We start from the raw sequence: 102282 nt of genomic DNA, 5'->3' as shown, positions 1-102282 counted from the left end.
CAGCTATATCAAGGGTTTGTTTGGAGATTTAGGCTGCGAAAGTTGAGTTAATAATTTTTTTGATATTTCCAACCTATTTTTAATGAATGTAAGCCATGTACTATGATTAAATTTATCATTGTACCCAAAGCTGTCATTTCCTGTATTGTATGGGACATCAATATAAATACACTTAACGCATCCCTCATATCTTTTCAAGAGAGATGAAAGAACAAGAAGATTGTTACCTTTAATAATTAAATTATCTTTATCATTAAATTCTGTAACTTCTTCTATACCCTCCTTAGTAATTCTTATTGCATTGGTGAAAACTTTTGGATACAAAAGCCTGTCGACCTCGTCAGGTGCAAGTGTTTCATTATAAAAAATCTCCTCCCTCTGTTGTTCTTCCTTTGTCTGGCCACCCTCTAAAATACAATCCTTATACGGAAAAGCAAGTACAATATCATTGATTGTACTAATATAATCTCCTCTATCATTTACCAAGCCTATTTTATTTTTGAAACGAGTATAGCTGTTCGGCAAGAACTGTCGATTATTAATTACCCAGCCGAAACCAATTTTATCGAATACTGCAATCCCCTCTACCTCTTTAAAAAATCGTTCTTTTGTTATAGGATTATTTATTAGCAGTCTAATAAGTGTACCATCAAATTGCATGGCAGCTTCATAGATAGCGTTTCGTAGTATATCGCCGTCCTCTGTAAAAAAACGATTATCCTGCTTCAATACACTTATAATAGTGTTATAGAATTCACTCATTATTGATCCCCCTAATATATTGGTATACCGCACGTAAAAAAGGTATTATTATCATATAATCTAAATCTCCAAATCATATCATCCACACTGTATTGCTCAACGAGCCTCAGGCCGGTCTGGAGGTCAGGATATCCCCGTTATAGATGTCCAAATGTAACTCCTTCGCCATTCTCACGCATTTCAAAGTGCCGAGATTCCTTGGCTTGTTTGCCTATAAATACTTCTCATACGTTGATTCAAGGCGCTTCAATCGTTTCAAGTTAACTAGCTTCGTTCTATCCCGAACTGAAAATGCGAGTATACGTAAATGCATTATTCTTATCGTTCCTAGTGAAACGTTGTTCATTCTATTATAAGGTAATTTGGTAGTAACGGCATCTGTTTAGTCGTTCTTTACTTATCTAATTTCATACACTCACATAATTCGCGCTCAAAATCATTAACAGATTGATAACGTTTAGCTCGCGTATTCATTGCCTTCATAACTATATCCTGGCAAACAACTTTAGAATAGAATCTTTTTTTTGGTAATTTATTGCTCAACAAATAGTAGAGTATTGCACCTAATGAGTAGATGTCCGATAAATGAGTGGAGTCAGCTAAATTATCTCGCTGCTGGGGATCAGTAAAATCTATTTGACCGTAACCTCTTTTGGATAACCCCGTCAAAAATGACTCTGACTTAATGTCTTTAGCGAGTCCAAAATCAGATATTTTCACTTCTAGTCCTCGATCCGTTTCATATAATAAAATGTTATTTGGGGCTAGATCGCGATGGTATTTCTCTCTTTCATGTAAGTATTTAACACCAGAAATAATCTGTTTAAAGATCTCCATACGCTTTTCCACAGAAGCATCTCGGTTGTCTTTCAACCATTTTTCCAAGGTGAAGCTTGCTAACGGCATTGTAAACCAAAAGAGTGAACCTTCAACATGAATTTTACTAACTTCTACGATGTTTTTATGTTTCAATTCCTCAGTAAGCAATCTGACCTCACGTTTAAAACGAAGTATGTATTCATCCGCCTCAATTCCATATCTCTGTTTAAAGTGACTTCTAGGGAAAAGAACTTTGCATGCCAAAATTTTGTTTAACTCAGGGTCAAACACTTTATACACTCTGGCGAAATAACCGCTTCCTATCTCTTCTAATGCAATCATTTCATATCGATGCCTTACACTTTCTATCTTAAGCATTTCCGTTTTGAAAATAGAAATAGATTTTTTAAATTCTATCAAAACCGATAATTTCTTTTCTTGTGAATCATCCTCAAAGAACTTTGACTCGAACATGAAATAGTCTGACAAAAAAACATCTAAAACCTTATTTTCGGAATCCTTTAATAATTCTTTAACCTTTTGTATATGATAACTTATATCTAGTATTAAGGAATCATGGGAAATTCCCTGTTCTAAAAGTTTATTTATGACTTTTTGTAATTCTTCAATTGGTGAAATTAAAACCAAAGGTGCATGCAACTCTCTATTAATATCAGAAAGTAGTACGGAATCAAACTCATTCGTTGTTATATTTGCTGCTAGAATAATTTCTTTTTTATAAGTACTTAGTAATCGTGGTTGACCCCAAAGTTGATTTGATAAGTGGCGTAAAGGTATTAATTCACCATATTCTTTAAGATAGATGTAATGTGAAACCGTAAGAACTATTGCTCTGAATTTTTTAAACGAGTTGGTATCAACAATTAAAACATCCGACTCATCTTTTATTGCTCCTTCTGCAATCCATTTATAGACTTTTTCCCTAAGCGGATTCTTGACACTTGTAATTAACTCTGTTGCTAATTTATTTACTTCCGCAAGTTCAAGATCAATGTCTATCTTTTCTGGGGTAATTAACTCCAAAGCTTTGGGATCAAGCTTTATTATTTTCGGAACCCAATCTACTGCTTTACGAGGTTTTAAATTTTTGAAAACAATCTGTACTACACCATCTAACAAGAGTATCTCCAAAGAATCATTTAAATCAAGCCAACTAAATTTTTGAAGCACTTTATCAACAAGTGGTTCATACTGCTTTGGACCTTTCAAAAGTAATTTTAGAATATACTCCATAATTGCCTTTTTACCGTGCTGTTTATTAAGAGTAATATCTACACCACTAAACTTCCGCCCACTTACGGACATTTCAATAGGAAAACGGTATTCTTCTTTAAAAGTTTTATTTACGTCCAGGCCAGTATGACGATCATCAATCATAAAAACATGATCTACAGCCATTGCTTCATTCCCCCATTTAGTATTCCTTGCTACCGTTACCATGTTAGTCATTCCGCATTTTTTGAACTATTAAAGGCTTAGCAAAATCCGAGTTTGGGGGACATTGGCTACAAAGAAAGGAATGGTTAATCCATTGTATTGATTTAAGAGATTCACCAATTTGATGAGTAATAAAGTATTGAATTTCGGTCACTTGAAATACTTGACCAATGTCATTCCCACTATAATCATCAACCTCTGCATTGGGCTCATCTAGGAACATAATAGAAAGCTTTTCTCCTCTCCTTTTACTGCTTACAGCAGCCAATAACACTAAAAGGCTGGTTCGAGCCCTTTGTCCAGAAGATAGATTGGGACTATTAATAAGGACAGGTTTCTTCCCATCGAAACCAATTGATAAGTACAATTCCCATAATTCAGGATCTTCTCCCCGCGGTTCCAATCTACCAGCAGCACTAGCTCCAATCAGATCAGCCATCATATGAAATTCTTCTATAAAGTCTTTCATGGTTTCTTTAATATGAATTTGAAGTGCTGCGAGGCTATTATTACATTCTTGCTCCCAACTATCTCTTTCTTCTTTGATTAAATTAAACCTGCTTTGTAACTGGTTAACTAAAGCCTCTTGTGTTCTTATAAGTTCTACAATTGTCTCATCAATATCCGGATTTTCTCGTATAAAATCATTAATTTTTTCTGAAATGCGTTCACTTTCTTTTTTTAGCTCTCTTGAAGAAAAAACTTCTCCTTGTTCATTTTTAAAACCTGAAGAATTTATATCTTCAAATAAAAAGGCTAACTCTTCCTCTGTAATCCCAATTACAATAAGCTTTTGCTTTGATTCTTCAAGGTCTTGCATTTTTAATCTCAGTTCTATTGATACAACTTTTATTTCTTGACTTAATCTTTCAATCTCCTGTTTACAATGATCTTCCTGTTGCTCACATAATGCTGTAGTAATTTTTTTATTAGTAAGAAGCCCTGTAATTCCCTCCTCTTTATCTTTTAATTCATTACAAAACTTTTCTTTCTTTTCTATTTCATTGAAAATATACTTATAGTGATTGTTTAATTCATTTAATTGCTTCTCTTTAATTGGTAATTTCTCCAGCTCGTTCTGTTCATTAATGCTATCGTGAAGTCTTTTAACTTCCTCTTCATAATTAGTTACAAGTTTCTCTTTTTCTTGACAAATATTCATCTGACTGTTTATTTCAATATTAATTAATGTTTTTTCTTTCTCTATTGCCATTTTGCCACAACATAATCTATGATGCTTTTTAAAAATAGAACCGTCATAGTCCTGCAGCAAACCCTTTAGGGTAATACTTGTTAATCCTTGCTTTTGAAGTTTATGTCCCTCATCGACGTTATCAACTAAATAAATTTCATTCAACCGAGTTAAGTAACCACCGACTTTGTCTGGAAACATTACATTAATTACTGAACTTATTGACGGGAAAGATATTTTTTTTTTATTAATTACTTCTATTTTAGGTTTCGAAACACTTATTCTTGAAGTATACTTGTATTTTTCCTGAAGTTTTTTCGTTGCAACTTCCTGGTTTTTATTAACAATTATTCTGAATCGTTCATTCCCTAGAAATGCCTCCACAGCTACCTGCCACTTTTCATATTCTGGCTTAAGAGATATGGCATCGGCGAGAAGAATATAATCAATCTTATTTTCGTTAAGTTCTGAAGTGAAATCATACACATAATCTGGATAGGGTTTATCCTGATCTAAATCTTTTTTTCTAGCCTCAAGTTTATTAAGCTTTTCTCTTTCCCTCCGCCATGTTGATTTGACTTCTTCCATACTTTGTTGAGCAACTTCATAATCTCGAACAATATCCTCTTTATTTAATGGCTTAATTCCTTTTAGTTTTGACACATCTTGATTTATAGTTTTCTTATCCGATGATATTTCACCTGCGCATTCTCTCATATCTCCAATTTCTTTTTGTAATTCAGATAAAATAGTCTTATACTGTTCCTGTTCTTTTTCCATATTTAAAACTTCTATTTGAATAGCTTCTCTCTGAACTTCTAAACTAAGTTTTTTTTCGCGATTTGTCCCAACTTCATTTTTGAGAATTGTTTCCTTCTCCTCATACCCCTTAATTGCCATACTATTTTCCCAATATTCTACCTTTAAAAGTTTCTGTTTAACAGATTGTAAGATTAATCTATTTGATTGATATTGCTTAAACTTTTCAGACTTCAATTGGAGTTTACCAAAATTATCCAACCCCTCATTAAGTAGAGTTTGTGCATGATGTAAATTGACTTCTTGCCTACCTAATTCATCTTTGGCCGCTCTAAAATTGTCATGAATCTTTTTTACACCCTTTAACTCAAAGACCTTTAAAAAAAGATCATTTGAATCCAAATGCACAAGATTTTTAACAGTTGTCGGATTCATAGACATAAGATTTCTAAAAGCTGGTGTTACTCCCAAACAATCCTCCAATATCTGTTTATATTGTTTTTGTGTTTTTAGACTTTGACTATAAGCTTTGGGGTTTGTTCCAAGATCTATTATCTCAGTGAATAAACCATCAAACACATAGTATTCTTTTTCCGAACGGCCATTCGAATTAATGGTAATTAAACAGCAACAAGTAACTTCATCATCCTGACAACCTGCATTATCAAATGGTCGCACTCCATTCACTGACTCATTGTAAAATGAAGCTCTAACAACAGCCCACTTACTTAACTCATGCATGTAGTGAAGAGCATCTCGATTATTTTCGAATTTAGCATCCCCTAGAAGCAAGCGTAGTCCATCCATTATGGTGGTCTTACCATGGCCTGATGCCCCAACAAAGGCATTAACTTTGGGGTGCGCTGGATATGGCTTGGATGTAGTAGGCAACATGCCCCAATAAGCAGTTGAAAAATCTTTAATCATTATTCCTGCCCCTCCCTGTCCAAACTTCTATCCAACTCTACTTTCCTTTGATCGTCTGATATATCTTTAGCAACTTGCTGGGTAAGCTCCATCATCTCGTGAAGCATATCCTGCGTTATATTCTGAAGATAATCGTTATAGTGAAGCATAAACATTGCTGGTCCCGCATAATAACGCTTTCCTTTTTCAATAACATACCAATGTTTCTTCAACATTTTGATCAGTGATTCGATTGAATTGCGAGAACTTCTTCTTCTAAACTGAAATTTCTCTCCATAATTTAATGTCAACTCATCCAAAGTAGTATAGGCTTCTTGGTCCCCGTGGCTCCCCGTCAGTCGGGGTAATATAAGCTTTATAAAAAGTATGGTTATTAATGCCATGTGCCTCTTGTTGAAACCAATATTTTTTCGATGAAACTTATCAAAAGCATCATCATCAAATTCCTTTTTTAATCGTATTACATACCACTCACAATTAGGAAAATTAATAAGTTCATAACCCATCGTAGCTAACGTTGCTTGCACTTCTCTGTATAAAGTCAAGTTTTTCTCTAATACTCCTATTGTCTCTTTGGGAACCCATCCATAGTGAAAAAGCGAACATATTCGTTGCACCTCGGGATTAATTATTCCCCCCATGATTTTCTCTCCTTATATAAACTTCTGTCATTTCTTTTATAGAACCCTTTTTTAACAATTTCATACTATCTTTTATATCGAGACCCAAATTGTCTTCTTTGATTGTTTCAGATTCTTGAAGATTAGAAACAAGCTTTATAGTTTGTCCAGTTCGATACATAGCTAATCCAAAGCTATCACTTTCATCAAATAGAACTTCCTCTAAAGGAGCATATTGTTTACCTTGGAGCTTATATATTAATTCGTGATATAACAAATCGAGGGGGTTTTCTCTTGTTTCAAAAATAATCTCTTCTTCTTCAAAATCAATGACAGGAGGAGGCGGGACTACTATTAATTCATTATACTCTTGTAAAAAAAATGATTTGGTTTTATATACGATTGTCTCTTCTCTCAGCTGCGGGTTTTGCTTTGGAGCAGAAAAATATCTAATAGCTACATTTGCTAGATACTCACCTGAGGCCCCTTTAATAAACTCCTCTATTCTCTCGGAATCAACATATTTTCCCAAGGAACCAACGTCTTGCAATAAATTTTCTCTAGCAATGTTTATCGTTTGGGCAACTAACGCTGTAATTTGCCCACAGACTTCGTAAAATCCGTTTCTTTTCTGGAAACTATTTGAAAGATCACTTCTTCTTATCTTCTTTCTCAACTCTTCAATTGCATTAAGTATTGTAGGACTTGTTTGTATAATTTCTCGTATCTCTTTTTTGGAACGCCTTTGGATCATTCTCTCAATTTTATCTCGAATATCCTTCAACTGACTCATATGAATAATGAAATTTTTTTCTAATATTTCTTGATCTAAATTATATAAGCCTGATATTTCAGCTTCGTTTCCCACAAGCATAATTTCTTCAGCAAAGTTCATTTCTCCACGAATTACAGATCCAAATAATCCATGAGTAAGCAATGAAACAATACGGCCAGGCATTTGATAGTCTATACCATTAAATTGGATCCACTCATATTTAATTAAACAATCAATAACTTTTTTGCGTATACTTTTCTGTATGTAATCAAGTATATCGTCAAGCTCCGAGCGAGATAAGTTCCCACCATGTCGAGAGATTGTTCTAGCAGAAGCTAATACTAAAGTTGTCATTTTGGAATCCTTAAGATTGAACACCCCAAACATTTTATAGAACGGTTCGATTTTTTTTGCATCCATAAGATCATCTTTACTTAAATTATAGGTAATCTCAATTAATGATCTTCCTGCATCTGAAGTCATAGCCTCCACTCCATTTTCTCTTAAATTTGGAGACAAAAATAAATAATAGGATAACAGAATTCGACTCAATGTTATCTTTTTCCTGCTTTTATTCAAAACACCAAGTTCCACATAAATTTCATGACAAAAGATGCCCTTGGAACTAATTAAAGTTCCTGTCTTTAAACCATTATAATTCAATGATTAATGTGGATCTAACTCACTCTTCCCAATGACACACAACTCTTCAAATGTGGACAACCAAAATCAAATAGAGTCTTTGCTTTAAAAGTTACAAGCTACTCATGTGTGAATTCTCAACTTTCACACGATCCTTTTCGCCGTTGCCTCTTGCCCTTCTATAATCCTTCGCGAGTAAAAATCATTCACCTTACAACGCCCCCCGCCGTGGCTCATAAAAATCCTCTCTAACGTAGGACTGAGAAAACCCTCCAGTTGTTGCTTCAATTTGCTCCAGGACATGCAACCCCTCCTTCCATGACAAAATAGAGGAAAGGCTTGGTGGCTCCGGGTTTGCCCCTTCCCATTCACCCGCTCCTCTACCCCCACACTCTCTCCCTCAATCCTTATACGGATCGAACTCATCCGCCCCAGCCATACATACACCAACCGGCTTCAGCACATGCATGACCTCAATTGTCTCGGCATGCGCATCCAGTACTTCTTGAAGCTTCCGGTACACAAAAGGACTCTCATCCGTGCCTGCACCGCGCAGCTCAACACCGAAATCCCGAACTGCCTCCATCATTTGCGTTGTGGTAATTTGACCGCCGCTGCGGATGCGGGTTTTCCAGTTCATTTTGCCTGCCGCCTGGGTCCGGCTCATGATTCGTCCCGCTCCATGAACGGTGCTGTAGTAAGAATCTTTGCTCTCTATACTATCCTTTCCTTTTACGATTACGGATATATCTCCCATACTGCCGCCGATAAAACCAACCTGGCCTGGTGCGGACGGGGTCGCCCCTTTGCGGACAACGACGACTTCTTTACCGTTATGTGTTTCTTTCCAGGCATAGTTATGATGGTTATGAACTTCGAGGTCCGCTTCCGTTCCCAGGATGGCTAATACTTGCCGGATCACATAATCTCTGCCGGCATAGGCGTAGCGTCCGGCCAGCTTCATGGCTCTGTAATACATATCGCCAAGCTCACTGCTCGTATCAAGCAGTACGGGCGGTTGGTCCATCTTTTCACCGGGGGCGCTGGCGAGAAAGTCTCTGCCCGCTGCCAGATTAATGAATCCGCTCGCCGTCTTATGCCCGAACCCTCTGCTCCCGAAATGATTGGCGATCCATACCCGCTCTGTTCCGGCTTCTTCAAACAAATCTACGAAGTGGTTGCCGCTGCCGACCGTCCCTAACTGACTCTGTGCCAAAGCTTTCAGTTTGTCGTGCTTCTGTCTGCCTAACGCCATGAAAACAGCCCAATCCGGGTCGTCAAAAAGTTCATGATCGACCCTTTCATTATTAACACGGCCTATTCCGAAGGAGATTCTCCGGGCGATCTCGTCCATAATATTCGCCAATCGGGGCCTGATATCTTCAACAGACATGCTGGTTCGCACCGCTTTATTCCCGCACGCAATATCATAACCAACGCCGGACGGGGAGATTTGCCCATCGTACACAACCACCCCGCCGATCGGCTGACTGTAGCCTTTATGATGATCTGCCATGAGCAGGGTCTGAACGACATTTCCTGTTTCCGCACACGTCTTTGCTTGAGCCAGCGCTCCGCTGTCAGGATCCCCCCAGACCCGCACGCCGTCTATATTTTGATAAGCCATACAAGCATTCAACTCCTACATAATGAGTGTTCTTCCCATACTTATAATCCCTTTGCCACACACAGCTTGTGCAGCCGTTCTTTTGTCGGGTCTTCAGGCTCGATTACTAACAAATGAGCGACCGCATGAGCAAGCTGCTCCCCCCAGGATGAAATGTCCCAGCCCTCCAATGCCTTGATCGCCATGTTCCGGTTGGAGGTCACTGGACTGTTCAGGCCAGTGAGGATCAACTCTGCCCCTATCCCCTCGAACCGGTCCAAGCTCTGCAGGATAGCGCCAAGCTTCCTGTGCGCTGCATATTCTTCGCCGAACCCCATTTCATTTCTGGGGCCAGTAGCGATCTGCTGCAAGGGAAGGTGGCCTATGGCGAATTGAACAAACTTGCGAATTCGGTCCCGGTCATCCGATTTCATGAGCTGATAGTAATAGAAATCCTCTAGCGGGTTAGCTGCAAGCTGATTGTATAGAATGTCCCAAATATCCATGCCAAGCTTCCCGGCACAAGCTGCGCCGTAATAAGCATCCGTCAAATCGCCGCTGCTGACAGCTTCCATGACGATGCTGATCCACTTAGTGTTAGCTACAATCGACCCGCAAGCCTCACGGATATCGCTTCTTAACTGCACACTCCAGCCTGCTGACATCCGAACGGTCCACTTCTCCTCATCCTCAGCCAGGAAGTCATGAATACTAAATATAGCTGATAGATGCTGTGCAGTTGCCCCTATCTCCCGGGTGAGCCTCACGTAATCAAATAACACTTGTGGAGCATGCTCATAATCATCTATGTTCTCAGCGGGCCCGCCATTCAATAACGCTTCAATGATATCGGTTGCCCCATTAAGTAATGCGCCATCTACCCGATCAGCCGAAAGTGCCTCCAGCAAACCACCATTTCTTGCACAAATACAGGCTAAATATTCGTTCATGACGTTGTTGTGGCACCCTTCCCGCAGCAGCCAATCTTTGATCTCCTGACTGGCAGGCTCAAGTCTCTCGACGATATGTATTTTCCCCCAGCCATGAACCTGCCCAGCGAGTTCAAATAGAACTTGATTGCTATCCTCCATTCCATTATGAATCGCAACTACGGCATATAGCGTAAATTCCTCGTGTCTCCCCAACGTTAGAAGCAGTTCCTTTACTTGCCCGTTCTGAAAAAGGCCCAGCATTGCAATGCCGAATTTGACGACATTCCGGTGCGCGGCATGTTCCGCGAGCCATTTCGCCTCAAGGAATACGGTATCCGGCTGTATTCCGGGGTGCTTGCGAACCTCATCTATAACTTCATCAATCATACCGCCTATATCTGTCTTCACAAGTTTGGCATATAGGGCCTTTCTTGTTGAATTCTTAGGCTTTCTGGATTGCTTCGCCAGCAGGCGAACCAGCTCTCTTGCCTCATCCGTCATCTTAGCAGGTCCGCCATGATGTCCGAATGCTCCATCCAAACCGCCCGCTACCCATCTGATTTTATCACCGGACCAGAATTCTTCGTCATCCGGCAGCGATCCGTCCACGGATTCTCCTTGTCCCTGAATATGGGAGTAAATGGAGGGCCTGCCCTCCCAAAGCAGCCGTTTAGCTCTATCGAAAAAAATGACCATCGTTCACAACACCTCTTCCTATACTTCCTTCAATACCAATTGAACAACTCAATGATTTTAAGCAGCTGCGTTAGCGTATCCGCTTCTATATCTATATTGGCTTATTTTGGGAGACACGAACATGGCAAAAGTATTACAACTGGGCATATAATTTTTATAACAAAACAGAGGACAGGCTTGTTGGCTTCGGGCTCTCCCCTTCCCCACTCATCCGATCCTCACTCTTTTAGCGTCAATTCTATTTACTACACGGATTTCTACAATCCTGGCAGTTTAATCGCCCAACCCTCCACCCCTGTATACTCATCCATAACCTTTTGCATTTGTACAATGTGGCGTTTAGCATGTTGACACAAAAAATAGATATATTGATAAACATCAATCTTGCCTAAGTTGTTTACGGTCATTGTAGTTTTATAAAGTATTCCCTCTCCGTTGTTCATCTCTTTCAAAAGCTCTTTACATTCGTTAATTTGATCTTCCAGTAATGCTCTTATTTGTCCTAATTCTTGTTCACCCTTAGGCTCCATATGTTCTGGTCTGATCCAATCAAAAGACTTATGTATAGCTATCGCATCAAGTTCTTGTAAATTAATTTGGCTTGATTCTATTAATGTATTCAAGTCTTTCTTTGTCGATAGTTCAATTGCTTTCCGAGTCCCTTTTCTTATTAGGATCAATAAAAAGTGATTGGTTAGTGTTACATGCTCTAATATTTGTTCAATACTCCATCCTACCTGAGGTTTAAAGGATAATACTTCGGAGTTCAATTTGAACCAGTGTTGGTAGTCACTTAATGTTTGAGATAATTCCATATCTATAACGTTAATCGCTTGATTTACATTCATGTTTTTCACCAGTTTTCGATTTATTTATGAATTGCCGTTCCTTCTTCAGACAACCTATTAGCAAATGTAATTAACTTTTTCATAAAATCCTCATGTATTCCTCCTGAAATTTTATACTACATAAACCCATCCTCAGGCTCCCCCACCTCAAACCCCAATACCTTTGTCGCTTCATATTTAAACCTTGCTATCCAAGAATCCCAATCGCTCTGATTCATCTGAGCATAAAATGATAATCCGCTTGGCTCAACCGATGCCTGAATAAAAACATCATCATCTTCCTGCCCAAACCAGTGTGGAATCCCATCTATGTACCCTCTCCAACCAGGCATACGCTCATAAATATTAGCAACTGTATTCCATACTTCATCAGGCAGATGAGCCCATATATTCAGATTACAATGATGAGAGGTTATTTCATTCATTTGCCTTCCCCCTTAGCCTTACAACATATACATAATAAACCTTATGCACTTCCATTACATCGTATCATATGTAGGAATTCACCTCCTATCATTCGAGGCTCAAACGAGTTAATTATCCACTTGCAAAAAGGATTATTTTTCTATATTTTTAAATATAAAGTAACCATTATAATAATATAAAAAAGGATACTCACTAATGAAAAACAAATTGTTATTACTTCTTTCATTATTATCAGTGTTGTTTGTAAGCTGTGACATCAAAATTGTAAATGAGCCTCAGTCGGAGGAGCTTTATAACCCCCCTTCAATAAAGTTAGAAATTGCAGTTGTTGGTGATGTTCCTTTTGATACAATTAGGAATCTGAGCTACATACCCAAAAGCCTCAAAGATATTATTGAAGACACTAATAAAAATTATGATGGCTTAATCATTGCAAAGGATTATCTGGCTGAAGCAGCCAAGCAAGAATATAAAGATTTTTTCAGTAACATAACATATCCAGTATTTTTCATGGGGACTGAGAATCTACTGACGAATGTATTTCATGACGAGAGATTAACTCTTGAATCCGCAAGAATAAATGGTTTTGGAGCTCATGTATCCGGATTTGTTCTATTAGAGGGCAAGTTTCAGCAGTGGGGCTTATACTTACCAAATAACCCTACAGAACAAGATATGAATAGAGATATGATTTTAAGAATCTCCAATATATTAGAAGATTTCAAAATTCTACGCAGTAACATGAAAACTGCAACTTAAATTCACCCTATAGTGGAACACGACAAATCCCCCAACAACTACTTATAGATGCCCAGAAGATGTCCTGCCATTCCTGGCCAGACAAACAGAAATACCCTCTTCGTAAAGAGAGGGTACCCTTATTAACTACTCTTATCCCATCAGCTCATAGAAATACTTCGCTTCCTGAGTCTTGTAGAGACTATACCAGGCTTTCAATTTTTCTGGAGCCATGACATCCAGGGCTTTCAAGACATGCACAGTGAATTCTAGCGGCGCTATTCCAGAGGCAGTGATCAGCTTGCCATCCGTTACAGCAGACTGCATTTGGTAGAACTCTTCGCCGGTGTAGGCTTGACAGATCATTTTGAGGTACTCCAGATCATTACTTGTATGCGGGCGTGAATTCAGTAATCCTGCCTGGGCAAGCGCCATTGTAGCCCCACAAATCGCTGCCACTAATATATCTTCCTGTATGCATCTCTCAGCGAGTTGGAGAATGGGCTTGTGAATGGCTTCGGTCCATGTCTCTCCACCGGGTAGAATCAAGGCATCTGTGCTTGTAATGCTGCACTCACCCACCGTGATGTCAGGAATTATTCTCAGTCCGCCCATTGTAGTGATAAGCGTCTTCTCATTGGCTACGGTTACTATTTCAGTGGGGGCTTGCCCCTTCTTGTAATACCTTCCCGAGTTCAGTTCGGCAGTTAAGTACCCTATCTCCCAGTCTGCCATGGTGTCGAACACATATAGATATACCTTATTATTCATTTGTACGTCCTCCTTCAAGTGCTTTCCTGTATTATAAAATAGCTTCACTGACAGCTGCTGTCAGTGAAGCTATTTTAGCTGAACATATAACAAAGACGCTCCGAGACTCCTCTCGAGCGTCTTTTTGTCTTCTTTTATGAAGATAACCCTATTAATTCTTCCCCCCATACCCCTTATATGTAGCGTATACGGCATTTGCATATTGATCTGCCAGGATAGGACGGCCATAGGAGTCGGTAGCGCCCGGATACCAGTTGTCGCCTCCGTTATAGTGCAGCAATCCGTTATAGATATCTCCGAATCTGACAATCTTCTCATTCAGGATCAATGCGCCCAGGTATACCTGATCCTGTTCGCTGCTGTGATTATACGCGCGGCCGAATTTGGCGCTGAATTGTGAGGCATAGGCATTGCGGGTGTTAGGTTCGACCTGCATTAATCCGTCGCCGGCGGATGGGCTGCCGGGCAGGCCTGCTCCGAAGCTGCTCTCCTTCTTAATCACCGCACTCAGCAGCAGTGCGAAATCTCCACCCTTGCCATAGGCATTGTCTGCATTCACGACATAGGTCCAGATTTGGCTTGGAACCTCAGAAGGTTTGGTTACAGAAGGAGGCTGTGATCCGGTATAGATCTTAACAGAGGTCATCTTGTCATTGACACTGTCGCCAACCCAGGAGGAATCTGCCGTATAGGTCCATTTGGCTCCGCCAAAGCTATCATTCTCATAGACTTCAACCGTCCAGCCGCCGGGAACCTTGAGCGAGGACATCCAGTCATTCGGAATTCCGGCAGCATTCAGCTGGGACAGTACATAATTGCCTACTCCCAGGGTTACTGCCTTCCCGCCATAGTTGATATCTGCATAGAATGTGACCCCGTTTGTTGATGGGGGTGTGGTTGGTGTAGGTGTAGGGGTCGGTGTTGTTGTTGTTCCGCTCTTCCATAGTGCAGGAACATTAGGCGGCTCCCAGCCTGTGAGGGAAGTATGTGCCTGAAGACAGGTATACGTACTTCCGCTATAGGTTACTGTATCATTTACTGCATAAGCCGTATTAGGAGCCCATGCTCCTCTGGCGGCCGCGTTTGCCTGCGGTAAGGCTGTGAAGAACAGGGATAGGAATATGGCTGCAACTACCAAAAGGGATAAGGCTCTGGCTGGAACTTTTTTAATCAATCTCTTAAACCTCCTTTATTTAATTTACCGGTTTCGCCCATTAGGCGAACCACAGGTATATTGTATTGTCGTTTGTGAAAATAATTCCATAATCCATAAACTTTAGCCGGTTGCCTGCATAAAGAAATAGCTCCACTGACATCGCTGTCAGTGGAGCTATCCTAGAGCTTGTAGCTATTCATCAGAATGGCCAGCCCGGGAAACCGCCGCCCCCGTCGTCAGCGTAATCACCTAGAATAATTTCATAGGTTACGTTCTGTGCAGGCATTGGGTATGAGACATAGTAAGGCGGGAGCTCTGGACCTCCATCTACGGCTCTCCAACCAAGAACCTTGCGATAGGCATAGGTGGTTCTGGATGGAATGCTGAATTCAGCACCATACCGGTAGGTCTCTTCTGATAATACTTCCTGTACTCCGGTATCCGGATCAGTCCCAATGAACTTCGCTGTATATACATTTCTGTCATAATACATTTTGAGTACAAGGCTGCCGTCATCCTTCACTGTTCCGGTCTGTACATTTAGACTGGACCCGGACTCAAATGTAAAGCCCTCAATGTCGTATACAGCTCCAGTTACAGTCTCATTCTCAAGGCCTAAATGTTCCGTTGTTGTATACAGCGTATAGTCATCATCAATGCCAACGCCTTTAATATAATGCTCCACTGTATACTTGGCCTTCCAGATCGCTTTATAAGTTACATCATGTGCGGGCATTTCCCTTTTGATCTGAGAATCATCAGCAGCCCAGCCTTCCCACCCCATAAATTCAAAGCCTTCACGAGTCGGAGGATTCGGTCTTCCGTAAAGGTATCCTTGAGCTGTATAGATTACGTATTTTCCATCTACCATACTACCGCCACCACCACTAATATCCTGTTCCGTCAAGCTGCCGCCGTTCAGATCAAACGTCGCATCGTACAGCTTATGGTAATAGAGGTTCAAGGTTAAATTATCATCATTCACATAAATAGTAGACGGTGATTTGTTTGGAATTACATCTACATCTGTTTGCAGCATATACTCCGTTTTGTCTAGTAAGTCTTCCTTAGAAGCGTCAAACGTACTCCAGGCAGGAACCGATACAATTTCGCTGCCAAGCTTAGTGAATTCTGAATCCCAATCCTCTCTTGCATAATAATTTACTTTCAGATCAAAATTCCCAACTTCGAATATAGCTTGATACGTTTTGGCTTCTAAAGGAACGGTCGCATCTATATTCTCCCACTCTACGAATTTCAACCCAGGAAGAACCGGATACGGTGGATCCAGCATAGCTCCTGGTCTATACTCTCTGACCTCTGGACTAACCCCAAAAGGCAGCCCCAGTTGAGATAGGTAATCGTACGAGAAGGTTAACGCAGTATTCCCGCGTTCATAATAATACCTCAGCAACGTTGTTCCATCCGCATTAATCTTGACCTCTTGCTTCTTAGGTGTAAGATGTCCCCAAATATCGATGGGTTCATATTCAGCTACACTGTCTGTTGTACCTCTGTACCTCTCTGCCGAATGAAGCGTGTATTGCCCGGTATAAATATTCTGAGTGTAGCTCTCAACCAGGTACGGGGTATCCGTTTTGGGTGACCACTTGGCATAGAGCAATATCGTGTTTGCAGGCATTTTTGCGGGAATGGCTACCGGCGCCACGGAATTAACATCATCATACCAGCCTGTGAAATTGTATCCGACTCTGACAGGATCAGGCTGTTTGGGGATGTCGGAATTGTATTCCCCCCAGATTCTAGTAATAATTTTGGATAGCGAAGGTGGCGTAATCACTTGATCATAGGATAACAAGTTAACACTGTAGCTTGATCTAAGATCATCATAATGCAGATTAATCTTACGGCTAATCGGTTCAGAGTTAAAGCTTGCGAACGGAGATCTCCAGGCAATGGTCATCACCGTATCCACACCCGTAGGTTCAAAATTACCAACAAGGACTCTACGCTTCAACGGATCATAGTAGAAGTTAGAATTAGAGAACGTAATATCAAAATATTGACTGACATCATGATAAACCTGATTCTCTACCTCACCTTCGTGAAGATCCATATAGCTCATCTCAAGTAAGTAATCATCCAGGGGGAATATATAGTCATTTCCCTTCAGCCTAACATCCTGTACGTCATCTTGATCATAAGCAAAGTCAATCACAACATAACGTGAACCAATGGTTAGTAACGGGAATTCATAGGATGTTGAGAATGGCACGACCGAGAAGGTCCCCTTAAATGCCTGGGCGATAACCTTAATATCCAGATACAGCCCTATCTCTACATTTAGGGCTCCGGCAGCATTAGAGGAGGAGGCTTTACCTTGTGTCTGGCTATATTGATAGTAGAAGAATCCCCATAGCTTAATGTAGCCGCCCATCTCTACCTGAACACCGATACTATTGAGGGAGGTCGATAACGCACCAACGGCAACCTCTAATCGTACCCCCGCACGGAGTCCCAGCTCGCCCATTGCATAGAAAGTAAAATCATACTTTTCAGGCACTAAGGTTGCTTTTGAATTCCCTACACTTCCTGCCAATAATCGGATGTAATAACTATACCGCTGACCATTTTCATAGGTGTAAATGATACCCAGCGAGACATTTACTTTGGCACTCACCACAAAGTCTGCCCTGAAGGTTACTTCAACCAGCCCGGCTGCAACGCGGAAGCTTACTTTTAGCAAATTTTGCTCTACAATATCTACCCAGTCATTGTCATTCTCCAGCATGGCTTGGTACAGGTCAGGCAGGGAGTTTGAGATTTCATTAATCTCACCATCATCCAGCTCTTCAGCTTCCTCCATAATCTTTTTAAGCTGCTTGGCAATATTCTCTACACTGTCGCTATTCCAATCCGGCTCTTCCTCTTGTTCAAACAATCCAATATTCGCATCAAACTGAACAGCCGTGTACGTGAATACATCAATGTTGGCGTTGATCGTGAAATCACTGGGATATGGGATAAACCAAATCTTTTTCCAGAAAATCTCACCACTCGCTGAAATATCGACGGATAATTCCTGCTCGAATACACCCTTCAGCTTAATCTTGATTTCATTATCATCATCAATTTCGATCGAGACTTCAGCCCCAATTTCTATAGATGCGCGAACACCACTCTTGCCTTTGAAGTGCTTGAGGCTAGTGCCTATGTTTACCTTAATATCCTCAAGCTCCACCTCTACCTTCGAGCCGGCTACTTTCATCTGCATGGTGCCTGTATCATCAAGTGAGGACAGGTACTGGATATCACCTTCTTCAACCAGCAAATCCCCGCTAAGATCCTTGAAGCTATCTGTTTCCAAAGCCATAGACGCCAGATATCCGGCAGCCTGCTGAGCAAAGCCGCTATCGATAGCCTGTTGCCGCATCTGTTCTTCGAGCTTAGGGATTTCACTCTCTGGAATCAGGTCTTCACTATCAATATCCTGCTTCTTGTAATAATCCAGTGATCTTCGTAAGCTATCCTCGGTTACAATCGTAACGTTATCGTATACATATCGTTCGTCAGATCAACACCCGTAATTAATGCAAAGTCCGTAAGCTTACCAGCATCACTATTAAATTCGCCCTGATAGAAGGAAATATAGTCCCCGGCTTCAATCACAAGACTCTCATCATAATTAAATTCAGCATACTTGCTGTCTGTGTAATCCATTTCGGCTGCAGGAACTGTGATGGAATAATTGTCCGCATCACCATCCGTATCAGACAGAACACTTACAGGCAGCACATCCGGGATAAATAGAATATCTTCGATCTTTGGAGCTCCATAATGATATTCATTTCCTGTAATCGCACGAATCTTGACGTAAGAAAGATCATTATTATCGTCCGATGTACTATTACGCTGATCCGGGTGTATACCCTGATAGATAATAACGGTATCACCGACTTCAATATCTTTACCTTCATATATAAAATAGCCATTGTCATAATTAACAGGAGAACTGCTGTTTCCGTCCGCGCTTGCTTCCAGCTGGTACAAGGAGTTGGCAATAAAATCTGCGCTTTGACCATCTTGACTCATCATGGAGATATCAGACGCAGCTATATATACAACGTCAGACTTATACTTGAGGTTATTCACCTCAGCTTTGGCTGTTGTGAATACTAGCTCTCTAGTAGACGAGTCCTGTACTGTTGTACCGTCTTTGAAAAGAAGTGCTTCGTTCGACAGGTTCAACTGGAAGGTACCGCCCTCGGGATAAGCTCCCTTATCGTTATTGGCGCTTATCGTGAATTCACCGCTTCCTCCAGTAACAGCAATCCCTGTTTCTTCAGCGAAGGGTTGATGAGAATTAGAGGTCAAGGCTACAGCAGCCTTGACCTCCCCGGCTGTTAATGTACCGGATGGATCCACTACCTTAATTGTGAATGTGCTTGGCTGTTCAAGCTTCGTAATGGTAGGAACACTTTGCGTCAGCAGATCAAGCTCCGGCAATGGTTCATATTTGGCGTACAGCGTCATGTTTCGGGTGACAACTGTATCTGTGTTAACTGCATCTGTAAGCTCACTACCCGTATACCATCCAAGGAAATGGTGATCAAATTTATAGGCAATTGGAAGCGCGCCTAACTTTTCGCCTTTATTAACAGTCTTGCTGCTTATCTCCTTACCGCCATTAGTATTGAAGGTAATCGTATATGTATCCGGCGAAGCCGTTGGCGGGGATGTAGGATTAGTTGTTGGTGTTGATGTTGGTGCTGGCGTCGACTCTGGCGTTGGTGCCGGCCCCGACCCTGATACTGGTGCTGCCGTTGACCCTGGTGCCCGTGTTGAACCTGTTATTGGTGCCGGTGTTGACTCCGGCGCTGGTGTTGCTTGTGCTGCTCTTGCCTTCTTCACAACTTCATGGCCGCGCATTAAGAAGGAAGCTGCCTCTGCACGGGTTGCATTCGAAGCAGGATTAAAGTTACCTTTCGCATCTCCTTTAAGGAGGCCTGCCTGCCATAGCTTTGTAATCGCATCAGCAGCCCAAGAAGAACCCTTAGCTAAGTCGTTAGGCTGAGAGCTGATCGTAGAATCGGGAGGATAAGGAATCGTAAGTTTATCGAGAAACCGGACGGTAAATGTAGCCATCTGCTCTCTGGTTAACGTGGCCTCAGGTGAGAAGCTGTTTGTGCCTGTACCACTTGTAATTCCGCTTTCCACTGCCCACCCTACATAGGGTGCATACCACGAGCCTGCCTGAACATCCGCAAATGCCGCTTCTGTATACTTGGTTACGTCCACTTCTGCGATACGTCCAAGTACCGTTACGAACATCGCACGGGTCATCGTGCCTTGAGGAGAGAAGTTATCCTGTCCAGTCCCATTAAACAATCCGTTCAGCTGTACATAGTTGGCCGCAGCATAGAACCAGTCTGATGATTTAACATCATTAAAGTTAATAGATTTATTAGTTTCATTAGTGCTACTCAAGTCCGGTATTGCAGCAACATCTTGAACGAGTTGATCCAGACCTGTTACCAGTTCACTTGATGATGGCAGAGGAACTGTACCGGAACTGGAACTACCTGCATTCGCTAAGCTGATTCCTGGTGGTATGATCGATACAAACAAAAACACGGCCAGCATTAAACTAATTATACGTTTGTACAAGTTACTCCCCCTCTTTGGGTACTTTACTCTCCGCAAAAGAAGCCTGGAAATATGACAAATTTCGCGTTTTTACTCCTTGCCTTGGATTCTATCATAGTAATTTAGCCTATTAATGAAAGTTAAAGAAAACTTTAACTTCGGCTAACATAGCTTACTTCAATGATGCTATCATTAAGATAATTAACTTATGTATAGCGAATCTTGTAGATTGGGGTCGGCTTCATGATGAGGGGTATTCTAAGGTTCGTTTCCCGTAATATCTTGTTTCATATAGCAGCTGCCATTGTAATTGGTTTGGCCGTAAGCTATGCCATTGTGCCTGTTTCGCCAGGCGCCCCCAAGATTCAAAGCGAAGAAGGCTTTCTGGATTTAACGCAGCATCCCATCAGTAAGAATCCGCTAAAGTTACAGGGAGAATGGGAGTTCTACTGGCAAGAGCTGCTGTCGCCAGAGGATATACGGAGCCGGATGGCAAGCGGGGAAATGGCTGACCGGTATATCAGCATCCCCAGCTCCTGGCTAGGCTACAAGCTTGATGGTCAAGAGCTGGAAGGGCAAGGCTTTGCAACCTTTCGGCTGGTCACCCGGCTTAGTGAGCAGGACAGGAATGAGCGGCTTGCTCTGCGGCTGCCTACCATTTTTCATGCGTATAAATTATGGGTGAATGGAGAGCTGCTGGCAGAAGCCGGTGTGGTTGGTCAGGACAAGCGTGCCATGACACCGCAGCTGGCAACGAAGCTGGTGTTCTTCCAGCCCGGGAGCGATACAGTAGAGCTGGTTATGCAAGTTGCAAACTTCCATCATAAGCGGGGCGGCATTACCAAGTCTATAGAGCTGGGTGGCAGTAACGTATTAGCGTCCAAGACCAGTCTGAAGGTTGCCGCAGAGATGTTCATAACCGCAAGCCTGCTGGTCATTGGCGTGTATCATCTGCTGCTCTACACTCTGCGACGCAAAGACAGGGCCCCGCTCTATTTCGGACTGTTCACTGTGTTGTTCGGTATCCGGTCCCTGCTGGTCGGCGAGCTTATGTTTACACAATGGTTTCCCCGTTTTCCGTGGGAATTGCAGTTCAAGCTCGAGTATCTGATCCTTTGTGTCAGTGGTTATATCATCACAATGTATTTTGAATGCATCTTCCCGAATTATGTGTCGCGGTGGTTTCGTCTTGGCAGCCGTATCGTAACGAGCGCACTCTGTCTGATGGTTGTGGTGACCCCTGCACTCATATATTCAAGAATGTTACTGCTGATCGGTGTGATCGTTGTTCTGCATATGGTGTATTTGATGGTTGGTCTGGCCCAGGCGGCTGTGCGGCGTATGGAGGGGGCACTGATCTTCCTGCTCGTGTCGATGGTTGCTCTGGTTACGGTGATCAACGATTTCCTGTATTTCAACGAATGGTCACTCATCGGGAATACCTCTCCGTTTGGGCTGCTCATATTTACGATCGCACAGATGATTCTGCTGTCTTCCAGATATACGCGGGCGGCAGCGAACGAAGAGAGAATTGCCCGTGAGCTGTACGAAGCTAATAACAAGCTGACTGAAATGAATTCCAATCTGGAGCAGCTCGTAATGGAGCGTACACACGCCCTATCCGCAGCCCACGAAGATCTCCGCATGTCGTATGAGCGGTTACTTCAATCAGAGCACGGCAGGAAGAAGCTGCTTGCCTACATTACGCATGATCTGCGTATGCCGCTGTCCAGCATGCTTGGTTATGTCGAGGCTGTGATAGACATGGTTAAGCCGGAACGCAATGAACAGTACCTGGAGTATATCCGGGATAACACGGTAAGGATTAACCGCATGATCGGGGAGTTGTCCTTCTTGTCGCATCTGGAGACGGGGCAGGTAGAATATCGTATGGAGCCGGTTCATGTGATTCACTTCTTGCGTGGTTTCTATGAACAATATGAGCTGGTAGTGCGTGACGCGGGGCTTGATTTCATACTGGATACCGGAAATACGGAGGATCTGGGAGCCTTCTTGCCTGTTGCCGAGATAGATGCGCAAAGATTAACGCAGGCGCTATTTAATCTGGTGTCGAATGCGATGAAGTTCACCTCTAGTGGCGGGATGGTGCGTCTTGCTCTAACCTTGGATGAGGTGAAGGATACCCGCTCTGCAATCATTAGCGTACAAGACTCTGGTACAGGCATTCCCCCAGAGCAGCTCGAGCAAATCTTCGACCGCAATTACAGGGTTGACCGGCCGGGCATGGACAAGGCAGTAGAAGGCAGCGGGCTTGGGCTGGCGATTTGCAGGGAAATCGTACAAGCGCATGGCGGAACGGTCCGGGCGGAGAGCGACGGCAAGACGGGGTCGGTATTCTATGTATCGCTGCCTTTGTATCCGGGAAGCAGGAAGGTGACAACATGATGGACACGTACAAAATTATGATCGTCGATGATGATCCCCATATCTGTGAGATTGTCCAGGCGTATTGTGAACGGGAAGGCTTCGTATCCTCGTATAGCCATAGCGGGACAGAAGCCATGCTGCTGCTTGCGTCGTTCAATCCGGATCTGATTGTACTGGATGTACTGCTGGCTAATGAGAACGGCATTGACTGGTGCAGGAATGCACGCAGCTATACGAATGCGCCGATTGTGTTTCTGAGCAGTCAGGAGGAAGACGAGGTGAAGATCAGCGCATTATCTTATGGCGGCGATGATTATGTGACCAAGCCGTTCAGTCCGGGAGTCCTCATGGCCAAGATTAAGGCTCACCTTCGCAGAGTGTCGACGGGCAGAAGGGAACAACTGCTGGAGTTACCGGGTTTGACACTGGATTTCTACGCACAGTCTGTCAATATAGGCAGTAAAGCCATCTTTTTATCGAAGAAAGAATTCAGTCTACTCTCCTATATGGCACAAAACGTTAATCAAGTCGTCACTGTCGATACGTTGTTTCATCTCATCTGGGGAATGAAGAGTCTGGAGGATACGAGAACGGTCGCTGTACACATCAGTAATTTACGCAAAAAAATCGAGGAGGATCCTGTCAATCCGGAGAGAATCATTACGATTCGGGGGGCCGGATACATGCTGGCTGCCAGCAAGCGTTGAACATAGCAATGTTCACATAATAAAGGTTCAAGCATGAACTCTTGCTTGAACCTTTAGCATACCAGTTACATCGCCCCCCGCCGCAGCTCATAGAAATACTGGACCAGCGGATGCTTCAATTCCACCTTCTCCGCCATACCCAAAATCCGCTTTTTCCCGACTCTTCGATCCACCAAAGCCAGAATATTGAGTACCATATCACTGTTCTCCAGGCTCTCCTCTATAGGAGTAGTCAGGAACTTATTCGCAACCACGATGAAATTCGATTTAACGAGTGCAGCCTGTGCGGACATTAGCTCTTTGGCATGCTCTGTACTTAATCTGCTTCTGGCCATTACGATTAGGCGATCCTCCGGCACAGGTCCTTTGGCAGCTTGTCTGACCGCTTCAATGTCGTCCTTGCTGACAGGAATCCGGATATCCGGATCATTCTTAATCTCCAGTTCTGTCTGATACCATCGGATCGTGTTCGTTTTATCGCCCATATTGAGCACATTCTTTCTGTCCACTGAGATGTAACAGATTCCCGATTTATCAGGAAAATAACGGTAACCTGGTGCCCGGTATTCTACCCTGCCCTCTAACGCAGGACTGAGAAAGCCCTCCAGCTGCTGCTTCAATTTACTCCAGGACATGTCATCCCACCTTCCATATACAAAAATGAGGAACGGCCTGCTGGCTCCGGGCTTGTCCCTTCCCCATCATCCGATCCTCACTCTCAAGTCTATTCTATTTCCTACTAGCATCAGCGAATCAGTATGTCGAGTTTAGCAATGACATCTGAAAGAATGCTCTGTGGTACTTTACAGATGAACGCTGCCTGCCTGGATTGCCAATCGAGACTCTTTACTTGATCCGCAAGGATAACCCCTTCAATGGGCAGATCCTGCGGTATGACTACTTCAAACGGGTAGCCCTTTGGTTTAGAAGTTACCGGACAGAGCAAGGAAAGTCCGACTTTACCATTATAAGAAGCAGGAGACACGACCAAGGCCGGGCGTTTGCCTGCCTGTTCATGTCCCCCTTGCGGGTTGAACTGCAGCCATATCAAGTCACCCCGATCCGGTACATACCCGCCCGTTACCATACTTCCCGTCCTTGCTGCTCGCCTGTAGTGACCTCATTATGGAGATTTTCCGGTGTGACCCGGGACAGGATTTCGTCCAGTGTGGCCGACTTCGGCTTGATGATAAGATGTCCATCTTCCACATCAAGATCAACTTCAGAGCCTTCCTCAATACCGACCTTTAGAGCAAGGGATTTCGGAATGCGAATGCCCAAGCTGTTGCCCCATTTCTGAACCTGAAACATAGAACCGCCTCCTAGAATGTATAAACAAAGTATAAACAAAGTGATTGAAGAAGTCAAATCATGTCGAGGATATACAAAACAGAGGAACGGCTTGCTGGCTCCGGGCTTGTCCCTTCCCCCTCATCCGATCCTCACACTTTTCACGTCTTCTATTTTCCACACCGATTTCTAGAATACTGGCTGCCTAATTCCCAAGCTCGTCCGCCCCGTCCTGCTCCCTGCTCCCAAACTCATCCAGCAGCGCCCGTACCTCACTCGTGGACTTGGTGTTCATTAAGTTATTTCTAAGCTCACTGGCTCCGCGGAAGCCGCGGACATAGATTTTGAAGAACCGCTGGAGCGGACTGAATGAACGTGGCTTCTGGCCCGAATACTCATCATAGAGATCCAGATGCAGCCGCAGCAGATCAAGCAGTTCCGCGCTGCTGTGTTCCTTCGGCTCCTGTTCGAACGCAAACGGATTCTGAAAAATCCCGCGCCCGATCATAATCCCATCCACACCATACTCTTCAGCAAGCTTAAGACCCGTCTGACGGTCAGGGATATCCCCGTTAATGGTCAGCAGTGTATGCGGTGCGATCTCATCACGAAGCTTCTTAATCTCCGGAATCAGCTCCCAGTGGGCATCCACCTTGCTCATTTCCTCTCTGGTGCGCAGATGAATCGACAGATTCACAATGTCCTGCTGCAGAATATGGGTTAACCAGCCTCGCCATTCGCCCAGGTCAGTGAACCCGAGTCTTGTCTTCACACTGACGGGCAGTCCTCCGGCTTTGGCCGCCTGGATGATCTCCGCTGCGAGCTCGGGACGGCAGATCAGGCCGCTTCCCTTCCCGTTCTCGGCTACATTCGCTACAGGACAACCCATGTTAATATCGATGCCCTTGAAGCCTTCCTCGGCCATGCCGATGCTCATCTGACGGAAGTATTCCGGCTTATCGCCCCATATATGAGCTACAATCGGCTGTTCATCCTCTGTATAAGTCAGACGCCCGCGCACCGCATGATGCCCCTCCGGGTGACAATAGCTCTCTGAATTCGCAAACTCCGTGAAGAAGACGTCCGGTCTGCCCGCTCTGCTTACGACATGGCGAAACACAACATCCGTCACATCCTCCATGGGCGCCAGTATGAAGAAAGGGCGTGGTAATTCACGCCAGAAATTATTAGTCATATTAAATACCTCTCTATGCCTATCAGGACAAATTCCTGAGCCGGCGCTATTTCGGCTTTTATTATAACACATATCACATTTGAACTTGTACCTGACGATAAGGATAAAATTACCATAATTGTTGCCATATCTCCATATTCTCCGACTGGTTCAATGAATACGTTAACATTCGGATCGTATGCTATAAAGTCTGACCTCACTGAAATCACTAAGAGGAGGAAAATGGATGTCGTTCGGGTTCCGGAAATTGGGTGTATGGTTTGCAGCTTTGGTATTGCTGGCAGGTGCTTATGCATATCCGGGTTATGAAGTGAAGGCTGAAGGTGCAGCAGGCTATTACCACACCTCAGGCAACAAAATCGTGGATTCCGCCGGGAATCCGGCCGTATTCAACGGACTGAACTGGTTTGGCTTCGAAACTGCGAACTACTCTCCGCATGGGCTGTGGTCCCGTTCCATGGATGATGTGCTCGACCAGATCAAGACGGAAGGCTATAACCTGATCCGGCTCCCCTATTGCAACCAGATGTTCGATTCAGGCTCTGCAGCCAATAGTATCGATTATGCCAAAAATCCTGATCTGGCCGGTCTTACGCCGCTGCAGATTATGGATAAACTGATTGAGAAAGCCGGGAATCGCGGCATCCGGATTTTCCTTGACCGGCACCGGCCGGATTCCGGCGGACAATCAGCGCTGTGGTATACTGCGGCCTATCCCGAAACCCGCTGGATCAGTGACTGGGTGATGCTGGCCCAGCGCTATGCAGATAATCCTACCGTCATTGGAGCCGACCTGCATAACGAACCGCATGGTACGGCAAGCTGGGGAACAGGTAATCTTGCCACAGACTGGCGGCTGGCCAGTCAACGGGCAGGCAATGCGATTCTCGCCGCGAATCCGAACTGGCTCATTATTGTCGAAGGCATTGAGACCAACGTTCAGGGCAACTCCAGCAGCTATTGGTGGGGCGGTAATCTGACCGGTGTGCGTAATTACCCGGTTACACTTACTGTGCCGGACCGGGTGGTCTATTCCCCGCATGATTATGGTCCCGGCGTTGCCTCACAGACCTGGTTCAGTGCTGCCGACTTCCCCAATAATCTGCCGAAGCTGTGGGATGATACCTGGGGATACATCAGCAAGGAACAAATTGCCCCGGTTCTTGCCGGAGAATTCGGCGGGCGCAGCGTGGATACCTTATCGGCGGAAGGGAAATGGCAGCATGCGCTCGTAAGCTACATCGGCCAGAACAATCTCTACTGGACGTACTGGAGTCTGAATCCGAATAGCGGAGATACCGGCGGGCTGCTGCTGGATGACTGGACCTCCTGGAATGCGCCGAAGCAGGCTATGCTGGACCTTATTATGAAGCCGGTCACCTTCACCCCTATCGGTGATCCTGGCGGACCCGGTGAAGGCCCGGGATCTGGCGATCCTCATGCCACACTGCTCTACCGTGCCGGTGAGACGGGGACGGCCGTGGGCTCAATCCGGGCGAGTCTACAGCTGAAGAACGAGTCCGGTAGCTCCATTCCGCTGAATGAGCTTACGATACGTTATTGGTACAACAGAGATGGAAACGCTGCACAGACCCTGGAATTTGATTACGCGGTCATCGGCAAAGAAAAACTGCTGACGCAAATCGTCCCCTTGGCTACACCGCGGGCAGGTGTCGATACCTATGCGGAGATCGGATTTACGGCAGGTGCAGGCTCACTCGCAGCTTCCGGCACAACCGGAGATATTCAGTTCCGCATTCACAACACTAATTGGGCGAATCTCAACCAGACTAATGACTACTCATTCCAGCCCGCCATCATCAGCTACGCCGCGAATGACCACATCACCATTTATCATCAAGGCAACCTGATTTACGGAATTGAACCCTAAATGTCTGAATTGACCATAGCTGGTGAGCTGTCTAATGGTTACGCTTAATGTGCAGGAGCACGTTAAGGGAGGATGAAAGAGATGTATGCGCACCATAGACAGACGCTGGAGAAGCTGGTGGAGAAGCAGGCGAAGGACCCTTCCTGCCTGGCGGTAATCACCAGCGGTTCGGTAGCCCAGGGAACCGCCAAGGAGACCTCGGATGTGGATGTTCATCTGGTATTCACCGATGAGGCCTATGAAGAATATGACCGGAAGAATAGGCTGTCCTACGTGGACCGGGAAGTCAGTACCTATGAAGGCGGTTACGCCGATATCAAAGTGATCAACCTCCGGTTCCTGGAGCTTGCCGCGGGGCGGGGCAACGAGCCGACGAGGTATGCTTTTACCGGATCAGATGTACTATTCTCCAGAATCCCGGAGCTGGGTGAACTGGTCGCCCGAATCCCTGTCTATCCTGAAGAAAACCGGGAACGTAATCTGCGGGACTTTTGCGCCCAGATCTTCCTGTATGCTTTTTATTTCGCCAAAGAAGCCGCCCGGAAGAACGACGCCTACCTGCTCGCCCATACCGCTACCAACCTGGTCTTCTTCAGCGGGAGAATGATCCTGGCTTATAACCGCATGCTCTTTCCAAGCCACAAAGGGCTGCTGGATGCTGTTGAGGCTGCAGAAGCTAAGCCGAAGGACTTCCGTAAGCTCGCTGCAGAGCTGCTGCAATCGCCCGGCGCAGATAAGAGTATGCGCTTCGCTGCGAAGATGCTGGCTTTCTATAATCACGGCCTTACCTTCGAGCAGGCGCTGGGCATTTATGTAATCAACAACGAGCGCTCCTGGATAGAGCAGCCTCCTTCCTTGCAGGACCGTTAACAACAAACAGCGACTCTCCGATGATGGAGAGGACTCTCCGATGATGGAGAGTCGCTGTTTTGACGTTTGGGCCAAGGGCGGATTGCTTCATAGATAGACCCGGCGCTGCTGCGCCTCGGCCAGGATTATGGATTGCAGGTGTATCCGTTCCCATGTAGCTTCCAGCTGCTCTGCCCTTTGCCCGCTCATTATTTCCGCGAAGGCATTCAACTGGCTGACATAGTAATTCATCGGCTCGAATTCACACAGGGTGCTGCGGTTGTCCGGCAGATCATGCCGTATCTTGATTTTGTAGAAGCCTTTGACCGGCCGGAAGAAGTCCGGGACTGTAAGCACCGTATGTTCGAAATACAGCGTATGCGAAGCCCGGAAAGGCAGCTCGAAGGAAGTGAGACACTCGGCTTCCAGACCGTTCTCATATTGCAGCGCCGCCTGAAAGGTCCAGTCACAGCCCTCCGGCCCGTCAAAAGCCGACTGCGCCCTGATCTCACTTGGCGGAAGACCAACAAGGGTCTGCAGGAACTGCAGCCAATAGCAGCCCAGATCGGCAAAAGCGCCTCCGCCCTTCGCCTTAACACTGCGGTAATTCCCGGCATATCTGTCCCTGGCAGGTACGGATATTCTGGTACTGATCTTGTGGAGCGGGCCGAATTGCCCGGAGCCGACAATCGATTTGAGCGCCTGCTGCCAGGGGTGGAAGGCAACCATCATACCTTCGGCGAGCTTCGGAGCGGCGGAGCTTTCTTTTAGCAGCCGTAACCGTTCAGCTTCTTCGGGATGTAAGCAGATCGGCTTCTCTACCAATACATGCTTCCCCGCCTCCAATGCCCGGACTGCCCATTCTGCATGAAGCTCATTGCTGAGTGCAATATATACCCCATCCAGATCGCAAAGCTCCAGCAGCTCCTCCAGACTGCCCGCCACATAAGGAATCTGGTAAGCTTCCGCCAGTGTCGCTGCCTTTTCCAATGTCCGGTTGGCAATTGCGGTTATCCGCACCTTCTCCACAACCCGAGCTGGCTCCAGCATGGCAGGTACAGCAATATTCGAGGCACCCAGGATACCGAGCCTATAGGCAGGCTGATCACACCCGTTCTTCATACATGCGTCAGGGCAGCATAGGTATTCAGGTACAGCACATTGCATTTGGAGCAGGCCGGCGACAAGCCTTCATCCAGAATCCGCCGCAGTCTGTCGTAGCGGGCTGAATTCCATATTTCCGTCAGCGCTTGCTCTTTCACATTGCCAATGGCCAGCTCGCCAAAAAATTTGCAGGCACTCACCATCCCGTTCGGAGCAATATCCACCCGGGTACTGAGCGCCAGACATTTCGATGTACTGCGGGAGAGCATCGGCTTGCCGGCCACAAAATCCTCGATTTCATCAAAGTCGAGCCCCGGCTGGTAACGGATTCGGGTATTATGCCAGGTGTTGCTGTTGATCCGTTTCAGGTCTTCGGTCAGCCTTGTGACATTCTCAGGCTTGATATGGTATTTGAAGGCATGCCAGCTGCTCCGGTGATCCGGCGGAAGCTCCGCCAGCCACTGGAAGTGTTCATCGTAGAAGCGGTCCATTTCCAGGCTCGTGTCCGCAGAGATATACCACGGGAAGCAGAGCAGTACCAGATCGACGCCCTTTTGCTCAAAAAACTCCACCAGCTCATACAATCTGCCGATCATATTGTCATTAATCACATTGTGCACAGAGATCCGGCCGCGGAAGCGGCCTTGCCTGCGCAGCTCGAGCAGCCGTTCGACGCTGTCGATCACCTTCTGAAAGGAGCCTTTGCCGCGCAGCAAATCATGCTCCTCCTCGAACCCCTCGATCGGAATCAGCAGCTCCAGATTGTCAGAGATTGCACACAGCTCTTCTTCATACTTAGGAATCAGGTAGGCGTTGGTACAGATCGTTGTATCCCGGGGATGCTCTTGCAGGAGCTCCAGGATCTGCTTGGTATCCCGGTGAAACAGCGGCTCGCCTCCCCATAAATACAGGCGGGACTGCGCTTCATCCGTCTCCTCCAGCAGCCTCCGGATCATCTCCACATCCATATCCAGATTCTGCTCAGCGGTGTCCATATCATGATGATAGCCGGATTCATTCCACTGGTAGCAATGCTTGCAGCGGAGATTACAGCGGTTGGTCAGCTTCAGGGACATAATCTCCGGCATAACGGTTCTGAACCCTGGATCATGCTTGCGTTCCCTGTGCGGGACCACCACATTCTTAATCGTACGTTTCAGGGCCTCAAAGGACTTGGCGTCCAGGCTCACTCTACTGGTAGGCTGCATTAGCTTCTCCCTTCTGCTGCGGATAGCTGCTCCGCATAGCTTGCCACATAATCCGGGTACCGGCCCTTGGCTGACTGGAGGTTGTCCGCCAGCTTCCGCAGCGCCTCACGGTCAAAGCCCATCTCGGCCCACTCCCCGTAACGGATGCCGTAACCCAGCTCCACCCACAGATCACTGTTAACCTTCTCATGCGGGCCGAAGGGGTCCAGCAGCACCAGCGGTGTGCCCGAGGCCAGTGAATCAATCAGGGCGCCTCCACCCGGCTTGCTGATAACTGCGGATGCCTGCCGGATGACGCCATACATCCCGTCCTGGTAGTTACGGCAGGGCGGATAGCGGTCCGGCTGGCTGACGGCTACTTCTGCAAAAGGCGGGAAGGTATACTCCCCGCTACTGTCACGCTTCCAGGTCCGCCAATCCGGATCGTTCATATAATAACGTCTTCCATGGATGGCCTCTCCAATCTCCTGAGGACTGTACGCGGCAATATCCAGTTCATACCCTGCCGACTCCAGGCTATCAAACTTCTCACGGAAGGTGCCAATTCCCCAGCCGCCGCCATGAACAACCAATCTCCCGTTCCTGGCCGAGGCGGGCAGCGCTTCCGCCGGTCCGGCATCTATGCTGCACAGAATCTCCCTTGCCGCAGGGTCATACATACTTACTTCACGATAACCTTCCGCGTAACCGGGATTCAGCCTGCGGAGATTCTTCCATGACGGCGAGAGGTCGGCATCAATATAGAGCAGGTCGGCCTCCACCGGAAAGCCGGCCAGTTCACGGTACCTGTCCATGACATGCACCCAATGCCCGGATAATACAATGAAGTGCTGCCGTTCTTGCTGCTTCCATTGCTGTAATAAATGTTCCACGGCCGCAGCATCCAGGCTGCCCCGGATATCACCCGGTATTTTCTGCGAGGTCAAGGCTACGGCAAAGCTCTGCTGGTACGCTTTGCGGCTGTTGTCTGTCTGCTGTTTTTTGCTGTCGGACATGAGTGTTTCAAAAACCTCAATCTCCGCCTGGATGCCAAGTGCGGTAAGTCTCCGTTCCATCAGCAGGCCGGGGACATAGAAGCCCAGACCAAAACCAGAGCATAGAATCGTCACGGTGTTATTCATTGGAGGGTCCCTTTCTTTATCGCAGTATTGTGTAACCCGAGCGCAGAAGCGATTCGTCGAGCTTGGAGGTGAGTCTGTGCTTGCTGTCTTCATCCCGGTAAGCGAGTGCTGCATACAGCTTGCCCTTAGTGGAGCCGGCAGACCGGGACGGGTCAGGAGGCTGAAGTGTGCCCGAAGCCAAAGGAATCACGCCTTCCCCCGCTCCCAGCGAAAATAATATGCCTTCCCGCTCAAGCCGCCCCAGCAGCTCTGCATAATGAACCTCGCCCATGGTTGCCAGCGGCACCTGTAACAGGCAGGTATGCGTTCCCTCCTGCTTGAGCTGGCGGTCTACATTATGCTTGATCAGACTCATCGACTTCCGGGCATTGATCTCGACCAGAGGGGCGAGGCTTCCGTCACGCAGCAGCATCGAATCGACGCATACATCACCGAAATAACCGTCTGCATACAGCTCCCGCCCAATGCTGTGCATGATCTCCCAATAGTCTTCCCGGTCCAGCCTTTCGAGCAGAGCCGGCTCCGGGGAGTGGGACTCTCCGAAGGCAAACCCATGATTGACCAGCTGCTGAACAGACAATATCGAGATCCGGCCTTCCGGATCAATGTGAAATTGGCAGGAGAAGTCAGTCTCCCGGTCCAGCAGCGGCTCGAGCACAAACTTTATTCGTTTGTCCTGGTTCCGGCTGGATTCCAGGTACCCGGCAATCCGGCGCAATATCCGCTCAGAGTCCACGAGCTGATTGCCTTTGCCGGATACACCATACTCATCCTTGATCAGAAAAGCCCCCTTCTCCAGCAGCGCTTGTCCTGATTGCAGCAGCTCTTCCGCGCTATGGACAACAACAGCGATATTCGGCAGCAGCAGCCTGTCCCGCATAGCAGCAGAGTAGGTTTTGGTGTTCACTTTGCGCACAGTCTGTTCATCCGGGAGAGCGGGCTGAAGCTTATACCGCTTAACCGCCTCATGCGTTCCGGGAAGCACGGCAAAGGGCTCAAGCCATGATCCTTCCGGTATTAACCTGTCCGGCTCCTGCCCGGGGTTCAGCCTGCCCAGCAGCTCGAATACATTCATTGCATTCAGTGCGTTCTGTGCTGTGCCAGGTGCCTCCACGCCCAGGGTTAATGGATTCATATTGGTCTTGAATGAATAATTGAGAGATTGCAGATAGTCATATTGAGCCTTGTCCATCCCATGGCGGGTTAATAGAATATCTCCGCTCCCGCAGAAGACAAACAGCAGTTCATCCATGGCCTGCACGATAGCCAGAGCCTTCGCATCAGGAACGGATGGCAGAGCAGCCAGGTCTTCCTCCCGCCAGTACCGCTCCGACTCCAGGCTGCCGCAGTGTACAGCGTGCTTCATCGGACGGCAAGCTCGGTGACATACGCGGAGAAGCGGTCCACCGATTTCAAATGCTCAAGATCAAAGGTATCAAAGTCTACTTCGACATCGAATTCGTCTTCGATTCTCAGAATAAAGTTGATGATTTGCAGCGAATCCAGTGCGGCGTCCAGCGTCAGATCTGAAGCTCCGCTCAGCGTCTGAAGCAGGCCCGGCTCCTCCTTGATTTCCGCGATAATCTCAATGACCTTTTGCTGCATGTGTATACCCCTTTCAGTAGGCATAATAGGAATGAATAGGATGAATATACCAAAATTCAATATGTTAATATATGGTTGAATACGCCAAAATATTCAGATATACTAGGGTGGATTCCAGATGTCTATCCTAAGGAAGCAGGAAACGGAGGTTTGTGTTATGGAAGTTTTTCCGGTATTTACTGGGGAATATCTTTTTGACTCCTGTTCGCCGGTACAAATGCTCCTGACTCAGGAAACGGTCACTTCCGTACGTCATCAGCACGATTTTGTAGAGCTCGCCTATGTAGTTCAGGGGGAAGGCATCCATCTGGCAGGTGAGGATAAAATGCAGGTTATGCAAGGGGATTTGTTAGTTATACCGCCCGGGGTTTCCCATGTCTTCCAGCCGCAGGATCTGACCGGTACAGAGCCGCTACTCATCTACAATTGTATGCTCAGGCCTGAGCTTGGCAGGATGCTCAGGGGGCTGCCGGAACCCTTTTCTGAAGAAGAAATGTTCCCGCTCCTGGAGCTTCTGGAGGTGAAGCAATGGTTCGGGTATAGGGAGAGCAGCGTGGAGCTGGCCTTATTGCTCCGCCGTATGCATGAGATGCAGAGCTGCGGCTCACTTGGGGACCAACAGCAGCTATACCCGTTGCTGTTCGAACTGGCAGACCTCATAATGCCTGCAGCCGCCATTCCGTTCGCTCAGCAGCCCGAAATAGACTATGATCCGCTGCATGACGTCATCCTGTATATGATCAGTCATTTCAGAGAGAAAATCACACTGAAGGAGATGAGCCGCCAGATTGCGGTGAGCTCCCGCCAGTTTCAGAGATTATTCAAAATTAAGACCGGCAGGTCCTATATCCAGATGCTCCAGGAAATCCGCATGAAATATAGCTGCCTCCTGCTGATGTTCACAGAGCTTGGGATACAGTCCATTGCCCTGGAGGTCGGAATTTACGACATGAAATATTTCTACCGGCTATTTCGTGAATATAGCGGTATGACTCCTGCTTCTTATCGAAACCGGTTGCAGAGTCACTTTTTGTCGGCGAAGGAGATGATGAGCAGTGCTGAACATTGCTCCCATTAAGAGTACGCCCTATCCTACCCTGCGCAGCTGTATTGATGACTGTATCCAGTCTGTTGCCCAGTGGCAGGGCAAGGACAGCAAGTGTATGTACGGCAATGCCTGGCAGATGTCTTTTGAAGAACAGCAGTCCCCGGATCAGCCGTTGATTGAGCGGTTAACGCTGCCGCGGATCAGTACAGAATCCCTGTCTGCGTATCATGGCCTTCTATTCAATTATATCGAACGGAAGGGTCCGGCGATGGATAAGGACTTTATGCTTGACCTTCTGGAGAGCCGGCTGTCTTCGGGAATGCCGGTTCTGGTCGGCTTCGATTCCTATGACTGCCCCTGGTGTGTGGCCTTCCGCAGGCTGCATACCAGCCATGCCTGTCTCGCTGTTGGACTGGACCGGCCCGGCAACATCATCTATCTGACGGATGCCTACTATGGCAAAGAGCTTGAAGCAATAGATTTCGATATCCTTGAGCAGGCCTGCCATTTCTATGCCTTATTTGACCGTTGTGAGTCTACGCATTCATACACGGATTGGCAGACTACGCTTCAAGGAATGCTGACAGATCCAGCCAATCAGGTTCAGCCGGGCGAGGTTCCTGCTAACCTCAGATCCTATGCCGGGACCTATCTGCATACAGGGATTCCCGCCGATAATTCTGCCGAAGCCGGTTCCCGCTTCAAGCTGTATGCCAACGCCCTGCCCATCAGCCGGATCCGGTTCAGCCTGTTCCTGCAGCTGCTTAACCGCGAAGCCCATGTGCCCGCTCTCTCCCGGGCCGCCGAGGGCTACCGTCATGCAGGAGAGCAGTGGGATCTGATTAATCAATTCATGATCAAGGTGATGTGCTCCGGCAATAAGCCGGCCGGGCGGGAGAAGATTCACAGAAGAATGTGTGAAATCATCAGTCTGGAGGAGCAGCTTCTGGAGGAATTGGTGCAATTGACGATGCAGGCTGGACGGGCCCGGTAAGTTCGTTAACAAGCATTATTGATGGACCATGATTCAGCATAAGTACAAAAAAGAAGACGCCCAGGAGCTTGCAGTTTCCTGGGGTCTTCTTTTCATTTGGGGGGAAATAGATTGAAATTGGTGGATTTTCACATTAATATTATGTCAAATCTGTCTCCCGCCATCTGTATCACCTTTACCTGCCCTCACCAACCAAGCCACCTACAAATCACTTGCTTTTTGACAACAGCTGGCTCTATCCTCTCTGGAAAGTATAATAGAATAAAAGAAGTATAATGAACTCAGATGCCAGCTCAGTATGAGCTTATCATCACATCATGAAGGAGGAGGCATTCGTGGCATTTATTCCGTTAAACTGTCCCAATTGCAGCGGAAGAATTGAATACAAGGAAGGTACGACCCTCAAGTGTCCCTATTGCCATACAGAGCTTCTATTGAAGCAAAATCATGTCTACTATGTGGATCAGACCATTAACCATTATCACGGGACAGTTCCTGAGGCCACGCCGAAGCCGTCCGTCTCCGTCTCCGTCCCTCTAAGGCTGGTATTGATCCTGCTGCTCGTCATATCAGGCGCCATCGGTACTTATTTCTATTACGGCTTAGACTCCCCTCAGCACACAACAGAAGCCAATCTGTCTGTGCGGAAGATGCCCGAAAGCGAGGTCCTGCTCTCCTTTTTGCGGGAGATCTTGGATAAAGGCTCTGCGATGCCGACAGAGGAGGAATTGGCCTCTCTGCGCTATTTAACCGTGGATCGTTCGGAGAATGACCAGTGGCGTTTCACCTACAGCTTCTCCGATCCCTTCAGCAATGCGCAGGCCGAGAAGATCACTTATATTACCCAAGACAAGAAACTGAATGCCCAGCGGATCGATCAGCGGGATTTTGAGGCCTTTAGGGGGCTGACAGCACTGGACCTGACGAATACCTACGAGATCTCCCAGGCGGACACAACAACTCTGGCCCATATGCCCGGATTAAAAAGCTATGGTGGCGCCTTTAACGAATCCTTCAGCAAATTTTCCGGGTACTTCGGCGACAAGTCTAAAATCACGGAGCTGTCCACCCAGCTTCGCAGCAATCAGGAATTGGCCTTGCTGCTGGAATTCCCTAATTTAAGCTCTCTGGCCATTACCTATGTGGATGAGTCCGTAACAGATCTTCATTTGCTCCATAAGCTGCCGCTGAAGTCCCTCTCGCTTACCTTTGTCAATGAACTGGGGTGGTTGTCGTCCATGACCGGGCTGTCATCCCTGGCCATCCACTACAGTGATGCCACAGACCTGCAGCCGCTGTACGCCTTAACCCAGCTTCAGGAGCTTCACCTATCTTATTTAACCAATATAAAGTCCATCGACTTTGTGCAAAACATGCCTGCTCTGCAAACATTAGATGTAGAGAATCTGAATTTCACCAGCCTGGAGCGTCTGGCCGGGAAGACCTCTATTACTTCACTCCGCCTGGCTTCCTTAGGCCAGCTTAGCTCGGTAACGGCCGTGAACAGCCTGCCCTCTTTGCGGGAATTGACATTGTCCGGGTACTACCAGAAGGCAGAGGCGCTGGCATTGCCGGGCGTTAAGCGGGTGGAAATCCCCGGCGACTTTCTCCCCGGGCTGAAAGCGCCTGCCGTAACCGGCCTGACGATCCGGGGCGGAAGTTCAGAGCTCAATATGGAGGCTCTGGGGAAATTCCCGGAGCTTGCGCAGCTTTCCCTCTGGGACATCGACGAAATAGCCCAGCTTGACGCCCTGGACGACTTGGCCCGCCTGAAGACACTAAACATCTACGATTCGTCGCTGTATAAGGAGAGCGATGCCTTATTTCGTTTGAAGCAGGTGAACACTCTGGTGTGCTCAGAATGCCGTCTGGATTTCGGACAAAAGGCAGGCGCGGCGAACAGCGTGCTTGAGCATTTGACCTTAGACCGGCCATCTTTTAGCATGAACAATAACTCTGTCAGTGAAGTTGACCAGGCGATGCCTTATTTCGCCAACCTGTCCGCTCTGCGTTCCTTCACCCTGCAAGACAGCAATTTGGCTTCTCTGGAATTCATGAGCAACTGGCAGGCCATAGAAGAGCTTCATCTGGAGAACAATGCCATTTCCAATATAGAAACCTTGAGCGGGCTGCCTAATCTGCAAAAGGTATTTCTGGCCGGCAATTCCGTGTTGAACAAATCCGTGCTTGGTGCGGGCGTGCTCGTGTATTAATTTTCCTGTCTGACACAAGAAAATACCTGCTGAAATTGCTGTCTAATAAACGCAAATAGACCGCCCCCTCTCGCAAGGCATGCGCTCTATCTGTCGTGACCTGTTTGTTGCGGCCTACCGCCCTTAAAAGTAGCTATTGCAAAGAGAGTTGTGTTAGCGCACGGCTCTCTTTGCATTGTACGCTCGTTCTGCTTTTACTAACCTCAGAGGTTAACGAATGTTAACACCAGTGCAAAAATAAAGACGCTTCAGGAGTAATTCCCGAGCATCTTCTTGCTTTCTTTTATGTCGAATTATCACCAGTTACTGGCGATTATCTTTATTTTTCGCACCACATTTGCACCCATGTACAATTGGACACACCGTCCTACTAATTTCCACGCATCTGTATCAGCGAACGAACCCTTGATACATAAAGGATTCCCATCCTGTACTACTTCCGCTCCAACCATGCCACCGACTCCACATGCACCGTATGCGGGCAACCATCCCGTTATTGGGGCTTCTGTTATAGTGGTGGGAAAGCGCGTAGAATACGGGCTTTTAAGTATGACGTGCTCTGTGGTAGCAGCTTTTAGGGCGGTTTAACATCAAGTTTCACATCAGATTCACATCACTGATTTTCATTATTTTTAGAGCTGATAATAATCTTCAGATTTGTATCCATAATGTAATATTTCTCCAAATATACTTAGTGTAGAAGCTTTCCTTAATTAGTACCATGTGCTAAAATCACTCTGAAGGAAACAATCGGGTAGGAAAGGAGGAATTATTTTGGATAAGCTAAAGGACAGTGATATAAGGTTGTTATTAAAAAGAAAATTCACTTCCTTTGCTGAGTTCACCCTTGACTCCACGACTATTGTTGTTGATGAATTGGATGTTTGTTTTGGATCAGCAAGAGTTGATGTAGCAGTTATTAATGGGAGATTACACGGTTTTGAAATTAAGAGCGAAAGTGATAATCTTGACAGATTACCTTCTCAAATTGAATTTTATAGCAGAGTTTTTGATACAATGACATTGGTTGTTTCAAAAAACCATTTAGAAACAATCTTATATGCACTGTCCGGCTTTTCAGCATTGCTGTTCAGCGCCCTTATCATCGGCTGGGATTTGTACTTTTAGATTGCTCATGAAATGAGAACCTCGCAGAACGCAAAGAAGCCTTTAGGAAGGAAGTTAAACGCTTCATTGAACTCGCACTAGCGATGAGTAGGTAATAAAGCAATGCCTCCAAAGGCTTATCCAAGCAATCTAAGTATTTATGGATGGAAAGATTAAAATAAACTACAATCTTTCCATCCCCTCCCTCGAATGAAGTGCACTTTATTGAAATGTATCTTTTCTTTCAAGGCGGTTTCACATCAAGTTCTATATCAGATTCACATCAAGTTTTAAGCAGGAAATTCACACTATGTTAATTGCCTCTCTCCATCTGCCAAAATGTGCGTGCCTATTTGAATAGCCATGCGGACGGATCGCCGTTCCATCATGAGCGAACTTACCTATGGTTCAGGCAGTTCATTCAGAATAACAACCTACGCTATATCCGCTTCCACGATCTGCGCCATACCTCAATAAGGCAAAAGCGCAAAAATAAAGACGCTGCGGGGAGCAATTCCCGAGCGTCTTCTTGCTTTCTTTTATGTCGAATTATCACCAGTTACTGGCGATTATCTTTATTTTTCGCACCACATTTGCACCCATGTACAATTGGACACACCGTCCTACTAATTTCCACGCATCTGTATCAGCGAACGAACCCTTGATACATAAAGGATTCCCATCCTGTACTACTTCCGCTCCAACCATGCCACCGACTCCACATGTGTAGAGTAAGCAGAGTCAACACATTTAATAACAATTAACGGGGATGCCTAAACCCACGCGATGCTAATAAATACGGAGCTTTTCGAAAACCCGGCAAGGCCTATCCTATCAAAAAGTTTCTTCGTTATCACCTGGAGCGGTTCAACCTGATAAAGAAAAGAAGGAACATGATGTAATTTTGTGGAAATACTCAAGAGCGTTTCAAATCATTTGGATTATAAAAGGGAGTTTACCTATGAGAGAACAAAACAGAAGGAACAGAGTTAAGCAGTTCTCCGCCAGTATGCTTGTTGTCATTATGCTGATGCTGGCAGTTCCTGCATATGCAGCTGAGGAAGAGCAAGCTCTGCTTCCTTCCGGCTCACCCTTGTCTTCGCTTGAGGGATTAACCGATAATTATGAAACTGTCTATGAGCCGACGACTGCAGCCGTGTCTGTGGCGGTGGTTAACGATGGCGACACCCTCTTCGATAAAGCGTATGGATTTGCAGACATAGAGCGTCAGGTTCCTGCAGATACAGATACTGTGTTTGAGTGGGGCTCCTGCACGAAGCTGCTGGTATGGACCAGCGTGATGCAGCTGGTTGAGCAGGGGAAGCTTAATCTGGAGACAGATATCCGCGAATATCTTCCTGAAGGCTTTCTCAGCAAGCTAAAATATGAGGCGCCTGTTTCTCTGCTGAACCTGATGAATCACAACGCGGGCTGGCAGGAGCTGGGCACTGATTTGTGGTATTTTGCAGAGGAAGATGTCCCTGAACTTGGAGACGCACTTCAGCGCCTTGAACCCCGGCAGATCAACCCGCCAGGCAAGGTTGTAGCTTATTCCAATTTCGGAGTGGCGCTGGCTGGCTTTATTGTGGAACTGCAGAGCAGCATGCCCTTTTATACCTATGTGCAAAAGCATATCTTTGAAGTGCTTGGTATGGACCATACCTCCATTCACTGGGCGCAACAGGACAATCCGGCAGTTGCCGAAGGGAGAAGCAGAATTCAAGGATACACAACGAAGCTGAAGCTGATTAAGAAGAATAGAGCCTATCTCAGTATTTATCCGGCAGGAAGTACCATAGGAACCGCAAAGGACGCAGCGAAATTCGTGGCGGCTCTAATGCCTCCAGCGGGCCGTAACAGTCCGTTATTCCACGATAATGCCACGTTACAGGACATGCTGTCTCCCAGCCTGTACTATGAAGAGACTGATATTCCAAGAATTGCCCACGGGTTTTTTGCAGTGAATTATGCTGCTCCCGCGCTGGAACATGCCGGGAATACGCTCGGCTTCACAAGCAAGTTCGTACTGGACCCGCAATCCGGCTTCGGCATGGTAGTGATGACCAACCAGTATAATGAGTCGAACTATACCACCGGCCTTGTCGACAAGGTGTTTGGCGCCTACCTGCCCGCAGTCTACAGCGGCGGGCTTCCGGATAGTTCACAGGTGGCTGGTGAATATATAACTGCGCGAAGAGTGGACCACGGGTTCACCAAAATCCGGGACTTCTTTTATACTGAGAAGATTACCGCAAGTAACCCTTCCTATTTAGATCATAACGGCCAGCCCTTGAGCCAAATATCGCCTGATGCTTATGTTCCGGTCTATAGTTCTGGATTTATGTATTTTGTGCGGGATGCCGGGGGAGCAGTGATCAAATTCTCGAACCCGTATAACGACTTTTTTCCGCTCACAGGCCTGTCCGCACAACGTGTTCGAATAACCCTGGTTGCACTCAGTCTGGGTACAGCAATCATAATCTTTTCACTTCTTGGCGGCCTGATCAGATGGATCATTTACAGATTTAAAAAAACACCAAAACTGCCAGCACCGTTGAACAAATACCATCTTTGGATGAATGCTGCAGGACTTGCCTTTATAGCGAATACCGCAATCCTGGGCTATAGAACCTTGATCATCTCGACCTATTCAGCCCTTCGCATTCACCTAATATTTAACATCGTTTATGTTGTGCTGACAGCGGGTTATATCGTACTGCTTGGACTTAAACTCAGGAAGCAAAAGAACGGCAAACGAAGAACAATCTTATATGCACTGTCCGGCTTTTCAGCATTGCTGTTCAGCGCCCTTATCATCGGCTGGGATTTGTACTTTTAGATTGCTCATGAAATGAGAACCTCGCAGAACGCAAAGAAGCCTTTAGGAAGGAAGTTAAACGCTTCATTGAACTCGCACTAGCGATGAGTAGGTAATAAAGCAATGCCTCCAAAGGCTTATCCAAGCAATCTAAGTATTTATGGATGGAAAGATTAAAATAAACTACAATCTTTCCATCCCCTCCCTCGAATGAAGTGCACTTTATTGAAATGTATCTTTTCTTTCAAGGCGGTTTCACATCAAGTTCTATATCAGATTCACATCAAGTTTTAAGCAGGAAATTCACACTATGTTAATTGCCTCTCTCCATCTGCCAAAATGTGCGTGCCTATTTGAATAGCCATGCGGACGGATCGCCGTTCCATCATGAGCGAACTTACCTATGGTTCAGGCAGTTCATTCAGAATAACAACCTACGCTATATCCGCTTCCACGATCTGCGCCATACCTCAATAAGGCAAAAGCGCAAAAATAAAGACGCTGCGGGGAGCAATTCCCGAGCGTCTTCTTGCTTTCTTTTATGTCGAATTATCACCAGTTACTGGCGATTATCTTTATTTTTCGCACCACATTTGCACCCATGTACAATTGGACACACCGTCCTACTAATTTCCACGCATCTGTATCAGCGAACGAACCCTTGATACATAAAGGATTCCCATCCTGTACTACTTCCGCTCCAACCATGCCACCGACTCCACATGCACCGTATGCGGGCAACCATCCCGTTATTGGGGCTTCTGTTATAGTGGTGGGAAAGCGCGTAGAATACGGGCTTTTAAGTATGACGTGCTCTGTGGTAGCAGCTTTTAGGGCGGTTTAACATCAAGTTTCACATCAGATTCACATCACTGATTTTCATTATTTTTAGAGCTGATAATAATCTTCAGATTTGTATCCATAATGTAATATTTCTCCAAATATACTTAGTGTAGAAGCTTTCCTTAATTAGTACCATGTGCTAAAATCACTCTGAAGGAAACAATCGGGTAGGAAAGGAGGAATTATTTTGGATAAGCTAAAGGACAGTGATATAAGGTTGTTATTAAAAAGAAAATTCACTTCCTTTGCTGAGTTCACCGCTGTTCAGCGCCCTTATCATCGGCTGGGATTTGTACTTTTAGATTGCTCATGAAATGAGAACCTCGCAGAACGCAAAGAAGCCTTTAGGAAGGAAGTTAAACGCTTCATTGAACTCGCACTAGCGATGAGTAGGTAATAAAGCAATGCCTCCAAAGGCTTATCCAAGCAATCTAAGTATTTATGGATGGAAAGATTAAAATAAACTACAATCTTTCCATCCCCTCCCTCGAATGAAGTGCACTTTATTGAAATGTATCTTTTCTTTCAAGGCGGTTTCACATCAAGTTCTATATCAGATTCACATCAAGTTTTAAGCAGGAAATTCACACTATGTTAATTGCCTCTCTCCATCTGCCAAAATGTGCGTGCCTATTTGAATAGCCATGCGGACGGATCGCCGTTCCATCATGAGCGAACTTACCTATGGTTCAGGCAGTTCATTCAGAATAACAACCTACGCTATATCCGCTTCCACGATCTGCGCCATACCTCAATAAGGCAAAAGCGCAAAAATAAAGACGCTGCGGGGAGCAATTCCCGAGCGTCTTCTTGCTTTCTTTTATGTCGAATTATCACCAGTTACTGGCGATTATCTTTATTTTTCGCACCACATTTGCACCCATGTACAATTGGACACACCGTCCTACTAATTTCCACGCATCTGTATCAGCGAACGAACCCTTGATACATAAAGGATTCCCATCCTGTACTACTTCCGCTCCAACCATGCCACCGACTCCACATGCACCGTATGCGGGCAACCATCCCGTTATTGGGGCTTCTGTTATAGTGGTGGGAAAGCGCGTAGAATACGGGCTTTTAAGTATGACGTGCTCTGTGGTAGCAGCTTTTAGGGCGGTTTAACATCAAGTTTCACATCAGATTCACATCACTGATTTTCATTATTTTTAGAGCTGATAATAATCTTCAGATTTGTATCCATAATGTAATATTTCTCCAAATATACTTAGTGTAGAAGCTTTCCTTAATTAGTACCATGTGCTAAAATCACTCTGAAGGAAACAATCGGGTAGGAAAGGAGGAATTATTTTGGATAAGCTAAAGGACAGTGATATAAGGTTGTTATTAAAAAGAAAATTCACTTCCTTTGCTGAGTTCACCCTTGACTCCACGACTATTGTTGTTGATGAATTGGATGTTTGTTTTGGATCAGCAAGAGTTGATGTAGCAGTTATTAATGGGAGATTACACGGTTTTGAAATTAAGAGCGAAAGTGATAATCTTGACAGATTACCTTCTCAAATTGAATTTTATAGCAGAGTTTTTGAAAGAAGCCTTTAGGAAGGAAGTTAAACGCTTCATTGAACTCGCACTAGCGATGAGTAGGTAATAAAGCAATGCCTCCAAAGGCTTATCCAAGCAATCTAAGTATTTATGGATGGAAAGATTAAAATAAACTACAATCTTTCCATCCCCTCCCTCGAATGAAGTGCACTTTATTGAAATGTATCTTTTCTTTCAAGGCGGTTTCACATCAAGTTCTATATCAGATTCACATCAAGTTTTAAGCAGGAAATTCACACTATGTTAATTGCCTCTCTCCATCTGCCAAAATGTGCGTGCCTATTTGAATAGCCATGCGGACGGATCGCCGTTCCATCATGAGCGAACTTACCTATGGTTCAGGCAGTTCATTCAGAATAACAACCTACGCTATATCCGCTTCCACGATCTGCGCCATACCTCAATAAGGCAAAAGCGCAAAAATAAAGACGCTGCGGGGAGCAATTCCCGAGCGTCTTCTTGCTTTCTTTTATGTCGAATTATCACCAGTTACTGGCGATTATCTTTATTTTTCGCACCACATTTGCACCCATGTACAATTGGACACACCGTCCTACTAATTTCCACGCATCTGTATCAGCGAACGAACCCTTGATACATAAAGGATTCCCATCCTGTACTACTTCCGCTCCAACCATGCCACCGACTCCACATGCACCGTATGCGGGCAACCATCCCGTTATTGGGGCTTCTGTTATAGTGGTGGGAAAGCGCGTAGAATACGGGCTTTTAAGTATGACGTGCTCTGTGGTAGCAGCTTTTAGGGCGGTTTAACATCAAGTTTCACATCAGATTCACATCACTGATTTTCATTATTTTTAGAGCTGATAATAATCTTCAGATTTGTATCCATAATGTAATATTTCTCCAAATATACTTAGTGTAGAAGCTTTCCTTAATTAGTACCATGTGCTAAAATCACTCTGAAGGAAACAATCGGGTAGGAAAGGAGGAATTATTTTGGATAAGCTAAAGGACAGTGATATAAGGTTGTTATTAAAAAGAAAATTCACTTCCTTTGCTGAGTTCACCCTTGACTCCACGACTATTGTTGTTGATGAATTGGATGTTTGTTTTGGATCAGCAAGAGTTGATGTAGCAGTTATTAATGGGAGATTACACGGTTTTGAAATTAAGAGCGAAAGTGATAATCTTGACAGATTACCTTCTCAAATTGAATTTTATAGCAGAGTTTTTGATACAATGACATTGGTTGTTTCAAAAAACCATTTAGAAAAAGCTCGTAAAATTGTCCCCAAATGGTGGGGGGTGGACTGTGTTGTGAGTTCAAAGAGCTCAGCTGTAACTATTAAAACTCTTAGAAAACCAAAGCAGAATAAAAAAGTAGAGATGTTTGATCTGACTCAGTTATTATGGAAAAATGAACTTATAGAACTTCTCGAAATGAATAATATTATAAAAGGTACGAAAAGCAAAACCAGATTCGAACTCGGTAATGTTGTGATAGAAAACTTGAGCAATAACGACATTACCGAGTTCGTTAAGCATAAGCTTAAATCTCGCCAAGAGTGGAGAGCTGTCCCAATACAACAGCTATGTGGTGATTTGCCGCTATTGTTACCCAATTAGTACTATTTCCTGGACCCTTATTATTTTGATTGAGGGCCCTTTCTTTTATTTCAAGATCCCCAAATGAAAAATGCTCCCCGTAATAATGCTCTGAATTGTAAATATCTTCTGCAAGAGATTTCGCCCCTCTTGTCCATTGGTTTGTTTTTCGATTTTTTGAACCTTTAAGTATCCAATATTTATTTTCCAACGTATATCTTGCCTTCGGAAGAGGACCGTATTTAAGTCTTGAAAAGTCAAGCTCAGTATCAGTGTACTTAGTGACACCATAATCCGAATAAATCAATTTTTCTTGTAAAGATTCAAACTCCTGATTATTTGCAATTTTCTTAAATATTTTCATCTCATAACGATTAACGAACAGATCTTCACCAGCGGACAGGTTATCCATTTTCTCCGGAAAAGAATTAGAAGCGATTATAATTGATTTAAATATATTGTACTTTGTTATATAAGCTCTAAATAGTTGCTTAACCTCCTGATACTGGAGACTTGCAGTAGCTTTTTCAGTTATCAAACCTAAATCTAACAACAGGTCAATATCAATACTATTAACTTCTTCCCATTCTGATATCTCACTAAAAATAGCATCGTATCCTTCACTATCAATATCTTCAGGGACAGGAATCCGCACTAATACCTTATCTGTAATACCCACAAATTTATTAGCATATTCAGGAAAGTCATCCGGATACAATACCGGATATATATTATGCTCAGCACTGATATCAGTATTAATCAGACTAAATAATAAATCATTATCCTCATTCTCTAAGTAACGAGTATCAATATAAAGCGGATAATGTTGGAGATGCGCTACGAAGGTGTCAATAATTTTTGTCTCTTCATCATCATTAACTAGCTCCAGTAGCGGGGAAATCTCCTGCTTATGAGATTTGGTCAAATTCTCAAGAGCCAACCGCTCCCCTTTTTTCCATTTAAGGATTGGAACATATTGAATTTCACTCATTGATTACTACCCCCAAATTTCCCTATCGGCTAGGGTATTTAGCTAGGTCTTCCGGATTATGTCATTATACGACAAAAGACCCCATTTGGATATGCGTAGGGGCATACCAAATCAATATTCTTTATCAAGTAAGGTACCTATCTCCCGTTATGTAAAAGCAAAGTCTAATATAATTTCAATATTGGTAGATAATATAAAAAGAGCTCCGCAGCGTAAGCTTCGGAACCTTAAGTTAGATATTATGGTTGTATACCTCTATTACGTGAATATCAATCCGCTGCTAGATCAATTACAAATCATTATCCAAAGCTTCTATTTTAATATACGGGTATTTCTCATGAAAAAATGATACCGGAACCTTCCCCCGCTCTACCCAATAACCCTTAGCCTGCAGTTCAGCATTCATAGATTGGATTCTGTTTAGCGCTGTTCTGGAGGTTCCGAGGCATAGCATCTCCTGCACTTCCTTGGTCGTATAAAAGTGTTTCATGGCCTGACTCCTTTCTGGGCGAGTAACGATTCTTCATATTCCAGAAGCCATTCCCTTTTGATCTTCCAGTGCTTGCCCTTCTTATACACCCGTAGCTGCCCCCGCTTGACTTTACGGTTGGAGGAAAATCTCCTTCCGCAGCCGGCTAGGTGTAGGTAATTCTTTAATTCTCCATTTCGGTCTTGGTCACCTCATCATACTGATAACCCATAACTTGCGTAAGCAGCGCATTCTCGACAGCCCGAACCACAACTTCCTTGCCGGTTTTTAGGGCCTGAAATATCTGAGTATTCATCTCCCCTCCTCCCTTATGGACCGTTCTTTTGCCCACAGCATAACCTCTGACCATATCACCCGGATCTGCCGTTCCCCAAAATTGTAGGAAGGGAATCCCGCTTGATTCTTCATTTCGTAGGCTTTCCTCAAACTTATTTGCATGCGCTCTGCCATTTGTGGGATCGTCATTAATTCTCCATGCTGGTATGGTGCAATCTCTGCGAGTACCTGCTTCTTAATCTCCAGTTTCATTAATTCAATTGCTTGGATAAACAACTCGAAGGCCTCTTCCCGCATCAAAGTTAAACCTCCTCACACCGGCTCTAACCTTCTGAATCGGAAGGTTAGAAAGTTCAGACATGGTGAATCGCCATGTTAGACATTCTGAATCGGAAGGTCCGAATCCGAAAAAACAATATTGCGATCTCAGGCCAGTCATCGCTCCGGTCGATAGTTCCGCTCTTCCTCTTCGCGCTTCCACCGATCAAGGCTGGCTGAGCTGAAGAGATACCGTGGATTCTTGCTGCCCTCCGCGCCAACAGTCCGGTGTGGAATGCGCTTCGCTTTACAGAGATTGCGGAGCGTGTAGTCACTCATGGAGAGGTATACGCAAGCTTCAGAAAGGGTAAGTGTCTGATTCGCCGAGAGCGAAAGACTTTCCATAATACGCTTTTCCGCTTCTGCGACATGCACGGATATGATGTCGGAGATTGCCTTTTCGAGTGCTGTCATGATTACACCTCACATTCTCTTGTCTCGTCCAGTCCCCCGATTCAGGCAGGGCGAGCATTTCAAATATTTTCCCAGTGGGCAAATCGCTCGACATCGCGCGATTTCCGAACTGTTCAAACGCTTGGATAAACTTACGCGCTGTCTGAGGTACAAGGTCAATTGAGATGAGCCAGGTCTCCCACTGCCCATGCGCAAGGTCACTTTCCTTAACATGTTTGAGCCGTTTTACCCTGATGATCGATGCCGTGACAGTGCCGGCAGGCCAGGCGGCGTGCATGGATCAGCTGATTTGGGTTAGCCGTAGCGATGTCACACCAGCGCTGCGTGACCATTTCGGCAGTTATTTCAGCCTTAGCGGCCCGCTTGTCCATGCCAAGTTGCACGGCATCGGCAATCTTAGGTTTTCTTAGGTTCTCAAAACCTATCGCCTCAGCCGTCTTCGCGCTGTAACCCGCCCGAATGGCTGCCTGTGTGGCGTTGAGATCGACCAGGTACTCTTCACAAATAACTTCTGCTCGCCGTCACGGGTGTACAGCTAGTGTTTCGTGTTCAGAATGAGCTTGGTCATGAGGTTGCTTCTTCCAAAGGAAAAGTGCGTCCTTCGCGCTTTGTCTTCTCCCACCAGTCAAGAAACTCGTCTCTATCAGCCAGGATTGATTTGGGTCCAACTTTAAAACTTGGAATTCCGCCGACTTCAGGGCTGATACTCATTAAGACGTATACCTTGCGTTTGGATAAGCTAGTGAATTCGGAAATCTGTTTAGCCGTAAGGTGCGGCGGCAAGTGCATCATTTTCTCCCCCTCACTTTCTCGTGTATCATCTAGCTTCCTGGATACTAACATTTGCTAACAAATTTCATGAATCAGGTAGTCCCTTTTTAGGGCAGCCAGAAAAGCCGGAAACTGCAACGGTCTCTTTAGCAGCATCTGCCTCCTGGCGTAAAATCTCTTTCAGTATCAGGCGGGCCCAAACGTCGATGAGCCGCTGCGGATCTGGATGCGGGACAAGTTTTACGGTCACATTGATTGTTGCCTTCTTCATCAATACTTCACCTCGCAATATATGAATCACTCTATTAATATTGGCAAAAGAGATAGATTTCAGACCTGACTAATTAATCTACGCGAAGATAGGCGCCCGAATCTGAAGTTTTCTGAAGCAGCCCAGAATAAACACCATGATCCTACAGTCAGCAGACACTCTTTCAGCCGTTCGGTGCATCATATTTCAGCCGCTCCTGCTCATCCATCCAGCGATCAAGAGAGGCCAGCCTGAACCGCATTTGGGGTTTCTGCGATCCGGGAGCGCCAATAGGAAACCACGGGATGCTCCTGGCCTTAGCCATTGAGTATAGCAGCGTCTTTGATATACCGATATATTCAGCAGCCTCTTCAGCAGAGAGAGTCGCACGCTTAAGTCGATCCGTATATCTCCGATTCGCAGCTTCCTGGGTAGCCGGCAGTAGCTCAGCTATAATCCGATTCTTAACCTCATCAATAAACTCATTTGTGGTCATGGTATCAAGCCCTTCTCTCAGGTATAAAAATAAATAAGAGCCCTACGAAGAGGGCCCATCAGCTTACGTATTATTCACTTTCCAGCTCCGCCTTTTGCTTCTCCAGGTCAATCAATTTCTGTTCAGCTTCGGCGAGCTGCTTCTTGTACGAATCAAGCATTAGCTGACTGTTCGCTTTGGCTTCTTCCGTCTTGGAGGATGAGACATTCAGCTCATAGAGTTGAATTGCCTCCTTGTATCGTTCGATTTTCTCTTGAGTTCTTGTAATGACAGTAGTGACATCCTCAAGAGTCCGGGGTTTATCCAGATTTTCGCTTGTTGTTTTCATCGAATCTTTGACCTCCGATTTCAGAATGATCTTCTTCCCATCAACCGATACAGAGTAACCGGCAGCCTCTCCTATTGATCTGATCGGCGCGTAACTCTTTCCGTCAACGATTATAGCCGTGTCCAACTGCTGGCCGTCTACAATAACCGGTGCTTCTCCTTGAATAGCCTTTCCGACAAGGCTTTTAATATCATCTGCAAAGGCTGTGGCAGAAACAGTGAAAATAGCTCCGACAAGGAATCCGATAATATATTTTTTCAAAGCAATCCCCTCTTCATCCAATTTCCACCAATATACCACAGCCTCTGCAATCCGTTAAGCTCCGCCTTCCAAAGCTTCTAATCTATCGTATATCTCAGATAATTCTTCACCCAAGGTCCTATCAGTATTATCATTCAACAATTTGTACCATGTCGGCACGCTCACAAATCCAGAAGAAGCATTCAACTCTAAATTCCCACCATTGGAATATAGTAACAGCCCGCCGTTACCTACCATCTCCATTATCGAAGCAATTGTATCCATTTTCCCCTTTATTGTTCCATTCATGTAGAAATCCAGTGAAGGGACGCCTGCATAATTGGGATCGATGGCGATTTTGTTGCCTGCATTGGTATATGCCGCAAAGACATTACCAGTGTTGGACATCTCACAACGCGGGAACGTCCCATCCCGAGTGGCGATGTATGAACCGAATATCTTTATGGACTCAATTAGCCCTGCTGTTATGTGTCCAAGATCGGCTGATATCGCTGACAATTCACCCACAGTTATTTTATCTGCCGTAACGGCACCCGCAGCCAGCTTCTCCGTTTCAATACTGAGCGCTACCAATTTCTCGGCATGGATCTCATTGATGTTCCTCGTATCCAAATTATTCAACACAAAGAGCAGCTCTTTGGTCAGTTTATTGTAGGCATTCAACAACTGATTGACCAAGATCTTCAGGTCCGGCTCATTCTGGTTAATACTACTTAAATTTAAACTAACCATGACGTCATCTCCTCCATTTTCAGCTTTTCTCAATGAAAAATTTGAAAAGTGTATTATTGACTCCAATTGCATTCTTTGAAACTTGTTCGTTAATCTCAGTTTGAATACTTTGTGCTTCAGTCATTGAAAGACCCGCTTCAATTTGCGCTAGTCTATGCTGGAAAAGGTTTGCCGCATCTTGGTTTCCGAGTACTGCAAAGCTAACTTGACCGTTCTTTGGAGTAAACTTTTTGAGAATTTTATGGGTTGAATCAATTGTGTGGAAGGTGATCTCCCCTTTGGTATCAAGTCCACCAAATGCAAATAATAATTTGAATGTCTTCAGCGCGGGAGCGTTAAACAAATGTTGAACATAAGTCGCAATCTCCGCAAGGTCCCCTCTCTCCAGAACGCCCTCTTTCTCCAGTAATGAGATAACTATTTCTGCCGGCTGTTTCACACCGGCGTATGCAATAAGGATATTAGAAAACTGCATGCACTTTGGGTGCTGCTCTCCAACAACTTCGCCATTCCTCATCTCTCTTCCGTCCGTCACTACAGAAATGAATTGCTCTGTGGCAATTATAGATACCAGGCTCATTTTTAGCTCCTTCTTAAAATCAAGATATGGAATTCCGTTCAGATAGGTAAAGGGCTCTTCTACTCACCTCTAATACCAGTTATTTTCATCCCAAAATTTAAGCGCGTCTTCAGGAGTGCCGTAACGGTCTTTGATATATTTCAGACCGGCAATCGCCTGCTGGTACGGGTCGCTCCAGTCTACGCTGCTGCCGCCGTAATTTTTGCGGGTGCCGTCAAGAAATTGGAAGAGCCCAGCAGCTGTTGATTTAGGATTCTTGGCGTTCGGGTTGAACGAAGACTCCCGGGCGACCAGCTCCAGCACCGGCTTGAGCCAATCGCTTGTGTAGCCGCCTGCCTGAATCGCCTTTGCGACCACGGAGACCGCCGTGGAATAGTTCTTCGGATTAGCCTTGGAATCCTTATCTGCCTTGTAGTAGTTGGTATACGCCCCGGCGCTACCGGGGCCACTCAGTTTCCCAGCGATACATCATACTTCTTATCGAATGCATCAATATCAGACTTGTTCAAGCCAAGCAGGGAGAGAACCTGTGTGTCTTGGCCGTCGGGCAACCCCGCCCCCATAACCTGCTTATACATCTGTTCTTTGGAAGCTGAATCTTTTGGGAGCACCTTCACCTCAGAGTCATCCTTAGAAGGAATAAGGAATGAATTTCGAACAGCGTCATAAATTTGATTGGCCGTCATGCCGACATATTTTGACGCCGCAGGCTGGGACTGATCGTAATCCAGCTGCACCCACTGCCGGGCGTTATCATCCTGCGAGAGCGCGAGCTGAGCCTGCCGGTACGAATCATCACTCGACTGGGAAAGCTGCTGTAGGCCGTAGCCCAGACCGTATTGCCGTACAGACTCATCAAACTGAGCTTGCCATTGCTTGTCGGATATCGCGTCCCGGGCTGTCTGGTAAGCCTGCTGTTCCGTGTACTGCTGGTTCGCGGTATCCATCTGCTGTGCCTGTAGCGTCTTCTGCCCGTTCGCAAACTGTCCAATAGCCTGGCCGTAGTTGAACCGGTTATCCCACTGCTGCTGCGCGGCCTGCTGGTCGATCTGCTGCCCTTGCAGTGTCCGGATCGATGGCTTGACCTGACTGGCGGTGCTGTAGCTTGAAGCTGCCCCGAGCTTGCTGACATCGACGCCCATTGTAGAAAGCATCGCCCGGATGCCGTCAGCCTGGTTGCTAAGCTTGGTACGCTCTGCGGCCGTAACTCCAGAAGACTCAGCCTGTTGCTTGAGCGTCAGGAGCTGAGAGTAGAGCTGCTGTGCCTGCTCGTCTCCGGGAAGGTTACCCGTCAGGCCTGCGCGAGTATTGGTGTTGTCGATGCCGCGCTGGTCCTCATTGGTGTACATCTGAGATAAGCTGCCTTGATTGGCAAACTGCTGTTGCTCCTGGTTCTGCTGGTCCGCATAACGCTGGTAAGCCTGCTGCATGAGTTGTGGAAGCACGGTTGTCTCCACGTTCCCCATTTCCTGAGCGGCAATCTCAGAACCCCGATCCGTGGTGATGGTGCTGTTCAGAATACCTCTCCGGTTCGTATCTGCCTGCACCTGGTTATTGCCCGTTTGGATATTAGCTCTCGCCCGCTCCAGCGCAGCCTGATAAGCCGGATCACTGTTGGCGTCATAACTGAATGGTGTCGCCTGTTTAGTGGCGTACGCCTTCATGAGATCCATTAGTTCGCTGCTCTGGCTGGTATTCGTCTTAACCGGTGCAGCCGTTCCTTCCGAAGCTGCTGCTGGCGTAGCTAATGGAAGTGCTCCGGTGTACCCGAGCTGACTGGTCAGATACTTTGCCTGCGCCGAGGTATCCTGCCCTGCTGCCTGCCGCGAACGGTATGCTTCCAGCGCTCGGGTGGTCTCGCTCTGCTTAAACCCGCTATCTGCTCTTAACTGCTGCGCTTGGGCAATTAGTCGCTTCTTAGTGGACTCGTCAGCGGAATTGTAATCCACGCCGCCGTAAACACCTGTTGAACCTGTAGTATTAGCCATTTTCCAACCTCCAGTACTTGTAGTTTTCTTTATTACATCAAATCTTCCAGTTTTTTAACAGTCAACTCGCCCTTCAGCTTGAGCTCGTCCTTGTACATGCCGAGGTGCCGGGCGATGCGATCCCATGCCTGCTCCTGATCATTGAGCTTAATCTCCAGCCCGTTCGCCGTGTATTTGGCGCCGGCGTACAATGCCCTTGCTCCCGGACTCAAGTCCCGCGTATCCGCCACATGGAGCTGACCGTGCCCCTCACCATGGCATTGCGGGCATTTCGGATGCGGCCTTATGATTGGGTCAAAACCATAACCTCCAGCGTCAGAGGGTAACGCAGGCGGCTTACCTTTCTTCGCCATTGCCTTGGCAACATTCAACGCTCGATCGTACTCCTCAGTACCTACCCACTGATATTCGTGATCCCGGCCAAAGCAGTGACGGCAACAGACGCGCCTGTGCTGGATAATCTCGTTGGGGTCCGCTGTGGCGACTTCCCGCCAATGCTGAAGCACCATATCCGCTGTGATCTCCGTACGCTCGGAACGCTTATCCATAGCTTTCTTTATAGCGATTTTTATTTCAGGTTTTGTCAGGTTCTCCTGACCGACAGATCCGGCAGTCTTTGCACTATATCCTGCACGAATCGCAGCCTGAGTGGCGTTGAGATCGACCAAGTATTCTGTTGCAAAAAGCTTCTGTTTGGCCGTCAGTGCCATAAATACCAACTCCCTTCAAATAGCGGTTGTCTCACTACATCAGCCCCAGCCGCTCCGCTACATTCCGCCAGTCACGCTCCGCTTCATAATGTGGCCAGCGATCATCAATGATGTTCTCGATCTCACGGCTCAGCAGGGAGGCATCCATACCACGCTCCCAAAGCTCATCAATCGTCTGTTTCACTTCCTGATTCAGTCGTTTGCTCATAATTTACTGCTCACCTCCCTCCCAGTATTGACCTTACTTGCAGTAACCCCACCGCACTTAACAAGAATTGTTCCCATCGGTTCCGGCCCTGTTCCACAAGATAAACCTTTGTGCCGCAAGGGTTTGCGGGACTTAGTTCTCTGTTCTCAGTTCCAGCAACATATACGTCTATATGAAAAAATAGGGGTGTATAGCAGAAAGATTTCCCTTATGAGTACATATTGAATTTATAATGAGAACATAAGGAACACTGAGAACCAGAATACAGAATCCCTTTTACAGCAAGGGTTTTCCCGTTCTCAGTGTCATGCCATTTATTGAGAACATTGAGAATTAATCCTGACCGAATTCTGAAAATCGATCCTTTGTATCAAAGGACCATTCAAGCTTGGTCATATCAAAACAGTATGTCCAGGGATTTCCTCCGCCCAATCTACGTCTCCATTTGGTACGCTGTGGGGCTGCCTTGGTCCACCCCTTCTCTTTCCAAGCCTTTGATATAGAAAGAGGCTCATATCCACGTGATCTTAGATGTTCGTCCAGCAAATCATCAATCACAAAAAGTTCATCTTCTTTAATCTCACCGAACAGCCTCCCCTGGAACGGCTGCCCGCCCCCATTAATAATAAATTGCCTATTATTTGTGGTCACCCAGCTCATCACAGACTCGAGTGCTTCCTCAGCTCGATCCAGCTCCGGAGAGCCCCCGGTAACATCCATCCACGATTTCTCTAGATCACCTGCAGCATATAGCCCCTGGCCAAAGCAGGCATCGAACATCTGCCCAGTCACATCAACCAGCGCCATGATCCGCGACAACCGCATGGCCACTTCTCCTGCAGTTCGGCTGATCTGCAGATACCGTTCGCAAGCATCGCCGAACTGCTTCTTCCAGTAGGTCATATCAGCTGTCAGCAAGAAGCGAATCCACGGCTCCGCCATATGACCGTAGTTCTCGCCTACCAACTTGTTCAGTTCCTGGACCAGCCGGGCAGCTTCAATATCTGCCGTGATAAATGGTGATCCCTCCAGAGACAGCACACGGCCCACGCTGCCGCCGTCTTTGGCGAAGCTTGTAACTCTCTGCTCACCGGTTGAGAGCATCACGGTCTGCCAGCCAGCGCTTACCTGAGTACCTTTCAGTGATCCTCTGCCCTTCCCCTGCCCGCTGCTGAACTGGTATACGATTGGTCGCGCTGTTCGCTCGTCCGTCTTCTTCGTATCGTCCAGGAAGAGCGGCAGGTGATTCATAGTTGACGCATACCGCTCAATGGCTACCTTTGTCATATTCCACTGCCGGAAGATTCCCGGCTTGGTTTCATCCGGACTTCCGAAAAGACTGGCTGCGATTCTCAACGCCGTGGTCTTCCCTCTGGATGTGCTGCCTGCCAGCTCGAATATATAAGGGCTCTCGCCCCAAAGACTCAGCAGCGGCGCCGACAGCGCGGCATAGACTGCCATTTTAACCGCGGGGAAAGGCTTGATCCGCTCCAATGCCAGCAGCGTTCCTTTCAGCTCTCCCTTGATATGAAAGCCTCGTGCTGTTTGACCATCCCCTGCATCTTTCGGCATGAACTGAATGTCCCCTTCGCCAATGAAGCGTTCGCCAAGCAGGAACCCGCCACCAATCCATCCGAGCTGATTGCTTACCTTCCTTGTAGCCAACCGGTCTGCATTTTCCGACTCGAAGCGGCTGATATAGGCTGCCAACTTCCGGGCGTTCTCCGAATGAACCGGCAGCCCATAGTCCGATAGATTAATGAGTTTCTTAGAATCGGCGAAAGTGCTACGGGTATCTGAAACAGATTTCGTCCCCCTGTTGCTCACCCATGAGACCTCTAGCCCCTGCGTGTGATCTGTCAGGTTCGTGTAGCGACCAGTGACGGCAACCAGGCATTCACAAACACCAGCCTTCCGCACCTCACCGCTTTTCAGAGGCTTGACTTCAAATAGCTTGCCGGCAATGACCTCAAAGCCTAGCGGAATCTTAATGCCGGCTAAGTCTATTGCCGTCTCTGCGTCAGTCTCATAATCAAAATCAGGATCACTGCCGAAGGCTTCCTGAATCTCAGCTGTAGCCTCTTCTTGGATTAATCGCTGAATCTCATCCAGACCATGCGCAAACTTAACCATTTCTAAATGACTGGGCTTCTGATCTACCTCCTGCCCTTCAGGGGCATCCTCGTCCAAATGGCCGAAGAGGTGGATCCGGACAAGATCAAAAGCATTATGACTATGACCATCAGCCACCGGATCGCTATCTTGATGCGAGTACACCAGCTCCTGATCCGGAAACACCTCCAACCCGTTTCCGCTGCTGCCCTGTGTATAGGTGAAGCGGTTTGTCATGCTGCCCGTTACATATATTTCAGACAGGAACTCATTAATTGCAGCTTCGATGGAGTAGACCCGGCAGAACTGCCCAACGATACCTCGTTTGGCTCTAGGATCCTGCGGCTGCCGACCAGTGAAGCGGGAGGGCGTCTCGCTGGGGTGTTTTGGCCAGTTGGCAGGATCTGCCCAATCTGCTTTGTACATCCCTAGTACGTGATTAACTCCAAATGCAGCCCCCTCCGATTCCACGAATAAGGGCTCTGCATCTTTTGAGCAAGATGGTAAGTACATCAGTCGATTGACATCAAAAGTGGTCTTGTCAAAATGGTCCATTCCGATAAATGACGCGATCATTCTCGAAACTGCCGAGCATTCGTCCGGCGTCATTTCTCTATCCATCAAAATGATCAATCGGTACTTGGGCTTTCCGTGACGGTGGCTATGCGTGGAGTAAACCACGTACGCATAGCCACCAATCATCAGATCCACCGTCAAAAGGAAATGTTCGGCCGGAGCATCTACATCCAGAGTAATCAGGCTCCGTACATCCACGTTTTCCTTGCGACGCCGGCCACTCTTGACCAAGCCGCCGACAAAAGCTGGACCGTTTTTGACGGCCCCTTTCTCTTCGCGGCTCAGCTTGTCGTATTGTTTCATCGTTTCGTTAGTGCGACGAGCTACGCGTAGACGGTCTACAAAATCCGGCCATTTCAAATACTCTACTTTCCAGTTGGCATCTGTTGCATTTCGCCCGAAGCTTATCGGCAGCTCCGCTTCATGAATGACTGGCATGGTACCTTGCCCGGCCGCGTCCCGCTTCTGCATTCGCCGCACCTTCTTTCTTCTGCTGCCGCAAGAAGCGATCAATATCAAACGTCCCCCGCTTGGTCATGAATGGCTGCAATTGAGCAGCGAATATCGAAATTGCCCGTGGGTCATGCGAATCAAATGCGAAATCCCGTGTTTTCCCGTTATTGAAGACTGCCCATAGCACTCCTGCATGTCCTTCTTCCTCTGCCCGGTCCATTGCCACATCAAGTGCAGCGTGGCGGCGGGCGTAGGGAACCGACCAGTTATTTATGATTTCGCCTTGCAGATTTATGAGTGAAAACTTTACTGTCTTCAATCGCTTCAGCTCCTTCCAGCACTTAATAATCTTTCACAAGCCGAGCATCAATCACAGAGGATAAGCAAGCCTGCTCACTATCTCCCATATCAGCTACGACTTCCAGCAGCTTCTGGCCGGCTTGTTCACGCGTATAGCTCTGATCAGTCAAGAGGGACATTGCTTCGTTTAAAATCGAATACTTCCAGCTGGTCAGTAACGTCATTTCAACTAAGGCTTTACGCTGTTGTTCGTTCATGCCATCCCTCCATTTTTCATCCATTCTTCAATGACCTCACGATGAAATAAAATCCGGGACCTTACACGAAGATGCGGCATGGCTCCTTCCCTGCAAGATTGATATATCGAAGTTGATGATACCCCTATCATTTCTGCAACTTCAGAAACTGTAAGCGTCCGGCGATGCACTGGTGCCTGCTGAGTTTCATGCATGGCTCACTTCTCCTTTCTGCTTGTATGCTTCCTCCCGGCCCCAATGAATCTGATCCAGTGAGAAGCAGCGATATAATTCACAAAATCTCTCTGCCAGATTGAGGCGGGTCTTACTGCAGTCCAGTTCCAGCTCCCGCAGCCTCTTAGTTTTGATTCCAAGCAGTTTGGCCGCTGCCACTTCGGTGTACCCCGCCCGCTCCCGGGCCCTGCGCAGCGTGATAGCAGCTGGCGCTGTCCTCTTCGGCGCAAATGCAGCTTGACGTTTGAACCTCCCAGGAACGTATCTAGGCTCTCTCTGCTCTTCCACATACAATGAATAGCCACAATGATTGCAGCGGACCAGCAACGAATGATGGCCCGTCTTGCGGTCATATCCTCCCCGGACCTCCAGCGGAAAGCCACAGCAGCGGATCGTGCGTTTGACGGCAATGCTCAAAGCCTGTTTCGTTTCACCCAATGTGGTATTCAGAAGATTCCGCTTCTCATCAACAGACTCGTAATTGTCATCATCCAGAATGCGCCGGCCTTCAGCCATAACAAGGTTGAACAGTGCAGGCAGTTTTCCATTTGCAATAATTCTTGTGAAGCTGGAAGTCAGAAACTCCGCCTTCGATTCTGTTTTTGGTAAGATGGTTGACATGGTGATTCCTCCTGAGATCGGGCCTCGCTCTTGACCATCAAAGAAGTATGAAGGTATAATTGACGCCAATAGCACCCATAGTTTTGTAATAATGATCGTCTTAACGCGTCCCGGCCAAGGAAGCTGCGTTAAGACGATTTGTATTTTCTACTGTCCATACGTCCATTGACAACGCCTCCTACGAACTCCCCCTCAATATGGCGACTTACGATAATGAGCCGCCGCCTCTTCCAGAGTGACCATGTCGAAGCGGTTATGAAGTCTGTTCACCAGTGCTTGAATCTGCCCCTCAGTGAACCCCTCACCCTCCGCAGCTATGATCGTATAACCAGCAGCTGACTGATTGCTCCACCCCTGCACTGATAACTTCTCTGACTCTTGCACTCCTGCATGATAGGCTTTAATCAGAAGCTGCTCTACCTCATCCAGCAATGCGATCATGTCGAGTTCCATTCCTCGAGGGAAATACTTAAGTGCCAGTTCCCTGCGCTGCGGTGCGGTCGTGTAATCTAGATCATTCAAAGCTATTGACCTCCTCTCAGGTATGAATGATTTACTTCCTGTCAAAGCTGCATAATGGAGAAGTCTGCGCCATTAGTTCCAGTGCGATCAGATTCCCCTGCCTGGTGCGGACATACAGACGGCCGTTTATCAGGACACCGTAAAGTTTCACAACTTTATGCCCCCTGATCCGTGCGATCTGATGTGAGCTCGAAAATATCCTCAAATTCTACACCGAGAGCATCAACTATTTTCTTTGCTACCGGTGGGCTTGGGTTACGCTGCCCATTGCAAACCTGCTGCGCGGTCACTTCGCCAATTCCTGCGGACTTGGCAAGTTGACGCCGGGTCAAGCCGCGCCGATACATCAACTCCGTAAGCTTTTCCATTTTTATAATGGCTTTCATAGGTTACCACTCCTTCCACGTTTGTTATCTATAGATACTTTGTTGTCTGTAGATACTATATCATTCTGTAGGCACCAAGTAAAGAAAAATGTTTCTTTAGATAACAAAGTGGTATATAGTGTGTGTAACAGTATATTGAAAGGAGTAATTTAATTGAATCATAACGAATTTGGGATATTCCTTAAAAAACAAAGAACTTTCAAAAGCTATACCGTTCGCCAATTAGCTGAGTTAGCCGATATATCACCGTCTTACATTACAAATCTGGAGAACGGAAAGCGGGACTTGCCTTCTCCCGAAGTATTGAAGAAGTTATCTGAGCCCTTAGATGTTTCATTCCAAAAACTCATGGTTATTGCAGGGCATGTAAAATATGAGGACTGGTTTACGAACAAAGTTACAGGAGAGGAATATGACGAATTATTCGTTTCCGATATGCTCGGTTTTCCCTCACGCGAAGAATACCTTGAAGAATTGTTGAATACTAGAGCTGAATTGACTCATCTTTTAAATCACAAAGAGCCAACCTACAACGGGCACATGCTCACACAAGAGGATCGGCAGCGCGTTCTGGACATGCTGAAGGCCCTCTTTCCTGAATATCAGCAGCCTGCCAAAAAATCGGGCGAAGAATAACATTCTTGCATAACCCTTTAACCAAACTTGCATTTCTTACATCTTCCCATATCAAAGAATCTTCAGAAGGGCGTGAGAGCCTTATGATAGACATAACCGTTAACGTCGACAGGACTGAGCTACTTAAACTATGCCGTCAACATATTGCGGAGAGAATTAAGGAATTTGACGCTGAATTTGTTTTTTGGGATTCGGCCGAATTGCGAAGGAGAACCTGTATGAGCTGGAATACTATTCAGGACACATTCTTTTTCGATCCACGCTTTCCGAAGCGCAAGGTCGGAGGAAAGTGGTATTATCCAGCTCGAGAGACGCGGGCATTCCTTGAGCAATGGTTGGCCGAATACTAAGGGTGTGGGATTAATCCACCCCCTTCATTTATCGAAAGGAGCACATCAACAATGGCGAACATTCAAAAGCGCGGCGACAACTCTTGGTGCTTTACCGTCTATACCGGCGTCCTGGCCAACGGCAAATACGGCCGCCGCACCAAGACCATAACCATAACCGATGAATCACTGCTCAAGACGAAGAAGCGGCTACAGGATCACCTGGACATGGAGTATTCAAAGTTCCGGGAGGAGGTCCAGGCCGGGGAGTACATCGCTCCGCAGAAAATGACCATTGCGGCTTTTGTAGAGGAGTGGCGGACGAAATACGCCGTGAAGCAGTTGGAGCATAAGACCCTCACAGCGTATGAGTCCCACCTGAAAACTAGGATCTTGCCAACCTTCGGCCACATGAAGCTGGAGGATGTGAAGCCGCTCCATATTGTGGACTTCCTTGAATCGCTCAGCCAGGACGGCGGACGGGGCGATAAGAAAAGCGGAGGGCTGGCCTCTGGTACGGTCCAGATCAACCACCGTGTTCTTAAGAACATCTTCTCCCGCGCCGTTGAATGGAAGATCATTAAGAGCAATCCTGTGGCTGCTGTTCAGAAACCAAAGGTCACCAGCAAGGAGATTGTTCCATATGATGAGCAAGAGGTGAAGTTGCTACTTCAGGCGATTGAGAAGGAGCCCTTCCACTGGCGCATGATGATTACCTTGGCTCTGACTACCGGCATGCGGCGCGGCGAGCTGCTGGGACTGGAGTGGAAGCATGTAGACTGGAAGACGGGGGTAATTGATGTTTCCCAAACGCTTGTCCAAGCCCTCAAGGGTGAGATCATCGTCAAGGAACCGAAAACCAAAAACTCCAAACGAAAGGTTACGCTGCCGGCTTCAGTGCTGGAGGAGTTGCGGGATTACTACGCCTACAGGGTGAAGGAGCGGGACAAGCTGGGCGATGCCTGGAACGGGAGGGATCGGGAAGGCCGGGAATGGCATTTCATGTTCTGCCATTCAGACGGATCCCCTTTCCATCATGAGCGCCCTTACCTATGGTTCCGGCAATTCATCCAGAAGAACAACCTGCGCTATATCCGCTTCCACGATCTGCGTCATACCTCGGCCACGCTGCTCATTAACCAGGGCGTTCATGCCAAGATCATATCGGAGCGGCTGGGTCACGGGAATATCAGCACAACGATGAATATTTACGGCCATGCTCTCCAGTCTGCGGACCAGGCTGCAGCTGATAAGCTGGACTCCCTGTTTTCCAAAAAAGGAAAAAGCGCAAAAATAAAGACGCTTCAGGAGTAATTCCCGAGCGCCTTCTTACTTTCTTTTATGTCGAATTATATTTATTTACTGGCGATTATTTAGGTTTTTCACATCAATTTCACATCAATGTACAATCAGGCTCACTGTCCCACTAACTTCCACGCGTCTGTATCATCGCAAAAACCTTGATACATAAGGACTCCCTCCACTGTACTATTTAAGCTCCAGTAAAGCGACTGATTCGATATGTGTCGTATGCGGAAACATATCCACCGGAGTGACCTCCACGGTTCTGTACCCTCCATCCTCCAGCACCCGCAAATCCCGGGCCAGGGTGGACGGGTTGCATGATACATACACCACACGCTCCGGCTTCATCAGCAGGATTGTCTCTAATAACCTAGGGTCGCAGCCCTTGCGCGGCGGATCGACAACGATAACGTCCGGGGTGATGCCCTGCTCTTTCCAGGCCGGGATGACATCCTCTGAAGCGCCGACTTCAAACTTCACATTGGTCATGTGGTTAAGCTTGGCATTGGCACGGGCGTCTTCAATAGCTTCGGGCACAATTTCCACACCGTACACTTGGTCAGCATGCTGCGCCAGGAACAGCGAGATGGTTCCGATGCCGCAGTAGGCGTCGATTACGGTCTCGCTGCCGGTTAACGCAGCGTAGTCCAGGGTTCTGCCGTACAATACCTCGGTCTGTACCGGATTCACCTGATAGAAGGAACGTGCTGAGATGGCAAATTGCACATCTCCGATATAATCGTAGATCACATCGCTACCCCATAAGACGCGGGTATCGTTACCGAAGATAACGTTGGTCTTCTGGGTGTTAATGTTCTGGCAGATGCTCGCCACTTCAGGAAGCTGCTCACGGATACTGCCGAGCCAGGCATCCAGATGCGGGATATCCCGGCCATTGGTTACCAGCACCAGCATCATCTGGCCGGTGCGGAAGGCCTTCTTCACCACAACGTGGCGCAGCAGTCCGCGGCCGGTCTCTTCGTCATAGGCGGTAATGCCAAGCTCGCGGCCTAGGCTCTTCACGGTGGCGACGACCTTGTCATTATCTTCATGCTGAATCAGACAGGTCTCCATGTCGATGATCCGGTGGCTGCCGCGTGCGTAGAAGCCGCCGACCAGGCCGCCATCGGTTACACCGATCGGCACCTGGGCCTTGTTGCGGTAACGCCAAGGCTCGTCCATGCCGAGCGTAGGCAGGACAATAATGCCTTCAGCCGGGGAAGCTGCTTCCGCTCCAGCGGCGCCAGTACCTCTACTCGCCGCACCCGCCACCTGCAGCTTCCCGATCCGCTGCAGGTTGTCCACCACCAGCTGCCGTTTCCACGCCAGCTGGGCGGTATAGTCCATATGCTGCAGCTGGCAGCCGCCGCATTGATCATAGATTGAGCAAGGCGGCCCTATACGGTCGGGGCTGGCCTGCACAAGTTCCATCAGCTTGGCGTAGCCATACTGCTTCTTGGTCTTCAGCACTCTGGCGCGGACCTTCTCACCGGGGAGAGCGCCCTGCACAAAAAGGGTAAAGCCCTCTACACGGCCTACCCCTTCACCTTCATGGGTCATCCCAATAATATCGAGCAGGACCTCATCATTCTTATTCACTGGCAGTCCGGCGACAGAAGCCGGCCCTTGTTCCCGGCGGCTTGCGCTGCGCCCGCTGCGGTGTTTACTCATGTGTATAGGTTCACTTCTTTCATTATCTTCACTATTAATCTTGTTAACCTTAATAATAGCTCATTCATTTATCCGAATCATCCCGTTTAAGCTCTTTAAACAAAAAACTCCAGCCCAGCGCCGCTAAGCTTGGAGATTAGGAGCCTATATGAGCCGTACATCCATGACATGACTTCAGGTTCGTAATGACAATCCTCGTGATCCTTACGGACCTTAAAGCCGTTATTTACTCAAAAAGGTACGTTTCAGCCGTGCTAACGGACCGTACCGCGCTTATTCCCTCCCCAGCAGGCATTTCTGAGGTGATAGACCACACATAAAGGCGCTGGAGTCCGTTAGCATGCGTAAAAGTGTCTTCTGGCGGAAATAAGAGCCTCTCAGTCCGTTACCGGCTGGCGGCCTCTCCCGACAGTCAGCTCCTTCCGATCAATGAGCTTAACCGGATATCCCTGCTGCCGGATTCCGCTAAATCTAATTATTCTGCGCGAAGATCCGCAGATGATGAGGCAGAATACTGAAATTGCCCGGCAGCGTGCCGCCGAGTTCGCCGTCCAGATTAAGCTGGACGTGGCCTGGGGAGGTAACCTCCATCGCATCCGTGCGGAAATGGATAACCTTCTTGTCATTCAGATGATCCCCGCGGATCGTAAGCCGGACCAGCCGGATGAATTCGGCCAGGTTGCATTTCTTGACGGCAATTACGTCGAGCAGACCGTCATCGATTCTGGCACCCGGAGCCAGCTTCTCGAAGCCGCCGACGGAGTTCGTATTGGCGATCAGGAAGAGCATGAACTCGTCATGGATCATCTCTTGGCCGTTCGCGCGGATGTACAGCTCCTGCGGAGCAAGGCTGGCCATCTTCTCAATACCCTTCAGGTAATAGGCAAGCTGGCCCATCATGGTCTTCAGCTTACTGGGAACCTCATAGGTAAGCTCCGTCAGCTGGCCGCCGCCGGCTATATTAATGAAATAACGGTCATTGGCTTTGCCGAGGTCAATCAGGCGCGACTCCTGGCGCAGAATCAGGTCACAGGAATCCTCCCAATTCTTCGGAATGCCCATGGCCCTGGCAAAATCGTTGGTAGTCCCGAGCGGTAATAAGCCGAGGGGGGGAAGGTTAGGCTTCTCAGCCATCCCGTTGATTACTTCATTGAGCGTACCGTCGCCTCCGGCAGCTATGATCAGATCATACGTACCGCGCTCTACAGCCTCAGCTGCGGCTGCTGTGGCATCGCCCTCTCCGGTTGTTGCATGACAGGAGGCTTCAATGCCGCCAACATCCAGCCGGTCTAAAATATCGGCGAGTCTTCTTTTCATTTCTTCCCGACCAGAAGTGGGATTATAAATCAATCTCGCAGTTTTCATTACCGGAACGCCACCTGTTTATATAATGGATAACCTTACTGATTATACCCAATTCAGGACCCCACAAGCAATGTCAGGGAGCTTTAGAGGATTATATTTATACTCCCGCGCAGCGCTGAAGACTCCTTAGCCCGTCAGAAAGTATAGATATATGTATGCGGCGGCTGCCAAAATAAATACTGGACGCATTCTATTTTTCCTATATAAGCTGAACTTAAGATACTAACTAAAGCTCAATCGTCACTACGGTGAATATTTGGACTTCCGGCCGCTGCCCGCCCCCAGATTTCTTGATTTTTTGTTATTTTCTAACCCCGGCCCCGCAGACGCTGCAGCGCCGCCTCGACCTGCCGTTCAATCCAGCGCGGCAGCAGCGGATGCGGCAGCAGGGTCTGGCCGGAGTAGGCATATTCGAGCCCTTCCAGCCGCTGCGGAATAACAACCTTGGTGAAATACCCCTCACTTAAAAAGAGCGGAGCCACCAGTACATCATGGCCCTGCTCCTGCCAATACTCCACTTTGCTTCTTACGCTGTCCGGGTTCAGCAGCCCGTAATCGGCCGCAGCCAGCCCGCTTATTTCCCGTACCCGCGCCGCGAGTGAGGAGATCCCCTGCTCCCAGCGCTGCCGGAAGCCCTCATGCCTGCTGCCGTGTCCGACGAGCAGCAGGGTCTCCCGCTCCGGATTCTTCGAGAGTTCCCGGAGCTTATCCCAGATCATCAGCGCAATGTCCGGATCGTCGTCGACGGGATAGCCGAAGTGGATCTGCGCTGTAACCCGGAACCGCTCCAGATCCGTCTCCCGTTCCGGAACCGGCTTAGCGCCCAGTGCATACTCTATCTCATCGATATGCGTACTGCCGGAGGACACAAACAAGGGGATCACAATAATATCTGTGACCCCTGCATGTTCCAGCTCGTCTATACCGTCCTGAATCAATCGTCCTTCTACCAGCTCGAGGAAAGATACCGCCACGGGAATCTCTTCCCCCAACGATAAATGACTCACGGCTTCCTCTACGATCGACACCCAGGTCTTATCGCGGGAGCCGTGACTGATCATCAGCACACCCGGCTGCATCAATTATCGTCCCAGACGTTCCAGCGTAAGCTTGTAGCCGTCATTACCGTAGTTCAGGCAGCGCTTCACACGGGAGATTGTTGCTGTGCTGGCACCTGTTTCTGCTTCAATTTGATTGTATGTAGACCCTTTGCCCAGCATCCGCGCGACTTCAAGGCGCTGCGAGAGCGATTGAATTTCGTTCACCGTGCACAAATCATCAAAGAACACATAACATTCTTCCATATTTTTCAATGTTAGAATAGCCTCAAATAATTGATCGATACTTTTATCGTTTAGCTTCTTAAGCTGCATCGTTAATCATCCCCTAAAAGTTTGGTCAGCATTAGCATCACTGATTAGGCTTCGTACAAATTGGATACTCTGAAGCATAAACTTAATGTGACTATCTTGCCTCTACTATATTGCACTGGAGCACATTTTTCAAGCATTAACGGTTTCACGCTGTAAAGAACGAAAATGATGGACAAACGTCCACCCCGGGCGCACACCACTAATGGGGCTTACGGCCTTCTTCCTCTGATTCCTAGGTTTTACCGCCTTAACTATAGTACTACAAAACCTCACGAAATCAAGCATGGACACGGTTTCTTCACTTCCGGAGGGTCCTTGTAGGCATTCGCCCTTTTCCGCTAGTATCCCGGTTACCCGGGCATTCGTCTATACCGTATGTTCGCCCATGACATACAGTATAGCAAACCACTAACGAAGGAATGTGATATTATGCCTGAGCATTACTATAATCATTCCCGCAGGGGAGGGCGTTCTCTGGCTGAACCGTACAATCCGTCGCCCTATCCGGGCCTCTCTTCCTATGCGCCTGTCCCGCTTCCCGGAGAACCCGGAATACTGCCTGCCTTCGGTGCTGAAGCTGCCGATACCGCACTTGCTGTACCCGCTGCCGAAGCTGCTACTGCGAAGGCCGGCGGTCTGCTGGGCGGCCTCGGCAACCTCGGGAGTCTCGCGAATATGGAGCAGATCAAGGGAATTGTCGACCGGATGGGCGGAATTGACGGGATTGTCAACTCCATGGGCAAGGTACAGAAGGTCATGCAGGGCTTTTCACAGATGGCTCCGATGGTGAAGCTGGTGATGGGCGGATTCGGCAAAGGCAAGGGAAGCTCAGCGGGAGCACTTGCGGCGGAAGAAGATGCGGCACTGTATACCCCCAAACGGCGCAAAAAAAGACGCCCAACCACGCAGCGCCGCAAAAATACCTCCAAGAGCCGCAAAACCGGGGCCCCTTCCTCTGTTAAGCGCCGCCGTCCTTAAGCGGCGGCGTTTAACACGCCTTTTCTCTCTGCTGCCGGATTGCTGTATTCCATGAATACCCATGCGCCGTCAGCCACAATCATTCTTGTCTATCGCCGGTGCTTGTCCAGATCTCAGCACAGGTTCACTTAAACCAGCCGCTCCGCCGGAACCACCTGAACATCCCTACTCCCAGCACCAGCATCAGCACCAGCACCGCGAAATAACCATAATCCCAGTCCAGCTCCGGCATCACCCTGAAGTTCATCCCGTAGATTCCGGCGATCAGCGTCAGCGGCATAAATACGGTAGTAATCACTGTCAGTGTCTTCATAATGGAATTCATCCGGTTGGAGTTGAGCGAGATGTAGCTGTCACGCAGATCGGCGGTCATTTCCCGGTCAACTTCAATCATGTCGGTCAGCTTCAGCAGATGGTCATAAATATCACCGAAGTAGATCCGTTCTTCCCCGTTGCTCTGCACATGCTGCGAGTTGACGATCCGGTACATCAGATCACGCATCGGCACGATCGTCCGGCGCAGCTTGAGCAGTCTTCCGCGCACGTTGAACACCTGACTCATCAGCTCTTCCACCGATTCACTATCGCTCTTGCTCTCCAGATCTGCCAGTTCATCCTCCAGGGTGTACAGCGACGGGAAATACCTGTCGACCAGCTTGTCCATTACCGTGTAAGCAGCAGCCATCGGCCCGCCCGACCAGCCCTTACGGCTATGAATTTCAGCTTGGACCATCTGCCACGCTTCCTCCATTTCCGATTTATTCTGGTGATGGTAGGAGACGAGAAATTTTTTGCTGAGAAAAAGGTCAACCTCTTCCGCCTCCAGCGTACGCTCATTAAGCGCATGCAGCACGAAGAACTGCACATCCTCGTAGTAATCCAGCTTCGGACGCTGCAGCACATGCATACAGTCTTCAATGGCCAGCGGGTGAAAATGAAAATAAGTGTCCAGCAGCAATGTCTCTTCTTCAGTAGGCATGGCAAAATCCACCCAAATCCAGGCATAGTTATCCAGCACTATACTCTGAAGCGGCAGGTCAGTCAGCACCTCGCCCTTATGCGTTACCGCAAGCGTTCGTATCATATATGAGTCCTCCACCTTATCCTGCTATCCGCCTTGCAACAGCCCGTTGCCTGTCGGCCTGCTACTATTGTAACGCATGAGGCCTACTATTATGAAACCTCTGTATCCGCCCGGACTCCTGTTATCTCAAAAAAATAACCGCCAGTCCGCTGGCAGCGGTTCCGGAGGTTTATTCTTTGCTTCATTTTCCGAATCAATCCCGCTCTAGCGGCCCATACCCTCCAGTACCTCCAGATGAAGCACCTGCAGGAACTTCTTAATGTTCACCTTCACCTTGCCGGTGTCGCGCCCCTGTTCAATCTCTTTCATCTTCAGGCGCACTTCTTCAAAGTCGAAATACAGCGGCGCATAATGCTCGAACTTCGGATTGCCGTAATCCGTCAGACCGATGGAAGCCAGGTTCGCCAGTCCGGCCGCCAGCGCCCGGCGCAGACGCTGTTCAATCGCTTTGACTTCCTTGGCAGCATCGGCTGGCACCGGTTTATATGTAGCGGCTGCCATTTCATACAATTCCTTGAGCGGCGGAAGGCTCCCGCTGTTCCCCCCCGCCACCGCCAGCTCCATGATCGTGATAATATCCCGGCTGCCGTTCTCCGAGATCATTCCCATATTCATCAGAATCGGCTGGATAATCTCCTTGACGGAACGTTTGCCGGACGGCATCTGCGGCATTCCGAACTGCAGCCCCTCCAGCTTGCCGAGCGTCAGCTTGATCTCATCCAGATAACGGCCCATCGCATAACGTTCATTCACCTTGTACAGCACAGATTCGACTTCAATCTTGTTGATCGGCTTACGGATGAAGAATTCAATCCCGCTTTTGTATGCGCGGCTGACCATATCTCCATTCTCAATCTGTGAGATCATCACGAATTTGGACCGGCAGCCCTGTGCCTGGAGGGAAATGATAGTCTCAATACCATCCTGGTCCGGCATCAGCAGATCCATAAGTACAATATCCGGCGTCTCACTCAGGATCAGGGCTACCCCCTCCTGCCCGCACTCCGCCGTACCCACCACTTCGCCAAGTCCGCTATCCTCAATAATATGCTGCAGCATTCTTCTTGCCGACGCGTCGTCATCTACAATACAGAAAGAAAGCGGCATTCTCTATTCCTCCTTCCGCAGCTTTGCACTCGGCACAATAATCTGGAACATGGCCCCTCCGGCATGCGACACCGGCTGAACGGTAATCGTTCCCTCGAACATATTCACTATATCCCGTACATGAGAGAGTCCAATCCCCGTAGCGGCGATTCCCTCTTCATCAAATTTCGTAGTAAAACCCGGCTCGAACAACAGCTCCAGGTCGCGCTTATGAATCCCTGCTCCGCTATCGGTCACTGTAAAAATGGTCATGCCGTCTTTCTCATAAGCATCCAGGTTGATGCTGCCTTTACGTTTGATGACTTCCACCGCATTGGCAGTGAGGTTGTTAAGCAGAGTCAGCAGAGGAATATAACTGTCGGTTGTGTAATCGGAGGTAATATGAATATGAAAATTGATCTGCTTGCCCAGCATTTCGGCGTATTTGGCATTGCTCTTGACCGTGAACCGCAGAATTCCCGATAACTGCATATCACCGGTGACCTCGCGCTCCACCAGCTTCACAAGCCCGGCCAGAATCCGCTGGGAATCCTTCTTCACCTCATGGATCTGCTGGGTGATATCCAGCACCTGCCGGCTATACGGCTCCGGTCCTTCCCCTGCCTTCAGATTGCGGTACAGCTCGAAGCTGTTTAGCGTCACATTCTCCAGTGTTCCGATGGATTTCTTCAGATAGAATACTTCGCCGTACAGGCCGGAGCCGAATCCGAGCATCTGCTCAATCCGCTCATTCTGCTCACGCGCTCTGATCCGCATCTGGCTGACCGAGATACTACTGTATACCCCGGTTGTGAAATACGTACGCAGGACAGCAATCGCCATCAGATAAGTCCACTCGTTCAGCCGGAAGGAGGCCGAATCCAGCACAATCAGCCGCGTCAGCAGCTCCATTTCATTCGACAAGAGATCGATTACCGCGGCAACAGCGCCCAGCACCAGCGGATGGAAGGTATCCAGCCGGCTTTTGATGGCATGCATCAGCAAGGCGAACACAATATAATAGACCATCGCGGAGAAATGACTGTTCAGGCTCTGCTCAAACGTCAGTCCGCTTCCTTCTACTGCATCCATTGCTGTCCGGAACAGCAGGACGACCACACCCGTAGCAATGCCTGTACTGATATACGGCAACTGCCTCATTAAAAGCAAAAACAGCAGAAAAGCGCTGCTGCCCATTGCGATCCGGAAGATGTCGCCATCAAACGGATTTATTTTGAATTCACCGGCCACAGCGGTAACGACCGCTACCAGCAGAATCTGTGCAACTCTCATTCTCAGAATAGATTGTCCCATCGCCACTGCTCCTGCCTAGAGATGTTGACAACTATAGTATCATACCCGCACTTTATTTTATACGGCTTTGCCCCGGTCCCGCTCGATTTATGCTGTTTTGTTCTCAAGTCTTCTGGAGAGCATCGACAGCAGGAAGTTTACGGTGAAATAGATCAGCGCCACGAGCGCCAGCGTCGGTATCGCGTAGCCATAGCTGTGCCCGATTACGATATTCGCATTGTGCATCAGCTCCGGCAATGAAATGACTACCGCGAGCGAGGTATCCTTCAGCAGCGAAATGAACTGGCTGACCAGTGGCGGAACCATCCGCCGCAGTCCCTGGGGGAGCACGATATGCCACAGAGTCTGAAAATTGCTGAGACCGGAGGAACGTGCAGCCTCAATCTGCCCTTTATCAATGGACGTCAACCCGCCTCGGACAATCTCAGCGATCATCGCCGCCTCGAATATCGTTAGTGCAGCAATTGCCGCCGTAATCAGTCCGAGCTTAATCCCTACCTCCGGCAAAGCGAAGCGGATGAAGAATATGATCAGCAGCAGCGGCAGATTACGGATCACCTCGACCAGGTAGAACATTACCGGAGACAATACCGGTACTTCCGAATAGCGGATGACTCCAATAATACAGCCAATGACAAAACTCAGAATGATCGATACAAAGGCAACGATCAGCGTAATATACAGTCCGTCCAGCAAAAACTTCAAATTATCGGCGGAGTATGCACCAATAAAATCCATGATATCCCTCCTTTATGCTTTGAGTGGCTTCTTAATATTTGCGCTGTAGTCTGCGTTCCCACACGCGTACGCCGTAGCTGAGCGGAAGGGTAAGTACCAGATAGAACAACGCCACGAAGATGTAGGTGTCGAAGGTACGGTAAGTCTCTGTTGAGATACTGTCCGCGAAATACATCAGATCAAGGCCGGCTACCAGAGTCAACACCGAGGAGTTCTTGATCAGGTTGATGAACTGGTTGCCGAGCGGCGGGATAACCAGCTTGATCGCCTGCGGCAGAATGATATGCAGCATCGTCTGTATGTAGCTTAGGCCGGATGAACGCGAGGCTTCCATTTGTCCCTTGGGAACAGCCATGATTCCGGCGCGGATCGCTTCGGCGATGAAGGCCGAGGTGTATACCGCAAGTCCGATCGTTCCTGCCTTGAAGCCGTCCAGCGTAAAGCCCAGAGCAGAAGGTCCATAATAGAAGATGTACACTACAAGCAGCAGCGGGATATTGCGGATGAACTCCACATACGCCGTTCCGAACCAGCGCAGCGCTCTCACGGTAGTAATGCGGAAGACCGCAATTACCGCTCCGATCAGGAAACTGCCGATCAGGGCCAATACACTGGACAGCACGGTGCCGTAGAACCCTTCCATATACAGCCCGAAATAATTCGTTAATATTGAAAATTCCATAGATTTCACCTGCCTTTGCCCAAAGATGAGTTCATTCTTGCCCCACATAGGAATCCTTCCTATAAACAAGTAGAAACGGCAGTGCCATCCTCATGGGATGGCATCCGTTTCTGCGAGTAATATAAGGCAGGTTGTTAAGTAAGCTGAAGCTTAGAACATGCTTATTTCGCTGGAGCTTTACCAATCCATTTCGTATAAATGGCATCATACTCACCGTTTGCTTTCAGTTCAGCCAGTGTATCATTCACGGCTTTAACTACATCGGTGTTGCCCTTTTGTACTGCAATGCCGTAAGGCTCATCGGTGAACGGCTCGCCTACAACTTCATAGCCCGGGTCCTGCGAAGCCATACCGTACAGAATCGCATCATCTGTAGTCAGTGCATCGCCTTGGCCGGCCTTCAGGGCGCTGAATGCATCCTGATAGTTATCGAATTCAAGCACGGTTACACCCGGCACTTTTTCTTTGATATTCTTAATGGAGGTTGCGCCCTTGGAGCCCAGGATCTTCGTATCCTTCGTTACGTCATCCAGTCCGGTAATCGGGCTGCCCTTCTTCACCAGCAGGGATTGGCCTGCCTGGAAATAGACGTCGGAGAAATCAACTTCCTTCTTGCGTTCCTCAGTGATGGTCATTGTAGCTACAACCATATCGATTTCGCCGTTATTCAGCATCGGAATACGTGTCTTGGAGGTTACTTCCTTCAGCTCGATCGCGTTCTCGTCACCCAGAATTTTTTTGGCGATGGCTTTGGAGATATCAATGTCGAAGCCCTCTACGTTGCCGGATGCAGGGTCCTTCAGACCGAACAGGCGGGTGTCGTACTTCACGCCTACGAGCAGCTTGCCGCGTTCCTTGATCTTGGCAATCGCCTCAGAGTCAGTAGCCGTTCCTGCAGCAGCGTCATTTCCTCCGGCATTGTTCTTGGCATTGTTGTTGCCGCAGCCGGCAATCACGAGCATAGCCGCAATCATCAGTACACTTAACATTTTGAAGCTTTTGGACATTTTCATTTCTGTTCCTCCCCTGAATCCTATATATTTGTTTAATGACTTAATACACGGCTGAGAAACGTTCGTGTCCGGTCTTCACGCGGACTGGCGAAGAATTGCTCCGGCTCCGCTTCTTCCACGATCTGTCCCTGATCCATGAAGATTACCCGGTCGGCCACCTCGCGGGCGAAGCCCATCTCATGGGTAACGACAACCATCGTCATGCCCTCGCGGGCCAGAGTCCGCATAACATCGAGTACTTCCCCGACCATTTCCGGGTCAAGCGCCGAGGTCGGCTCATCGAACAACATAATCTTCGGCTTCATCGCCAGCCCCCGGGCAATCGCCACACGCTGCTGCTGTCCGCCGGACAGCTGTGAAGGATAGGACTGTGCTTTATCGGCAATCCCGACCTTTTCCAGATAATACATCGCCGTCTTCTCGGCTTCCGCTTTGCTTAGCCCGAGCACCTTAATCGGCGCGAGTGTGATATTATCGATCACTTTTTTATGCGGGTACAGATTGAAATGCTGGAAGACCATTCCGATCTCTTTGCGCAGCTTGTTGATATCTGTCTTGCGTTCATTTACAGTTATACCGTCAACGGTCAGTCCGCCGCTCGTAATAGCCTCCAGTCGGTTAATGCAGCGCAGCATAGTGCTCTTGCCGGAGCCGGAAGGACCGACTACGACAACCACTTCCCCTTCCTGAACATGCAGGTCAATGGCTTTCAGTACATGGAAATGTCCGTAATGTTTGTCTACCTGATGAAAGTCGATCAACGACAGGGCCTCCTTTGTATATCATTATGTGTTTGTCAGCTATGGTAACACTTAAAACACACCTTACTTTAAAGACTACCGAAAACTACAAAAAACTACGAAAACCTTTAATCACCCATGTCATTTTCTTTTCTAAATGTGACGTATTTCATTTTCTTTTTACGCCTATTAATGTTTTTTATCAGTTCGCTGTAACTTATTGTGACATTCCTCTCTTGAAAAACCAAGATACTCCCCGCAAACTCAAGAAAAGCTGGAAACACAAAAAAAGATGTCCGCAGCCATTCATGGCTTCCGCGACATCTTGTACGGGCAATCTATTCAATTCAAATCTAGAAAAAGAGTTTGAAGATTACTCCCGCCAGCACTGCGCTGATCGGAATGGTAATAAACCAGGTCACCACGATACGTCCGGCTACTCCCCATTTCACGGCGGAGAAGCGTTTAGCTGAGCCTACCCCGAGGATTGCAGAGGTAATGGCATGTGTCGTACTTACCGGCAGATGAAGCAGTGTAGCTGTGAAGATAACGGACGCGGCCGAAATATCTGCTGCGAAGCCGTTAATCGGCTCAATTTTGAAAATCTTGGTACCCATGGTCTTAATGATCTTCCAGCCGCCGATGGACGTTCCGAGCGCCATGGATGTTGCCGCTGCGATCTTAACCCAGAGTGGTACATGCATAGTGTCGAGCCGTCCTGACGTAACGAGGGCAAAGGTGATAATCCCCATCGCCTTCTGGGCGTCATTCGTACCATGTGTGAAGGATTGGAGCGCCGCCGTAATGATCTGCATGGAACGGAAACCCTTGTTCACGGTATGCGGACTGCGCTTTGCAAAGATCCACTTTAGAATCATCATCACAACATAACCGATGGCAAAAGCGATCAGCGGGGAGAAGATCAGCCCCTCCACAATCTCAATGAACCCATGCCATTTCACATTCTCCGAACCTGCACCTACATATACCGCTCCGGCCAAAGCTCCGATAAGCGCGTGGGAGGACGACGATGGAATCCCGAGCCACCAGGTTACCAGATTCCAGATAATCGCCGCAATGAGCGTCGCAATAAGAATATCTATCCCGTTATCCAGGAGTGCCGGGTCAGCAATGCTGCCGCCGATCTTCTTCGCTACGCCTTCAAACATCAGCGCACCGATAAAGTTCATACTTGCTGCCATCATAATGGCTGTACGCGGCTTCAGCGCGCGTGTAGAGACTGAGGTAGCGATTGCGTTGGCCGTATCATGGAAACCATTGATAAAGTCAAACGCCAGCGCAAGAAATATAACAAAACCTAGTACATATATAGATGTATCCATATTTCAGAGCCCCTTATGAATTGCGCATGATGATCGATTCCAGCATGTTGGCTACGTCTTCACATTTATCCGTGGTCGTCTCCAACCGCTCGTACAATTCTTTGCGCTTAATCAGCTCAATCGGGTCTTTTACAGTTTCGAACAGGGCCTTCGTACAGATACGAAGCACTTCATCGCCTTGGTTCTCCAGATCATTCAGACGGATCGTGTATTCACGGATCGCCAGCAGCTTCTTCTGGGAGAGCAAATGAACCGCTTTTTGGATTTCATACGCACTTTGGCGCAGAATTTCCGCGAACTGGACGATATACTCATCCGCGTCCAGCAGGTTATACATATAGAAACGCGAGGCAGAAGCCTCCAGACCATCAATAACATCATCCATGCTTGTGATCAGGTCCATGATGTCATCACGTTCCAGCGGCGTAATAAAAGTTTTGTTCAGTTCCTTGATGACGGTGTGCGTGTAGGTATCGCACTGGGATTCGTATTTCTTCATCACCCCGGCGAAATTCTCAACATTGTCCTGGAGAGTTGAAATATTCTGAGCGAAGTAATCTGCCGCCTGAACAATGGTATCGGCCATGTTTTCCAGCGTCTCAAAGAATATATCCTTTTTTCTCAACTTCATTAGCTTTAAACCCCTTTACATAAAATTGCCGTGAAAACGTGAAGCCACCCAAATGTAAACAGCATGAAAATGAATGACAACCCTTGTTATCTTATCATATCAATAGAATGGATAGAAGTAAAAAACCGAACTTTTTTACACTATAATAACAATTCCCTGTAATTGCGAAAATAATCATATGAACGGTTAATTATCCGGCGCTTATCAGGTGGGACTAGGTGCCAGCGCATAATCGACATGGCTGCCGAAGGATGGGCTGTTCGGTACAATCAGAATATGCGTTATGCCGGGGTACATCAGCGCTTCCTTGCCGTCTTCTTTCACGAACCGAATGATGTCCCCGGGCCTGCGCGACCATTTGCCGGGAATCGCTACTCCGCGCTGAAACAGCAGCGCTTCCCCGCCCAGCTCCACATCCACCTGCAGCCTGCCGACTTCATCGAGCACCTTATGGTCAGAGCCCATTACGATTACGTTCGCCGCTGCCACCGGACTGTTATTATTCAGATCCAGATGCGGTTTGCCGTTCACCCAGCGGATATAGGTGCGCTGCTCAGCATTATATTTATACCCCACCGTATAGCTCTTCAGCAGGAAGCTTACATTGAATTCCAGCGCGGGCTCTCCCTCAGTAGGCGCATAATCCGGATCTGTGAAAAGCAAACCGGGAACCTCCACGCTTTCGGCAAATCCCAGCTTCCCTGCACCTTCCCGCAGCTTGGCGGCATTGCTGTACAGATTATGCGGGGCTTTGCGCTCCTTGTCCCGCCAGAAGTAGGCACCTGCACGGCCGATCTCGTCCATGTCCTCCTTCTTCTCCTTCTGCAGAATGGCGTAAGCCGCCGGACTGCCTCCCGCATGCACAGTCACACCGCCGTAACTCTCGCCAATGTCGAGCAGATAAGGGCGGATACTGCGGATCGGGCCGATCTTCACCACCCCGGTATGACTCTGGAAGATTCCGATCAGGCGGGTAATTCCGCCCTCCGCCAGTACTTCGTAGAGGATATCCGCTTCGCTGACTCCGGATTGCGGCCGGGCGGCCGGGGCATTATTGATCATGACTGCGAGCGGCCGGGGCAGCGTTCCGTCCGTAGCCGGAAGCCCCGTTAATCCGGATACTATTCCGGCAGCAGGCGTTATTGTCGGAGTGGGCTGCGCAGCTTCTGTCGGCTGGGGTTCAGCAGTAGCTGCTACTGTAGTCGGCACTGGAACCGTTACTGCATTCTCTGTGTTGCAGGCGGAGAGCAGGGCGGCAGCAAGGACAAAGACATATGTAGGGCGGGCTGAAGACCGGTTTATCGTCATAAACTTGTTGTTCCTCCTAAAGTTTTATCAGTAAGCTTTCTTTCATTTAATCATAGCTGGCAGAGTTTGTCTTGAGCACACCGGAAAATCTGCATACAAAAAAGGATACAGCCATTAAAGCGGCTGTATCCTGCATTTATTTGTGTATTAGTCGACCATCCAGCAGTTTAAGCTTAGGGTACCGTATTGATAGGCCTGAATCATTAACTGCGCCCGTTTGCCCTCATCGGCTGTACCCATTACATAGAAGAGCGGTACGAAATGTTCCTTCCCGTAGGTGGGAACGGCCTCCCGCACATGCGGAGCCTGCTTCTCAAAAGCAAAAAGTGAAGCCAGATCCCATGCTTCGAGCCGCTCAGCGATCCATGCATCGAAGTCGAGCGCCCAAGGCTCGGGCTGATCATCCTGCTTGAGCAGCCTGAGATTGTGGACCAGTCCTCCGCTTCCGATCAGGAGGATTCCTTCATCGCGCAGCGGGGCCAGCATCCGTCCGATATTGTACTGCTCTTCGGGAGAACGCATCGAATCGACGGATAAGGCTACGACGGGAATGTCGGCCTGCGGGAACATTTTCTTCAGAATAACCCAGACCCCATGGTCAAGGCCCCGGCCGAGTATAGGCTGATGACAAAGATTACTATCCTTGAAGAGTGCGGATATCCTGCTGCTTAACGCGGGATCGCCCGGGGCCGGGTAGGCCAGCTTATACATCTCTTCCGGAAAACCATAGAAATCATGCTGCGTTTCATGCTGTGCGTCCACTGTAATCAGCTGCTGGGGACTGTCCCAGTGCGCCGAGAAAACTACAATGCCGCGGGGCTTCCCCAGATCAGAACCCAGCCGCTCCAGGAAACGTGTGTATTCGTTATCCTCAAGAGCCAGCAGCGGAGAGCCGTGCGCAATAAAAAATGCCGGTAATTTCATAGGGTGCCAACCTCCATAACCCAGTATATGGTCTGCCCTTTTATTTTACCGCTTATTCTTAAGTATTGCACGCATGGGACTTCTCCTATATCATCCAGTTCTGCCATTCCTCCTGCAGATGCTCCTGCTGATTCATCCATTCCCTGGTGCGCTTAAGCACCTGCTCCTGTGCTGGACCTGACGAGAAGGTATGGTCGCCCTGGAAAATAATCTCCTTATCGCAGCGGCCTTCAGGACGTGTCCAGAACAGCTTCTGGTAGAGGAAGGCATAGTCAACGGGTATAACATCATCGGAGGTTCCGTGGATGACCAGCACATCACCGCTGAATTTCCCGGCCTCCTGGAAGGGCTGGAACGCTGCCAGTGAGTTGAAGTACACCGGGGTGAACGAATAGCCGGAATAATCGGCTGAGCCGCTCTTCACCGACCGGTCATAGGCTTCCCTTCCGACAATCTTTACGATATCATTGAACGGATAGCCGACCGCAGACCAGAGCACCAGGTTCTTCACCCGCCGGTCACGGACACCGGTCAGCAGCGCTACTGCACCGCCCAGACTATGTCCGATCAGCGTTACACGCTGCGGGTCCACATCGGCCGAGCTGATGCCGTAATCCAGCACAGCCCGGGTCTGGCTGATCATCGACTCCATATCTTCGCTCCCGTAATTACCGCTGCTCTCCCCGCAGCCTACGTAGTCAAATCGGATAACCATATAGCCATCCTGCGCCAGCTCACGGGCTGCCTTAACGAAGATCCGGTCTACACCAATCCGGCTGCCTACGAAGCCGTGGCAGATCACTGCAAGCGGCACGCGGTTCTTGCATCGTCCGGTGCCTGCCTTGTCTGCGGATGGATAGTGTATGCTCGCTGTCAGTTCCTCTCCATTATGCCGGATGATAATATTCCGTTCCATTGCTGCGCCCTCCCTGAAAGCTGATTTATTTCAAATTATAATTATTCCGATTAATTTAGTGTGATTTATATCTTTATTATACGATTCTCATTAATTTTTTGTCAATAACCATAGTCCTCCGGATTTCCTGAAAAGAGCCCCTTCCACTCCCGCAGGAGCAAAAGAGGCCGGGGGCAAGCTTGAGCGTCACTCAGTCATAGCTGTCGTGAAACATATCATGGGTTTCCTGCCGGCCTTCCCAGTCTTCAAGTCCGTTCTCCGGTGCCACGCCCGCAGCATCCCAAAGACTGAAGCCGTCAGAATTGCCCCAATCCCCTACTTCATTAGCAGGTGCAGGCGCGAAGCCGTCGCCCACAAATTTGCCGGGTTCCTGTTTGTTCTCCTGTTTCATAACGCTCCCTGCCTTCCTCTAGCTATATTTGGTGAAGCAACCACCTCTTCAGTGTTCACTCTTCCAAACGGATTATTCAGGGATAAACGAAAGAAAAGTTACGCAGAAGCGGAAACTTCTTATCCGCCTGCAAGGGTTGTCCTTGCACACCACTGCTGCACAAACGTATACTCTAGGTTAAAGGCTAACCTGATCAATCCACCTTGGAGGTATACGTCCATACTATGAAAGTCAAAGCTATGATTAAGCAAAACAACCTGCTGCGTGAGCAGATGACGCCATTTAACCGCTCTTTTTTTGAAGATATGATTCTGGCCATGCGGGCCAGCTCGGTAGACTCTGTCCGTGCAGAGGAGCTGCTGCTGGAGGCGGCTGAACTGCTACTGAAGGGGCAGGCCAAAGGCAGGAATGCCAAGCAAATCTTCGGCGAGAACCCCGGAGATTATTTCAAAGATGTGATGAACAGCAGCCCCCCGCGCTCTCCGCGCAGCAAGCTGAAGAACTCCCTGATGATCTCTTTGTCCGCCCTGACCATTCTGTTCGGAGTGATGGGCGCTGCCGGACTGATCATGCAATGGAGCGGCGGTCCGGATGAAATCTTCGGCCAGATCAGTATTTTCACCCTTATCATAGTAGGTATCGGCTCGATTGTTCTGATTGAGCTTATTATGAAATGGATGGCCTCGTTGTCTGAGGACGATAGCCCGAAGCCCAAGGCTTTTGATATCAAAGGCCTGGGACTCTATGTCGGAATTGCGATTGCTGCCGTATTTGCCGGAATGTTCCTCGATAATCTGTTCCCGGTCATCCGGATTGCACCTTGGGTCAGTCTGGTTCTTGCCGTTGCCGGTGGTCTTGGACTGAAATTAATATTTTTCAAATCATAGAGAATATATTCAACTTTTATTCCACACAGGAGGAGACTTGTATGAAGAAGCACGTCGTTCTAACCGCCGCTATTGCTCTGCTCATGGGGCTGGAGGCAGCAAGCTCCGCTCCTGCCCGTGCTGAGAGCAGCGCGGGCCGCAGCACAGGCACCTCTGAGGCGGCTGCCAGCGCAAAGGCGGGTGTTACCGGTGCGGCCGTCCTCAGCCATGCTGAGGCTGTCTACAGGGCTGCGCTGCCGCTGTTCTCCTCAGGCAACCTGCCGGGTGCTATTACTTATATGAATACCAATCTATATGCTGTCACTCCTTATCAGGCGACTGTTCTGACACTGAAGCTGGAGAACCTGCACAAATCGCTCCTGCCTTCCTGGGAGAAGAAATTCAGCAGCAGTGAGGTACAGCGGAAGCTCATCTCCGTCTATAAGGCGGGAGTCAGCATGGTGAAGCTGGCCGAGAGTACGGAGAATGCTTCACTGCGTGCGCTGCTGAAAAGCGCGGGAGAGAGCGGCTATAAGCTGGAGACGGCCGAAGGCACCTTTTTCCCGGTGATTGATTATGCCGCTTACCGCAAATATAAACTGTACGTGACAGAGGATATCCGTGATTATATTTCAATAATGGCGACCGAGTCGGATCTGCCCCCTTCCAAGGATAACGGGCTTGTGATCGCCTGGGGGGATGTCGCTTCCCGTGCACTAACCCAGGAGCAGTTTATTCAGACCTATCCCAAATCCAACCGTCTATCAGCAGTCAAGACACTTTATAACATGTACGCAGTGAATACATTCTATGGCCAGAACAATACGCCGCTCTTCCATTACGATAATCTGGAAATGGATCTGGAGGCACAGAAAGCCTACAGCAGCATCCTGGCCAAAAACAGCAGCACCAGCCCGTTCCTGCAGAAGCTCGATGGCTTCATGAAGCTGATGAAGAGCAACGGCTATCTCTTGGATGATGACGCCGAGCAGTATCTGAAGACAGAGATGCCTCAGTCCTGATAAGCGTATAACTCAGAAGCACCGGATGCGCGCAGCATCGTACTCTTATCATCATGAAGAAGACCCGCCCGGGCTGAACCGGGGCGGGTCTTCTTCATATCCATATAAACGGCTATTGCCGCCGATAACGATTATATTAAATCAGCATGCTGAATAAATTGACATCCTTGTTGATCTCTACGTAATCCACGCCCTTCTGCTTCATCCGCTCAATCAGCGGGGCGTAGGCATCTGTAGACATCAGCTCAATGCCCACCAGTGCCGGGCCGTTCTCCTTCTCGTTCTTCTTCGTGTATTCGAACCGGGTAATGTCATCGTCGGGTCCGACTACCTCAGTCAGGAATTCACGCAGGGCACCCGCGCGCTGCGGAAAATTAACCATGAAATAATGCTTCAGGCCTTCATAGATCAGTGAACGCTCCTTGATCTCCTGCATCCGGTCGATATCATTATTGCCGCCGCTGACGATGCAGACCACGCTTTTGCCGCGGATCTGATCCCGGTACATGTCCAGCGCAGCAATCGGAAGCGAGCCTGCAGGCTCCACAACAATCGCATTCTCGTTATACAGCTCCAGAATGGTTGTACAAGCCTTGCCTTCCGGCACTTTGACTACATCATCCAGGAGCTTCGAGCAGATGTCGAAGGTTAAGCCGCCGACACGTTTCACCGCCGCACCGTCAACAAACTTATTAATTTCCTTCAGGGTGATCACCTCACCGCACTCCATCGCCTCGCTCATGGAAGCTGCTCCCGTAGGCTCCACACCGATCACCTTGGTCGCCGGGCTCACGGTCTTCACATAGGTGGCTACACCTGCCGCCAGGCCGCCTCCGCCAATCGTAACAAATACAAAGTCAGCCGGCTTGTCCAGGCTCTCCATAATCTCCATCGCAATCGTACCATTGCCGGCGATAATGCGCGGCTCATCAAACGGGTGAATCAGCGTCATGCTATAGTCTATACAAGCCTGTAGCGCTTCATCGTAAGCATCGTCGAAGGTATCCCCCTTCAGAATCACTTCAACGAATTCGCCGCCAAAACGCCGGACCTGCTTAATCTTCTGATTAGGTGTAGTGCTCGGCATAAAGATCTTGCCTTTGATTCCCAGTGCCTTACAGGAATACGCCACACCCTGGGCATGGTTACCCGCACTTGCACAGACAATCCCCTTGGCTCTGTCCTCGTCGGACAGACTGCGGATCATATTGTAGGCCCCCCGGATCTTGAAGGAGCGTACAATCTGCAAATCTTCGCGTTTCAAATACACATTACAGCCGTATTTAGCTGACAGTACCGCATCCAGCTGCAGCGGCGTACGGACGATAACCTCCCGCAGCACATGATGTGCGCGTACAATATCTTCCATTCCTACGATCCGGTTTTCGCCTTCTCTCATCTTTTCCTCGCCTCACTGTCTCTTTCTTATCGTTTCGCTTCTTGTAACATACTCTTCCAGAGACATTTTTTCAACCCTTGTCCTCGTCACACAATACAGCATCCACTGCCGGTGGAATCCTGCTACTCCACTCCTCCATTCTTAAGTTCATCTTATATAGTTGTATAATGTGCAATTAAAAACAGCGAAAAGGGAGGCTCGCCTCTTATAACTGTATTCTGTACAACTAAATCTGCCCAAATGGGCGATCCCAAGGAGCGAATGGCAGTTTAATTGTACGAAATACAACTAAACGGATAATTGGTTGTAAATCAGACGTTTTAGTTGTACAAAGTGCAATTAAGCCTACCGGACGACACTCCTAGGCATATACCGTAATCCGGTCACGGCGTTCTACCCTCATTTCCTCATATCGCACTCCAAACGCCCCGCCTATGCGCTTATGCTTACTTTCCATACGCAACAAGCAAACGGCCCTGCCGTAAACCAGCAGGACCGCCAACACTATTAATTAGACCTTAAACCGCGAGACCGTCTGCAGCAGCTCCGCCGAGCTGATCTTGATCTCCTCCATCTCAGCAACGATGCTGCCGGACTTGCCGATGATCTGCTCCGCCTGGACGGCGATGACCCCGGCTCCTTCTGCGCCTTCATTCGTTGCACTGCCCGTCTCGCTGATCGCGGTCAGCATGCTCTGAATGGAAGCCAGCAGCTCTTCGGAGGTGGCACTGAAGTCCGTAACCAGCTCATCAATATACTTGGCATCTTCGCTGTACCGCTCACCGGTCTCCTGCATCGCATCGTAATCCTTCAGCACCTGCCGGTCCATGAAGCGCAGCATGCTCTCCGCGCCCTCGACCAGATTGGATACCGCCTGGACTACCGCTTCAGTAACTCCCTGGATTTCGGTCACCGTCTCCCGCGAATTATCAGCCAGCTTGCGGATTTCCTCCGCCACAACGGCGAAGCCTCTGCCCGCATCCCCGGCCCTGGCGGCCTCGATGGAAGCATTCAGCGACAGCAGATTAGTCTGGGCGGCAATTTCCAGAATTGCTCCCGTAAGCGCGCCTATCTGCGAGATCGACTTCGATTGTTCAATCGCCATGCGCAGCTTCTCTTCACTCTGTCCGTAGATATGATCCGCCTGCCTGCGCGACTCGGCGGCTCCCTCTTTCAGCTTATCCGCCCGCACATTGATTTCCCTGGCCGCTTCCGCACCCTCTTGGGCTTTGCGGGCGATACCGTTAATGGCATGCTCGAATTCGATCGTGCTGGCGTTCATTTCTTCCATCGAAGCCGCCGTCTGCTGCATGCCTGCTGACAGCTCTTCGGTAATCCCCGAAATATCGGTAATGCTGCCGTCGAGCACGAACACATTCTTCTCCGTATTCTCCACTGCGCCAGAGATGCTCTGCGAGCTGCGCATGATTTCCTGAATCAGCGACTGCTGTGAGGAGATCATATCGTTGAAGCCCTCTGCCAGTACGCCGATTTCCCCTTTGGCGGTAACCTTCGCTCTTACCGACAGGTCGCCGGACATCGCTTTTCGGAAGGCAGCCGTCAGGATAGGTATCTGCTTCAAAATACTGTTGGAGACAAAGTACAGCAGTATGGACATCACTACAATTGAAGCAATAATCGACAGGATAAAAATCAGCTGGAATTTCTGCAACTCCCGCTCCGCATTTTTCTCCGGCACAATCAGCGCCACGGACCACTGGTTCTCTATAGCCGGCGAATACGACACATAACTGGCCTCACCGTCAATATCCGTCTTTATCACATTCGAGCCCCACTGTACCATCTTATCCCCGACAGCTTTCCAGTCTTCACCGAGATCGGACATTTTCTTCAGCAGAATATTGTCTGTATCCGGATGGTAGATGAAGGTTCCTGTCTTATCAATCAGTACGGCATACCCGCTGCCATTGTAATTAAAAGCGCTCAGCGCCTGGGTAATCTGCTCCGTGGAGATATCCGCACCCGCCACACCGATCAGCTTCCCGGCATCGTCGAGAATCGGTGCGCTGACGCTGACGACCATTTTGCCGGAGCCGGCATCAATATAGGGGTCCGTAACCGTAACACGCTTATTCTTGGCTGTATTGGCATACCAGTCCCGCTCCTTCAGCACGAAGTCCGCCGGCGGCTCGAACTCATCCTGCGTAATCACCTTGTTTGCAGCATCCAGACCTATATACACATTCAGCAGGTTCTTATTGTTGTTCTTGACCAGATTCAGGGTGCGGATCAGTTCACTGTACCCGCTGGTGGTCTTCGCTGTTTCCGGATCATTTACACTGGCGATATAGTCACGGATATAGGCGTTGGCATTCAGAAGCTCTACACTGTCCGAAGCGGGCCGCAGCAGCTCATTGACCTTAACGCTTATCTCTCCTTTCTCATAGGTCAGCGAATTGTTCAAGCCATTGACTATAATCTGCTTGGCATTGCTGTAAATCACGACGGATACAATAACGAAAATAGCAACTACAGAGATAATCACCGACAAAAACAGCTTGGCGCGAATCCCCATATTGCTTAAAGAAGATGTCAGCTGCTTCCATGCGGAGGATGAATGATTCCCCTTCATTCCTACCCTCCCCTTGCCTTCCGGCTGAAGCGTCGGCGACTTCTCCACAGCGCTAAGCTCAGGCTTCGCTATGTTCGTGGCCTTATCTTTCTTGCTCTTCCTCAGTGCCATAGGACTCCCCACCTTCAAATGTAAATAGGCTCAGGCAATACTCTCGCTCGAATGCTCCCTGTCTTTTCGACTTATTTCTGCAAAAAAACTCTTTATCCCTTTAACGTTTTACTTCGAGCTGTGAAATAAGTGTGACCATGTCAGGTATTTTCAGAAAAACACAGCATTAAACAAACATTTTCATTTGGAAATAGGCTTCTTTTACTAGTTTATTCGGATAATGTAGGTCGGAGGGTTAATCCATGTCAGGTTATCTACAAAAAAAACACAGCCCCGGAGGACTGTGTTGGAATATTCCGTGTATAAGTTCTATTGTTTCAGCATCCATTTGAGCAGCTCCGGCATGCTTGCCCACAAACGCGAATGCATAATGACATATTCAATGGCTTCATTGGAATCGCCCATTCCGACAAAATCCGGGAGATTATGCGGCAGCCGCTTCACACCCAGCAGATAATCAGGCACATGCTTGTTCACTCCGCGCGCTACACGGTACAGCATTTTGAGCTGCGAGGTAATTCCGTTCTTCTTGAACTCCAGCACAATCCGGTCATAGGCAAAGGCCGCTGCGGCATCGTCTTCCCCGTAGTTCTTGATCACCCGCTCCGCTTCCTTCAACTGGTTACTGTACAAGTAGACAGCGGCCAAAAGATAGCGTACACCGGTATTATCATCCGGGTTAAGCTCGAGAATATGCTCCAGAATCTCCGCTGCTTCCTCTGCCTTCCCGCCAAACCAGCAGGATTCCGCATAGCTTTGGCAGATACGGATATAAGGGCGGGTCTCCGTAAGCCCCCAGAAATACCCTTTGTTCTTGGTAAAATAAAGCTCGCCCAGTTCACGTCTGCCTGCAGCGATTCCCGCTTTGAGGAATTTACGCGCCTCATGCTCATTCTCCGATTCCTCGGCCAGGATAAGATAGGCATCCGGACTGTCCGGATAAATCTCCAGTGCCGTCTCCGCCAGCTGAACACGGCGTTTCGCAGAAGTGGCCTCCACCGCTTTGTACAGAAGGGCTTGCGCCTTCTCCTGGGGAGTGCCCGGACCATTTAGCGCGATCAGTTCATCAGCTTCTCCGCCCATTCCGTATTCTTCGACATAATTATATAATTCTTTGACTTTACGGGAGATGGTGGCCGCCGTAACTTCGTATTTATCGGCAAGATCCGTCTGCGACAGCATGAAGCCGTATTCCTCTGATAGCAGATATTCGATGGCCGCGCAGAACGAGCCGGCTTTCTTCACCGCAGGTTTGGTCTGCCGGGAGAAACCATTCCACAGCACAAGGGCTTCCAGAATCAGTTCCCGGTCGTATTGATTTCTCATGCTCTCAATGAGCTGCAGCGCCAGCTGTTCATGGGCCGGATGCTCCCATTTCAGTTCGCGTGCGACCATCTTTTTCAGCTTGGGCAGTGTAAGCTTACTCTCGGTACGTATAGCAGCCTCCGCTGCTGACTGTTCCTGTACGGATTCGCTGAATACAGCCTCTTGTGCTGCCGCATCCTCCGTCGTTACCAGCCGCAGTATGGATTCGACCGCTGACGTTTCTTTATCCAAGCAGCACTTCTTATATTTTTTCCCGCTTCCGCATGGGCATAAGTCATTTCTTCCGACCTTACTCAAAAACAATTCCCCCTTAAATCTGTAACTAAGCATCCGTAAAAAACGGCATCGCTGTTATTGTACTTATTATTTAAGTATCATTTCCCGGCATGGGGTTTTCTATATCCCCTGAACATTCAGCAAGTGGAAACGGCTTGGCCGTCCTTTTAAATTTTAAAAAAGGCCTTTCCATGAAAGGAAAGACCCTTTATCTGTATATATCCGCACATTTTCCCCCGTACGAGTTGTATTATAGCACTTCTCCTACTACTTGTCAGTCCTTTTTTTGGGACTAATAGCATAAACTCCCCCCGCAAAGTGGGGCTTTAGCTTCGATGAATATACGGGTAATTTGCATTGGCCCCAAAGCATACGCACTCTTCTCTGGCTAAAATACAGTGCTTTATCCTCAGATCAGAGCTTTCATAGCGATGTCACTCCGGCACTGTTTGCCCGGGAAGGTGATCTTTCCGGCACTGGCATATGCTGCTGCACGCGCTTCGGCAATCGTAGGCCCCATGCCTACAACTCCAAGCACCCGGCCGCCGCTGGTTACCCAGCTGCCATCCTCACCGCGTGCGGTTCCCGCATGGAAGACCAGTCTGTCCGTGTCCGCTTCAAGTCCGCTAATCGGCACACCCTTCGGATACGGACCGGGATAACCTTCCGAAGCCAGGACCACGCAGACTGCGGCCTCATCGCTCCATTCAATCTGAATATCCGCCAGCCTGCCTTCTGTAACAGCCAGAAAGATCTCCAGCAAGTCGCTTTGTAGCCGTGGAAGAACAACCTGCGTCTCGGGATCACCGAAGCGGGCATTGAATTCTATCGTCTTCGGTCTGCCGTCCGGCGAGATCATAAGCCCTGCGAACAGCACGCCGCTGAAGGGGCGCCCCTCAGCAACCATGGCTCTGGCCGTCGGCTCGATGATGGTCTCCACCGCTTCGCGGATAATAGCCTCATCGATATGCGGAAGCGGGGAGTATGTCCCCATACCTCCCGTATTAGGTCCTTTATCGCCGTCGAATACCGGCTTATGATCCTGCGCAGCCGCCATCGGCCGCACTGTTTCGCCATCCACAAAGGCCAGAATCGACATTTCCTGCCCGGCCAGAAACTCCTCAATCACGACCTGTGCGCCGGCTTCACCGAACACCTTAGCCACCATGATATCCTGCAGAGCCGCCTCCGCTTCCTCAAGGGAATACGCCACGGTCACACCTTTGCCTGCGGCCAGTCCGTCCGCCTTGATTACAATCGGCAGCTCCTGAGTACGCAGATAGGCAAGTGCAGTCCCATAATCGCTGAACTTCTCATACGCCGCTGTCGGAATGCTGTACTTATGCAGCAGATCCTTCATGAAGGTCTTGCTGCCCTCGATTTCTGCCGCATTCTTCCGCGGGCCGAATACAGGAATGTCCTGTGCTTCAAAAGCATCCACAATCCCTGCTGCCAGCGGATCATCCGGTCCGATAACGACCAGCCCGATCTCCCGTTCCTTGGCAAAAGCAGTCAGCTTATCGAACTCAAATACACCGATCGGCACACATTCCGCAAGCTGCGCAATCCCGGCGTTGCCGGGTGCACAGTAGATTTTACCGGCCTTGGGACTGCGGGTTAAGCTCCAGATGATCGCATGCTCCCGGCCGCCGCCGCCGACCACTAAAATATCCATAAGTATGTTACCCTCCCAGCGTTCTAGTGTTTGAAGTGGCGAACGCCGGTGAAGACCATGGCAATGCCGTATTCATTAGCAACCTTAATGGATTCCTCGTCCTTAATCGAGCCGCCCGGCTGAATAACTGCCGTAATACCAGCCTCGGCAGCCATCTCCAGTGTATCTCCCATCGGGAAGAAGGCATCGGAAGCCAGCACGGAGCCTTTGGATTTCTCTCCAGCCTGCTCGATCGCAATCTTAGCCGCGCCGACACGGTTCATCTGTCCTGCACCTACGCCTACGGTCATATTATCAGCCGCCAGCACGATCGCGTTCGACTTCACATGCTTAACCACCTTCCAGCTGAAGAGCAGCTGCTTCAGCTCTTCTTCCGTTGGTTTGCGGTCGGTTACGACCTGCAGCTCCTCCGGATTCACGGAATGGACGTCACTTTCCTGCACAACCATTCCCCCTTCAATGGAGGTTACGACAAAGCTGGTTTTGCGGGAAGCCGCCGTGCTGAGGTTGCCCAGCTTGAGCAGGCGGATATTCTTTTTCTTCGTCAGGATTTCCAGCGCTTCATCCGTGAAGCCCGGAGCCAGCACGATCTCAAGGAAAATATCCTTCAGCATATTAGCCGTATCCTCATCAATGATCCGGTTCGCTGCTACAATTCCGCCGAAGATGGAGGTTGGATCAGCATTGTACGCTTTTTGATAAGCCTCATATACACTCGCCCCCACGCCTACGCCGCAAGGATTCATATGCTTAACAGCTACAACAGCCGGTTCTTCGAACTCTTTGACAATCTGGAGCGCGGCATTCGCATCGTTGATGTTGTTGTAGGACAGCTCCTTGCCGTGCAATTGCTCAGCAGCGGTGAGTGTATCCTGCGCAGCCAGCGGCTTGCGGTAGAATGCAGCCTTCTGATGCGGGTTCTCCCCGTAACGCAGATCCTGGATTTTCTCATAAGTGACAGTATAGCGCTCCGGCAGCGGTTCACCGGTTACATTCGCCAGATAATCGGCAATCAGGGCATCGTAAGCCGCCGTGTGGCGGAAGACTTTGGCCGCAAGACGTTTGCGGGTTGCAAGGGTGGTATCTCCATTTGCACGCACTTCCTCAAGCACTGTAGCATAATCAGCCGCATCCACTACCACACTGACAAAAGCATGGTTCTTCGACGCCGAACGCAGCATCGTAGGTCCGCCGATATCGATGTTCTCGATAGCTTCCTCATATGACACATCCGGCTTGGCAATGGTCTCCGCGAACGGATACAGATTCACCACTACAAGGTCGATGTAGTCGAGTCCAAGATCGTTCATCTGCCGCGTGTGCTCCTCGTTATCACGAACCGCAAGAAGGCCGCTATGTACAGCGGGATGCAGCGTTTTGACACGTCCGTCCATAATTTCGGGGAAGCCCGTTACTTCGGAAATACCGATGACCGGAACGCCTTCTTTAGCCAGAAGTGTGCTGGTGCCGCCTGTGGAGATAATTTCTACGCCTAGTGCAGACAACTCGCGGCAAAAATCCACGATGCCCTGTTTGTCCGATACGCTGACCAGCGCTCTTTTAATACTCACTTTGAATAGTCCTCCTCTGGATTCACGCTAGATTAGGTTGTGGCCTATGATCGCAGGATCATTGTCGCCGGTTAGCCCGTGCTTATAACTTGGGTTTATAGTGTTTATAAAATAAGTGGATTTACGTCATTTAATTTCGGCTTTTTATCAGCCGGATAGAAACTAGTTGGAAATTGTCCATCTAAATGATGCCATATGCGCCTTAGAGCCTACGAACGCCAGAATTAGTTGTACTTTTTCCAATTACGTTCCGCGATCACTGGTATTCAGACAAATTAAGTGGAGTGAATCCAACTGCTAAATCGACATCAACCGGCATGTCAGCAAGCCCGCAATTCCGGCAATTTCAAACTGCTTAGCCAGCCAGTCCGACATCCTGCAGACTTTGTGCAATATTTCCCGAGAAATATCAGAATCAGCCGCACCTGCCTGAAATACATTTTTGTGTGTGTCAGATCCGGCTGGTATGGCATCTGCTATTATTCGCCGATTGTCGTCATTCTTCCGTTTAATTCTACTTTCCCAGCGGCAAAAGCAGCAACCACTTCAGGATACAGTCCGTACTCTACCTGGTGGATACGTTCTGCAAGTGAATCGGCTGTGTCTCCCGGCTTCACCTCAACGCTGCGCTGGGCAATAACCGGTCCGGTATCCATGCCGCCGTCGACAAAATGCACCGTCACTCCCGTCAGCTTCACGCCATAATCCAGCGCCTGGCCAATCGCATCCTTACCTGCAAAGGCCGGCAAAAGCGACGGATGGATGTTGATGATCCGCCCGGCGTAAGGCTCAAGCAGCACCGGTGAGATCAGCCGCATATACCCGGCGAGGACAATCAGTCCGATGTCCCGGCGCTGAAGCTCCGCAACAATTGCTGCCTCGTACAGTTCACGGCCCGCGAAGTCCTTCGGCCGCAGCAGGAGGGCGGGAATTCCCGCTTCCTCCGCCCGCTGTGCCACAGGCGCTTCCGGCTTGTCTGAGACCAGCAGCTCTATGCTGCCTCCGCCGAGCTTCCCCTCCTGCTGCGCCTGGACCAGTGCGGCGAAATTGCTGCCCTGCCCCGAAGCAAATACAGCGATCCGGCTCCACTCCATCAGACTTCAGCCCCCGTAAAGGTAACCTTGCGTTCACCTTCTGTTACAATGCCGATACGATAAGCTTCTTCCCCGCCAGCTTTCAGCAGCTCCAGCGCGCGCGCTCCGTCCGCTTCAGCCACCACCAGTACAAGGCCAATCCCCATATTGAAGGTGGTAAACATATCGCGGTTGCTTACATTGCCTTTACTCTGCATCAAAGCAAAGACTGGCTGAATCGGCCAAGAGCCGTAGTTAATCTCTACATTTACATTCTCAGGCAGTACGCGCGGAATATTCTCGATGAACCCGCCTCCGGTAATATGGGCCATGCCTTTAACCGGAAGCTGTTCCAGCAGGGCCAGCAGCGGCTTCACATAGATTTTGGTTGGAGCGAGCAGCACATCCACGAGCGGAGCGCCCAGTTCAGGCACTACATCATTCAGTCCGTAGCCGTCTTCCTCCAGCAAAAGCTTGCGCACCAGCGAGAATCCGTTGCTGTGAATGCCGCTGGAAGCCAGACCAATCACCGTGTCTCCCGGTGCAATGTCCGCGCCGGTGACGAGCTTCGCTTTGTCGGCAACCCCTACGGTAAACCCGGCGATATCATACTCGCCAGCCGAATACATCCCCGGCATCTCGGCCGTTTCGCCGCCAATCAAGGCGCAGCCTGCCTGATGGCAGCCTTCGGCGATTCCGGCAACGATCGCCTCGATCTTCTCCGGCACTACCTTATCGCAGGCCAGATAGTCGAGGAAGAACAGCGGCTCTGCGCCCTGCACTACGATGTCATTTACACACATGGCTACGGCATCGATGCCAATCGTGTCGTGGCGGTCCGCTGCGAACGCGATTTTGAGCTTCGTACCCACGCCGTCCGTTCCCGATACGAGGACCGGCTCTTCATATTTGTCCTTATTCAGGCCAAACAGTGCGCCGAATCCGCCCAGCTCCGTCATCACTTCAGGACGGTAGGTGCGCTTCACATGCTTCTTCATGCGTTCTACCGCTTCATTGCCAGCCGCAATATCCACTCCGGCGTTTTTATAAGCTTCCGACACTTTTGGACACCTCATTTAAATTAGTTTAGAGCGCGGGTTCGGGGCGGCAGGGATTTGGGTGGTGGTTATAGTCGTCATTACGAAGAATATTTGGACTTCCGGCCGCTGTTATATTTGGATTTCCTGATTTGAACCGCAATTTGCGGTAGAAATCCAAATATAAAGGCGAACGCTGACGCTCCTACAGTTCCAAAATTCCTCTTCATGACTCCAACCACCGGGGTCAAACCCATGCCGCAAGCCGAAATTTCGCGCCTTGCACAGCAGCAATGTTTCGGCGCTGGGCTTCGCACAGCGCCTCCAAGCGTACGGGGCAAAGCCGTGCGTGCCCTTAGGCGACAGAACCTCCGGATTTGCGGCAGCAAACAGGACAGGTTCTGGAGCCAGGGCCGGCGGGCAGCATGCCGGGCCGGCGGGCAGCATGCCGCCAGGGCGCGCAGCGCCGTAAAGCGTGTCCCGGCCGTGCGCAGCACACAGGGACAAAGCGGGCACCCGCACCCACGCCCTCTTAGCAAGTTTAGAGCAAACTCCTACCACCAAACTTTCGGGTGGCCGGAGGGCAGCGCCCTCCGGAATCCCCCTTCGCAAGGGGGACTTAGGGGGATGGGCCTACGACTTAGGGGGATGGGCACCACTGACTTAGGGGGATGGTCCCACCTAGCACGAGCATCCGTCCTTCTCTTCCCCGCCGAAATCCACCTGCGTCGGGTAATCATTATCGAAGCAGGACAGGCATAGTCCGCCTTTGTAATCGTCACTATTATAGCCGCCGATGGACTGGATCAGTCCATCAGGTGAGAGGAACGCAAGTGAATCTGCATTGATCTCCTCGCACATCTCGGCGATCGTCTTATAAGAGGCGATCAGCTCGCGGCGGTCCGGGGTATCGATGCCATAGAAGCAGGGATTCTTGAACGGTGGTGAGGTGATCCGCACGTGAACCTCAGCCGCTCCGGCCTCGCGCAGCAGATTAACGATCCGGCGCGAGGTCGTGCCGCGCACGATGGAATCGTCGATCATCACTACACGCTGGCCTTCCACGACACGGCGCACCGCGCTGAGCTTCATCTTCACGCCCTGCTCACGCAGCTCCTGGCTCGGCTGGATGAAGGTCCGGCCGGTATACTTATTCTTGATCAGTCCAAGCTCGTACGGGATGCCAGTCTGCTCAGCGTAGCCAATGGCTGCAGAGATACTGGAATCCGGCACGCCGGTTACGATATCGGCATCCACGAAGGCTTCGAGCGCCATCCGGCTGCCCATCCGCTTGCGGGCGGAGTGCAGGTTGGAGCCGTTCAGATCACTGTCCGGGCGGGCGAAGTAGATGTATTCCATCGCGCACAGTGCTTTGCGTTTAGGTTCCGCGAAGCGGTCCTCCCGGAAACCATCCTTATCCAGCACGAGCAGCTCACCCGGCTCAATATCGCGCACCAGCTTAGCGCCGATGACTTCGAGTGCACAGGATTCGGAAGCGAAGACGTAAGCTTCGCCCAGCCGGCCCATCACTAAGGGACGCAAGCCATGCGGGTCAGAAGCAACAATCAGCTTGTCATTAGTCATCAGCAGGAAGGCGAAACCGCCGACAAGCTGGGCCAGGGCATCCTTCGTGGCTTCGACAAAATCCTTCTGCGAACGCGCGATCAGATGCGCCAGCACCTCGGTGTCACTGGTGGTCTGGAAGATTGAGCCACCCTGCTCCAGCTGTTTACGGATCAGAGGTTCATTCACGATGTTGCCGTTTGTGGCAATCGCGAGATCACCGTCACGGTATTTGAAGACCAGCGGCTGCGCATTGGTCAGCCGGCTGTCTCCGCTGGTGGAATAACGCACATGTCCGATGGACATATCCCCGATCAGCGAAGCGATCTTGTCTTTATCGAATACTTCCTTCACCAGGCCCATGCCCCGGTGATAGTTGAAGTCGCGCCCATCCGCTACGCAGATGCCCGCGCTCTCTTCGCCCCGGTGCTGCAGGGCATGCAGACCGTAATAGGACATGGAAGCGGCTTCCGGGTGTCCGAAGACCCCGAAGACGCCGCATTCTTCTTTTAACGTGTCAAAAATATCTCCCGAGCCCGTTCCTTCGTTGTAAAAGTCGCCGGTCCACAGGATAGGGGCTTCCTGCTCTTTCCCGGTCTTTATTTCATAAGACATGGAATAGCATCCTCCCAAATGGTCTTAAGTTCAGTAACTGCTTCATCCAGTGCAGACGCGCCGTCCAGCGTAACACGCAGGCGGTCTCCGCCAACAGTTCCAATAATCTCTACAGGTACGCCGTATGCGGCAACCGCCGCTTTCAGTTCTTCCGCACGGTCAGGCGCAGAAGTTAGGATAATCCGGGATTGGCTCTCGCTGAACAGCGCCACATCTGGACGCAGTCCGCCGGCAGAAAGTTCAATATTCGCTCCGGTTTTGCCGCTGATGCAGCTCTCTGCCAGTGCTCCGGCCAGGCCGCCTTCCGACAGGTCATGGGCCGAGCGGACCAGCCCGCTGCGGATCGCAGCAAGTACGGCATCCAGCAGCTTGCGTTCCGTTGCCAGATCGAGTTCTGGCGGACGTCCTTCGGTCAGGCCGTGAACAGCATACTGGAATTCACTTCCGCCTAGCTCTGCTTTTGTAACACCAAGCAACAGAATCGAATCGCCTTCCTGCTTGAAGGCCTGAGTTGTAATATGATCGGTATCTTCTACAAGACCCACCATGCCGACAACCGGTGTCGGATAGATAGCTCCTGAAGCATTTTCATTGTAGAGACTGACGTTACCGCCAATTACAGGGGTATCAAGCACACGGCAGGCTTCAGCCATACCGTCTACCGCACGTTCCATCTGCCAGAAGATTTCCGGCTTCTCCGGACTGCCAAAATTCAGGTTATCCGTAATCGCCAGCGGCTGGGCACCGGAGCAGACAATATTGCGCGCGGCTTCGCTGACAGCAATCCGTCCGCCCACTTCAGGATCGAGATAGACATAACGTCCGTTACAGTCCGTAGTCATCGCCAGAGCTTTGCGTGTGCCGTGGATGGTTACCACTGCTGCATCGGAACCCGGACGAACGGCCGTGCTGGTCCGCACCATATAATCATATTGGTTATATACCCATGCTTTGCTGGCCACTGTAGGTGATCCCAGTACGGTGCGCAGGGCGCCGCCCAGATCGGTTACTTCATCATAGCGAAGCGTATCCACCGAGGCATTCTCCTCATAGTAAGCAGGAACTGCCGATGGTTTGTTATAAATCGGACATTCATCAACCAGAGCTGTTACCGGCATGTCGCCGACCACTTCACCGTGATGGAACAGCTTCAGGCGGCCGTCATCCGTTACCTTACCCACTTTGCGGCAAATCACGCCCCAGCGGTCGAAGATTTCCTGTGCCTGTGCTTCATCCTTAGGCTCAACTACGAACAGCATCCGCTCCTGGGATTCCGAGAGCATCATTTCATAAGGCGTCATGCCGTCTTCGCGCTGCGGCACCTGATCCAGATACAGCTCCAGACCGTTGCCTGCTTTACTTGCCATTTCCGCACTGGAGCAGGTAAGTCCTGCGGCTCCCATATCCTGAATACCGAGGACGATACCGCTGTCGATCAGCTCCAGGCAGGATTCCATCACCAGCTTCTCCATGAATGGATCGCCAACCTGTACCGCCGTACGTTTCGCTTCTGACTCTTCACTGAGCTCAACCGAGGCGAAGGTCGCACCATGAATGCCGTCACGGCCTGTAGGAGGACCCACGTAGAATACGGGATTACCTACCCCTTTGGCGACACCGCGTTGGATTTTATCGTGATCAATCAGGCCCACGCACATCGCATTAACCAGCGGATTGCCGTCATAGCTGTCATCGAACATAATTTCCCCGCCGACAGTAGGGATGCCGATACAGTTGCCGTAGCCTGCGATCCCGGACACAACATGCTCGAACAGATATTTTACCCGGTCGCTCTCAAGCTTCCCGAAACGCAGGGAATTCAGCAGCGCCACCGGTCTTGCACCCATGGAGAAAATATCGCGGATAATCCCGCCCACCCCGGTCGCCGCGCCCTGATAAGGCTCAACTGCCGATGGATGGTTGTGGCTCTCTATTTTGAAAACAACCGCCTGGTTGTCTCCGATATCAACAATCCCTGCGCCTTCGCCCGGTCCCATCAGCACCTTTGGTCCGCTTGTCGGGAAACGGCTCAGCAGCGGCTTCGAGTTCTTATAGGCACAATGCTCAGACCACATCACGCTGAACACACCGATTTCTGTATAGTTAGGCTTACGTCCCATGAAGGAAGTAATGAGCTCATATTCGCTGTCCGATACACCGAACTGACTGTAGATTTTCTGCTCCGCGATCTGCTCTGCGGTCGGCTCCTTAGCGGATACTTGCTGCGTCATAACGATCCCTCCACGATGTAAGAATGGATGTGAACATCCGTTTGCCGTCTTCCGAACCAAGCAGGCTGTTCGCTGCACGTTCCGGGTGAGGCATCATACCAACCACATTGCCCGCTACATTGCTGACTCCGGCGATATCGGCGACTGAACCGTTCGGATTGTCGCTGTAAGTAAATACGATTTGATTATTAGCTTTGAGCTCAGCCAGCGTCTCTTCATCACAATAGTAATTGCCTTCGCCATGCGCGATCGGAATGACGATTTCTTCATCCTGCGCATAGTCGATCGTAAACGGAGTTGTGTTGTTCACTACCTTAAGCACCGTGTCATGACAGCGGAACTTCATCGACATGTTGCGGCGCAGAGCGCCTGGCAAGAGGCCGGCTTCGGTCAGGATTTGGAACCCGTTGCAGATGCCGAGCACGAATTTGCCCTGCTCCGCCGCTTTGGCTACTTCAGCCATCACCGGAGCGAACCTGGAAATTGCGCCGCAGCGCAGATAGTCACCATAAGAGAAACCGCCCGGCACGAGAATGCAGTCATAAGCCGACAGATCTGTCGCCGTATGCCACACATAATCCACAGGTTCGCCTAGGCTGTCTTCTACTGCTTTGTAGCAGTCAATGTCACAATTGGAGCCTGGAAAGACAAGTACAGCAAATTTCATGACTTTTAGTCCTCCAATTCGTAGCGGTAATCCTCGATCACCGTGTTGGCCAGCAGCTTCTCGCACATATCCTTGAGGCGTCCTTCCGCTTCAGCGCGGTTGTCGGTATCGAGGGTCAGCTCCATATATTTGCCGATACGCAGACTTTCAACTTCCTGAAAACCTACGGAATGCAGCGCCCCTTGCACGGCTACACCTTGGGGATCGAGCACGCTTTTCTTGATGGTGACGTAGACTGTCGCTTTTAACATACGCTTGTAGTTCCTCCTAAAATTTAATGAGCTGGACTGGGTACCTGGAATGAAAACTTACCGTAACTCAACATTACAACGATGTGCTAACCTCTAACGGTGAGCTGCAACAACTCACTTCACTGCGGGCAACTAACTTAACTGCATAATGTACAGCTATAATCTCAATATCTCCTGTGAAAATAACTATAGTTGCATTTCGTACAGCTATTTCTCTGAAAATCTGCTTTTCAGGCCATTTTACACATTTTAGTTGTATCAGATACAGTTAAACCCTAAGCGATCCTTCTTTTGTGCAAAATAACTGCAGAAAATGCATTTAAAAGTTTGGCTGCAGCAGCTTAGAGCAGGTCATTGGATAATCTATAAGGACTTTCCGGTAAGACGGTGATAAATGTCCAGGTAACGGCGTGAAGTCTCTTCCACCACTTCAACCGGCAGCGGGTCTGGCGTGCTGTTCTTATCCCAGGAGGATGCCGAAAGGTAAGTCCGTACAGGCTCCTTGTCCATACTGTCGATCTCGATATCCAGCGCGTATTTGTCCTTGGCCCAGAAGCGGGAAGCATCCGGTGTGAAAATCTCGTCAATCAGGATGACCTTGCCGTCCAGCAGCCCGAACTCGAATTTGCAATCGGCGAGGATGATGCCGCGGTCTTTACAATATTCTCTGGCAAAAGCGAACAGCTTCAGGCTCTTCTCCTTCAGCTCCAGTGCAAGCTCCGCGCCAATCAGCTCCTGCATCTGCTCAAAAGGAATGTCCTCATCATGGCCGACATCATTCTTTGCTGCCGGTGTGAAAATCGGCTCGGTCAGCACCGCATTCTTGCGCAGCCCTTTGGGAAGCTCGATGCCGTTCACTTTGCCGGTCTCCTGATACTGCCGCCAGCCGCCGCCGGTAATGCAGCCGCGCACGACACATTCGATATCAATCCGCTCTGCTTTGCGGACAACCATGATGCGGTTCTTCAGCACTTCGCGTTCCCGCACAATATCCCCGAGCCGGTCCACGTCGATATGAACCACATGGTTCTCAATGAGCTCCTTGGTCTGACCGAACCAGAACGCGCTAAGCCGGTTAAGCACATTGCCTTTGTCCGGCACTGCCGGGTCCAGCACGTAATCAAATGCGGAAATACGGTCCGTAACGACAATCAGTACCTCATCCCCCAAATCGTACAGCTCACGAACCTTACCTTTGTAGAGCAGCGGCGCATTTACGAGTTCCACGGCAGTGGATACAGCCGTTGATGTCATGACCTTTCCTCCCTTGAACAAATGATCTTGCTTATATTTGGGCTAAAAGCGCCTGGGGCGCTGCCATTCTCCGCTTTGCTTGAGATATGAACTGAACGGCTAGTTAATCGGTAACACTACAAAAAATTTTGGACTTCCGATCGCTGTTATGTTTGAATTTCCTGATTTGAACCGCTGTTAGCGGTAGAAATCCAAACATAGCATATGCTTCCGTAGCGAGCTTTCCTTCGGAAAGCTTTCAGGCGAACGCTGACGCTTCTCCAGTTCCAAAATTCCTCTCCGTTCCTTATTAACAGGCCCATTCAACTCATTTCTGTCGCTTAACGCTCCAGAACAACTTACTCCCCATCGCTCCGCCCATATCTTCTCCAGCTCATCAGTTCACCACTGACTCACCTTTTTTAATTAGATAAGCTCCAGCTTGCGGAAGATGGTGTCCACATGCTTGAGGTGCCAGGAAGGATTGAAAGCATCCTCGATCTCTTCCGGACTAAGCACGGCAGTGATTTCCGGTGTAGCTTCAACGATGTCACGGAACTGGGTTTGTTCCTCCCAAGCCTGCATCGCACGCGGCTGTACAGTGTCGTATGCCTGCTCGCGGCTGAAGCCTTTGTCGATCAGCTTCGTCAGGATGCGGCCGGAGAACGGAACACCGAAGGTGCGGTTCATGTTGCGCTTCATATTTTCCGGGAACACGGTCAGGTTCTTCACGATATTGCCGAAGCGGTTCAGCATATAGTTCAGCAGCATGGTCGCATCCGGCAGGATGATCCGTTCTACCGAGGAATGCGAGATATCGCGTTCATGCCACAGCGGCACATTCTCGTAAGCTGTAACCATATGGCCGCGGATCACGCGCGACAGGCCGGAGATGTTCTCGCAGCCGATCGGGTTGCGTTTATGCGGCATAGCGGATGAACCCTTTTGACCTTTGGCAAAAGCTTCCTCAACCTCGCGGATCTCACTCTTCTGCAAAGCGCGGATTTCAGTAGCGAACTTGTCCAGCGAAGTGGCGACCAGTGCCAGCGCAGCCATGTATTCCGCATGACGGTCACGCTGCAGCGTCTGCGTGGAGATCGGTGCCGGGCTGGTGCCCAGCTTGCGGCAGACAAATTCTTCAACGAACGGGTCGATGTTGGCATAGGTGCCGACAGCCCCGGAGATTTTACCGAATTGGACGCCGCTCGCCGCATGACGGAAACGCTCCAGATTACGCTTCATTTCCTCATACCAGAGCGCCATCTTGAGTCCAAAAGTCGTTGGCTCAGCGTGTACGCCGTGTGTACGGCCCATCATCGGGGTATTCTTGTAAGCTACTGCCTTATCTTTAAGAATCTCAATGAACCGGATGATATCCTGCTCCAGAATTTCGTTGGCCTGACGCAGCAGGTAGCCAAGCGCCGTATCGACAACGTCCGTGGAGGTCAGTCCGTAATGCACCCATTTGCGTTCTGCACCCAGGCTCTCCGATACTGCACGGGTAAAAGCAATCACATCATGACGCGTTTCCTGTTCAATTTCGTCGATCCGCGCGATGTCGAATTTGGCGTCCTTGCGCAGCTTCGCGGCATCCTCATGCGGGATAACTCCCAGCTCGGCCCAAGCCTCACAGGCGCAAATTTCAACTTCCAGCCACGCGTTGAATTTATTTTCTTCGGTCCAAATGGCCCGCATCTCAGGTCTGCTGTAACGTTCGATCATAGCTTGTCAGTTCCTCCAAAGGTTAGTTTGCTCTACCCAGGACAATCCGTCTTCGGTATCCTTGCAGAGCAGGTTGATATGGCCCATTTTGCGGCCGGTCTTGCTCTCAGTCTTGCCATATATATGAAGCTTAGGGGATACCCCAAGCCGGTTTGATTCTTCGTCCGCACTGCAGGCCGCCTGAATGGCACCCTCCAGATGCTGGCCGAGCACATTCACCATGACTACAGGCGTAAGCAATGTCGTATCGCCCAGCGGCAGATTGCAGATCGCCCGCACATGCTGCTCGAACTGCGAGGTTACGCAGGCATCCATTGTATAATGCCCGGAATTATGCGGGCGCGGAGCCAGCTCGTTAACGAACAGCTCTCCGTCCTCCGTCACGAACATCTCCACAGCCAGCAGTCCGACGGAATCCATGCCGGAGACGATCTTCTCGGCCAGCTCGCAGGCCCGCCGCTGAATCTCCTCCGGCACCCTGGCAGGTACAATCGAGAGGTGCAGGATATTGTCCACGTGGATGTTCTCTGCGGGCGGGAAGCTCTTAACTTCACCCGATGCGCTGCGGGCGGCAATGACCGAAATTTCGCATTTGAAGGCTATAAATTTCTCCAGCACCAGCTCGGGTGCGTGTGGTGTGGCCTCGGCAGCTTCTTCCGCTTCAGCCGCTCCCGGCGAGTCGGGCGAAGCCGCTGCCCCGCTTGCTTGCGGTGCTGGAGCC

Annotated in this window: 95 protein-coding genes; 19 read left to right on the top strand and 76 right to left on the bottom strand. The window is 48.8% G+C overall.

Annotated features, from left to right (window positions below):
* Positions 1 to 3 precede the first annotated feature (3 nt).
* From QW71_RS13170 to QW71_RS13130, 9 genes are all read right to left on the bottom strand, one after another.
* Positions 4 to 762, bottom strand: a complete 759-nt coding sequence (locus tag QW71_RS13170; RefSeq protein WP_083442536.1) for a site-specific DNA-methyltransferase — start codon at positions 760 to 762, stop codon at positions 4 to 6.
* Between the two features lie 393 nt (positions 763 to 1155).
* Positions 1156 to 3042 (bottom strand): serine/threonine-protein kinase, encoded by a 1887-nt coding sequence (locus QW71_RS13165; RefSeq protein ID WP_200905920.1) that lies wholly within the window; start codon positions 3040 to 3042, stop codon positions 1156 to 1158.
* A gap of 1 nt (position 3043) precedes the next feature.
* A complete protein-coding gene (locus QW71_RS13160) occupies positions 3044 to 5917 on the bottom strand; it encodes an AAA family ATPase (protein ID WP_039298456.1) in 2874 nt (957 codons plus the stop codon).
* Positions 5917 to 6558: a hypothetical protein gene (locus QW71_RS13155; RefSeq protein WP_039298453.1), complete on the bottom strand. Its 642-nt coding sequence runs from the start codon at positions 6556 to 6558 to the stop codon at positions 5917 to 5919. Before QW71_RS13155 ends, QW71_RS13160 begins: the two co-directional genes overlap by 1 nt.
* Positions 6542 to 7795 carry a hypothetical protein gene (locus QW71_RS13150; protein WP_160311803.1) on the bottom strand — a complete coding sequence of 418 codons (1254 nt, stop codon included), beginning with the start codon at positions 7793 to 7795 and terminating at the stop codon, positions 6542 to 6544. The genes QW71_RS13155 and QW71_RS13150 overlap by 17 nt, the downstream gene beginning before the upstream one ends.
* Before the next feature lie 559 nt (positions 7796 to 8354).
* Positions 8355 to 9581, bottom strand: a complete 1227-nt coding sequence (locus QW71_RS13145) for an RtcB family protein (RefSeq protein ID WP_039298449.1) — start codon at positions 9579 to 9581, stop codon at positions 8355 to 8357.
* A 41-nt stretch (positions 9582 to 9622) separates the two neighbouring features.
* Complete coding sequence (locus QW71_RS13140) at positions 9623 to 11188, bottom strand: hypothetical protein (RefSeq protein WP_047013769.1); 1566 nt, start codon at positions 11186 to 11188, stop codon at positions 9623 to 9625.
* 257 nt (positions 11189 to 11445) lie between these two features.
* A complete protein-coding gene (locus QW71_RS13135) occupies positions 11446 to 12036 on the bottom strand; it encodes a DinB family protein (protein ID WP_047013772.1) in 591 nt (196 codons plus the stop codon).
* Between the two features lie 116 nt (positions 12037 to 12152).
* Positions 12153 to 12461, bottom strand: coding sequence for a hypothetical protein (locus QW71_RS13130; RefSeq protein WP_039298446.1), 309 nt, complete (start codon positions 12459 to 12461; stop codon positions 12153 to 12155).
* 196 nt (positions 12462 to 12657) lie between these two features.
* Here QW71_RS13130 and QW71_RS13125 point away from each other — a divergent pair, with 196 nt between their 5' ends.
* Positions 12658 to 13221 carry a hypothetical protein gene (locus QW71_RS13125; protein WP_039298443.1) on the top strand — a complete coding sequence of 188 codons (564 nt, stop codon included), beginning with the start codon at positions 12658 to 12660 and terminating at the stop codon, positions 13219 to 13221.
* A 132-nt stretch (positions 13222 to 13353) separates the two neighbouring features.
* Here QW71_RS13125 and QW71_RS13120 read toward each other — a convergent pair whose 3' ends face one another.
* The 4 genes from QW71_RS13120 to QW71_RS37960 form a co-directional block, all read right to left on the bottom strand.
* A complete protein-coding gene (locus QW71_RS13120; protein WP_039298440.1) occupies positions 13354 to 13971 on the bottom strand; it encodes a type 1 glutamine amidotransferase family protein in 618 nt (205 codons plus the stop codon).
* Positions 13972 to 14122: 151 nt separating this feature from the next.
* Positions 14123 to 15145: a carbohydrate-binding protein gene (locus tag QW71_RS13115; RefSeq protein ID WP_039298437.1), complete on the bottom strand. Its 1023-nt coding sequence runs from the start codon at positions 15143 to 15145 to the stop codon at positions 14123 to 14125.
* A gap of 181 nt (positions 15146 to 15326) precedes the next feature.
* Positions 15327 to 18461, bottom strand: coding sequence for an InlB B-repeat-containing protein (locus QW71_RS13110; RefSeq protein WP_160311802.1), 3135 nt, complete (start codon positions 18459 to 18461; stop codon positions 15327 to 15329).
* Between the two features lie 161 nt (positions 18462 to 18622).
* Complete coding sequence (locus QW71_RS37960; RefSeq protein ID WP_152679759.1) at positions 18623 to 20755, bottom strand: S-layer homology domain-containing protein; 2133 nt, start codon at positions 20753 to 20755, stop codon at positions 18623 to 18625.
* Between the two features lie 222 nt (positions 20756 to 20977).
* Between QW71_RS37960 and QW71_RS13100 the strand changes: the two genes are divergently transcribed.
* On the top strand, positions 20978 to 23140 hold the full coding sequence (locus tag QW71_RS13100; protein WP_039298432.1) for an ATP-binding protein: 2163 nt from the start codon (positions 20978 to 20980) through the stop codon (positions 23138 to 23140).
* Positions 23137 to 23829 (top strand): response regulator transcription factor, encoded by a 693-nt coding sequence (locus QW71_RS13095; RefSeq protein WP_052770009.1) that lies wholly within the window; start codon positions 23137 to 23139, stop codon positions 23827 to 23829. The genes QW71_RS13100 and QW71_RS13095 overlap by 4 nt, the downstream gene beginning before the upstream one ends.
* 65 nt (positions 23830 to 23894) lie before the next feature.
* Here the strand turns inward: QW71_RS13095 and QW71_RS13090 are convergent, their stop codons facing one another.
* The 4 genes from QW71_RS13090 to QW71_RS13075 all read right to left on the bottom strand — a co-directional run bounded on the left by QW71_RS13090 (position 23895) and on the right by QW71_RS13075 (position 26314).
* A complete protein-coding gene (locus QW71_RS13090; protein WP_039298429.1) occupies positions 23895 to 24464 on the bottom strand; it encodes a hypothetical protein in 570 nt (189 codons plus the stop codon).
* A 110-nt stretch (positions 24465 to 24574) separates the two neighbouring features.
* Entirely contained in the window at positions 24575 to 24916 is a 342-nt protein-coding gene (gene mazF, locus QW71_RS13085; protein ID WP_039298426.1) for an endoribonuclease MazF, read from the bottom strand.
* A complete protein-coding gene (locus QW71_RS13080) occupies positions 24910 to 25140 on the bottom strand; it encodes an AbrB/MazE/SpoVT family DNA-binding domain-containing protein (RefSeq protein WP_039298423.1) in 231 nt (76 codons plus the stop codon). The genes mazF and QW71_RS13080 overlap by 7 nt, the downstream gene beginning before the upstream one ends.
* 184 nt (positions 25141 to 25324) lie before the next feature.
* Positions 25325 to 26314, bottom strand: a complete 990-nt coding sequence (locus QW71_RS13075; RefSeq protein ID WP_039298420.1) for a tRNA-dihydrouridine synthase — start codon at positions 26312 to 26314, stop codon at positions 25325 to 25327.
* A gap of 226 nt (positions 26315 to 26540) precedes the next feature.
* On the opposite strand from QW71_RS13075, the gene QW71_RS13070 reads away from it, so the two are divergent.
* Both QW71_RS13070 and QW71_RS13065 read left to right on the top strand, forming a co-directional pair.
* Entirely contained in the window at positions 26541 to 28205 is a 1665-nt protein-coding gene (locus QW71_RS13070) for a cellulase family glycosylhydrolase (protein WP_039298417.1), read from the top strand.
* Between the two features lie 81 nt (positions 28206 to 28286).
* Positions 28287 to 29075, top strand: coding sequence for a nucleotidyltransferase domain-containing protein (locus QW71_RS13065; RefSeq protein ID WP_039298414.1), 789 nt, complete (start codon positions 28287 to 28289; stop codon positions 29073 to 29075).
* An 87-nt stretch (positions 29076 to 29162) separates the two neighbouring features.
* On the opposite strand, the gene QW71_RS13060 is transcribed toward QW71_RS13065, so the two are convergent.
* The 5 genes from QW71_RS13060 to QW71_RS13040 are packed head-to-tail and all read right to left on the bottom strand — an operon-like array spanning position 29163 to position 34092.
* Entirely contained in the window at positions 29163 to 30176 is a 1014-nt protein-coding gene (locus QW71_RS13060; protein ID WP_039298410.1) for a Gfo/Idh/MocA family protein, read from the bottom strand.
* Entirely contained in the window at positions 30173 to 31366 is a 1194-nt protein-coding gene (locus QW71_RS13055) for a radical SAM/SPASM domain-containing protein (RefSeq protein WP_039298407.1), read from the bottom strand. Before QW71_RS13055 ends, QW71_RS13060 begins: the two co-directional genes overlap by 4 nt.
* Positions 31366 to 32487 (bottom strand): hypothetical protein, encoded by a 1122-nt coding sequence (locus QW71_RS13050; RefSeq protein ID WP_039298404.1) that lies wholly within the window; start codon positions 32485 to 32487, stop codon positions 31366 to 31368. Before QW71_RS13050 ends, QW71_RS13055 begins: the two co-directional genes overlap by 1 nt.
* Before the next feature lie 16 nt (positions 32488 to 32503).
* Positions 32504 to 33853, bottom strand: a complete 1350-nt coding sequence (locus tag QW71_RS13045) for a hypothetical protein (RefSeq protein WP_039298401.1) — start codon at positions 33851 to 33853, stop codon at positions 32504 to 32506.
* On the bottom strand, positions 33850 to 34092 hold the full coding sequence (locus QW71_RS13040; protein ID WP_039298399.1) for an acyl carrier protein: 243 nt from the start codon (positions 34090 to 34092) through the stop codon (positions 33850 to 33852). The genes QW71_RS13045 and QW71_RS13040 overlap by 4 nt, the downstream gene beginning before the upstream one ends.
* Positions 34093 to 34249: 157 nt before the next feature.
* Between QW71_RS13040 and QW71_RS13035 the strand changes: the two genes are divergently transcribed.
* The 8 genes from QW71_RS13035 (at position 34250) to QW71_RS39825 (ending at position 46271) form a co-directional block, all read left to right on the top strand.
* Positions 34250 to 35170, top strand: coding sequence for an AraC family transcriptional regulator (locus QW71_RS13035; RefSeq protein WP_039298396.1), 921 nt, complete (start codon positions 34250 to 34252; stop codon positions 35168 to 35170).
* Positions 35148 to 36134, top strand: a complete 987-nt coding sequence (locus tag QW71_RS13030; RefSeq protein WP_039298392.1) for a hypothetical protein — start codon at positions 35148 to 35150, stop codon at positions 36132 to 36134. The genes QW71_RS13035 and QW71_RS13030 overlap by 23 nt, the downstream gene beginning before the upstream one ends.
* A 335-nt stretch (positions 36135 to 36469) precedes the next feature.
* Positions 36470 to 38347 carry a leucine-rich repeat domain-containing protein gene (locus tag QW71_RS13025; protein WP_039298389.1) on the top strand — a complete coding sequence of 626 codons (1878 nt, stop codon included), beginning with the start codon at positions 36470 to 36472 and terminating at the stop codon, positions 38345 to 38347.
* A gap of 774 nt (positions 38348 to 39121) precedes the next feature.
* Positions 39122 to 39475, top strand: coding sequence for a sce7726 family protein (locus QW71_RS13020; protein WP_052770008.1), 354 nt, complete (start codon positions 39122 to 39124; stop codon positions 39473 to 39475).
* Between the two features lie 940 nt (positions 39476 to 40415).
* Entirely contained in the window at positions 40416 to 42293 is a 1878-nt protein-coding gene (locus tag QW71_RS13015) for a serine hydrolase (RefSeq protein WP_052770007.1), read from the top strand.
* Between the two features lie 1009 nt (positions 42294 to 43302).
* On the top strand, positions 43303 to 43428 hold the full coding sequence (locus QW71_RS41825) for a hypothetical protein (RefSeq protein WP_268794619.1): 126 nt from the start codon (positions 43303 to 43305) through the stop codon (positions 43426 to 43428).
* Between the two features lie 998 nt (positions 43429 to 44426).
* Positions 44427 to 44678 (top strand): sce7726 family protein, encoded by a 252-nt coding sequence (locus QW71_RS13010; RefSeq protein ID WP_052770006.1) that lies wholly within the window; start codon positions 44427 to 44429, stop codon positions 44676 to 44678.
* Between the two features lie 963 nt (positions 44679 to 45641).
* Complete coding sequence (locus tag QW71_RS39825; RefSeq protein WP_160311801.1) at positions 45642 to 46271, top strand: sce7726 family protein; 630 nt, start codon at positions 45642 to 45644, stop codon at positions 46269 to 46271.
* Here QW71_RS39825 and QW71_RS13005 read toward each other — a convergent pair.
* The 23 genes from QW71_RS13005 to QW71_RS12905 all read right to left on the bottom strand — a co-directional run bounded on the left by QW71_RS13005 (position 46195) and on the right by QW71_RS12905 (position 60503).
* Entirely contained in the window at positions 46195 to 47241 is a 1047-nt protein-coding gene (locus QW71_RS13005) for a hypothetical protein (protein WP_039298386.1), read from the bottom strand. The two genes, QW71_RS39825 and QW71_RS13005, sit on opposite strands and share 77 nt — an antisense overlap.
* Before the next feature lie 289 nt (positions 47242 to 47530).
* Complete coding sequence (locus tag QW71_RS13000) at positions 47531 to 47731, bottom strand: hypothetical protein (protein ID WP_039298383.1); 201 nt, start codon at positions 47729 to 47731, stop codon at positions 47531 to 47533.
* A 163-nt stretch (positions 47732 to 47894) separates the two neighbouring features.
* The gene (locus tag QW71_RS41315) at positions 47895 to 48026 is read right to left on the bottom strand and encodes a hypothetical protein (RefSeq protein WP_306766035.1); all 132 of its coding nucleotides are present in this window, start codon (positions 48024 to 48026) and stop codon (positions 47895 to 47897) included.
* Positions 48023 to 48307: a hypothetical protein gene (locus tag QW71_RS12995; RefSeq protein WP_152679756.1), complete on the bottom strand. Its 285-nt coding sequence runs from the start codon at positions 48305 to 48307 to the stop codon at positions 48023 to 48025. The genes QW71_RS41315 and QW71_RS12995 overlap by 4 nt, the downstream gene beginning before the upstream one ends.
* Positions 48308 to 48442: 135 nt before the next feature.
* Complete coding sequence (locus QW71_RS12990; protein WP_039298377.1) at positions 48443 to 48739, bottom strand: helix-turn-helix domain-containing protein; 297 nt, start codon at positions 48737 to 48739, stop codon at positions 48443 to 48445.
* Positions 48740 to 48945: 206 nt separating this feature from the next.
* A complete protein-coding gene (locus tag QW71_RS38955) occupies positions 48946 to 49200 on the bottom strand; it encodes a terminase small subunit (RefSeq protein ID WP_235441456.1) in 255 nt (84 codons plus the stop codon).
* A 103-nt stretch (positions 49201 to 49303) separates the two neighbouring features.
* Positions 49304 to 49531 (bottom strand): AlpA family transcriptional regulator, encoded by a 228-nt coding sequence (locus QW71_RS12980; protein WP_152679754.1) that lies wholly within the window; start codon positions 49529 to 49531, stop codon positions 49304 to 49306.
* 64 nt (positions 49532 to 49595) lie between these two features.
* Complete coding sequence (locus QW71_RS12975) at positions 49596 to 49781, bottom strand: hypothetical protein (protein ID WP_039298369.1); 186 nt, start codon at positions 49779 to 49781, stop codon at positions 49596 to 49598.
* A 163-nt stretch (positions 49782 to 49944) separates the two neighbouring features.
* Positions 49945 to 50256: a helix-turn-helix domain-containing protein gene (locus tag QW71_RS12970; protein ID WP_039298367.1), complete on the bottom strand. Its 312-nt coding sequence runs from the start codon at positions 50254 to 50256 to the stop codon at positions 49945 to 49947.
* A 70-nt stretch (positions 50257 to 50326) separates the two neighbouring features.
* The gene (locus tag QW71_RS37955) at positions 50327 to 50845 is read right to left on the bottom strand and encodes a hypothetical protein (RefSeq protein WP_052770005.1); all 519 of its coding nucleotides are present in this window, start codon (positions 50843 to 50845) and stop codon (positions 50327 to 50329) included.
* A 54-nt stretch (positions 50846 to 50899) separates the two neighbouring features.
* Positions 50900 to 51577 carry a hypothetical protein gene (locus QW71_RS12960; RefSeq protein WP_039298364.1) on the bottom strand — a complete coding sequence of 226 codons (678 nt, stop codon included), beginning with the start codon at positions 51575 to 51577 and terminating at the stop codon, positions 50900 to 50902.
* 19 nt (positions 51578 to 51596) lie between these two features.
* Complete coding sequence (locus QW71_RS12955) at positions 51597 to 52157, bottom strand: hypothetical protein (protein ID WP_039298361.1); 561 nt, start codon at positions 52155 to 52157, stop codon at positions 51597 to 51599.
* 69 nt (positions 52158 to 52226) lie between these two features.
* Positions 52227 to 52514: a transglycosylase SLT domain-containing protein gene (locus QW71_RS12950; RefSeq protein ID WP_052770004.1), complete on the bottom strand. Its 288-nt coding sequence runs from the start codon at positions 52512 to 52514 to the stop codon at positions 52227 to 52229.
* Positions 52515 to 52606: 92 nt separating this feature from the next.
* A complete protein-coding gene (locus QW71_RS12945; protein ID WP_039298358.1) occupies positions 52607 to 54145 on the bottom strand; it encodes a hypothetical protein in 1539 nt (512 codons plus the stop codon).
* A 32-nt stretch (positions 54146 to 54177) separates the two neighbouring features.
* Positions 54178 to 54855, bottom strand: coding sequence for a terminase small subunit (locus QW71_RS12940; RefSeq protein WP_039298355.1), 678 nt, complete (start codon positions 54853 to 54855; stop codon positions 54178 to 54180).
* Positions 54856 to 54889: 34 nt separating this feature from the next.
* Entirely contained in the window at positions 54890 to 55063 is a 174-nt protein-coding gene (locus QW71_RS40460) for a hypothetical protein (RefSeq protein WP_160311800.1), read from the bottom strand.
* A 333-nt stretch (positions 55064 to 55396) separates the two neighbouring features.
* A complete protein-coding gene (locus tag QW71_RS37950; RefSeq protein ID WP_052770003.1) occupies positions 55397 to 58222 on the bottom strand; it encodes a DUF927 domain-containing protein in 2826 nt (941 codons plus the stop codon).
* Complete coding sequence (locus QW71_RS12930) at positions 58173 to 58523, bottom strand: hypothetical protein (protein WP_039298352.1); 351 nt, start codon at positions 58521 to 58523, stop codon at positions 58173 to 58175. The genes QW71_RS37950 and QW71_RS12930 overlap by 50 nt, the downstream gene beginning before the upstream one ends.
* Positions 58524 to 58545: 22 nt before the next feature.
* Positions 58546 to 58761 (bottom strand): hypothetical protein, encoded by a 216-nt coding sequence (locus QW71_RS12925; protein WP_039298348.1) that lies wholly within the window; start codon positions 58759 to 58761, stop codon positions 58546 to 58548.
* On the bottom strand, positions 58758 to 58955 hold the full coding sequence (locus QW71_RS12920; protein ID WP_039298345.1) for a helix-turn-helix domain-containing protein: 198 nt from the start codon (positions 58953 to 58955) through the stop codon (positions 58758 to 58760). Before QW71_RS12920 ends, QW71_RS12925 begins: the two co-directional genes overlap by 4 nt.
* Positions 58948 to 59595 carry a helix-turn-helix transcriptional regulator gene (locus QW71_RS12915; protein ID WP_039298342.1) on the bottom strand — a complete coding sequence of 216 codons (648 nt, stop codon included), beginning with the start codon at positions 59593 to 59595 and terminating at the stop codon, positions 58948 to 58950. Before QW71_RS12915 ends, QW71_RS12920 begins: the two co-directional genes overlap by 8 nt.
* A gap of 192 nt (positions 59596 to 59787) precedes the next feature.
* On the bottom strand, positions 59788 to 60117 hold the full coding sequence (locus QW71_RS38950) for a hypothetical protein (protein ID WP_052770002.1): 330 nt from the start codon (positions 60115 to 60117) through the stop codon (positions 59788 to 59790).
* Between the two features lie 155 nt (positions 60118 to 60272).
* Positions 60273 to 60503 (bottom strand): helix-turn-helix transcriptional regulator, encoded by a 231-nt coding sequence (locus QW71_RS12905; protein WP_047013768.1) that lies wholly within the window; start codon positions 60501 to 60503, stop codon positions 60273 to 60275.
* A 153-nt stretch (positions 60504 to 60656) separates the two neighbouring features.
* On the opposite strand from QW71_RS12905, the gene QW71_RS12900 reads away from it, so the two are divergent.
* From QW71_RS12900 to xerC, 3 genes are all read left to right on the top strand, one after another.
* Positions 60657 to 61139: a helix-turn-helix domain-containing protein gene (locus tag QW71_RS12900; protein WP_039298339.1), complete on the top strand. Its 483-nt coding sequence runs from the start codon at positions 60657 to 60659 to the stop codon at positions 61137 to 61139.
* An 83-nt stretch (positions 61140 to 61222) separates the two neighbouring features.
* On the top strand, positions 61223 to 61489 hold the full coding sequence (locus tag QW71_RS41310; RefSeq protein ID WP_039298335.1) for a group-specific protein: 267 nt from the start codon (positions 61223 to 61225) through the stop codon (positions 61487 to 61489).
* Between the two features lie 51 nt (positions 61490 to 61540).
* Positions 61541 to 62782 (top strand): tyrosine recombinase XerC, encoded by a 1242-nt coding sequence (gene xerC, locus QW71_RS12890; protein WP_039298332.1) that lies wholly within the window; start codon positions 61541 to 61543, stop codon positions 62780 to 62782.
* Between the two features lie 174 nt (positions 62783 to 62956).
* On the opposite strand, the gene rlmD is transcribed toward xerC, so the two are convergent.
* The 4 genes from rlmD to QW71_RS12870 all read right to left on the bottom strand — a co-directional run bounded on the left by rlmD (position 62957) and on the right by QW71_RS12870 (position 67182).
* Positions 62957 to 64444, bottom strand: a complete 1488-nt coding sequence (gene rlmD / locus QW71_RS12885) for a 23S rRNA (uracil(1939)-C(5))-methyltransferase RlmD (RefSeq protein ID WP_039298329.1) — start codon at positions 64442 to 64444, stop codon at positions 62957 to 62959.
* A gap of 471 nt (positions 64445 to 64915) precedes the next feature.
* Complete coding sequence (locus QW71_RS12880; protein ID WP_039298327.1) at positions 64916 to 65809, bottom strand: diacylglycerol kinase; 894 nt, start codon at positions 65807 to 65809, stop codon at positions 64916 to 64918.
* Between the two features lie 308 nt (positions 65810 to 66117).
* On the bottom strand, positions 66118 to 66888 hold the full coding sequence (locus QW71_RS12875; RefSeq protein WP_200905919.1) for a sirohydrochlorin chelatase: 771 nt from the start codon (positions 66886 to 66888) through the stop codon (positions 66118 to 66120).
* Positions 66889 to 66891: 3 nt separating this feature from the next.
* Entirely contained in the window at positions 66892 to 67182 is a 291-nt protein-coding gene (locus QW71_RS12870) for a YerC/YecD family TrpR-related protein (RefSeq protein WP_019913624.1), read from the bottom strand.
* Positions 67183 to 67611: 429 nt separating this feature from the next.
* On the opposite strand from QW71_RS12870, the gene QW71_RS12865 reads away from it, so the two are divergent.
* Entirely contained in the window at positions 67612 to 68160 is a 549-nt protein-coding gene (locus tag QW71_RS12865) for a hypothetical protein (RefSeq protein WP_039298313.1), read from the top strand.
* 124 nt (positions 68161 to 68284) lie between these two features.
* On the opposite strand, the gene corA is transcribed toward QW71_RS12865, so the two are convergent.
* The 13 genes from corA to QW71_RS12800 form a co-directional block, all read right to left on the bottom strand.
* Complete coding sequence (corA, locus tag QW71_RS12860) at positions 68285 to 69244, bottom strand: magnesium/cobalt transporter CorA (protein ID WP_039298311.1); 960 nt, start codon at positions 69242 to 69244, stop codon at positions 68285 to 68287.
* 204 nt (positions 69245 to 69448) lie between these two features.
* Complete coding sequence (locus QW71_RS12855; RefSeq protein WP_039298308.1) at positions 69449 to 70351, bottom strand: response regulator; 903 nt, start codon at positions 70349 to 70351, stop codon at positions 69449 to 69451.
* A gap of 3 nt (positions 70352 to 70354) precedes the next feature.
* Positions 70355 to 71644, bottom strand: coding sequence for an ATP-binding protein (locus QW71_RS12850; protein ID WP_039298305.1), 1290 nt, complete (start codon positions 71642 to 71644; stop codon positions 70355 to 70357).
* An 87-nt stretch (positions 71645 to 71731) separates the two neighbouring features.
* Positions 71732 to 72382, bottom strand: coding sequence for an amino acid ABC transporter permease (locus QW71_RS12845; protein ID WP_039298303.1), 651 nt, complete (start codon positions 72380 to 72382; stop codon positions 71732 to 71734).
* A 31-nt stretch (positions 72383 to 72413) separates the two neighbouring features.
* Positions 72414 to 73064 (bottom strand): amino acid ABC transporter permease, encoded by a 651-nt coding sequence (locus QW71_RS12840; protein WP_039298474.1) that lies wholly within the window; start codon positions 73062 to 73064, stop codon positions 72414 to 72416.
* Between the two features lie 161 nt (positions 73065 to 73225).
* Entirely contained in the window at positions 73226 to 74077 is an 852-nt protein-coding gene (locus QW71_RS12835; RefSeq protein WP_039298300.1) for a glutamate ABC transporter substrate-binding protein, read from the bottom strand.
* Between the two features lie 32 nt (positions 74078 to 74109).
* A complete protein-coding gene (locus QW71_RS12830; protein ID WP_039298298.1) occupies positions 74110 to 74838 on the bottom strand; it encodes an amino acid ABC transporter ATP-binding protein in 729 nt (242 codons plus the stop codon).
* 332 nt (positions 74839 to 75170) lie between these two features.
* Entirely contained in the window at positions 75171 to 76160 is a 990-nt protein-coding gene (locus QW71_RS12825) for an inorganic phosphate transporter (protein ID WP_039298295.1), read from the bottom strand.
* A 13-nt stretch (positions 76161 to 76173) separates the two neighbouring features.
* Entirely contained in the window at positions 76174 to 76791 is a 618-nt protein-coding gene (locus QW71_RS12820; protein ID WP_039298293.1) for a DUF47 domain-containing protein, read from the bottom strand.
* Between the two features lie 204 nt (positions 76792 to 76995).
* Complete coding sequence (locus QW71_RS12815; protein WP_039298290.1) at positions 76996 to 78099, bottom strand: DUF3048 domain-containing protein; 1104 nt, start codon at positions 78097 to 78099, stop codon at positions 76996 to 76998.
* A 147-nt stretch (positions 78100 to 78246) separates the two neighbouring features.
* Positions 78247 to 79023, bottom strand: a complete 777-nt coding sequence (locus QW71_RS12810) for a class III extradiol ring-cleavage dioxygenase (RefSeq protein WP_039298287.1) — start codon at positions 79021 to 79023, stop codon at positions 78247 to 78249.
* 85 nt (positions 79024 to 79108) lie between these two features.
* Entirely contained in the window at positions 79109 to 79939 is an 831-nt protein-coding gene (locus QW71_RS12805; protein WP_039298286.1) for a S9 family peptidase, read from the bottom strand.
* A 190-nt stretch (positions 79940 to 80129) separates the two neighbouring features.
* Entirely contained in the window at positions 80130 to 80330 is a 201-nt protein-coding gene (locus QW71_RS12800) for a hypothetical protein (RefSeq protein ID WP_039298283.1), read from the bottom strand.
* Positions 80331 to 80554: 224 nt separating this feature from the next.
* Here QW71_RS12800 and QW71_RS12795 point away from each other — a divergent pair, with 224 nt between their 5' ends.
* Together QW71_RS12795 and QW71_RS12790 are read left to right on the top strand one after the other, a co-directional pair.
* The gene (locus QW71_RS12795) at positions 80555 to 81217 is read left to right on the top strand and encodes a DUF1129 family protein (RefSeq protein WP_039298280.1); all 663 of its coding nucleotides are present in this window, start codon (positions 80555 to 80557) and stop codon (positions 81215 to 81217) included.
* A gap of 41 nt (positions 81218 to 81258) precedes the next feature.
* Positions 81259 to 82218 carry a hypothetical protein gene (locus QW71_RS12790; protein WP_052770001.1) on the top strand — a complete coding sequence of 320 codons (960 nt, stop codon included), beginning with the start codon at positions 81259 to 81261 and terminating at the stop codon, positions 82216 to 82218.
* A 136-nt stretch (positions 82219 to 82354) separates the two neighbouring features.
* Here QW71_RS12790 and ilvA read toward each other — a convergent pair whose 3' ends face one another.
* From ilvA to QW71_RS12715, 14 genes are all read right to left on the bottom strand, one after another.
* Positions 82355 to 83617 (bottom strand): threonine ammonia-lyase IlvA, encoded by a 1263-nt coding sequence (gene ilvA / locus QW71_RS12785; protein WP_039298277.1) that lies wholly within the window; start codon positions 83615 to 83617, stop codon positions 82355 to 82357.
* A gap of 511 nt (positions 83618 to 84128) precedes the next feature.
* Positions 84129 to 86321 carry a methyl-accepting chemotaxis protein gene (locus QW71_RS12780; protein ID WP_039298273.1) on the bottom strand — a complete coding sequence of 731 codons (2193 nt, stop codon included), beginning with the start codon at positions 86319 to 86321 and terminating at the stop codon, positions 84129 to 84131.
* Positions 86322 to 86630: 309 nt separating this feature from the next.
* Entirely contained in the window at positions 86631 to 87977 is a 1347-nt protein-coding gene (locus QW71_RS12775; RefSeq protein WP_152679753.1) for an SEC-C metal-binding domain-containing protein, read from the bottom strand.
* A gap of 355 nt (positions 87978 to 88332) precedes the next feature.
* Complete coding sequence (gene purD, locus QW71_RS12770) at positions 88333 to 89598, bottom strand: phosphoribosylamine--glycine ligase (RefSeq protein ID WP_039298268.1); 1266 nt, start codon at positions 89596 to 89598, stop codon at positions 88333 to 88335.
* Positions 89599 to 89621: 23 nt separating this feature from the next.
* On the bottom strand, positions 89622 to 91169 hold the full coding sequence (gene purH, locus QW71_RS12765; protein ID WP_039298265.1) for a bifunctional phosphoribosylaminoimidazolecarboxamide formyltransferase/IMP cyclohydrolase: 1548 nt from the start codon (positions 91167 to 91169) through the stop codon (positions 89622 to 89624).
* Positions 91170 to 91648: 479 nt separating this feature from the next.
* Positions 91649 to 92263, bottom strand: coding sequence for a phosphoribosylglycinamide formyltransferase (gene purN, locus QW71_RS12760; protein WP_039298262.1), 615 nt, complete (start codon positions 92261 to 92263; stop codon positions 91649 to 91651).
* Complete coding sequence (purM, locus tag QW71_RS12755) at positions 92263 to 93303, bottom strand: phosphoribosylformylglycinamidine cyclo-ligase (RefSeq protein ID WP_039298259.1); 1041 nt, start codon at positions 93301 to 93303, stop codon at positions 92263 to 92265. The genes purN and purM overlap by 1 nt, the downstream gene beginning before the upstream one ends.
* A gap of 657 nt (positions 93304 to 93960) precedes the next feature.
* Positions 93961 to 95457 (bottom strand): amidophosphoribosyltransferase, encoded by a 1497-nt coding sequence (gene purF, locus QW71_RS12745; RefSeq protein ID WP_039298466.1) that lies wholly within the window; start codon positions 95455 to 95457, stop codon positions 93961 to 93963.
* Positions 95442 to 97688 (bottom strand): phosphoribosylformylglycinamidine synthase subunit PurL, encoded by a 2247-nt coding sequence (purL, locus tag QW71_RS12740; protein ID WP_039298253.1) that lies wholly within the window; start codon positions 97686 to 97688, stop codon positions 95442 to 95444. Before purL ends, purF begins: the two co-directional genes overlap by 16 nt.
* A complete protein-coding gene (gene purQ / locus QW71_RS12735; RefSeq protein WP_039298250.1) occupies positions 97666 to 98355 on the bottom strand; it encodes a phosphoribosylformylglycinamidine synthase subunit PurQ in 690 nt (229 codons plus the stop codon). The genes purL and purQ overlap by 23 nt, the downstream gene beginning before the upstream one ends.
* A 5-nt stretch (positions 98356 to 98360) precedes the next feature.
* A complete protein-coding gene (gene purS / locus QW71_RS12730) occupies positions 98361 to 98606 on the bottom strand; it encodes a phosphoribosylformylglycinamidine synthase subunit PurS (RefSeq protein ID WP_039298247.1) in 246 nt (81 codons plus the stop codon).
* 363 nt (positions 98607 to 98969) lie between these two features.
* Positions 98970 to 99860 (bottom strand): phosphoribosylaminoimidazolesuccinocarboxamide synthase, encoded by an 891-nt coding sequence (locus QW71_RS12725; protein ID WP_039298242.1) that lies wholly within the window; start codon positions 99858 to 99860, stop codon positions 98970 to 98972.
* A 405-nt stretch (positions 99861 to 100265) separates the two neighbouring features.
* Entirely contained in the window at positions 100266 to 101561 is a 1296-nt protein-coding gene (gene purB, locus QW71_RS12720; protein WP_039298239.1) for an adenylosuccinate lyase, read from the bottom strand.
* A gap of 6 nt (positions 101562 to 101567) precedes the next feature.
* The coding region (locus tag QW71_RS12715) for an ATP-grasp domain-containing protein (protein WP_047013767.1) at positions 101568 to 102282 on the bottom strand (715 nt) is incomplete at its 5' end.

Source organism: Paenibacillus sp. IHB B 3415, assembly GCF_000802655.2.
Taxonomy (GTDB): domain Bacteria; phylum Bacillota; class Bacilli; order Paenibacillales; family Paenibacillaceae; genus Paenibacillus_AQ; species Paenibacillus_AQ phytohabitans.
The sequence above is the reverse complement of the archived record's forward strand: the minus strand, read 5'-3'. Positions and strand labels throughout refer to the sequence as shown.

Excerpts from the sequence above, each read along its gene's own strand:
- QW71_RS40460 (WP_160311800.1), bottom strand. The coding sequence starts at position 55,063 with ATGAGCAAACGACTGAATCAGGAAGTGAAACAGACGATTGATGAGCTT.
- QW71_RS41315 (WP_306766035.1), bottom strand. The coding sequence starts at position 48,026 with ATGAATACTCAGATATTTCAGGCCCTAAAAACCGGCAAGGAAGTTGTG.
- QW71_RS13060 (WP_039298410.1), bottom strand. The coding sequence starts at position 30,176 with ATGAAGAACGGGTGTGATCAGCCTGCCTATAGGCTCGGTATCCTGGGT.
- QW71_RS12805 (WP_039298286.1), bottom strand. The coding sequence starts at position 79,939 with ATGGAACGGAATATTATCATCCGGCATAATGGAGAGGAACTGACAGCG.
- QW71_RS13050 (WP_039298404.1), bottom strand. The coding sequence starts at position 32,487 with ATGAATAACACCGTGACGATTCTATGCTCTGGTTTTGGTCTGGGCTTC.
- QW71_RS12820 (WP_039298293.1), bottom strand. The coding sequence starts at position 76,791 with ATGAAGTTGAGAAAAAAGGATATATTCTTTGAGACGCTGGAAAACATG.
- QW71_RS13045 (WP_039298401.1), bottom strand. The coding sequence starts at position 33,853 with ATGAAGCACGCTGTACACTGCGGCAGCCTGGAGTCGGAGCGGTACTGG.
- QW71_RS13140 (WP_047013769.1), bottom strand. The coding sequence starts at position 11,188 with ATGGTCATTTTTTTCGATAGAGCTAAACGGCTGCTTTGGGAGGGCAGG.
- QW71_RS12815 (WP_039298290.1), bottom strand. The coding sequence starts at position 78,099 with ATGACGATAAACCGGTCTTCAGCCCGCCCTACATATGTCTTTGTCCTT.
- xerC (WP_039298332.1), top strand. The coding sequence starts at position 61,541 with ATGGCGAACATTCAAAAGCGCGGCGACAACTCTTGGTGCTTTACCGTC.
- QW71_RS13165 (WP_200905920.1), bottom strand. The coding sequence starts at position 3,042 with ATGGTAACGGTAGCAAGGAATACTAAATGGGGGAATGAAGCAATGGCT.
- purL (WP_039298253.1), bottom strand. The coding sequence starts at position 97,688 with ATGACGCAGCAAGTATCCGCTAAGGAGCCGACCGCAGAGCAGATCGCG.
- QW71_RS13145 (WP_039298449.1), bottom strand. The coding sequence starts at position 9,581 with ATGGCTTATCAAAATATAGACGGCGTGCGGGTCTGGGGGGATCCTGAC.
- QW71_RS12960 (WP_039298364.1), bottom strand. The coding sequence starts at position 51,577 with ATGGTTAGTTTAAATTTAAGTAGTATTAACCAGAATGAGCCGGACCTG.
- QW71_RS13120 (WP_039298440.1), bottom strand. The coding sequence starts at position 13,971 with ATGAATAATAAGGTATATCTATATGTGTTCGACACCATGGCAGACTGG.
- QW71_RS12920 (WP_039298345.1), bottom strand. The coding sequence starts at position 58,955 with ATGCATGAAACTCAGCAGGCACCAGTGCATCGCCGGACGCTTACAGTT.
- QW71_RS12970 (WP_039298367.1), bottom strand. The coding sequence starts at position 50,256 with ATGACCACAAATGAGTTTATTGATGAGGTTAAGAATCGGATTATAGCT.
- QW71_RS12780 (WP_039298273.1), bottom strand. The coding sequence starts at position 86,321 with ATGGCACTGAGGAAGAGCAAGAAAGATAAGGCCACGAACATAGCGAAG.
- purS (WP_039298247.1), bottom strand. The coding sequence starts at position 98,606 with ATGTTAAAAGCGACAGTCTACGTCACCATCAAGAAAAGCGTGCTCGAT.
- QW71_RS41310 (WP_039298335.1), top strand. The coding sequence starts at position 61,223 with ATGATAGACATAACCGTTAACGTCGACAGGACTGAGCTACTTAAACTA.
- rlmD (WP_039298329.1), bottom strand. The coding sequence starts at position 64,444 with ATGAGTAAACACCGCAGCGGGCGCAGCGCAAGCCGCCGGGAACAAGGG.
- QW71_RS12790 (WP_052770001.1), top strand. The coding sequence starts at position 81,259 with ATGAAGAAGCACGTCGTTCTAACCGCCGCTATTGCTCTGCTCATGGGG.
- QW71_RS37950 (WP_052770003.1), bottom strand. The coding sequence starts at position 58,222 with ATGCAGAAGCGGGACGCGGCCGGGCAAGGTACCATGCCAGTCATTCAT.
- QW71_RS12825 (WP_039298295.1), bottom strand. The coding sequence starts at position 76,160 with ATGGATACATCTATATATGTACTAGGTTTTGTTATATTTCTTGCGCTG.
- QW71_RS13130 (WP_039298446.1), bottom strand. The coding sequence starts at position 12,461 with ATGAATGAAATAACCTCTCATCATTGTAATCTGAATATATGGGCTCAT.
- QW71_RS12810 (WP_039298287.1), bottom strand. The coding sequence starts at position 79,023 with ATGAAATTACCGGCATTTTTTATTGCGCACGGCTCTCCGCTGCTGGCT.
- QW71_RS12800 (WP_039298283.1), bottom strand. The coding sequence starts at position 80,330 with ATGAAACAGGAGAACAAACAGGAACCCGGCAAATTTGTGGGCGACGGC.
- QW71_RS13090 (WP_039298429.1), bottom strand. The coding sequence starts at position 24,464 with ATGTCCTGGAGTAAATTGAAGCAGCAGCTGGAGGGCTTTCTCAGTCCT.
- purD (WP_039298268.1), bottom strand. The coding sequence starts at position 89,598 with ATGGATATTTTAGTGGTCGGCGGCGGCGGCCGGGAGCATGCGATCATC.
- QW71_RS12875 (WP_200905919.1), bottom strand. The coding sequence starts at position 66,888 with ATGCAGCCGGGTGTGCTGATGATCAGTCACGGCTCCCGCGATAAGACC.
- QW71_RS13070 (WP_039298417.1), top strand. The coding sequence starts at position 26,541 with ATGTCGTTCGGGTTCCGGAAATTGGGTGTATGGTTTGCAGCTTTGGTA.
- QW71_RS12870 (WP_019913624.1), bottom strand. The coding sequence starts at position 67,182 with ATGCAGCTTAAGAAGCTAAACGATAAAAGTATCGATCAATTATTTGAG.
- purB (WP_039298239.1), bottom strand. The coding sequence starts at position 101,561 with ATGATCGAACGTTACAGCAGACCTGAGATGCGGGCCATTTGGACCGAA.
- QW71_RS12945 (WP_039298358.1), bottom strand. The coding sequence starts at position 54,145 with ATGGCTAATACTACAGGTTCAACAGGTGTTTACGGCGGCGTGGATTAC.
- QW71_RS12905 (WP_047013768.1), bottom strand. The coding sequence starts at position 60,503 with ATGAAAGCCATTATAAAAATGGAAAAGCTTACGGAGTTGATGTATCGG.
- QW71_RS13170 (WP_083442536.1), bottom strand. The coding sequence starts at position 762 with ATGAGTGAATTCTATAACACTATTATAAGTGTATTGAAGCAGGATAAT.
- QW71_RS13040 (WP_039298399.1), bottom strand. The coding sequence starts at position 34,092 with ATGCAGCAAAAGGTCATTGAGATTATCGCGGAAATCAAGGAGGAGCCG.
- QW71_RS12990 (WP_039298377.1), bottom strand. The coding sequence starts at position 48,739 with ATGACAGCACTCGAAAAGGCAATCTCCGACATCATATCCGTGCATGTC.
- QW71_RS12725 (WP_039298242.1), bottom strand. The coding sequence starts at position 99,860 with ATGACATCAACGGCTGTATCCACTGCCGTGGAACTCGTAAATGCGCCG.
- QW71_RS13125 (WP_039298443.1), top strand. The coding sequence starts at position 12,658 with ATGAAAAACAAATTGTTATTACTTCTTTCATTATTATCAGTGTTGTTT.
- purF (WP_039298466.1), bottom strand. The coding sequence starts at position 95,457 with ATGTCTTATGAAATAAAGACCGGGAAAGAGCAGGAAGCCCCTATCCTG.
- QW71_RS13150 (WP_160311803.1), bottom strand. The coding sequence starts at position 7,795 with ATGACTTCAGATGCAGGAAGATCATTAATTGAGATTACCTATAATTTA.
- QW71_RS13035 (WP_039298396.1), top strand. The coding sequence starts at position 34,250 with ATGGAAGTTTTTCCGGTATTTACTGGGGAATATCTTTTTGACTCCTGT.
- QW71_RS12775 (WP_152679753.1), bottom strand. The coding sequence starts at position 87,977 with ATGCTTAGTTACAGATTTAAGGGGGAATTGTTTTTGAGTAAGGTCGGA.
- QW71_RS12865 (WP_039298313.1), top strand. The coding sequence starts at position 67,612 with ATGCCTGAGCATTACTATAATCATTCCCGCAGGGGAGGGCGTTCTCTG.
- QW71_RS12975 (WP_039298369.1), bottom strand. The coding sequence starts at position 49,781 with ATGAAGAAGGCAACAATCAATGTGACCGTAAAACTTGTCCCGCATCCA.
- QW71_RS13110 (WP_160311802.1), bottom strand. The coding sequence starts at position 18,461 with ATGGCTTTGGAAACAGATAGCTTCAAGGATCTTAGCGGGGATTTGCTG.
- QW71_RS13005 (WP_039298386.1), bottom strand. The coding sequence starts at position 47,241 with ATGAGTGAAATTCAATATGTTCCAATCCTTAAATGGAAAAAAGGGGAG.
- corA (WP_039298311.1), bottom strand. The coding sequence starts at position 69,244 with ATGATACGAACGCTTGCGGTAACGCATAAGGGCGAGGTGCTGACTGAC.
- QW71_RS13155 (WP_039298453.1), bottom strand. The coding sequence starts at position 6,558 with ATGGGGGGAATAATTAATCCCGAGGTGCAACGAATATGTTCGCTTTTT.
- QW71_RS12925 (WP_039298348.1), bottom strand. The coding sequence starts at position 58,761 with ATGAACGAACAACAGCGTAAAGCCTTAGTTGAAATGACGTTACTGACC.
- purN (WP_039298262.1), bottom strand. The coding sequence starts at position 92,263 with ATGGAGTGGAGCCGGATCGCTGTATTTGCTTCGGGGCAGGGCAGCAAT.
- QW71_RS12880 (WP_039298327.1), bottom strand. The coding sequence starts at position 65,809 with ATGAAAACTGCGAGATTGATTTATAATCCCACTTCTGGTCGGGAAGAA.
- QW71_RS12980 (WP_152679754.1), bottom strand. The coding sequence starts at position 49,531 with ATGATGCACTTGCCGCCGCACCTTACGGCTAAACAGATTTCCGAATTC.
- QW71_RS13000 (WP_039298383.1), bottom strand. The coding sequence starts at position 47,731 with ATGAAACACTTTTATACGACCAAGGAAGTGCAGGAGATGCTATGCCTC.
- QW71_RS13015 (WP_052770007.1), top strand. The coding sequence starts at position 40,416 with ATGAGAGAACAAAACAGAAGGAACAGAGTTAAGCAGTTCTCCGCCAGT.
- QW71_RS13160 (WP_039298456.1), bottom strand. The coding sequence starts at position 5,917 with ATGATTAAAGATTTTTCAACTGCTTATTGGGGCATGTTGCCTACTACA.
- QW71_RS12850 (WP_039298305.1), bottom strand. The coding sequence starts at position 71,644 with ATGGGACAATCTATTCTGAGAATGAGAGTTGCACAGATTCTGCTGGTA.
- QW71_RS12955 (WP_039298361.1), bottom strand. The coding sequence starts at position 52,157 with ATGAGCCTGGTATCTATAATTGCCACAGAGCAATTCATTTCTGTAGTG.
- QW71_RS13055 (WP_039298407.1), bottom strand. The coding sequence starts at position 31,366 with ATGCAGCCTACCAGTAGAGTGAGCCTGGACGCCAAGTCCTTTGAGGCC.
- QW71_RS13095 (WP_052770009.1), top strand. The coding sequence starts at position 23,137 with ATGATGGACACGTACAAAATTATGATCGTCGATGATGATCCCCATATC.
- QW71_RS13075 (WP_039298420.1), bottom strand. The coding sequence starts at position 26,314 with ATGACTAATAATTTCTGGCGTGAATTACCACGCCCTTTCTTCATACTG.
- ilvA (WP_039298277.1), bottom strand. The coding sequence starts at position 83,617 with ATGAGAGAAGGCGAAAACCGGATCGTAGGAATGGAAGATATTGTACGC.
- QW71_RS13080 (WP_039298423.1), bottom strand. The coding sequence starts at position 25,140 with ATGTTTCAGGTTCAGAAATGGGGCAACAGCTTGGGCATTCGCATTCCG.
- QW71_RS12795 (WP_039298280.1), top strand. The coding sequence starts at position 80,555 with ATGAAAGTCAAAGCTATGATTAAGCAAAACAACCTGCTGCGTGAGCAG.
- QW71_RS13100 (WP_039298432.1), top strand. The coding sequence starts at position 20,978 with ATGATGAGGGGTATTCTAAGGTTCGTTTCCCGTAATATCTTGTTTCAT.
- QW71_RS12915 (WP_039298342.1), bottom strand. The coding sequence starts at position 59,595 with ATGTCAACCATCTTACCAAAAACAGAATCGAAGGCGGAGTTTCTGACT.
- QW71_RS12835 (WP_039298300.1), bottom strand. The coding sequence starts at position 74,077 with ATGAAAATGTCCAAAAGCTTCAAAATGTTAAGTGTACTGATGATTGCG.
- purQ (WP_039298250.1), bottom strand. The coding sequence starts at position 98,355 with ATGAAATTTGCTGTACTTGTCTTTCCAGGCTCCAATTGTGACATTGAC.
- QW71_RS13135 (WP_047013772.1), bottom strand. The coding sequence starts at position 12,036 with ATGAATGTAAATCAAGCGATTAACGTTATAGATATGGAATTATCTCAA.
- QW71_RS12940 (WP_039298355.1), bottom strand. The coding sequence starts at position 54,855 with ATGGCACTGACGGCCAAACAGAAGCTTTTTGCAACAGAATACTTGGTC.
- mazF (WP_039298426.1), bottom strand. The coding sequence starts at position 24,916 with ATGGTAACGGGCGGGTATGTACCGGATCGGGGTGACTTGATATGGCTG.
- QW71_RS13065 (WP_039298414.1), top strand. The coding sequence starts at position 28,287 with ATGTATGCGCACCATAGACAGACGCTGGAGAAGCTGGTGGAGAAGCAG.
- QW71_RS12855 (WP_039298308.1), bottom strand. The coding sequence starts at position 70,351 with ATGCCGCTTTCTTTCTGTATTGTAGATGACGACGCGTCGGCAAGAAGA.
- QW71_RS12845 (WP_039298303.1), bottom strand. The coding sequence starts at position 72,382 with ATGGATTTTATTGGTGCATACTCCGCCGATAATTTGAAGTTTTTGCTG.
- QW71_RS12840 (WP_039298474.1), bottom strand. The coding sequence starts at position 73,064 with ATGGAATTTTCAATATTAACGAATTATTTCGGGCTGTATATGGAAGGG.